At 71.1% G+C, this 110550-nt stretch carries 109 protein-coding genes, 1 tRNA gene, 1 other RNA gene and 1 pseudogene (2 of these 112 only partly in view); 31 read left to right on the top strand and 81 right to left on the bottom strand.

Features of this window, described 5'->3' with window-relative positions; genetic code table 11:
• Positions 1-4 carry the 5' portion of a hypothetical protein gene (locus ML340_RS05920; RefSeq protein WP_240097664.1) on the bottom strand. The gene continues 422 nt to the left of window position 1, outside the view, so the window shows 4 of its 426 coding nt (coding positions 1-4); its start codon is at positions 2-4; its stop codon lies off the left edge, out of view.
• Positions 1-276, bottom strand: a complete 276-nt coding sequence (locus tag ML340_RS05915; RefSeq protein WP_425608286.1) for a head-tail joining protein — start codon at positions 274-276, stop codon at positions 1-3. Before ML340_RS05915 ends, ML340_RS05920 begins: the two co-directional genes overlap by 4 nt.
• A 19-nt stretch (positions 277-295) precedes the next feature.
• Positions 296-1297, bottom strand: coding sequence for a major capsid protein (locus tag ML340_RS05910; protein ID WP_240097652.1), 1002 nt, complete (start codon positions 1295-1297; stop codon positions 296-298).
• A 67-nt stretch (positions 1298-1364) separates the two neighbouring features.
• On the bottom strand, positions 1365-1742 hold the full coding sequence (locus ML340_RS05905; RefSeq protein WP_240097650.1) for a head decoration protein: 378 nt from the start codon (positions 1740-1742) through the stop codon (positions 1365-1367).
• 3 nt (positions 1743-1745) lie between these two features.
• On the bottom strand, positions 1746-2981 hold the full coding sequence (locus ML340_RS05900) for a S49 family peptidase (protein ID WP_240097648.1): 1236 nt from the start codon (positions 2979-2981) through the stop codon (positions 1746-1748).
• A gap of 5 nt (positions 2982-2986) precedes the next feature.
• Positions 2987-4477, bottom strand: a complete 1491-nt coding sequence (locus ML340_RS05895; RefSeq protein WP_240097646.1) for a phage portal protein — start codon at positions 4475-4477, stop codon at positions 2987-2989.
• A gap of 2 nt (positions 4478-4479) precedes the next feature.
• Positions 4480-4701, bottom strand: a complete 222-nt coding sequence (locus tag ML340_RS05890; protein ID WP_240097645.1) for a phage head-tail joining protein — start codon at positions 4699-4701, stop codon at positions 4480-4482.
• Positions 4701-5093, bottom strand: a complete 393-nt coding sequence (locus ML340_RS05885; protein ID WP_240097643.1) for a hypothetical protein — start codon at positions 5091-5093, stop codon at positions 4701-4703. The genes ML340_RS05890 and ML340_RS05885 overlap by 1 nt, the downstream gene beginning before the upstream one ends.
• Positions 5093-5584, bottom strand: a complete 492-nt coding sequence (locus ML340_RS05880; protein WP_240097641.1) for a hypothetical protein — start codon at positions 5582-5584, stop codon at positions 5093-5095. The genes ML340_RS05885 and ML340_RS05880 overlap by 1 nt, the downstream gene beginning before the upstream one ends.
• 35 nt (positions 5585-5619) lie before the next feature.
• Entirely contained in the window at positions 5620-7581 is a 1962-nt protein-coding gene (locus ML340_RS05875; protein ID WP_240097639.1) for a phage terminase large subunit family protein, read from the bottom strand.
• A 358-nt stretch (positions 7582-7939) separates the two neighbouring features.
• Positions 7940-8431 (bottom strand): elements of external origin, encoded by a 492-nt coding sequence (locus ML340_RS05870; protein ID WP_240097637.1) that lies wholly within the window; start codon positions 8429-8431, stop codon positions 7940-7942.
• A gap of 161 nt (positions 8432-8592) precedes the next feature.
• Here ML340_RS05870 and ML340_RS12005 point away from each other — a divergent pair, with 161 nt between their 5' ends.
• From ML340_RS12005 to ML340_RS05855, 3 genes are all read left to right on the top strand, one after another.
• Positions 8593-8799 (top strand): DUF6900 domain-containing protein, encoded by a 207-nt coding sequence (locus tag ML340_RS12005; RefSeq protein WP_425608285.1) that lies wholly within the window; start codon positions 8593-8595, stop codon positions 8797-8799.
• Between the two features lie 96 nt (positions 8800-8895).
• Positions 8896-9477 carry a DUF3489 domain-containing protein gene (locus ML340_RS05860; RefSeq protein ID WP_240097633.1) on the top strand — a complete coding sequence of 194 codons (582 nt, stop codon included), beginning with the start codon at positions 8896-8898 and terminating at the stop codon, positions 9475-9477.
• A 97-nt stretch (positions 9478-9574) separates the two neighbouring features.
• Positions 9575-9955, top strand: coding sequence for a hypothetical protein (locus ML340_RS05855; RefSeq protein WP_240097631.1), 381 nt, complete (start codon positions 9575-9577; stop codon positions 9953-9955).
• Here ML340_RS05855 and ML340_RS05850 read toward each other — a convergent pair.
• From ML340_RS05850 to ML340_RS05740, 23 genes are all read right to left on the bottom strand, one after another.
• Positions 9919-11187 (bottom strand): site-specific DNA-methyltransferase, encoded by a 1269-nt coding sequence (locus ML340_RS05850; protein WP_240097629.1) that lies wholly within the window; start codon positions 11185-11187, stop codon positions 9919-9921. The genes ML340_RS05855 and ML340_RS05850 overlap by 37 nt on opposite strands.
• Positions 11184-12587, bottom strand: a complete 1404-nt coding sequence (locus ML340_RS05845) for a site-specific DNA-methyltransferase (RefSeq protein WP_240097627.1) — start codon at positions 12585-12587, stop codon at positions 11184-11186. Before ML340_RS05845 ends, ML340_RS05850 begins: the two co-directional genes overlap by 4 nt.
• A 405-nt stretch (positions 12588-12992) precedes the next feature.
• The gene (locus tag ML340_RS05840; RefSeq protein WP_055424142.1) at positions 12993-13316 is read right to left on the bottom strand and encodes a helix-turn-helix domain-containing protein; all 324 of its coding nucleotides are present in this window, start codon (positions 13314-13316) and stop codon (positions 12993-12995) included.
• A complete protein-coding gene (locus ML340_RS05835) occupies positions 13300-13683 on the bottom strand; it encodes a type II toxin-antitoxin system RelE/ParE family toxin (protein ID WP_072756620.1) in 384 nt (127 codons plus the stop codon). The genes ML340_RS05840 and ML340_RS05835 overlap by 17 nt, the downstream gene beginning before the upstream one ends.
• Entirely contained in the window at positions 13683-14102 is a 420-nt protein-coding gene (locus ML340_RS05830; RefSeq protein ID WP_240097622.1) for a DUF6362 family protein, read from the bottom strand. The genes ML340_RS05835 and ML340_RS05830 overlap by 1 nt, the downstream gene beginning before the upstream one ends.
• Positions 14095-14304, bottom strand: a complete 210-nt coding sequence (locus ML340_RS05825; RefSeq protein WP_240097620.1) for a hypothetical protein — start codon at positions 14302-14304, stop codon at positions 14095-14097. The genes ML340_RS05830 and ML340_RS05825 overlap by 8 nt, the downstream gene beginning before the upstream one ends.
• A gap of 1 nt (position 14305) precedes the next feature.
• Positions 14306-14782 carry a crossover junction endodeoxyribonuclease RuvC gene (locus ML340_RS05820; RefSeq protein WP_240097618.1) on the bottom strand — a complete coding sequence of 159 codons (477 nt, stop codon included), beginning with the start codon at positions 14780-14782 and terminating at the stop codon, positions 14306-14308.
• 142 nt (positions 14783-14924) lie between these two features.
• The gene (locus tag ML340_RS05815) at positions 14925-17207 is read right to left on the bottom strand and encodes a phage/plasmid primase, P4 family (protein WP_240097616.1); all 2283 of its coding nucleotides are present in this window, start codon (positions 17205-17207) and stop codon (positions 14925-14927) included.
• On the bottom strand, positions 17191-17445 hold the full coding sequence (locus tag ML340_RS05810; RefSeq protein WP_240097614.1) for a helix-turn-helix domain-containing protein: 255 nt from the start codon (positions 17443-17445) through the stop codon (positions 17191-17193). Before ML340_RS05810 ends, ML340_RS05815 begins: the two co-directional genes overlap by 17 nt.
• Positions 17442-18188 (bottom strand): hypothetical protein, encoded by a 747-nt coding sequence (locus ML340_RS05805; protein ID WP_240097612.1) that lies wholly within the window; start codon positions 18186-18188, stop codon positions 17442-17444. The genes ML340_RS05810 and ML340_RS05805 overlap by 4 nt, the downstream gene beginning before the upstream one ends.
• A complete protein-coding gene (locus tag ML340_RS05800) occupies positions 18185-18700 on the bottom strand; it encodes a DUF6511 domain-containing protein (protein ID WP_240097610.1) in 516 nt (171 codons plus the stop codon). The genes ML340_RS05805 and ML340_RS05800 overlap by 4 nt, the downstream gene beginning before the upstream one ends.
• 11 nt (positions 18701-18711) lie before the next feature.
• Positions 18712-19341, bottom strand: coding sequence for a hypothetical protein (locus ML340_RS05795; protein WP_240097608.1), 630 nt, complete (start codon positions 19339-19341; stop codon positions 18712-18714).
• A 6-nt stretch (positions 19342-19347) separates the two neighbouring features.
• Entirely contained in the window at positions 19348-20202 is an 855-nt protein-coding gene (locus ML340_RS05790; RefSeq protein WP_054284889.1) for an ATP-binding protein, read from the bottom strand.
• 10 nt (positions 20203-20212) lie between these two features.
• Positions 20213-20818 carry a hypothetical protein gene (locus tag ML340_RS05785; protein WP_083460479.1) on the bottom strand — a complete coding sequence of 202 codons (606 nt, stop codon included), beginning with the start codon at positions 20816-20818 and terminating at the stop codon, positions 20213-20215.
• A 292-nt stretch (positions 20819-21110) separates the two neighbouring features.
• The gene (locus ML340_RS05780) at positions 21111-21590 is read right to left on the bottom strand and encodes a hypothetical protein (protein ID WP_240097606.1); all 480 of its coding nucleotides are present in this window, start codon (positions 21588-21590) and stop codon (positions 21111-21113) included.
• An 11-nt stretch (positions 21591-21601) separates the two neighbouring features.
• The gene (locus tag ML340_RS05775; RefSeq protein ID WP_028769813.1) at positions 21602-21865 is read right to left on the bottom strand and encodes a helix-turn-helix transcriptional regulator; all 264 of its coding nucleotides are present in this window, start codon (positions 21863-21865) and stop codon (positions 21602-21604) included.
• Positions 21866-22047: 182 nt separating this feature from the next.
• Positions 22048-22536, bottom strand: coding sequence for a hypothetical protein (locus ML340_RS05770; protein WP_240097604.1), 489 nt, complete (start codon positions 22534-22536; stop codon positions 22048-22050).
• On the bottom strand, positions 22533-23945 hold the full coding sequence (locus tag ML340_RS05765) for a recombinase family protein (RefSeq protein WP_240097603.1): 1413 nt from the start codon (positions 23943-23945) through the stop codon (positions 22533-22535). The genes ML340_RS05770 and ML340_RS05765 overlap by 4 nt, the downstream gene beginning before the upstream one ends.
• Positions 23946-23959: 14 nt before the next feature.
• Complete coding sequence (locus ML340_RS05760) at positions 23960-24433, bottom strand: DUF2924 domain-containing protein (protein WP_240097601.1); 474 nt, start codon at positions 24431-24433, stop codon at positions 23960-23962.
• On the bottom strand, positions 24430-24654 hold the full coding sequence (locus ML340_RS05755) for a hypothetical protein (RefSeq protein ID WP_240097599.1): 225 nt from the start codon (positions 24652-24654) through the stop codon (positions 24430-24432). Before ML340_RS05755 ends, ML340_RS05760 begins: the two co-directional genes overlap by 4 nt.
• Before the next feature lie 156 nt (positions 24655-24810).
• Positions 24811-25233: a hypothetical protein gene (locus ML340_RS05750; RefSeq protein ID WP_240097597.1), complete on the bottom strand. Its 423-nt coding sequence runs from the start codon at positions 25231-25233 to the stop codon at positions 24811-24813.
• A 29-nt stretch (positions 25234-25262) separates the two neighbouring features.
• The gene (locus ML340_RS05745; protein WP_221768407.1) at positions 25263-26168 is read right to left on the bottom strand and encodes an ImmA/IrrE family metallo-endopeptidase; all 906 of its coding nucleotides are present in this window, start codon (positions 26166-26168) and stop codon (positions 25263-25265) included.
• Entirely contained in the window at positions 26165-26512 is a 348-nt protein-coding gene (locus ML340_RS05740) for a helix-turn-helix domain-containing protein (protein WP_126624723.1), read from the bottom strand. The genes ML340_RS05745 and ML340_RS05740 overlap by 4 nt, the downstream gene beginning before the upstream one ends.
• Before the next feature lie 244 nt (positions 26513-26756).
• Between ML340_RS05740 and ML340_RS05735 the strand changes: the two genes are divergently transcribed.
• On the top strand, positions 26757-28010 hold the full coding sequence (locus ML340_RS05735) for a hypothetical protein (protein ID WP_240097595.1): 1254 nt from the start codon (positions 26757-26759) through the stop codon (positions 28008-28010).
• A 3-nt stretch (positions 28011-28013) separates the two neighbouring features.
• Positions 28014-28979, top strand: coding sequence for a hypothetical protein (locus ML340_RS05730; RefSeq protein WP_240097593.1), 966 nt, complete (start codon positions 28014-28016; stop codon positions 28977-28979).
• A 338-nt stretch (positions 28980-29317) separates the two neighbouring features.
• Here the strand turns inward: ML340_RS05730 and ML340_RS05725 are convergent.
• The 18 genes from ML340_RS05725 to aspS form a co-directional block, all read right to left on the bottom strand.
• Positions 29318-29393, bottom strand: a tRNA-Lys gene (locus ML340_RS05725).
• A 33-nt stretch (positions 29394-29426) separates the two neighbouring features.
• Positions 29427-30149, bottom strand: a complete 723-nt coding sequence (queC, locus tag ML340_RS05720; protein WP_240097591.1) for a 7-cyano-7-deazaguanine synthase QueC — start codon at positions 30147-30149, stop codon at positions 29427-29429.
• Positions 30150-30174: 25 nt separating this feature from the next.
• On the bottom strand, positions 30175-30861 hold the full coding sequence (gene queE, locus ML340_RS05715) for a 7-carboxy-7-deazaguanine synthase QueE (protein ID WP_240097590.1): 687 nt from the start codon (positions 30859-30861) through the stop codon (positions 30175-30177).
• Positions 30862-30913: 52 nt separating this feature from the next.
• Positions 30914-31750, bottom strand: coding sequence for a tol-pal system protein YbgF (ybgF, locus tag ML340_RS05710; RefSeq protein ID WP_240097589.1), 837 nt, complete (start codon positions 31748-31750; stop codon positions 30914-30916).
• Positions 31750-32289, bottom strand: a complete 540-nt coding sequence (pal, locus tag ML340_RS05705) for a peptidoglycan-associated lipoprotein Pal (RefSeq protein ID WP_240097588.1) — start codon at positions 32287-32289, stop codon at positions 31750-31752. The genes ybgF and pal overlap by 1 nt, the downstream gene beginning before the upstream one ends.
• 72 nt (positions 32290-32361) lie before the next feature.
• A complete protein-coding gene (gene tolB / locus ML340_RS05700; protein ID WP_240097586.1) occupies positions 32362-33666 on the bottom strand; it encodes a Tol-Pal system beta propeller repeat protein TolB in 1305 nt (434 codons plus the stop codon).
• Positions 33667-33742: 76 nt separating this feature from the next.
• Positions 33743-34633: a cell envelope integrity TolA family protein gene (locus tag ML340_RS11925; RefSeq protein ID WP_275672622.1), complete on the bottom strand. Its 891-nt coding sequence runs from the start codon at positions 34631-34633 to the stop codon at positions 33743-33745.
• A gap of 10 nt (positions 34634-34643) precedes the next feature.
• Complete coding sequence (gene tolR / locus ML340_RS05690) at positions 34644-35099, bottom strand: protein TolR (RefSeq protein ID WP_240097585.1); 456 nt, start codon at positions 35097-35099, stop codon at positions 34644-34646.
• 7 nt (positions 35100-35106) lie between these two features.
• Positions 35107-35889, bottom strand: coding sequence for a protein TolQ (tolQ, locus tag ML340_RS05685; RefSeq protein WP_240097583.1), 783 nt, complete (start codon positions 35887-35889; stop codon positions 35107-35109).
• The gene (gene ybgC, locus ML340_RS05680; RefSeq protein ID WP_240097581.1) at positions 35889-36305 is read right to left on the bottom strand and encodes a tol-pal system-associated acyl-CoA thioesterase; all 417 of its coding nucleotides are present in this window, start codon (positions 36303-36305) and stop codon (positions 35889-35891) included. Before ybgC ends, tolQ begins: the two co-directional genes overlap by 1 nt.
• Positions 36298-37332, bottom strand: a complete 1035-nt coding sequence (ruvB, locus tag ML340_RS05675) for a Holliday junction branch migration DNA helicase RuvB (protein WP_240097579.1) — start codon at positions 37330-37332, stop codon at positions 36298-36300. The genes ybgC and ruvB overlap by 8 nt, the downstream gene beginning before the upstream one ends.
• A 58-nt stretch (positions 37333-37390) precedes the next feature.
• Positions 37391-39313, bottom strand: a complete 1923-nt coding sequence (locus ML340_RS05670; protein WP_240097577.1) for a potassium transporter Kup — start codon at positions 39311-39313, stop codon at positions 37391-37393.
• Between the two features lie 67 nt (positions 39314-39380).
• Positions 39381-39968, bottom strand: a complete 588-nt coding sequence (ruvA, locus tag ML340_RS05665) for a Holliday junction branch migration protein RuvA (RefSeq protein ID WP_240097574.1) — start codon at positions 39966-39968, stop codon at positions 39381-39383.
• A gap of 237 nt (positions 39969-40205) precedes the next feature.
• Entirely contained in the window at positions 40206-40742 is a 537-nt protein-coding gene (ruvC, locus tag ML340_RS05660; protein ID WP_240097572.1) for a crossover junction endodeoxyribonuclease RuvC, read from the bottom strand.
• Between the two features lie 26 nt (positions 40743-40768).
• Positions 40769-41494 (bottom strand): YebC/PmpR family DNA-binding transcriptional regulator, encoded by a 726-nt coding sequence (locus tag ML340_RS05655; RefSeq protein WP_240097570.1) that lies wholly within the window; start codon positions 41492-41494, stop codon positions 40769-40771.
• A 32-nt stretch (positions 41495-41526) separates the two neighbouring features.
• The gene (locus tag ML340_RS05650; RefSeq protein WP_240097568.1) at positions 41527-42162 is read right to left on the bottom strand and encodes a lipase family protein; all 636 of its coding nucleotides are present in this window, start codon (positions 42160-42162) and stop codon (positions 41527-41529) included.
• Between the two features lie 11 nt (positions 42163-42173).
• The gene (locus ML340_RS05645) at positions 42174-42701 is read right to left on the bottom strand and encodes a GNAT family N-acetyltransferase (RefSeq protein WP_240097566.1); all 528 of its coding nucleotides are present in this window, start codon (positions 42699-42701) and stop codon (positions 42174-42176) included.
• Positions 42698-44458, bottom strand: coding sequence for an aspartate--tRNA ligase (gene aspS, locus ML340_RS05640; RefSeq protein WP_240097564.1), 1761 nt, complete (start codon positions 44456-44458; stop codon positions 42698-42700). The genes ML340_RS05645 and aspS overlap by 4 nt, the downstream gene beginning before the upstream one ends.
• 143 nt (positions 44459-44601) lie before the next feature.
• On the opposite strand from aspS, the gene ML340_RS05635 reads away from it, so the two are divergent.
• Positions 44602-45573 carry a DUF3011 domain-containing protein gene (locus ML340_RS05635; RefSeq protein ID WP_240097562.1) on the top strand — a complete coding sequence of 324 codons (972 nt, stop codon included), beginning with the start codon at positions 44602-44604 and terminating at the stop codon, positions 45571-45573.
• Between the two features lie 12 nt (positions 45574-45585).
• On the opposite strand, the gene ML340_RS05630 is transcribed toward ML340_RS05635, so the two are convergent.
• Positions 45586-45915 carry an FmdB family zinc ribbon protein gene (locus tag ML340_RS05630; RefSeq protein ID WP_240097560.1) on the bottom strand — a complete coding sequence of 110 codons (330 nt, stop codon included), beginning with the start codon at positions 45913-45915 and terminating at the stop codon, positions 45586-45588.
• Between the two features lie 114 nt (positions 45916-46029).
• Here ML340_RS05630 and ML340_RS05625 point away from each other — a divergent pair, with 114 nt between their 5' ends.
• Positions 46030-46731: an SIMPL domain-containing protein gene (locus tag ML340_RS05625; protein WP_240097558.1), complete on the top strand. Its 702-nt coding sequence runs from the start codon at positions 46030-46032 to the stop codon at positions 46729-46731.
• Positions 46732-46820: 89 nt separating this feature from the next.
• On the opposite strand, the gene ML340_RS05620 is transcribed toward ML340_RS05625, so the two are convergent.
• Positions 46821-48683, bottom strand: coding sequence for an ABC-F family ATP-binding cassette domain-containing protein (locus ML340_RS05620; RefSeq protein WP_240097556.1), 1863 nt, complete (start codon positions 48681-48683; stop codon positions 46821-46823).
• Positions 48684-48842: 159 nt separating this feature from the next.
• Here ML340_RS05620 and ML340_RS05615 point away from each other — a divergent pair, with 159 nt between their 5' ends.
• Positions 48843-51236 carry a TonB-dependent receptor gene (locus ML340_RS05615; RefSeq protein WP_240097554.1) on the top strand — a complete coding sequence of 798 codons (2394 nt, stop codon included), beginning with the start codon at positions 48843-48845 and terminating at the stop codon, positions 51234-51236.
• A gap of 107 nt (positions 51237-51343) precedes the next feature.
• On the top strand, positions 51344-52999 hold the full coding sequence (locus ML340_RS05610) for a cation:proton antiporter domain-containing protein (RefSeq protein WP_240097552.1): 1656 nt from the start codon (positions 51344-51346) through the stop codon (positions 52997-52999).
• A 3-nt stretch (positions 53000-53002) separates the two neighbouring features.
• On the opposite strand, the gene ML340_RS05605 is transcribed toward ML340_RS05610, so the two are convergent.
• Positions 53003-54295, bottom strand: a complete 1293-nt coding sequence (locus ML340_RS05605; protein WP_240097550.1) for an O-acetylhomoserine aminocarboxypropyltransferase/cysteine synthase family protein — start codon at positions 54293-54295, stop codon at positions 53003-53005.
• A 136-nt stretch (positions 54296-54431) separates the two neighbouring features.
• Positions 54432-57017 carry an ATP-dependent chaperone ClpB gene (gene clpB, locus ML340_RS05600; RefSeq protein ID WP_240097548.1) on the bottom strand — a complete coding sequence of 862 codons (2586 nt, stop codon included), beginning with the start codon at positions 57015-57017 and terminating at the stop codon, positions 54432-54434.
• 141 nt (positions 57018-57158) lie between these two features.
• Between clpB and ML340_RS05595 the strand changes: the two genes are divergently transcribed.
• Positions 57159-58520 carry a M20/M25/M40 family metallo-hydrolase gene (locus ML340_RS05595; RefSeq protein ID WP_240097546.1) on the top strand — a complete coding sequence of 454 codons (1362 nt, stop codon included), beginning with the start codon at positions 57159-57161 and terminating at the stop codon, positions 58518-58520.
• On the opposite strand, the gene pgeF is transcribed toward ML340_RS05595, so the two are convergent.
• Both pgeF and rluD read right to left on the bottom strand, forming a co-directional pair.
• Entirely contained in the window at positions 58517-59272 is a 756-nt protein-coding gene (pgeF, locus tag ML340_RS05590) for a peptidoglycan editing factor PgeF (RefSeq protein WP_240097544.1), read from the bottom strand. The genes ML340_RS05595 and pgeF overlap by 4 nt on opposite strands.
• A complete protein-coding gene (rluD, locus tag ML340_RS05585; RefSeq protein WP_240097542.1) occupies positions 59269-60249 on the bottom strand; it encodes a 23S rRNA pseudouridine(1911/1915/1917) synthase RluD in 981 nt (326 codons plus the stop codon). The genes pgeF and rluD overlap by 4 nt, the downstream gene beginning before the upstream one ends.
• 94 nt (positions 60250-60343) lie before the next feature.
• Between rluD and ML340_RS05580 the strand changes: the two genes are divergently transcribed.
• Positions 60344-61189, top strand: a complete 846-nt coding sequence (locus ML340_RS05580; RefSeq protein WP_240097540.1) for an outer membrane protein assembly factor BamD — start codon at positions 60344-60346, stop codon at positions 61187-61189.
• 18 nt (positions 61190-61207) lie between these two features.
• Here ML340_RS05580 and ML340_RS05575 read toward each other — a convergent pair whose 3' ends face one another.
• The 3 genes from ML340_RS05575 to sucC form a co-directional block, all read right to left on the bottom strand.
• On the bottom strand, positions 61208-62842 hold the full coding sequence (locus ML340_RS05575; RefSeq protein WP_240097538.1) for an NAD+ synthase: 1635 nt from the start codon (positions 62840-62842) through the stop codon (positions 61208-61210).
• An 81-nt stretch (positions 62843-62923) separates the two neighbouring features.
• Positions 62924-63799: a succinate--CoA ligase subunit alpha gene (gene sucD / locus ML340_RS05570; RefSeq protein ID WP_240097536.1), complete on the bottom strand. Its 876-nt coding sequence runs from the start codon at positions 63797-63799 to the stop codon at positions 62924-62926.
• Positions 63800-63823: 24 nt separating this feature from the next.
• Positions 63824-64993: an ADP-forming succinate--CoA ligase subunit beta gene (sucC, locus tag ML340_RS05565; protein ID WP_240097534.1), complete on the bottom strand. Its 1170-nt coding sequence runs from the start codon at positions 64991-64993 to the stop codon at positions 63824-63826.
• A gap of 125 nt (positions 64994-65118) precedes the next feature.
• Between sucC and ML340_RS05560 the strand changes: the two genes are divergently transcribed.
• From ML340_RS05560 to coaE, 18 genes and pseudogenes are all read left to right on the top strand, one after another.
• The gene (locus tag ML340_RS05560) at positions 65119-66723 is read left to right on the top strand and encodes a sensor histidine kinase (protein ID WP_240097532.1); all 1605 of its coding nucleotides are present in this window, start codon (positions 65119-65121) and stop codon (positions 66721-66723) included.
• 45 nt (positions 66724-66768) lie between these two features.
• Positions 66769-68181: a sigma-54-dependent transcriptional regulator gene (locus ML340_RS05555; RefSeq protein ID WP_240097529.1), complete on the top strand. Its 1413-nt coding sequence runs from the start codon at positions 66769-66771 to the stop codon at positions 68179-68181.
• 246 nt (positions 68182-68427) lie between these two features.
• Positions 68428-68526 (top strand): annotated as a pseudogene (locus tag ML340_RS05550) (prepilin-type N-terminal cleavage/methylation domain-containing protein); the annotation flags it as partial.
• Between the two features lie 447 nt (positions 68527-68973).
• Positions 68974-69330, top strand: coding sequence for a prepilin-type N-terminal cleavage/methylation domain-containing protein (locus tag ML340_RS11920; RefSeq protein WP_275672621.1), 357 nt, complete (start codon positions 68974-68976; stop codon positions 69328-69330).
• An 88-nt stretch (positions 69331-69418) separates the two neighbouring features.
• Positions 69419-69844, top strand: a complete 426-nt coding sequence (locus tag ML340_RS05540; protein WP_240097527.1) for a GtrA family protein — start codon at positions 69419-69421, stop codon at positions 69842-69844.
• Positions 69841-71379 carry an NAD(P)/FAD-dependent oxidoreductase gene (locus ML340_RS05535; protein WP_240097525.1) on the top strand — a complete coding sequence of 513 codons (1539 nt, stop codon included), beginning with the start codon at positions 69841-69843 and terminating at the stop codon, positions 71377-71379. The genes ML340_RS05540 and ML340_RS05535 overlap by 4 nt, the downstream gene beginning before the upstream one ends.
• 52 nt (positions 71380-71431) lie before the next feature.
• The gene (locus ML340_RS05530; protein ID WP_240097523.1) at positions 71432-73051 is read left to right on the top strand and encodes a hypothetical protein; all 1620 of its coding nucleotides are present in this window, start codon (positions 71432-71434) and stop codon (positions 73049-73051) included.
• Complete coding sequence (locus ML340_RS05525) at positions 73041-74195, top strand: glycosyltransferase family 2 protein (RefSeq protein WP_240097521.1); 1155 nt, start codon at positions 73041-73043, stop codon at positions 74193-74195. The genes ML340_RS05530 and ML340_RS05525 overlap by 11 nt, the downstream gene beginning before the upstream one ends.
• On the top strand, positions 74195-74986 hold the full coding sequence (locus tag ML340_RS05520) for a glycosyltransferase family A protein (protein ID WP_240097519.1): 792 nt from the start codon (positions 74195-74197) through the stop codon (positions 74984-74986). Before ML340_RS05525 ends, ML340_RS05520 begins: the two co-directional genes overlap by 1 nt.
• Position 74987: 1 nt before the next feature.
• Positions 74988-75722 (top strand): methyltransferase domain-containing protein, encoded by a 735-nt coding sequence (locus tag ML340_RS05515; RefSeq protein ID WP_240097517.1) that lies wholly within the window; start codon positions 74988-74990, stop codon positions 75720-75722.
• An 8-nt stretch (positions 75723-75730) separates the two neighbouring features.
• Positions 75731-76384 carry a methyltransferase gene (locus ML340_RS05510; RefSeq protein ID WP_240097515.1) on the top strand — a complete coding sequence of 218 codons (654 nt, stop codon included), beginning with the start codon at positions 75731-75733 and terminating at the stop codon, positions 76382-76384.
• The gene (locus ML340_RS05505) at positions 76381-76920 is read left to right on the top strand and encodes a GtrA family protein (RefSeq protein WP_240097513.1); all 540 of its coding nucleotides are present in this window, start codon (positions 76381-76383) and stop codon (positions 76918-76920) included. The genes ML340_RS05510 and ML340_RS05505 overlap by 4 nt, the downstream gene beginning before the upstream one ends.
• A gap of 295 nt (positions 76921-77215) precedes the next feature.
• Positions 77216-79135, top strand: coding sequence for a hypothetical protein (locus ML340_RS05500; RefSeq protein ID WP_240097511.1), 1920 nt, complete (start codon positions 77216-77218; stop codon positions 79133-79135).
• The gene (locus tag ML340_RS05495) at positions 79132-81057 is read left to right on the top strand and encodes a hypothetical protein (RefSeq protein WP_240097509.1); all 1926 of its coding nucleotides are present in this window, start codon (positions 79132-79134) and stop codon (positions 81055-81057) included. Before ML340_RS05500 ends, ML340_RS05495 begins: the two co-directional genes overlap by 4 nt.
• Positions 81058-81133: 76 nt before the next feature.
• On the top strand, positions 81134-82855 hold the full coding sequence (pilB, locus tag ML340_RS05490; RefSeq protein WP_240097507.1) for a type IV-A pilus assembly ATPase PilB: 1722 nt from the start codon (positions 81134-81136) through the stop codon (positions 82853-82855).
• 10 nt (positions 82856-82865) lie between these two features.
• Entirely contained in the window at positions 82866-84134 is a 1269-nt protein-coding gene (locus tag ML340_RS05485) for a type II secretion system F family protein (protein ID WP_240097505.1), read from the top strand.
• A gap of 18 nt (positions 84135-84152) precedes the next feature.
• Positions 84153-85016 (top strand): prepilin peptidase, encoded by an 864-nt coding sequence (locus tag ML340_RS05480; protein ID WP_240097503.1) that lies wholly within the window; start codon positions 84153-84155, stop codon positions 85014-85016.
• A gap of 16 nt (positions 85017-85032) precedes the next feature.
• Entirely contained in the window at positions 85033-85674 is a 642-nt protein-coding gene (gene coaE / locus ML340_RS05475; RefSeq protein WP_240097501.1) for a dephospho-CoA kinase, read from the top strand.
• Here coaE and ML340_RS05470 read toward each other — a convergent pair.
• From ML340_RS05470 to ML340_RS05460, 3 genes are all read right to left on the bottom strand, one after another.
• Positions 85671-86663, bottom strand: coding sequence for a Nudix family hydrolase (locus ML340_RS05470; RefSeq protein ID WP_338064413.1), 993 nt, complete (start codon positions 86661-86663; stop codon positions 85671-85673). The two genes, coaE and ML340_RS05470, sit on opposite strands and share 4 nt — an antisense overlap.
• Before the next feature lie 13 nt (positions 86664-86676).
• Entirely contained in the window at positions 86677-89403 is a 2727-nt protein-coding gene (gene secA, locus ML340_RS05465) for a preprotein translocase subunit SecA (RefSeq protein WP_240097499.1), read from the bottom strand.
• 141 nt (positions 89404-89544) lie between these two features.
• The gene (locus ML340_RS05460) at positions 89545-90441 is read right to left on the bottom strand and encodes a M23 family metallopeptidase (RefSeq protein WP_240097712.1); all 897 of its coding nucleotides are present in this window, start codon (positions 90439-90441) and stop codon (positions 89545-89547) included.
• A 55-nt stretch (positions 90442-90496) separates the two neighbouring features.
• Between ML340_RS05460 and ML340_RS05455 the strand changes: the two genes are divergently transcribed.
• Positions 90497-91012 (top strand): DciA family protein, encoded by a 516-nt coding sequence (locus tag ML340_RS05455; protein ID WP_240097497.1) that lies wholly within the window; start codon positions 90497-90499, stop codon positions 91010-91012.
• 173 nt (positions 91013-91185) lie between these two features.
• Here ML340_RS05455 and lpxC read toward each other — a convergent pair whose 3' ends face one another.
• The 17 genes from lpxC to rsmI form a co-directional block, all read right to left on the bottom strand.
• Positions 91186-92103, bottom strand: a complete 918-nt coding sequence (gene lpxC / locus ML340_RS05450) for a UDP-3-O-acyl-N-acetylglucosamine deacetylase (RefSeq protein WP_240097495.1) — start codon at positions 92101-92103, stop codon at positions 91186-91188.
• 593 nt (positions 92104-92696) lie between these two features.
• Positions 92697-93947: a cell division protein FtsZ gene (gene ftsZ, locus ML340_RS05445; protein WP_240097493.1), complete on the bottom strand. Its 1251-nt coding sequence runs from the start codon at positions 93945-93947 to the stop codon at positions 92697-92699.
• Positions 93948-94048: 101 nt separating this feature from the next.
• Complete coding sequence (gene ftsA, locus ML340_RS05440) at positions 94049-95284, bottom strand: cell division protein FtsA (RefSeq protein ID WP_240097491.1); 1236 nt, start codon at positions 95282-95284, stop codon at positions 94049-94051.
• Complete coding sequence (locus ML340_RS05435) at positions 95281-96063, bottom strand: cell division protein FtsQ/DivIB (protein ID WP_240097489.1); 783 nt, start codon at positions 96061-96063, stop codon at positions 95281-95283. Before ML340_RS05435 ends, ftsA begins: the two co-directional genes overlap by 4 nt.
• The gene (locus ML340_RS05430) at positions 96060-97019 is read right to left on the bottom strand and encodes a D-alanine--D-alanine ligase (RefSeq protein ID WP_240097487.1); all 960 of its coding nucleotides are present in this window, start codon (positions 97017-97019) and stop codon (positions 96060-96062) included. The genes ML340_RS05435 and ML340_RS05430 overlap by 4 nt, the downstream gene beginning before the upstream one ends.
• Positions 97016-98464, bottom strand: coding sequence for a UDP-N-acetylmuramate--L-alanine ligase (murC, locus tag ML340_RS05425; RefSeq protein ID WP_240097485.1), 1449 nt, complete (start codon positions 98462-98464; stop codon positions 97016-97018). Before murC ends, ML340_RS05430 begins: the two co-directional genes overlap by 4 nt.
• Positions 98461-99543: an undecaprenyldiphospho-muramoylpentapeptide beta-N-acetylglucosaminyltransferase gene (gene murG / locus ML340_RS05420; protein WP_240097483.1), complete on the bottom strand. Its 1083-nt coding sequence runs from the start codon at positions 99541-99543 to the stop codon at positions 98461-98463. The genes murC and murG overlap by 4 nt, the downstream gene beginning before the upstream one ends.
• Positions 99540-100856 (bottom strand): putative lipid II flippase FtsW, encoded by a 1317-nt coding sequence (gene ftsW / locus ML340_RS05415; RefSeq protein ID WP_240097710.1) that lies wholly within the window; start codon positions 100854-100856, stop codon positions 99540-99542. Before ftsW ends, murG begins: the two co-directional genes overlap by 4 nt.
• Positions 100853-101941, bottom strand: a complete 1089-nt coding sequence (gene mraY / locus ML340_RS05410; RefSeq protein WP_240097481.1) for a phospho-N-acetylmuramoyl-pentapeptide-transferase — start codon at positions 101939-101941, stop codon at positions 100853-100855. The genes ftsW and mraY overlap by 4 nt, the downstream gene beginning before the upstream one ends.
• Entirely contained in the window at positions 101931-103319 is a 1389-nt protein-coding gene (locus ML340_RS05405; protein ID WP_240097479.1) for a UDP-N-acetylmuramoyl-tripeptide--D-alanyl-D-alanine ligase, read from the bottom strand. Before ML340_RS05405 ends, mraY begins: the two co-directional genes overlap by 11 nt.
• A complete protein-coding gene (locus ML340_RS05400; RefSeq protein ID WP_240097478.1) occupies positions 103316-104788 on the bottom strand; it encodes a UDP-N-acetylmuramoyl-L-alanyl-D-glutamate--2,6-diaminopimelate ligase in 1473 nt (490 codons plus the stop codon). Before ML340_RS05400 ends, ML340_RS05405 begins: the two co-directional genes overlap by 4 nt.
• Entirely contained in the window at positions 104785-106632 is a 1848-nt protein-coding gene (locus tag ML340_RS05395) for a peptidoglycan D,D-transpeptidase FtsI family protein (RefSeq protein ID WP_338064412.1), read from the bottom strand. The genes ML340_RS05400 and ML340_RS05395 overlap by 4 nt, the downstream gene beginning before the upstream one ends.
• Complete coding sequence (gene ftsL / locus ML340_RS05390) at positions 106629-106898, bottom strand: cell division protein FtsL (RefSeq protein WP_425608284.1); 270 nt, start codon at positions 106896-106898, stop codon at positions 106629-106631. The genes ML340_RS05395 and ftsL overlap by 4 nt, the downstream gene beginning before the upstream one ends.
• Positions 106895-107797: a 16S rRNA (cytosine(1402)-N(4))-methyltransferase RsmH gene (gene rsmH / locus ML340_RS05385; protein ID WP_425608283.1), complete on the bottom strand. Its 903-nt coding sequence runs from the start codon at positions 107795-107797 to the stop codon at positions 106895-106897. The genes ftsL and rsmH overlap by 4 nt, the downstream gene beginning before the upstream one ends.
• A gap of 41 nt (positions 107798-107838) precedes the next feature.
• Positions 107839-108285 carry a division/cell wall cluster transcriptional repressor MraZ gene (locus ML340_RS05380; protein WP_240097474.1) on the bottom strand — a complete coding sequence of 149 codons (447 nt, stop codon included), beginning with the start codon at positions 108283-108285 and terminating at the stop codon, positions 107839-107841.
• Positions 108286-108875: 590 nt separating this feature from the next.
• Positions 108876-109328: RNase P RNA component class A (gene rnpB, locus ML340_RS05375), an RNA gene on the bottom strand.
• 38 nt (positions 109329-109366) lie between these two features.
• Complete coding sequence (gene rsmI, locus ML340_RS05370; protein WP_240097472.1) at positions 109367-110191, bottom strand: 16S rRNA (cytidine(1402)-2'-O)-methyltransferase; 825 nt, start codon at positions 110189-110191, stop codon at positions 109367-109369.
• A 65-nt stretch (positions 110192-110256) separates the two neighbouring features.
• Here rsmI and ML340_RS05365 point away from each other — a divergent pair, with 65 nt between their 5' ends.
• Positions 110257-110550, top strand: the start of a protein-coding gene (locus ML340_RS05365) for a penicillin-binding protein activator (RefSeq protein ID WP_240097470.1). It continues 1053 nt past the right edge of the window; 294 of the gene's 1347 nt are visible here — the first part of the coding sequence; the start codon lies at positions 110257-110259; the stop codon falls past the right edge of the window.

Genomic DNA, 110550 nt, shown 5'->3' with positions numbered 1-110550 from the left:
TCATGGCAGCCTCGCGAGCTTGGCCCGGCACTCGCGGCCGTCGCCGAAGGCGCTGACCTCGCGCACGCGGTAGGACTGGCCGACGATGGTGACCACGTCGCCCGGCGCGAGCGCGAGGCGCGAGGCCGCGTACTCGATCTCGAAGTCGCGCGCGAGCGCCAAGCCCTCGAGCACCGTCTCGTCCGGCGCACGGAACGCGCAGTGCACGGTGGTGGTGCCCACCACGACGGGCGTCAAGAGTCCCGCGCGCTCGGCGGCGTCATACAGATCCTCCACACGCACCATCGCTGCGGCATCACACCGTGAGCTTGACCAGCACGCCCGGCCGGTGACACATCGGCAGCGGGTTGGACTGGGTGTGCAGATCGGTGCCGCGGTCGAACTTGCGCGGCTCCTGCTTGGCGTACAGCGGCTGGCCCAGGGTGTTCACGGTCTCGTTGAAGTCGGCCGGCGCGAAGTAGGTGGCGAAGGTGTCCACCGTGCCCAGCGGGAAGGCATGGGCCTCGCCCGCGGCGATGAAGCGGCGCACCGTGCCATCCGGGCTGCTGGCCTGACCGCGGTACTCCTCGAAGGTGATGCCGGCGAAGACGAAGCCGGCGCGCACGTCGTTGATCAGCATCGCGCCCTGCTGCCAGTTCGTGTAGGCCTCCTTGACCGCCTTGTGGCCGGTGAGCGCCCGGAAGAACTCGGGCGAGCACAGGACGTGCACGCCGGTCATGAACTCGCCCTTCAGGTTCTCCTCGATGTGGGCCAGCACCTCATAGCAGTGGCCTTTGACGTCGCTGTTGGCATTGGTCAGGTCGAAGGCGATGACCGCCTGGCTCAGGTCGAACTCGTCGAACAGGTCGTAGATCGTGCTGCCGTCGGCGTCCAGGATCTGGCCTTTCAGCGCGCCCATGCGCAGGTGTTCGAGGGTGATCGCGTGCTTGTTGCGCATGGTCTCCAGATGCCGCGCGAGCACGCCGGCGATGGCCTCCATCTCGGTTTCCGAGCCGAAGGCGCGGATGCCCTGCACTTCCTCGGGCAGCACCACGTCGTCGTGCGGGATGTGCGGGACGACGAAGGAACGAAGCCGACGCTGACCGCGCTCACCCACCGTGCCCGGTGCGCCCGGAGGCCGCGTGGGCAAGAGGTTGAGGCGCCCGGCGTACTCCTCGATGACGACCTGGCGCGTGCGCACGGGCTTCGGGGGGAACAGGTTCAAGGCTTCCAGCCGCCCGTAGCGGTTGGGGATGAGGTTGATGGCCGCCGTGAGGCTGGCCATCGAGAAGCCGGGGGCATCGAAGGGGTTGAGCATGGAGGTCTCCAGATATGACAAACCCGCCAGGCGGCGGGTCGCTCGAAGGGTCGGGATCGGGTGTCGGTCAGGCGCTGTCGCGCACCAGGATGCCGCGCGCTTCCAGCTGGGCGATGGCGGCGGCCTTCTGCACGGCCGTGATGCCTGCGGGCCAGACGAGCGCGCCTCGCGCGACGATGGCGTGGCGGGCGATCAGGATCGCGTCCTCGCGGTCGATCAGCGTCGCATCGACCGCATTGCCCAAGACGCCTGCGGCCACTTCCGTGCCGTCGGTGGCGCTCGGATCAAAGGCCTTGAGCTTGCCCGTGGCCGTCTCCAGGCCGACCACGGCGCCCAGCAGCAGGTGCTGCCCCGCGGCCACGGTCGAGCGCTCGCGCGAGTAGAGATTCGGCGCCTCGTATTTCAAGAGGTCGCCAAGATTGGTGGCTTGGGTGAGCGTGGGCATGGCTTACTCCCGGGTCACGAGTTTCTTGACGGCGGCGACCACCGGCGAGGCGGCCGGATCGGCGCCGGGGGCGCTCCAGTCCTGCGGGGCGTGGGTCGAGCGCACGGCGGACGCCATGCTGTGGGCGGCGCGCGCCTCGAGCAGGAGACGGCGCACCTCATCTTCGGTGCGGCCGGCGGCGATGAACTCGGCGGCGCGCTCGGGGCAGCCGGCGATCAGGCACAGTTCCGCGATCACTTTCGCGGACTGCGCCACTTCGCGGCGGGCCTCGGCCACCAGGGCGGCGGCCGCATCCGCGCCGAGGGGCTCGGGCGCGGCATCGGAGGGGGAATCGGTCATGGTGGGGGTTCCTCGCGGTAAGGTCGCCTTCCCGGTCGTGATCTGGCGCGGCGGGGAAGACGGACGCCGCGCGGCAGCAAGATGTCGGTCGAACTCGGCGAGCACCGCGGGCAGCGTGGCCACCCCGTCGGCCAGCCCCGTCTCGACGGCTTGTGGGCCGAAGAAGAGCGCGGCCTCGGTCGCACGCACCGCGTCTTCGGCCAGGCCGCGCATCGCCGCCACGTGCGCGACGAAGAGCGCGTGGAGCCGGTCCACCTCGGCCTGCAGCGCCGCGCGGGCGGCATCGGCCAGCGGCGCGTGCGGCGAGTAGTCGTTCTTGCGCGCGCCCGCGGTGATCGCGGTGTAGCGGTAGCCGTCCCGGGCGTCCTTGATCGATTGGTCGACGTGCAGCGCGATCACGCCGATCGAGCCCACGCCGCCGGTCTCGGTGACGAAGAGCCGCTCGGCGGCGCAGCCGATGGCGTAGGCCGCGGAGAAGGCGGCGTCGTTGGCCACCGCCCAGATGGGCTTCACGGCCGCCGCCTCGCGCACGCGGCGGGCAAGCTCGAAGCAGCCGCCGGTCTCGCCACCGGGCGAGTCGATGTCGAGCACGATGCCGGCCACCAGAGGGTCGGCCAGCGCCGCCTCCAGCCGCGCGCCGATCTCGGCATAGCTCACCAGCCCCGAGGCCGCCTCCAGCCCCAGCGTGCGCTTGACCAGCGTGCCGTGAACCGGGATCACGGCGATCGAACGTTCCGGAAATGCCGCAGGGTTGGAAGCCTTCGGCAGTGGCGGCGCGAGTTCGACGTCCGGCGCGGCGAGATTCAGGCGGTCGGAGAGCACGGCCAGGATCAGGTCGAGCTTGGCGCGCTGCACGAGCAGGGGCGTGCTGAACAGGCGGGCGGCGAGATGAGGCAGCATCGGTGTCAGTCCTGAAGGTCGGTCTCGTGCGCCGGCGTCGGCGATGTCGGCGTCGGTTGGTCGTGCCGCGGATCCGAGTCGAACACCAGCCCCAGTTCATCGGCGCGGGCGTTGTCCGCGGCGATCTCGCGGTCAATGTCCTCGGCGTCGTAGCCGTAGGCCGAGATCGCCTCCGAGCGGCTCATCAGTCCTGCGCGGATCGCGAGCTTCAAGGCGTTGAACTCCTTGAGCGGATCGACCCACTGCCAGCCCTGCGGGATCCACTTGGCGGCGAGGAACTCTCGGCGCCGGCGCGCAAAGCCCGGCAGCGACAGGGCGCCTTCCAGCACCGCCTGCTCCATCCAGGCCCGCCACACCGGGCGGCAGAGCAGGTGCACGATCACGCCATGCTGGATGGCCTCACAGCGGCGGCGGAACTCCAGCAGTCCCGCACGGATGCTGGAGTAGTTCACCTGGGTGAGATCACCGGTGAGCATCTCGTAGGTGATGCCCATGGCGGCAGCCACCGCCCGGAACTGCTGGCGCATGAACTCGCCGTAGCTCGAACCCACGTCGGCCGGCTGACTGAACTTGATGTCCTCGCCCGGCTCCAGGATCTGCAGCGTGCCGGGTTCGAGCCCCGCGAGCGCCACCCCCTGGGCATCGGGCAGCCCCTCGCCCATCAGGCCGTCCTCGGGGGCGAGCCGCGTGATGAAGCCGGCGAACATCGCGGCGGTTTTCTTGCGCACCAGCTCGGCGTCGTCGTACTGGTCCAGCTCGTGCAGCTTGATGAGGGCGCGGGCCAGCCACGGCTCGCCGCGGATCTGCCCCGGGCGCAACGGGCGAAACAGGTGGATTACCTCGTCTGCGGGCACGCGCACGGTGTCCAGCCCTCCTGCGGCAGCCCCCGTGCCCGACATCGGGGCCAAACTGCCGTCGCCCGGGTGCGAGCGGGTCAGGTGGTAGGCCACGCGCCGGCCCAGCCGGTCGAACTCGATGCCCGCGCGGATCGCGTGGCCGGACGGCAGGTCCCGGTTCAGGGTGGTCGGCAGGTGCTCGGGCTCGAGCAGCTGCAGCTGCAGCCCCACCGGCAGGCCATCCTCGGGGCGGCGCCAGCGCAGCCGGATCAGGCACTCACCGCCCTCGAGCATGGCCCGGCAGGCCAAGGCCTGCAGACCATAGAAGTCGGTCAGGCCCGCCGCGTCGGCCTCCTCCACCCAGTCCCACCACAGCGCGTGGATGGCCTCGCGCAGCGCGGCGTCCTGCACCATGCTCTGCGGCTTGATGCCGGTGCCGATGGCGTTGGCGACGAAGGCCTCGATGCCGGCGGCGGCCCAGGCGTTGCGCCGGGCGAGATCGCGGCTCTTGGCGCGCAGCTCGGGCTGTGTGTAAGCCAGCGCCGCCACCGCCCCGGGATTGCCGACCTGCCAGGCCAGCGAGCGGCGGCCGCCGCCTGCGCCGTCGTAGGTGGGGCTGCCGCCCAGCAGCCGGCGCTTGACGCTGTGCCACCAGCCCATCCTCAGGTCCCCTTGGCGGTGGTGATGCGAATCTGCCGCGGCGCGTCCGGCCACAGCCCCGTGGCCACGGCCTGCTCGAAGAGGCCGCGTTTCACGGCGGCGATGGCCGCTTGCAGTTCCTCCACCGAGCGGTACTCGACGGTCTTGTCGCCGAAGGTCACGCGCCGCTCGCCCTTGGCCAGCGCCGCTTGCAGGGCATCGAGGTCGGCTTGGGTGTAGGCCATCAGCGGTAGACCACGAGGTTGACCTCAAGGGAGTCGTCGAACGCGGTGGCCGTGGTGGCGCAGCTGAGGTCGACGTGCTGGGCAGTCTTCTGGTCGGCGGTGGCGCGCACGACGGCGATGCGCTGCGTGCCGCTGTTGGTGCTGCTGCGGGCCAGCGCCGTCCAGCAGTAGTCGGTATCGGGCATCGGCGTGGCAAAGCTCACGCGGTAGCGGCCGGCCGCGGTGCGGGTGACACCGGCCACGTTGTGGGCAGCGCGCACGACGATCTGGTTGCCGACATACCCGAAACACACCCAGGCCCGGGCCAGGCCGGGGTGGGTGGCGTCGATCTTGGTCCGGACCTCCAGGCCGATGCGGCCGGCCAGGGCGGCGATGCGTGAGGCCAGGCTCATCAGACGAGCGCCCCTTCGAAGACCGCGACGAAGTCGGTGTCGGTGTTGCCGACGTCGGCACTGGCCACCGCGCCGATGTTGCTGCGCGCCTGGGTGGCTTCGGCAGCGGTGAGGGTCTGCGGCGCATCGAAGCGCACCCGGTGGTTGACGGCGGACAGCAGCGCGTCCAGACCGCTGGTGCCGTTTTGCAGCAGCTGCTGGATCTCCAGCAGGGTGTCGTAGGCGGCGTCCGCCCCGCCCAGGATCTCGGCTTTGAGCGCATCGAGCAGCGTGACGATCTTGCTCGACGAGTAGGTGCTGGTGGTGGCGACCTGGGTGTCGTCGATCGCGCCGGACGCGAGCACCGCGGCCTTGAGTTCGTTGATCGCCGCCACCAGGCTCGACTTGTCGGTGGTGGTGAGGTTGGCGAGGTTGCCGGCCTTGGCGCGCACGTCGTTGAACTCCTGCGCGACGCGGATGACCAGGCTTTCGATGCGGGTGGCCAGACTCATGTTCTCTCCTTCGGGTTCGGAACAGACAGCGGGGATCAGCGCAGCCAGGGGCTGCGGATCACACGCCGGCCGAGGTTGCGGTTCGTAGAAGTAGCGAGGCCACCTCGCTGGGTGGCCTCTTCAGGGTTCAATGCAGGAATCGGTGGCGGCGCATCCGGTGGTGGCGCCAGCCCCAGTGGCCGCTCCAGCTCCCGCCAGTGGCGTTCCTCGAAACGGTCCAGGCCCGCCGCCGATGCGGCGGCGCGGGCGTAGACGTAGCAGTCCAGGGCTTCGTTGCGCTCGCGCATCTTCTGCCACTCGCGCACCGGGTAGCCGTTGCGGTCGCGCCGGGTGACGAGTTGCTCGGCGCACAGCTGCTGGATGAACTCGGCGTCGATCTTGGGCAGATGCACGAAGCCGGCCGGATAGACCGGGGTCGCGCCGTCCTCGGCCACGTCGGCGCTCTTGCGCAGGTTGTTGTAGAGCTCGAGCTTGGCGATGCCCACCGCCACGCCGTAGACCTTGATGCCCCGGCGCAGCCGCTTGCCCGAGAGCGAGACGTCCACCGCCGTCGGCGTGCCGATGAGTGCCGCCCCGCGCGGAACACCTTTGACCGCCATCACCCGCGGATCGCGGCAGGCGCGCACGAAGGCGTAGGCTTCCTGGGTCGCAAAGCCCGTGTCGAGCGCGAAGCGCGCCAGCGGCATCTGCGCGCCGCTCTCGTGCGTCCAGGTCTCGGCGACGAGTTCCGCGAGGCGCTTCCACACCGCATCGCGGGCCGTGTCGCCCATCAGCACCCGGTGCTCGACCAGCCAGGCTGCCTTGCCGCGCCCGAAGGCCCAGATCGAGGCCTCGATGCGGTCCTTCTGCACGTCGGCGCCGCCCACGAGCAGCAGGCCGCCGGCGGGCACCCGGCCCAGGGGATAGTCCTCACGCCGTTCCAGCAGCCGCTGCCAGTCGGGCGCCTCGCCCTCCTCGACCCAGGTCTCGCCCAGCTCCGTGTTCTTGAAGGTCTTGATCGCGGCAGCCGACCCGGATTCCTTGCCAACCGCTGCCTCCCAGGCGGCGGCGATGTCGCGCCAGGAGCGCCAGCCCACCGGGCTGTAGAGCGACGACAGGTGAAAGCCCGCCGTCTTGGCACCGGGGGCGCAGGCCTTCCACTCCCCTTGCTCGAGCATCCAGGTCTTGTGGTGCTCGGCAATCGACACATCGCAGGCCTCGCAGACGTAGGCCGCCGTCTGCGGCGCGCCCTTGTCCCAGCGGAGTTGTTCGAAGCGCAGCCATTGGCGGTGGCCGCAGTGCGGGCAGGGCACGAAGTAGCGCCGCTGGTCGCTCGCCTCGTACTCGCGCTCGATGGCGCTCGCGCCCGCAATCGTCGGGGTCGAGACGATGAAGATCTTGCGCCGCGCAAAGGTGCGCGTGCGCGCCTCCGCGAGCGAAATCGCATCGCCCTCACCCTCGACGTCCAGCGGATAGCCGTCCACCTCGTCGAGGAAGAGATAGCGCACCGGCATCGAGCGCAGGCCCACCGCGCTGTTGGCCCCGGTCATCACCAGCACGCCGCCGCGGAACTCTTTGGCCAAGATGGTGTTGCCCGAATCCCGGCTGCGCGCCGGGGCGATGAGTTCGGAGAGCACCGGCGACTCCTCGATCAGCGGGTCGATGCGCTGCTTGGAGTTGCGCTTGGCCATCTCCACCGTCGGCCACACCGCCATCATCGGCCCCGGCGCGTGGTGGATGACATAGCCGATCCAGTTGCTGCCCATTTCGGTGGCGCCCAGTTGCGCGGCTTTCATGAACACCACCCGCTCGACGGGCGAGGTCGGCGAGAGGCAGTCCATGATCTCGCGCAGGTAGGGTGTGCGGCTCGTGCGCCAGCGCCCCGGCTCGCTCGAGGCCTTGCTCGAGAGCACCCGATGCCGGTCGGCCCATTCGGAGACCGTCAGCAGCGGATCGGGGGTGAGCCCCTCGCGCCAGGCCCGTTCGATGTCGTCGGCGCCGTCGTAAGAATCACCCATGCCAGACATCGATGCGCTGCTCACGTAAACCCATACACCCCACGCAAAAGCCGATGTACGATCACCGGCTGTAACGAAGCGGCTTTATGTGCGGGATGCGCATTCGAGTGTCGCTTCGGGGCCGGGGGAACCCGTTAACCCGGTCACACCCCGTTTTGGATCTGCCGACGCGCGGATAAGTCCCGTTCGAGCGGCAGGCTGACTCAGGCGCCCACCCTGGGTCACCCGTGTTTGGCGGTGGCGACGTCCCGACTGGCAAACCAGAACCGCCCATGTCCGCAGCGAGTCGGCGCGTGCGGGCATTTTTGTTGGTCGAAGATGCGCAGGTGAGTGCCAGTCGCCGCGTGCTTGCTCATCGTCAGTCCACCCGCGGTCGAAGCTCGCCCAGTTCCTGCAAATGCTCGCGCACGGCCGCATCGAGCGCCACGTGCAGCGCATGCGCATCGACGTTCAGGCGTGCAGCCATCTGCGCCGAGATGCGCGCCGGCCAGTTCAGCCACGCATCGCGCTCGGTGCGCGCGAGCTTGAACACGTGAGAGACGGCCTGCGCGCGATCGACGAGCTCCCCCTTGCGCTGTGCCAGCTCCACTTTGTTGAGCTGGGCCTTGAGGACCTCGTTGACCGTGCGCGCCTGCAGCAGCGAGGTGCCGCCGGTGGGCAGCGGCGGGGTGCCGGGGTCGGGGATTACCTGTTCGGGTTTGGCCTGCGCCCTCTGGGGAGTGGGGGGCTTGTGCTCGGGTGCGCGGCGGGGCTGCAAGGTGTTGCGCGCCCACTGCGCATCGGCCGTCTCGGCATCGATCGTGCCGTCAGGCAGCGGCGTGATGCGGCCGGTGTCGATCGCCTTCTTCACGGCCACGTGCGACACGCCGCGGTGGCGCGCGTAGGCGCGAATCGAAAGTCCCATCGTCGCCGTCTTCCCACATCGGTTCGTGTTTTTTCAGATTCAGCTTGGCTTTCCTCGCAAACAGCGCGTTCATCCCATCACGCCAACCACACCGAGAGGAACACGCCATGCCCCCCATCGACCCCCTCCTCACCCAGATCGCCCAGCAGCATCTGGGCCTCGAAACCCTGCAGACCCGCCACGCCGACCGCCTGGACTTCCACGACCTGGCGGTGTGGAACCTGCGCGCCGCGCTGGAAGCGGCCTTCAAGGCAGGCGTCGAAGCGGGGGCGTCGCGCCCAAAACCCCCGGAGCCGGACGTCGCCCAGGACTGACCGGAAGGTGGTGAAGCCAGGCACGAAACGCTTGGCTTCACAGGCGAACAGCGCGTTCATCACCTCACCCGATCCACCCCCGCGAAGGAGCAGCCCATGACCCCCATCACCTTGACGCCCACCCAGCACGCCATCCTGGCCCATGCCATCGAGCACCACGGCGGCCGCATCGAGTGGTTCCCCGAGCACATCAAGGGCGGCGCGCGCCAGAAGGTGCTCGACGGCCTGTTCAGCCGTGCCCTGATCACCACCGATGGCAGTCGCTGGTTCGTCGCCGCCGAGGGCTACGACGCCCTGGGGCTGCCGCGCCCCGGCGCGAAGACGCCGAGCGCGGGCTCGTTCGAAGCCTGTCTCGATCAGATCATCGCGAACGCGGAAACTGCGACAGCCGCCACGAGCGATCCCGAATTGGAGGCCGCCGTCACTGCCGCCGAAGCCGCGTGGACGCAGGCGGAGGACGATGCGCCGCGCCGCACCCGCGCCCACAGCAAGCAGGCGCAGGTGATCGCGATGCTGCGCCGCCCCGAGGGCGCCACGATCCGCCAGATCATGGATGCCACCGGCTGGCAGCCGCACACGGTGCGCGGCACCCTGGCCGGGGCGCTCAAGAAGAAGCTGGGACTGGCCATCGTCTCCGACAAGCCCCAGGGCGGCGAGCGGGTGTACCGCATCGCCTGAACAACAAGATCGAGACAGAGGCCAAGCGGCGCTTGGCTTTTGCATCGAACAGCGCGTTCATACGGGTGTCGCCACGATCCACCCGATGGAGCCCGAGATGAGCACCACCCCAAAGACCATCACAGCGATCCCCGTCACCCAGAACGAGTCGTGGGGCTTCTGGGGCACGATGGGCGAGCACGCCCAGGCCGCCTGGCCGATCGCGATGACCGCGATCTCCCACGCCACCTGCCAGCCGTTCGAATCGGTACGGGCCTTCCTCGACAGCGTCCACGGCCGCCACTTTGCCGACGACGTCCTGAACGGGCTGCACGAGGGCAAGAACCTGGCGGACGCGATCGAGGCCGCCACCGGGCGCTGGATGGAATGGACGATCGGCCGTCAAACAGCCAAGCAATACGGCATCCCGCGCGGCTTGCCTTACCTGACGGGCTTTGTGATTCACTGCGCGATCACCGACGAGTCGCTGGCCGCCTGATTGAACGCCACGCCATCCGCCTCGCGGGTGGCCTGCTGGCCGGTAAAGTCCTGCCAGCGGCGCACGATCACATCCACGTACTTTGGATCGAGCTCGATCAGCCGGGCGATGCGGCCAGACTTCTCGGCCGCAATCAACGTCGTTCCAGAGCCACCGAAGGGATCGAGCACCACATCGCCCGGTCGGCTGGAATTGCGGATCGCCCGCTCGACCAGTTCCACCGGCTTCATCGTCGGGTGCAGGTCGTTTTTCTGCGGCTTCTTGATCTGCCACACATCGCCCTGGTCGCGGTCGCCGCACCAGTGGCGCTGCGCGCCCTCGGGCCATCCGTAGAGGATCGGCTCGTACTGGCGCTGGTAGTCGGCGCGGCCCAGGGTGAAGGTGTGCTTGGCCCAGATGATGAAGGTGGACCAGTGGCCGCCGGCGGCGCGGAAGGCCGATTGCAGCACGTCCAGCTCGCTGGAGGACATGGCCACGTAGATCGCGCCGCGGCAGTGAGCAATGGTCGGCGTCAACGCCGCCAGCAGGAAGTCGTGGAAGGCGTAGCCCAGGTTGTCGTTGAGGATCGCGCGGTCCTTGCCGCGCAGCTTGTCTCTCGCGCTGTTGGCGTAGTTGACGTTATACGGCGGGTCGGTGAACACCATGTCGGCTACCGCGCCTGGCATCAACCGCTCGTAGCTCTCGGCGAGGGTCGCATCGCCGCACAGCAGCCGGTGCGGGCCGAGGCGCCAGACGTCGCCCGGGTGTGAGATCGGGGTCGCCTCGACCTCGGGCACTGCGTCCTCGTCGGTCTGGCCTTGGACATCCGGCTCGTCGCCCGCGAGCAGATCGGCCAGCTCGTCGGCATCAAAGCCGGTGAGGTCCAGGTCAAGGCCCGCTGCCTGCAGGTCCTGCAGCTCGAGGTGCAGCAGTTGCTCGTCCCAACCAGCGTTCTCGGCGATACGGTTGTCGGCGATCAAGAGCGCCCGGCGCTGGGTGGGCGTGAGGTGGTCGAGCACGACCACCGGCACCCGTTCCAGCCCCAGTTTCTGGGCAGCGGCCAGCCGCCCGTGACCGGCGACGATCACGCCGTCGCTGCCCGCGAGGATCGGGTTGGTGAAGCCGAACTCCGCAATACTGGCGGCGATCTGCGCCACCTGCTCCTGGGAATGGGTGCGCGCATTGCGGGCGTAGGGGATGAGCTTGGCGGTCGGCCACTGCTCGATCCGCTCGGCCAGCCACGACGCCCTCATGCCGGGATTTCCTCCGTTGCCCGTCGCTCGGCCGCCACCTCCTCGAAGGACTGGCCGCTCGCAAGCATCGTCACCGGCACGCCGGGGTGGTTCTGCCGAAAGCGTGTGACCGCCACGTCCACGTACTCGGGCGCGATCTCCACGCTGCGGCAGACGCGGCCGGTACGCTCGGCGGCCAGCATCGTCGTACCGCTGCCGCCAAACGGCTCGAACACGAGGTCACCGCTATCGGTGTAAGCCTCGATCACGAACTGCGGCAGCGCCACCGGGAACACGGCCGGGTGGTCGATGCCCCGGCCAATCTTGCCTTTGTGGCGCATCACGCGGATCACCGCGTCGGGGATGCGGCTGTCTTGGGTGGGCAGCCCTTTGTGCGTCCAACCGCCGACTTCGCCATCCTTGCCGCGCATCGCGGTGGACGATCCATCGGCGCGCAGGTGGGTGTCCTGTCCGGCCCATTTGCACGGCACGATCTTGTTCGGCTTGCGGCTTTGCCGGTTGAAGTGAAAGATGAACTCGAAGGCAGGCGCCAGCCGGCCTGCCCAGTCGCCGGGCATGCCCGGCCCCTGGTCCCAGACGTACCAGGCGAAGCGCCGCCAGCCTTGCTGGCGCATCCACGCCAGCCACCCATCCCAGTACGGGATGACCTCGTTGTCGCGGTGGATGAGGCCCAGGTTCACCAGCACCTGGCCGTCGTCTGCCATCGGCAGGTGCGCGAAGACGCCGCGCATCAGGCCGTCCCAATCGGCGATGCCGCCGGTGGTGTAGTCGCGCTGGTTGCCGTAGGGCGGCGAGGTAAAGCACAACGCAGCCTTCTCGCCCTGCATCAGCGCGGCGACCACGTCCCGGTCGGTGGCATCGCCGCAGATCAGGCGGTGCTTGCCGAGCACCCAGATGTCACCGGCGCGGGCAACCGGCACGGTCGGGGTTTCGGGTACCTCATCGGCGGCGTCCGGCGCCTCGGCTTCGGGTTCCGGTTCGGCATCGACCGTCGCGTCGGCGAGCAGCGCTTCGATCTCGGCTCCCTCGAAGCCGGTCAGCGCCAGGTCGTAGCCGGCATCGGATAACTCGGCCAGCTCCAGCGCGAGCAGTTCCTCGTCCCAGCCGGCGTCCAACGCCAGACGGTTGTCGGCGAGCACCAGGGCGCGCTTTTGCGCCGGGGTCAGGTGCGCCAGTTCGATCACCGGCACCTGCTCGAGCCCGAGCCGGCGAGCCGCCGCCAGACGCCCGTGGCCGGCGATGATGCCGTTGTCGCCATCGACCAGGATCGGGTTGGTGAAGCCGAACTCGACGATGGAGGCGGCGATCTTGGCGACCTGCGCCTCGCTGTGCGTGCGCGGGTTGCGGGCGTAGGGGATCAGCGTCTGGAGCGGGCGGTACTCGACCTGAAGTGCGTTCAAGGGAGAAGTCCAAAAGCAAAACCCGCCGGGCGTTGCCGCCGGGCGGGTGGGATGAGTTCGGGTTGCGTTCGGAGTCTGGTGACGCGGTGACTGCTCTGCCGGGTGGTAACCAGGGCCGGTAACCGGGCCGGGTGGTAACCTGCTTGGCGCCCTGACGCTAGGGCGATGCCGCGCTCGCGCCCCCCGCATGGCTCGGTGCCCAGGAAGGACCCGTGGATGGCTGGGCGGCTTCCTCGACCGTCACCGCTGTCCAGACCTTAGCCGAAATGCTACCCCCAAACGGGCGGATCTGTTGCAGTGGCGAAAGCCGCATCACGCCGCAGACGCACGCGGATGCACGATCCCACCCGCCAAATCACGCCAAAACACGCAGGCGTGGTGGCGGTGCGCTCGTGCCCCGCGACTTCAGAGCACGGCCTCCAGCCCCTTGCGTTCGATGAGGTCGAGCAGCTTCTGCGAGGGACCGCTGGGCTTCTTGTCGCCCACTTCCCACTTGCGCACGGTCGAGACGCTGGTGTTGAGGACCGATGCCAGCACGGCCTGACTCAAGTGCAGGCGTTCGCGCAAGGCGCGCACTTTCTCAGCGTCGTATTCATGCACCGGCTCCAGGCACAGCGCGTCGTACTTGCGCATCTTGCGCTTGTCGATGAAGCCCAGGCGATGCAGGTCGCGCGCCGTTTCGTGAACGGCTTCGAGCAGGCGGCTCTTGGACTTAGGCTCGTTTGTCATGGCAAATCTCCTGCAATGTTCCGTCGGCAACGGATTCATCCAACTGGCGCGCGGGACGGGCCAGCAGATCGGCGGCCAGATCCTGCAGCGCTTCCAGTTCCTCGTCATCGATGTTGGCCCGCTCGTTTTTCTCGAAGCCGTAGACGAAGAACCAGCGATCGCCCTTGTTGGTGGCGATCAAGGTGCGCGCGCCACCACGCTTGCCGCGGCCAGCCAAGCCCACGCGCTTTTTCACCACGCCACCGCCCAGGTCGGCATCGATGAGGCCCGCGGCCATCTCCTCGACCGCTTGACACAACCCGGCGTCTGTCAGTTCGGTCTTGCGCATCCAACGAGCGAAGTGGCGCGTCTTGAAGACTCTTCTCATTAGCGAAGTATGCCACTTAGTGGCACCATGTGTCGAGAAGTTCCTTGCTCTCCGTTCAGACGGTCGGCCACGATCGAGAGCGCCCGCTGCCACCGCCGCCAGGCGGTGGTCCGGTCGCAGCCGAAGCGGGCGCAGATGTCGCGCCAGCGGTGGCGCTCGGCACGCATCCATACCAGGTGGCGTTCCTCTTCCTCCAGCCACAAGACCCAGCGCATGGTCTCGAGCATCCGCTCGACCGTCTCGGGTGCGGGCGGGAAGCGCCGGATCGAGGGTTCGGCCCCCAGCGTCTCCCAGGGCATGCGCCGGATCGCGGGCCAGGTGTTGAAGTAGCCCTGCACGCGCACGGGCGGCAGGCGGTGGGCGGTGATGGCCGCCTCCCGGAAGCGTTCGGCCACCCGCTCGACGGTCCACTCAGCCATGGCGCGCCTCCCGTGCACCGTAGAGCCGCTCGCCGATTCGGCGGATCAGCTCGCGCTCCACCCAGTCGAGCCGGTCGTCGTCGACGGAGACGACGAGCAGGCGTTGCTCGCGCCAGCCGCGGCGCTTGACGGCCTCCACGTCCATCGGCTCGGGCTGCAGGCGCCCCAGCGGGCAGCGGTAGCGAGGGGTCGGGATGTCCATCTCACGCCTCCTGTGCCGCGTCGTGATGCTGGATGGCCCAGTGCAGCAGGGCCAGCGCGTCGGCTTCGTTGTCGTCGGTGGGCAGGTAGCCGCGCGCGCGCATGGCCGCCATCATCTCGTCCTTGCTCGCATTGCCCTTACCGGTGACGTGCTTCTTGATCGTGCCCACCGGCACGCCCTGGTAGGGGACGCCGTGGTGCTCGCACCAGGCCGTGAGCGTGGCGAGGAACCCGCCGTAGGCGTGCGCGGCATCGGTGGAGGCGTGGCGGCGCACTTCCTCGAAGTACAAAAACTGAAGTTCAGAAACCGATGTCTGAATTTCAGAAATCCAACGGCCAAAGCGCAGGTAGCGCATGCCGCCGCCTTCGAATCGCTGTGGCTTGAAGGATTGGCTGCCGCTGGTGATGCGGCCGGTGCGGTCGCGCAGCGCCCAGCCGGTGGTGGTGCCCAGGTCGAGGGCCAGGATCGTGGTGTGCATGGTGTCAGTCCTCGTTCGGTGGGGACTGACGCATCCGACGCACGATATCGATAGTTCCCGTGAGGCGCGCGCACGCGCGCGCGCGTAGAGACTTACGATGGACAGCGTCAGATGCGTCAGTCCTGTCGGTGGTCACGGGTGTTCAGTCGTCGGCATAGGGGGTGTAGGCGGGCTGCATCGGGTGCTTGAGACCCACGCCACGGAAGCCCCGGATGCCGGCGGCGTTGCGCCATTTCTCGACGCCGCGGGTGATCAAGAGGTCGGAGAAGCGGCGCTGTGAGCCGACGAACTCGCCGGCGGCCTCCGCCCACTGCTTCCAGTCGGTGAACAGTTCGGCGGTCAGGGACTTGGCATTGGCCTCGCGCACGCAGCGCTCCTCCAGCCAGCGGCCCAGCGCGTCCTCGGCTTCGAAGTACTCCTCGGTGGCGGCCACGACCTGCGGCGGCGGATCGAGCCGGCCCAGGCGCTGCCAGGCCAGGCAGCCCTCCAGCGCCCAGGCCAGGATCCCGTCGCGCTCGGCGAGCAACTTGTGCTGCAGGTGTTTGTCCCGCCGCTCGGGCGGCACGGTGATCGTGAAGGGGATCAGGTGCAGCCGGCGCTTCATGGCCTCGTCGATGTTGCGGATGGCGGGCTTGTGGTTGCCGGCGACGAAGAGCTTGAACTGCGGCCAGAACTCGAAGAAGTCTTGCCGCATGAAGCGCGCCGAGACCTTGTCGCCGCCGGTGATGGCCTTGACCTTGGACTCGTTCCAGCGCCGGCCCTGCTCGGTCTCGATGGAGGAGACGAAGCGCGCCCCGCGCAGGCCCGCCATGTCGGTTGGATGCCGGTCGCTGCGCGTCTCCATGAAGGTGTCCATCGGCGCGCTGGCGGCGTAGTCGCCGAGGATCGTGGCCAGGGTGTTCACGAACACCGACTTGCCGTTGGCGCCGGTGCCATAGAGGAAGAACAGCGCATGCTCCTGGGTCGAGCCGGTCAGGCAGTAGCCGCTGACGCGCTGCAAATAGGCTTGCAGGTCCGCGTCGCCGCCGGTGACTTCGGCAAGGAAGCGCCGCCAGGTCGGGCAGTCGCCGCCGGGCGTGGCGGTCGTGATCTTGGTCATGCGGTCGGCGCGGTCGTGCGCGCGCATGCGGCCCGTTCGGAGGTCGACCACGCCGCCTGGGGTGTTGAGCAGCCAGGGATCGGCGTCCCACTCGGCGGTGGTCGCGGCGTGGCGTCGGTCTGCGCGAGCCAGGCGTTCGACGCCGCCGACGGTGCCGGAGGTGGCCAGCTTGGCCGCCAGCTTCGGGTTGTCGGCCTGGAGGGCCGCGTGTCGGCAGACACCGCGGATCAAGTCGGTGGCCGCCAGCGTTTCCTCGTTGCGCCAACGCCGGCCATCCCACACCAACCAGCGGCCCCAGGCCGCCACGTAGCGCCAGTCGCGGTGGTAGCGCCGGGTGAAGGCCAGCGCCAGGGCATCTTCGGTGCCCCACACCGATTCATCCGCGCCGATCACCGGCTCGCCGGGGTCCGCAAGGTCATGCACCTGCACACGCGGACCGTGGGCGAGGAAGGCCGCGACGTCGAAGCCCTCCATCACGGCGTCCGCCGCGTCCCAGCCGTCCGCCGCTTCCTCGGGCGGGTACAGGATGTGGCAGGTCTTCGCGCCCGCCGACAGAATCGCCTGGGCCGCCTGCACGGCGTACTCCCAGCCCGGCTTGTCGCGGTCGGGCCAGATCAGCACGGCCTTGCCAGCCAGCGGCGACCAGTCGGTCTTGTCCACCGGGGCGTTGGCGCCGTGCATCGCGGTGGTGGCCACGATCCCGCGCTCGATCAAGGCCTGGGCGCATTTCTCGCCCTCGACCAGCACGACCTGGGCGGCGTTGTGGATCCCCGGCTGGTTGTAGAGCGGCCGCGGCTCGGGCGGCGCCATCTTGCGGCGGCGCGCGTCCCAGGGCCGGAACTCCTTCTTGCGCCCTGGCGGGTCGTAGCGGTAGACCACGGCGATGAGGCGCCCTTGTGCGTCGAGGTAGTCCCACTTGGCGGTGGCCGGGCCGAGGTCGTCCACCGGGGCCTTCTTGGCCGCCTTGCGCGGCGGCGCCGTGAGCGCTCGGCCGACGAGGTCCTCGGCCAGGTCGAGGATGCGGGCGAAGTCGCCCTGCACGTCCACGCCGAAGTGAGCGCCGATCAGGTGGAACACATCGCCGCCGGAGCCTTCGGCGCGGTCGGTCCACAGTCCCGCCTTGTCGCCGTCGAGCACGACTTCCAGGCTGTCGCCCGGGCTGCCGAGCACGTCGCCGATGACGAACTTGCCGCGGCGCTTCTTTCCAGCGGGGAACAGCGTGAACAGCACCGACTCCAGCCTCGCGAGCAGCGCGGCGCGCACGGCCTCGCGGCGTTCGGACGCCGGGATCTCGGGCGCGGGTGCGGTGTCATTGAAGTCCAGCATCCGACTCCTCCTCGTGCCCTGCGTCGGCCGTGAGCAGGGCTTGACGTTCCTCCATCCACGCCATCAGTTCGGAGAGCTTGAAACGCAGCAGCTTGCCCACCCGGTAGTGCGGCAGGCCGAGACGTCGGCGCTCCTTCGCGTGCGTGAGCCAGTAGTGCGGCAGATTGAGCGCCAGTGCCGCCTCGCGTGCGTCGATCAGGCGCTCCCCGAGCACCGGGTGCAGTGGTCTGTCGGTCATGCCGCAGCCCTCCAGCACCGGTCCTGCCACGGGCACATCCGGCACTCGACATGGGTGGGATCGGCGAAGGCGCGTGGAAGCAGTTCGCCCGCCTCGGTGGCCGTGATGACCTTGACCGCCCGGTCGGACATGCGCTGCGCCAACGCCGCGTCGAACGGCACCAGCTCGGCGTGGATCTCCATGGTGTCGGCGTTCACCGCCGTGAACAGGGCCGGGTGCGCGTGCAGTTCGAGATAGGCCTGGTAGAGCGCGACCTGGGCGGCGTAGACGGGCTTGGCGACCGCGAGGCGATGTCTCTCCAACTCGCGCCACGACTTCGCTCCCAAGCACTTGTTCTCCCACAGCGCCGGGTAGCCGCAACCGAACCCCAGGTCGGGCCCGGCGACGAGCACGCCATCGACGTGGCCCTGCAGGCGCCCGTCCAGCGCCGAGAAGCCGAATTGCTCGCCCGCGTCGTCGCGCGTGCGCAGATCGAAGCCCGCCGCGCGCAGCCATCCGACCATGCAGTCCTCGATGAGGTGGCCGCGCTCGAAGACGCGCAGCATGCGACCGTCGGTCTCGCGACCCGGATCGACCGGGGCGTCGGCGAACTCGTACTGCAGCTGCCGCTCGCAGGTCGCCCCCAGGCGCGAGGCGCCCAGGTACGCGCGGCGAGGCTGCGCCGCGCGAGACTGCTGCATCCCGGCATCGATCAGCGCCGTGAGCTGACCCGACAGGCTCTTGGAGGCGTTGAAGTCCATCATCGCCGCGCCTCCTTGGGTGCTGCCGTGCGTGCCGTCTGCGCTTGAGCCTTCGGCTCCTCCCACGGCAGGTCGTCTGCCAGGTCCGCGAAGGGGTCGGACACGGGGTCTTTGAGCCCGCGCACCGGCGGATACTTGCTTGCCTCGTGGTGCTCGACCATCGCCTCCGTGTAGCAGGTGACGATGGCGTCGATCACCTGGAGCGCCTCGGCCTCGGAATACTCGCCCAGCGGCTTGGCAAAGCCGATCTCGCCCGCGACCTCGCCGAAGGCCTTGAGGCACTTCTTCATCGCGGCCAGTTCGACGTCAGACGGGTCGATCATGGCCACCTCCGTCTTGGGCGTGCGTCCTTCCTGCACCCGCAGCCACTGACCGTAGAGCGCATGAAACACCTGCTGGCAACGCCGCGAGCAGAACACCCAGTCGATCGGATAGCGCCGGGCGTCGCCCACCGGATGCCGAAGGTCCGAGTGGCCGTAGCCGCGCGCCTGTCGTTTGCAGACCCAACACTTCACTGACCCTCCTCTCACTGCGCCCAGGCGGGCTTGCCCGGCACGGCGGGGCGTTGCGGGGCGGGCGGCGTGGGGATCGCACGGGGCGGGGCGACCGCCGCCGGGGCGCCACCGTTGCCGGTACCGGGGGCCTTCGGCGGCACGCCCATCAGGCGGACGTAGTCCGGGTGGTCGGGCTCGACGGCGTTTCGGATGACGTTCTTCAACTCGCCGCGGCCGTCCTTCTCGACGTCGATGCGGGCCGCAAACTCGATGCCGTCGAGCTCGTGGAAGCCCTGGATGCGCCGCGCGGCGGCGGCCTGCGGGCTCATGTCCTGCGGATGGACGTTGCGGGCGGAATTGAGCACGGCGCGCACGAAGCTGCGCCCCATCTGGCCCCAAGCCGGGCCCTTCGGGGAATGCAGGCCGATGTTGCTCCAGAGCTTGCGCCGGGCGTACTCGCCCTCCAGCACGACGAACTCGGCCGCGAGATAGACGGAACCCGTCTCGAAGCTCTGGGTGGCCCAGCCGCCCGTCCAGCCCTGCGCCGGGTCGTCGTAGCCCCCGGGCTTGATCGTCATGCGCACGCGGGCGAGCGTGCCCTTGGGGATGAGGTCGAAGCTTTGCTGTTGTTCGGCGTCGTTGAAGTCGTTCCAAGCGGTCATGGCGGATCACTCCTTGAATGCGTTGAGGTCGGTTGAATGCGACAAAGCGCTGGCGTGTGCTGCGGCAGTGCGGCCGAGGCACTTGGCAATGAGCTTTCCGAGGTGGGGTTCTTCGATGGGGGCAAGCCGTCCCGAGCGGTCCTTGCTCGGGAAGCCCCAGGGGTTGTCCGCGCCGGTGACGAACGCGCGGTATGGCGTGCCGTCGTCGGCCTTCAAGATGGCCAGCGTGATGACTTCATCGAGCACACCAGGCAGCTCGGCCGAGGTCTTGGCGCCTTCGAGCTGCAGCTGGTAGATGCGGCGGTTGAAATCGTCCAGCTTCTCTTCCAGGATGCAGACGTAGATGACGTGCTTGTCCCTCACGTGCTGCAGGTGCGTGAGGGCGCCGATCATCTCGGTGCCGAGCAAGCCATAAGCGCCCCGGGTGTCGGGCTTGCCGGTCTTCTCGGAGAATGCGGCCGGCTGGGTCTTGCACCAGGCCAGGCACATCCGCGAGAGCACGGTCAAGGAATCGACGAAGTAGGTGTCGTACTTGGCCAGCTGCGCCGGGTCGCCGTACTTCTGGCAGACGTGATCAAAGTGGGCCTGCGAGAAGGCCTGCTCGGGTGTGGCGCTCGGGCTGGGTCCTGCCAGGAACACCACCAGGTCCTTGAACTCCGGCCAGGTGCGCGGGCGCAGGGTGTCACCGCCCCAGTCGAGGATGGACAGATCGCCGGCCTCGGTGTCCACCAGTAAGGTGCGTTCGGCATCGAGCGTGCGGATCTGGGAGGTCTTGCCCACCCCGGGCGCACCGACGAGGGCGACCTTGGCGCAGCGTTTTTCGACGAGTCTTTCGTTGGCCGTCACGATAGGCAATGGCATGGCCGACTCCTCATTCGAACGAGACGACCGTGAAGCGGCCGAAGGTGGGACGGAAGTCACCCACGCCGATGAGTCGGCCTGCCATGTCCAGGCTGTCCTTGATCCAGGCACGGTCGAGGTATTCGGGCAGCACCACCATCAGATCGAACTCGGCGCGCCAACCCGCACGCATGGCAGGCCGCACCCGATTGACGCCCGCGCGTTGCACCACCACGCGGCGGCGGTCTTCGTAATCCCAGCGGTCGGTCCCCAGGCTGGCCAGGTGGGTGAGCGAAACCACGCCGGCCTTGGTGATGTCCTGCGCCGATTTGCGTGGACTCCTGGGGTCCTGCTTGAACTTGGCCGCACCGATCAGCGCCTGTCGCAGATACTCCCCGGGCAGGCACAACTGGCCCTGGTTGTCGCGATAGACGTAGCTCTCGATGTCGTCGGTTTTTTTGGCGGCGCTGTTCTTGGTGGCCTTGGCCTTGGCGTCGACGGCCTCGCAGTTCCAGCGGTGGAACAACAAGTCCGCCACGCCTTCGATGACGACACGGACGCTGTACGGCGCCCCCGTCAGGACCGCCGACTCGGCACCGTTGCCGAGCGCATCCTCGTTTCTCAAAAGGGTTTTCATCGTCGAATCTCCAGAAATCGAAAGTTCCTTGCCACATCGGGCCCAGCCTTGCCTAGCCACGCCAAGCCAGTCCGAACCGAGCCCAGTCACAGTTCGCTTGGGCCTTGCCGCGGCTTGCCCCGCCATGCCATGCCACAGCGCGCCGAGCACAACCCGGCCATTGGCTTGCCAAGATCAAGGACGTCACGAGGATGAAGGGGCGTCATCACGCCACCTCCTTCAGCCGCTCGGCGACACGGGGCGGAATCGAATTCCGGCCCTTCTCTTTCACTTTCAGTTCGGTGGGCATGGTTCAGTCCTCCGAGGTCAAGGTCAGCCGAAACGTCGGCTTGCCGGGCTTGACGGTGCGCGCCGGCTCGAACTGCGCGCGCAGCGCCGCGGGCCAGTGGTTGAAGCGGGACTCGGACACCGAGTACTCGACATCGAGGTAGTCCTCGACGCGCTCGCCGGCGGCGGCGATGCGCCGGGCCATCTGCGACAGCTGCGCCTGGTCCCAGGCCACGCGTTTCGGGACATCGACGGTCACGCGCAGTGCGCCGTCGGTGAGATGCACGACGCCGAAGTCCTTGCCGGCCTCGAGGCGTGCAGCACGGGCCTGCTCGCCGTAGGCGGCCTCCAGCGCGGCGTCGAACTTCGCGCGGGCCTGCTTGAGCCAGGCGAGCGCTTCGTCGAGGTTGCGGCTGATCTCCGCCTTCTGGGCGGGCGGCAGCGCGGCCAGCTGGCCGACGGACATCGCGGCGATGTCGGCGGGGTAGAGGGTCAAATCGCTCATCGCATCCCCCTTCAGCGCGCCGCGCGCTCGGAGGTCGAGTCGTGCAGGGCGCCACGCTCGAACTCGATGACCGACTCCAGGGGGTAGCTGACGCGCTTGGACAGCTTCAGGTAGCGCGGGCCCCGCCCTTCGCTGCGCCAGCGCTGCAGGGTCTTGGGGCTCAGGCCCCAGCGCTGCGCGAGCTCGTTCTCGTTGAGGACCCGACGGTCGCCGGGAGACAGGCTGTTGATCGCATCGACCGGCGACCGGGGGATGGTGCTTGCCGTTGTCGGCATGGAAGCCTCCTATGACGCTGTTGAGGAACAGGTGTCATTGCAGGCTTCGGGTGGCGAACCTTGGAGGGACCGAATGGCGAACCACGCACAAACTTCGGGTTCGCCAATCCGCACGCGTCCATGCCAAAACGGCGAGCACGCGGCTCGCCGTTCTTGGGGACAGGGGGATGGTCAGCGGCCGGTCACAGGACGCGTGGTGGAAAACCCAGCAGCCGACGCTGCTCGCCCCAGTCGCGGGGCAGCAGATCGTGCCGGCCACGCAGGGTCTGCAGGTTCAGATGGCGGGGCTGGCGCCCGTCCAGGATGGCCTCGACGATGTCGGGGGCCAACAGGGTCAGGCGCAGCACCTCGGCCACCCAGCCGGGCTCCAACTTCAGGGAGCGGGCCAGGTCGGTCGTCGTGGGATAGCGCCCCTCCTCGAGCAGCCGCTTCCAGTAGAAGGCCTTGCCGAGCGTCTTGATCATCGACGCGTCCAGTCCTCCCGCGGCTGAGGCTGTGGACTCGGGCGTCGGCGGGATCAGGAGCTTGCGGTTCTGCCGGCGCTTGATCGTCAGGGGCACCAGGGTCACCCGCTGCCCGTCGCTGACGTAGCTGCGCGCGTCGCTGCCGACCTCGACCCGGATCGCGCGGCGGCGGGAGTTCGGAGTCGGATCGGGAGGCGACCGGGTCATGCCAAGGCCTCCTCGGCGCTCGCGCGGCACTCGTCGACCAAGGGATGCGCGCCGATCTCGGGCCCCAATCCCAGCCAGCCGTCTTCACGCCAGAGGATGTCGAGTCCGTACTCATGCAGTTGGACCCGCTCGATCAGCAGCCGCGCGATGCGTTGCTGCTCGGCCGGGAACAACTGCGCCCACACGTCGCCGATGCGTCGCATCGCCACCACCACCTGCGCTTCGTCGAGGGCGGCACCCGCCGGGTGGCGCTGGCACGCCCGCCAGGTGCCGATCAGCACCTCCGGCGCCGAGAGCGCCGCGTGGATCTGCGTCAGCACCGCGTTCTCGATCTCGGCCGCGGGCAGATGGCCGACGTCCGGGGCATCCGACGCCAGGCTCGCACCCGCGTTGCGGCGCTTGTGCAGGTAGGGGACGTAGTAGCGGTAGGTGCGTCCGCTCTTCTTCTTGACGAAGGTGTGCAGCATGCGCTGGCCGTCGGGCGCGAACAGTAGCCCCGCGAGCAGCGCCGGATGCTTGGCCCGGTGTTCACGCGGCGCCTGCTTGCGGCGCGCGATGAAAGCGTGCGCGGCGTCCCACAGGTCTCGTGGCACGATCGCTTCGTGTTGGCCGGGATACCACGTGCCGTGGTTGCGGATCTCACCGAGGTAGATGCGGTTGCGCAGCAACGCGAAGATGTATTGCTGATCGATCGGTCGGCCCGTGCGCCGGCGCCCGCCTTGGGTCACCCAGGCCTTGGTGGTGTGCCCCTCGACCGCCATCTCTCGCACCAGCCGCGCCGCCGAGCCATGCTCGGCGTAGCGCCGGAAGATGTCACGCACGAGCGCGGCCTCGCGCTCGTTGACGACGAGCTTGCGATCGACGACGTCGTAGCCCAGCGGCGGCATGCCGCCCATCCACATGCCCTTCGCCTTGGAGGCGGCGATCTTGTCGCGGATGCGCTCGCCGGTGACCTCGCGCTCGAACTGCGCGAAGGACAGCAGGATGTTGAGCGTGAGCCGCCCCATCGAGGTGGTGGTGTTGAACTGCTGCGTGACCGAGACGAAGGAGACGCCGTTGCGGTCGAACACCTCCACCAGCTTGGCGAAGTCCGGCAGACTTCGCGTCAATCGGTCGATCTTGTAGACGACCACGATGTCGATCCTGCCGGCCTCGATGTCGGCGAGCAGCCGCTTGAGCGCAGGGCGGTCGAGATTGCCGCCGGAGTAGCCGCCGTCGTCATAACCCTCCTCGACGGCGATCCAGCCCTCGTGGCGTTGGCTGGCGATGAAGGCCAGCCCCGCGTCGCGTTGGGCCTCCAGGCTGTTGTACTCCTGGTCCAGCCCTTCGTCGGTGGACTTGCGCGTGTAGACCGCGCAGCGCCTCGATGGCGTGACGGGACCTGGGGCTAGCGTGGTCGACGAGGACACGGGCCGTTGTGATCTCATGCCGGCTCCTTCTGGCCGCCCTTGGTCTTGAGGCCGAAGAACGCGGGGCCCGACCAATGCGTGCCGGTGATGTGGCGGGCAATCGCCGTCAGGCTCTTGAACCGCTGCCCCTGATACTCGAAGTCATTGGGCCCGCGCACCAGCACCCGGTGCTCGACGTCGTCGAAGATCCGCGTGAGCACGGTGCCCGGCAGCAGCCGACTCGCGTCGCGGCGCAGTTGGCGCGGCAGGATGCCCGTCTCACCGATCTCCTCGAGCTTGCGGCGGGTGGCGGGCTTCAACCCGCCAAAGGCGCGCTCCTGGATCCTGTAGGCGAGCCGGCTCTCCAGCCACGTGCGGTGGTGATGCTTGGGCCGCTCCTCGAAGTACTCGTCCCACAACGCCCAGAGGCTGTCCATCGACAGGTGGGGCAGCTGCGCGACGCGGGCGGCGATGGTGGTAGCGTCGACTGTGGGTGCGTGTGCCGTCATGGGCGAACTCCGTTGTTGTTATCGGGGTTCGCATTCACGCGCTGTGGCCCGCACAAGCCAAGGCCAACCGAGTCGCTGTCGGTGGCGATATGGCCAGATGGCGGAAAGGGGCGCGCGCGCAGCCGCAGGAGGGCGCAGGCCAGCAGATCGACGATCTCTTGTTGCGCGTGCCGAGGCCGATCAGCCTCGAGGGCCGGGGAGCGGGGTTCGAGTTCGTGCATGGTCGGCGTTTCGATGGGAAACGCCGCTCATGCTAGGAATCGAGGGTACTTCGCGTAACGGGTTCTGGCGGGGATGCGCGGGCTTGCCCTGACCGATACTTCAAATGCAACCACGCCATTTGAACGGGAGGCGCGCGCCGCTGCGGACTTTGGACTTCAGAACAACAGCCTTCCGATGTCGCTGGCTGCGTTCAGCCCACCTCGCCAATCACTACCGCTCTTGGGCAGCGTGAAGGTGTACCGAGCCGCGGCATGCTGAGACTCGCACTCGACACGAACACCCACCCAGGCGTCGGACGACGTTCTCGAAAACACGACGGTCGTCAGCCATTCCAGATCATTGTCGTGCCTGCTGTAGCGGATGCCGGCGAGATCGACGTCGGGCGAAGTGGCAAGGAGCGATTGAACTTTCTCTTTTCCGTTCTCGACATGCGCCTCGTCCTTCTGTAGCAGATCCCGAAGCATTTCGGCAGACAATCCAGTATGCGGAGACCCGGATATCCAGGTCACCATCGCCTGAAGGAAGTCCACGGTGGTTCGATCCGCTTCAACTGGAAACTCGGTGGCAAACGAAAGCATGGATGCCTCCAGAACGATCTCTACACAGCCTACTGTCGCCAATTTACGGCATCGAGAGTTTCGCCATCCTGCCAGGATCGATCCCAAGCGCGCGGCTCGGCACTTTCCAACAGCAGCAGGGTCAGGACGCGATCTCTCGAGGTGTAGCTGTGCTTGAACTCGCGCAGCTTCATGTGGGGGGCTTCCTCCGGGCACCAGATCGCGGCGGACATCTCGACGCCATCCCATGCCTGCTCGACGCTCGCGTCGGCGGCGAGCGTGCCGGGCAACGGCTCTTGCGGATCGCCGCTGCGCCGGATGCGTGCCCGGGTTCTCACGGCGCTGCTGCTGCGCCATTCGTACTTCGCGTAACCGTTGTCCCAGTAGACCAGGATCGCGCGCTGCGGGGTGAACTTGATGAAGCGGATGCACAACGCCTCGAACGAGACCTGGAAGCGCTTGGCAATGGCACTAAGGACGTGCAGATCGATGCGTCGGTTCGAGATCCACTCGCGCAGCCGATCGCCGGGCATCAGCAAATTGCTGGCGAAGTCGTCGGCTTCGCGCTCGATCAGACGCATCGTCTCGTGGCCGGAGTGGACGCTGTCCTTGTCGCAGTTGAAACGCGACTGCTGGTCGCGGTGCAGGACGAAGTGGCCCAGCTCGTGCGCAATGGTGAATCGCTGGCGCTGCGGGCTGACCGTGCCGTTGTAGGCGATACCCCAGACCTCAGGGTCACCGGGGTCCCGCGCCAGCAGGCCCTCGAAGGCATCGTCGTTGAACTGCACCGGCGGACGAATCTCCCGAACCCCTTTGCCGTAGGGCGTGGTCGGCAGCATCTGCCGCACGACATCGAGATCGACGGCCTCGGGCACGTCCGCGCCATACCAAGCCCGCAACCAGTGGTGGACTTTGTTGGCGGCGATCGCGCCGTTGAGGGCCGGGGGCGTGTTCACCTTTTGCTTTCCGGCAGATCCTTGTCCGGGAAGATGATCTTCAGCGCTTGGCGCACCCGGTCCTTCTCTGCTTCGGTCATGCCGGCATAGGCACGGAAGAAGGCCACATCCTCGGGGCTGGCCTCGGGGACCTGGGGCATGGGCTCGCCCATGATGTCCTCCATCGTGACGCCCAGCACCTTGGCCAGCGCCTGCACGCGCTCGGCCGAGGGGCGTTGACCCTCCTTCATCTCCAGTTCCCAGATGTAGGCCTTGGTGCAGCCGACCGCGTCGGCCACCTGCTGCAGGGTCAACTTCTTCGCCTCGCGCAAACGCCGCAGGCGTACTCCAAACGCCGAAGCCATGGCGATGTCCCGTCTCGAATCGACTGTCAGTGTAGGAAAACAGACCCAAAAGTATAGCCACGATATACAAAAAAGCGCCAGACGTGCCGCGATGATTGACAGGCGGAATGGGGCGGGACACAATCGCGCTGTATCTCGCTACTTTACTCCGGCGAGATGCCCGTTCGGTAACCCCGTCGCCGGCCCGCGTGCCCGATCCATCGGTCCGCAGCCCTCGACACCTCTTGCGGAAAGGACCGAGAAGATGAAGAAGACCTTCGTCGACGTGCTGCTCGAACTGCCGGTGGACACGACGCTCAGCACTTTCCTGGCCTCGCACGGCCTGCCCGTGGCCGCCGATTTCGACTGGGAGGACACGCCGCGCACCTCACAGGCGCTGGTGGAGGCCGTTCGCGCCTGGCCCGACGTCGCCGCCCGCGACCGTCTGATCGGCAACCTCATGGCCAGCATCCAGTTGGCCGACCCGGCCGGCAAGCAGGCGATGTTCCAGGCTGCCGCCGGGGACGGCGCCGCGCTGCTGGGCCTGGTGGGATGCCGGAGCGATACCCACCGCTCCTTCTGGCTGTATGCCAACCACCCGGCGCTGTTCGAGCGGGCCTGTGAGTTCGACTACCTGGAGCGCCACGGATCGCAAGCCCAGCAGCACGACCTCGGCGTGAAGCGTCGGCCGAACACCTCGGATGCCGCTCTGGCCGCGCTGCGCCAGGCCATCTCGGCCTTCTATGAGCGCGAACTGCAGTGCGGCGACGGCAGCGTGGCTTACCTGGTGGAACGCCGCCCCGGCGTGTTCCTGCTGACGGTCCACGTCAAGGACCTGGCCATGCTGCGCCTGGAGTTCGAAGGGGCGACGCTTACTCGGCGCGTCGGCAATCCGAACATCCACATGGTGCTGGAGTACGCCGTCGCCACCGGGGTCGTTCGCACCCTCGTGCGCGGGGGCGCCAAGTACCACCAGATGCTCGTGGACGCCTTCGCCGAGCACCTGCTGGGCGTCAAGGTGGACGCGCACCGTATCAAGCCGCCGACGCTGGACCTGTCGGTCTTGCGCCTGGGCTTCGATGTGCCGCAGGCCGTGGCGGACGGCTTCGTGGCGCTGCAGGTCAAGTCCATCTCGATGTTGAGCCCGAGCACGGCACTGAAGCTCGATTGCACGGCGATGGCCTCCAGCGAGCAGCGCTGCGTCACCGAACTGCTGCGCGAGGAGTTCCCTGGTGAGGACCCGCTGGCCCGCGGCTGGTTGATCACGGCGGCACGCATCAACCTGTACTACCCGCCCGAGGCCGGAAAGGCTCGTTCCAAGGTCGTCACGGTCGAGGTGACGCGTCGCGGACGGCTGAACCTGCACAAGTTCGATGCCGCGTTGCAGGCGCAGTTGGAGGGCTACCTGGTCTCGCTGGGCATCTTGCAGCCCGGCCAGACGCTGAACGTCCGGGAAGCGCCGCCGGAAGCGGGAACTGCCAATCCTGAGCCGCATCCCTCCACGATTGGCGAGGACTAACCGGTGGCCACGCACGACGCCTGGGCCCTGGTGTGCCGCTTGTTCGCGGGCGGCACGCCCATCCTTCGAGCCGCGCTCTCTCCCCGCGAGAGCGCCGCCTTGCCGGCCCTCGGGCAGGCGGTGAAGCCCACGACCCTGGACCAGCGATTCGTGCTGTGTCCCTACTGCCACCAGCACCGGGCGCAGGTCTGGGGCGGCGGGCGCCGGGGGTGTAGTTGTCAGTGCCCCGAGTGCGGGCCGGTGGCCGTCGAGGCCGACGACATGGCCGCGTTGGCGCTGGACGAGGAGTGGCTGCGCCGAAAGCTGCGGCTGGCGCTTTCGATCGAGAGCCGCGATGGCATCGACGCCCTCGGCGATGGCGTGTGGCGCCTTGGCGATTCCCGGTGCTCGCCAGTCCTGCTGGCACGCGATCTGATCCGGCTATGGCGCGAGCCGGCCCTGCTGGAGCGGGTGCGGGTCGCAGGCGGGCCGATCCGCGTCATCACGCCGAAGCCGCGCGAGACGCGCGGGGCGCCCTTCGGCCCGGCCGTGGAGTGGTTGGCTCTGGAGGATCGCTTCGCCTTCTACGGAGGCGGCATCTCGTTCATCGCCCCGACGGGAGAGCCGCCAGCACCGCAGGCCAGCGATCCAAGGACGCCGGTGAAGGGGCCTTTCTCGGCGGATTTCCGCTGGGTCACGCTGCCCGACTGGCCGCACGGCCCGATCCGGCTGACCGAGGCTCAGGCAGCAGTGTTCGAGGCCCTGTGGTCGTTCAAGGGGGAGCCCCGCACCGCCGAACAGGTCATGCGGCGTGCCGGGCTCGACAGCGCCAAGCCCATCGACGTGTTCAAGGTCAAGACGCGCGACAAGGGCAAGCCGGAAGCCGAAGGGCCACTCGTTGCATACCGGGCCCTCGTCCAGGTCGTGCAGGGGCGCCCGGGGCTGTACTCGATGCCCTGTGCTGCAGCATTGAGCCCCGTGCAGGCTTGATGCCTTGCTCATCCAAGCACGATGGACAACCGATGGCAGTGACGCACGTGCAAGTCATTGACGTACGAGGCCGCCTGCGTGCGCTTCCGCCAAGAAGTTGGCGCCGGTTTTGAGAGAAGAGAGAGCAAAAGAGAGTCGAACTGGGCGACTTTCGGGCGGTGCGGCTTCACTGCGTGGCACACGCAGAACGCCGCCGAACCCCGCGCGGCGTCGGGGAACCCGGAAACGAAAACGCCCAACCGATAGAGGTTGGGCGTTGAAAAGTGGTGGGCCGTGTTGGAATCGAACCTGCGACCGGCGGGTTGAGTCCGATTCGGAGACCGGTTGCCGCACGGAAATGGTGGGCCGTGTTGGAATCGAACCAACGACCAGCGGATTAAAAGTCCGATGCTCTACCGACTGAGCTAACGGCCCACGGGGCGCCGCGCGGCGCGCGGGGCGTGCATTCTAGCGCAGGCCGGCGGGCGCGGCCGGCGCGTCGCGGTAGCGGGTCGGATCCGGCACGCCGGCCTCCGCGAAGCCCTGCGCGCGCAGGCGGCAGGCGTCGCAGTGGCCGCAGGCGCGACCGTCGGCATCGGCCTGGTAGCAGCTCACCGTCAGCGCGAAGTCCACGCCCAGGCGCAGGCCTTCGCGCACGATCTCGGCCTTGCTCATGCGCAGCAGCGGTGCGTGCACGCGGAAGCGGCGGCCCTCCACCCCGGCCTTGGTGGCGAGGTTGGCCAGCGCCTCGAACCCGGCGATGAACTCCGGGCGGCAGTCCGGATAGCCGGAGTAGTCCACCGCATTGACGCCGCAGAACAGGTCGCTGCTGCCCAGCACCTCGGCCCAGCCCAGCGCCACCGAGAGCATGATGGTGTTGCGCGCGGGCACGTAGGTGGACGGGATGCCCTGCCCGATCACGTGGCCGTCGGCATCGGTGGGCACCGCGATGTCGTCGGTCAGCGCGGAGCCGCCGATGCTGCGCAGGTCCACGTGCACGGTCTTGTGCGCCACCGCGCCCAGCGCGCGGGCGACGCGCGCGGCGGCGTCCAGCTCGGAGGTGTGGCGCTGGCCGTAGCGCACGCTCAGGGCATGCGGGGCGAAGCCGGCCGCGCGCGCGAGGGCGAGCACGACGGCCGAATCCATGCCGCCGGAGACGAGCACGACGGCAGGTGGCGCGGACGGGGACATGGCGGGAAGCGGCTCCTGTTGCGGGTCAGCGGCCCGGTTCGTCGTTCCACAGCAGCTTGTGCAGCTGCACCTGGAAGCGTACCGGCAGGCGGTCGGCCACGATCCAGTCGGCCAGCGCGCGCGGGGCGAGTTGGCCGGCGCTGGGCGAGAACAGCACGTCGCAGACCTCGGGCAGGCGATGCTCGGCCAGCACCGCGCGCGCCCAGTCGTAGTCGGCGCGCGAGCAGATCACGAACTTGACCTGGTCGCGCGCGGTCAGCAGCCCCAGGTTCGCCCACAGGTTGCGCTGCACCTCGCCGGAATCGGGGGTCTTGATGTCCAGCACGCGCGACACCCGCGCATCCACGCCGGCGATGTCGAGCGCGCCGGAAGTCTCCAGCGAGACCAAGTAGCCGGCGTCGCACAGCCTCTCCAGCAGCACGAGGCAGCGCTTCTGCGCCAGCGGCTCGCCGCCGGTCACGCACACGTGGCGCGCGCCGTGGCGGGCCACCTCCTGCAGGATGGCGTCGATCTCCCACCATTGCCCACCGTGGAAGGCATAGGGGGTGTCGCAGTACTGGCAGCGCAGCGGGCAGCCGGTCAGGCGCACGAACACCGTGGGCCAGCCGCTGTCGCGGGCTTCGCCCTGCAGCGACAGGAAGATCTCGGTGAGCTTGAGCCGCGCGGGCGGAGCGGGCTCCGCCGCGGCGATCGGGTCGGCGACGGCCTGCATGCGCGGATTGTAGCGGCGCGCGCTGCCCCCCTGAAAATGCCGGTCGGCGGGCTCAGCGCCCGCCGACCAGCGCCAGCGAGCGCAGGCGGTCGTCCGCGGTGCGCGCCACGTCGGTGCCGGGGTAGCGCTTGACCACCTGGCGCAGGGTGGCCTCCGCCTGCGGGTACTGCTTGAGCCCGTACTGCGACAGCCCGAGCTTCAGCAGCGCACCCGGCGCCTTGTCGTGGCTGGGGTAGCGGTCCAGCAGCAGCTGGAACTGCTGCGCGGCCAGCGCGTAGTTCTGGGTGACGTAGTAGCTCTCGCCCAGCCAGTACAGCGCGTTCGGGGCCAGCGCGCCGGCCGGGAAGGCGGCAAGGAAGTCGCGGAAGCGGCGCGCGGACTCGACGTAGTCGCCGTCCTTGAGGGCATCGAACGCGCGGTCGTAGGCGGCGCGCTCGTCCTGCCCGCCGCTGGCGGGCGGGCTGGCGGGCGACACCGGCGTGGCCGGCACAGGGGCGGTCGCGGCGGGGGCACCGGCAGCAGGCGGACGCGCGGGCGACGCCGCCTGCATCGGCGCGGTCGCCGCCGGCGCTGGCGCCGGGGCGAGCGCGGAGGCTCCGGCACCGCCCTCCAGCCGCTGCAGGCGGCCGTCGGTGTCCAGGTACTGGGTGCGCTGGGTCTGGCGCAGCTGCTCGAGCTGCTGCTGCAGCTGTTCGATCTGGCCGCGCAGGTCCTGCACCTCGCTGCGCAGCTGGCCGATCTGGTTGACCAGCTCGGTGGCGCCCTGGTCGGCAGCGGCGCGCGCCTCCAGCGCCGCCACCCGGTCGGCCAAGCTGGCGCGCTGGGCCAGCGCCGGCGACGCCGCGACCAGCAGCGCCGCCGGCAGCGCGATGGCGATCGGCGCGCGCATCACTTGGCGGTGTAGACCAGTTCCACCCGGCGGTTCTGCGACCAGCAGGCCTCGTTGGACTCGGTGCAGACCGGGCGCTCCTCGCCGTAGCTGATCACGGTCAGCTGGGTCGGCGAGGCGCCGTTGGCCTGCAGCGCGGAGGACACCGCGTTGGCGCGGCGCTCGCCGAGGCCGAGGTTGTATTCGCGGCTGCCGCGCTCGTCGGCATTGCCCTCCAGACGCAGGCGCGCGGACGGCCGGTCGCGCAGGTACTTGGCATGGCAGGCGATGATCGACTGGAACTCCGGCTTCAGCGCGTCCTGGTCGAGGTCGAAGTAAACCACGCGCTGGCGCAGGCAGCTGTCGGTCTCGAGGTCGGCCGGGGTGTAGGCGCCCGGACGCGGGGTCTCGGCGATCGGCGTGGTGCTCGCCCCGCCGACCGGGCCGGTCTGCGCCGGCGGCGGCTCCTTGACCGTCTTCTTGCTGCAGCCGACCGCGGCGGTGCTGGCCAGGGCGGCCACGAACAGCAGGCGAACCACGTGCTTGGCGGAAGTCTTCATCGGATCCCTCGTCCTGATGGTGTGGCGGAAACAGCGTGTGGTGGCAGTCTACCCATGCCCGGCCGCGGCGGGCTATCGCTTGCGCAACGGCGACCATGCCGGCTCGCGCACGTCGCCCTCGGCCAGCACCAGGCGCTGGCGCACCCGGCCATCGGTCGACACCGCGTACAGCACGCCGCGCCGGCCCTCGCGCGCGGCGTACAGCAGCATGGCGCCGTTGGGGGCGAAGCTGGGCGATTCGTCGAGCGAGCCGGGCGAGAGCAGGCTCCAGCGCGGGCTACCCAAGCTGCGGTCGAGCAGGGCGATGCGGTAGGTGTTGCCGGCGCCCTGCGCGACCGCCAGCTTCTTGCCGTCCGGCGACACGCTGGCGCTGGCGTTGTAGCTGCCCTCGAAGGTCACCCGGGTGGCGCCGCCGCCACTGGCCGGCACCTGGTAGATCTGCGGGCGGCCGCCGCGGTCGGAGGTGAAGTAGATCGTGGCGCCGTCCGGGCTCCACACCGGCTCGGTGTCGATCCCGAAATGGTTGGTCAGCTGGGTCAGGTGGCGGCTGGCCAGATCCATCACGTAGATGTCGGGGTTGCCGCCCTTGGACAGGCTCATCGCGAGCTTGCTGCCGTCCGGGGAGAACGCGGGCGCGCCGTTGATGCCGCGGAAGCTGGTGATGCGCTCGCGGCTGCCGCTGGCGATGTCCTGGATCCAGATGCCGGAATTGCCGCCCTCGAAGCTGACGTAGGCCAGCTTGCGCCCGTCCGGGCTCCACGCCGGCGACATCAGCGGCTCGCTGGAGGTCACCACCGTGCGCGGGTTGTAGCCGTCGGCATCGGCCACCACCAGCGCGTAGCGCGCGTTGCGGCCGAGGCCGGTGGCGGTGACGTAGGCGATCCGGGTCCAGAACGCACCGGGGGTGCCGGTGATCTTCTCGTACACCGCGTCGCTGATCTGGTGGGCGACGTCGCGCATCGACGCCGCCGGCGCAGTCAGGGCGAAGCCGAGCAGGCGCTCCTGCTTGGCCACGTCGAACAGCTCGTACTCGGTGCGGTAGCCCTCGCCCTCGGGCAGGCAGCGGCCGACCAGCAGGAAGTCCTGCTTGAGCATGCGCCAGGTCGGATAGGCCACCTCGCTGCCGCGGGTCGGGCGCTCCGGCAGGCTGGCCGGATCGAGCGGGCGGAACTGCCCGGAGCGGGCGAGGTCGGCGCGCACCACCCCGGCCACGTCGGTCGGCCCGCAGTCGCCGCCGAACGGCACCACCGCGATCGGCAGCGCCGCGGCGCGGCCGCCGATCACGTCCAGCTCGAGCATGCCGCTCTGCTGGGCGCCGGCCAGCGGGGCCAGCACCAGCAGGAGGGCGGCGGCGAACAGACGCAGGATGCGGGGCATGGCGGTCCTCATCGGCAATGGGGCGGAACTGTCGCGCATGCCGCGCGCGCCGGCATGAATCCTGCCATACCGGCGTTCATTCCGAAGGCTCGAACCACAGCACCAGGCGGCGCTGGAACACGTCCTCGTAGCCGGCATACGGCAGCGGCGACGCCTTGAGGATCGCCGCCTCCAGCGAGCGCCGGCCGAGCTCGTCGTACGGGCAGCCGGGCGCGATCTGCACCTGTACCACCTCGCCGCCGGGCACCTGCACGATCAGCACCTGGCAGCGCTGGCCGGGGCGGATGCTGTCCGGGCGCAGCCACTGGCGCTCGACCGCGGTGGTGATCGCCACCCCGTAGCTGGCGCGCTTGGCATCGAGGCTGTCCGGGCGCCCCGGCGCCGGCAGCGGTTCGCGGCTGGCCTGGGCGCGCGCGTCCGCCAGCTGCTGGGCGCGCATCTCGGCCTGGGTGCGCTCCTGGCGCACCTGCTCGAGCTGGCGGCGCACCTCGGCGAGCTGGCGCTGGCGCTGCTTCTCCAGCTCGGCGCTGCGCTGCGCGTCCAGTTCGGCCTGGTCCGGCGCGCGGCGCTTCTCCTCCTGCTCGCGCGGCACCTTGGCCGGCGTCGGGGCCTGGCCGTCCTTCTGCACCTTCTCCTGCGCGACCGGCGCCGGTTCCGGGACCGGCGGCGGCAGGCTGCGCACCGGCGCCGGCGGCGGGGTCGGCTCCGGCAGCGGGGTCGGCAACGGTTCCGGCTTGGGAGGCGGCGGCTTCGGCGCCTCCGCCTGCGGGCTGCGCTGCAGCGCCCGCTGCAGGGCCGGGCTGAGCTGGCCCGGCGCGATCAGGTCGGCCTCGACCACGTCCCCGCGCGGGGGCGCCGGCGGCGGGCGCGCGACGCGCAAGCCCACCAGCAGCAGCGACAGCAGCACCAGGTGCAGGCCGATCGCCTGCATCAGGGCCAGCCGGGTGTCGGCGCGGGTCTCCCTCATCCGGCCCCGCTCAGCGCCCCGCGCCGGCGTCGGCCGGCACGCCCATCAGCCCGGCGCGCGCGACCTTGGCCTCGCGCTGGAGCAGCGTCAGCACCTCGTACACCGCCTGGTAGCTGACGTCGCGGTCGCCGGCGACGTACACCGGCAGCTGCGGGTCGGCGGCGACGAACGCGCGCACCCGCGCCACCAGGGTCGCGCGGTCGGCCGGTTGCGGGCGCTTGAGGCCCTCGTAGGTCAGGGCCAGCGCGCCGTCGCGGCCGACCTGCACCACCACCGGCTGCTTCTTGCTCTGCTCCAGCGGCTTGGCGTCGGACTGCGGCAGGTTCACGTCCACCCCGACGTTCAGCAGCGGCGCGGTGACCATGAAGATGATCAGCAGCACCAGCATGACGTCGATGTACGGAACGACGTTGATCTCGGCCTTGAGCTTGCGCTTGCGCAGGCGGCGGCAGGAAGCGGTGGCCATGCGCGCCTCAGTCGTCCAGGTGCGCCTGGCGCTGCAGGATCGAGGCGAATTCCTCGCTGAAGGTGTCGTAGCGCACCGCCATCCGCTCGGTGCGGGTGGCGAAGCGGTTGTAGGCCCACACCGCCGGGATCGCCGCGAACAGGCCCATCGCGGTGGCGACCAGCGCCTCGGAGATGCCCGGGGCGACGGTGGCGATGGTCGCCTCCTTGACGTTGGCCAGGCCCTGGAACGAGATCATGATCCCCCATACGGTGCCGAACAGGCCGACGTAGGGGCTGATCGAGCCGACGTTGGCGAGGAACTCGAGGTTGCGCTCCAGCCCGTCCAGCTCGCGCGAGGCGGCCGCGCGCATCGCCCGCTGCGCGCCCTCCAGCTGCATCCGCGCGTCCACCCCGCGGCGCTGGCGGATGCGGTTGAACTCGCGCATGCCGCCCTCGAAGATCGCCTCCAGCCCCTCGATGCTGCGGTTGCGCTCGCTGGCGGCGGCGTACAGCTTGGGCAGCTCGACCCCGGACCAGAACGTCTCCTCGAAGCGGTCGGCCTCGCGCTCGGCGCGGTCGAGCACGCGCTTCTTGCGGAAGATGATGACCCACGACGCCAGCGAGGCCAGCAGCAGCAGCGCCATCACCAGCTGCACCGGCAGGCTGGCGTGCAGCACCAGCTGCAGGATGTCCAGGCTCTGGGCGTGCGCGGCGGCGGGGGCGGCGGCATCGCCGGCCAGCGCGGTGGCGTGCGCCGCGTCCGGCTCGGGCAGGGCCTGGGGCAGCGATTGCAGCAGCGACAGCGACATCAGGGGGTCTCCACCAGGGGTTGCAACAGCGCCCGCAGCGGGCGCGGGATCGGGCACGGCCGGAAGCTGGAGGCGCGCAGCGCGGCGATCCTCACCCCCGCCGCGACCAGCGCCTGCCCCGCGCGCTCGACCTGCTGCGCCAGCGCGAGGCTGGCGCCGCCGCATTCCAGCAGGCGCACACTGACCGCAAGCTGATCGTCCAGCCGCGCCGGGGCGTGGAAGCGCAGGTCCATCGCGTGCACCGCGAACACCAGGTCGTGCTCGCGGCGCAGCGCCTCCTGGCCGAGCCCGAGCGCGCGCATCCACTCGCTGCGCGCGCGCTCCAGGAAGGCCAGGTAGCGGGCGTGGTAGACCACGCCGCCGGCGTCGGTGTCCTCCCAGTACACCCGCGCCGGCCAGCGGAACGGCTCAGCCATCGCCGTCCCCGAACAGGCCGGCGGCCGGCGCGCGCGCGGCCAGGCCGAGGTGGCGGTAGGCCTTGGGCGTGGCGACGCGCCCGCGCGCGGTGCGGACCAGGAAGCCCTGCTGGATCAGGTAGGGTTCGATCACGTCCTCGAGGGTGCCGCGCTCCTCGCTCAGCGCGGCGGCCAGCGACTCCACCCCGACCGGCCCGCCGTCGAAGGCCTCGATGATGGTGCCCAGCAGGCGGCGGTCGAGCTCGTCGAAGCCCTCCGGGTCGACCTTGAGCATGTCGGTCGCGGCGCGCGCGCAGGCGGCGTCGATCGCCCCCCCGCCGCGCACCTGGGCGTAGTCGCGCACCCGCCGCAGCAGGCGGTTGGCGATCCGCGGGGTCCCGCGCGAGCGCCGCGCGATCTCCGCCGCGCCCTCGCCGTCGCAGGCGATGCCGAGGATCTGCGCGGAGCGGCGCACGATCCGGGTCAGCTCCTCGGCCGAGTAGAACTCCAGCCGCTGCACGATCCCGAAGCGGTCGCGCAGCGGCGCGGTCAGCAGGCCGGCGCGGGTGGTGGCGCCGATCAGGGTGAACGGCGGCAGGTCGAGCTTGATCGAGCGCGCGGCCGGGCCCTCGCCGATCATGATGTCGATCTGGTAGTCCTCCATCGCCGGGTAGAGGATCTCCTCGACCACCGGCGAGAGGCGGTGGATCTCGTCCACGAACAGCACGTCGTGCGGCTGCAGGTTGGTCAGCAGCGCGGCCAGGTCGCCGGCCTTCTCGATCACCGGGCCGGAGGTGACCCGCAGGTTCACCCCCAGCTCGTTGGCGATCACGTGCGAGAGGGTGGTCTTGCCGAGGCCCGGCGGGCCGAAGATCAGCACGTGGTCGAGCGCCTCGCCGCGGCCCTTGGCGGCCTCGATGTAGATCTGCAGCTGCTCGCGCACCGGCTGCTGGCCGAGGTAGTCGGCCAGGCGGCGCGGGCGGAGGCTGGCATCCAGGGCGTCGTCCTCGCGGCTGGCGGCCGGGGCGACGAGGCGGTCGGCGGTCATGCCGGCATTATCGCCGGATCGGCCGCGGCATGGGCGCCGCGGCGCGGCCCGCGCCGGCTCAGATCTGGACCTGGGTGCCGAGCTCGACGATCCGGTTGCCGGGGATGTGGAAGAAGCTGGTCGCCGGCGCCGCGTTGCGGTGCATGAACGCGAACAGCTTGTCGCGCCAGACCGGCATGCCGCGGTGGGCGGAGGCGACGATCGTCTCGCGGCTGGTGAAGTAGGTGGTGTCCATCGGGTCGATCACCAGGTCGCACTGGTCGCAGGTCTGCATCAGCGCGCGCGGCACGTCCGGGGTCTCCATGAAGCCGAAGCGGATCACCACCCGGTAGAAGTCGTCGCCGATCGAGGTGATCTTCAGCCGCTCGCCCTTGCGCGCGTACGGCACCGCGAGCGTCTCCACGGTCAGGAAGATGTTGCGCTCGTGCAGCACCTTGTTGTGCTTGAGGTTGTGCAGCAGCGCGTGCGGCACCACGCCCTTGTCCGCGGTCATGAAGATCGCGGTGCCCGGCACCCGCACCGGCGGCGACAGCATCAGCCCGGGCAGGAAGGTGTCCAGCTGGATGCCCTCCTTGCGCACCTCCTGGTGCAGCAGCTCGCGCCCGCGGCGCCAGGTGCGCAGCATGGTGAACACCACCAGCCCGAGCACGATCGGGAACCAGGCCCCGTCGAAGAACTTGGCGCCGTTGGCGATCAGGAAGCCGAGGTCGATCACCACCACCACCGCCGCCACCGGCAGCACCCACCAGCGGTCGCGCGTCCACTTAGCCTTCGCCAGCAGCGCCAGCAGCAGGGTGTCGATCAGCATGGTGCCGGACACCGACACCCCGTACGCGGTGGCCAGCGCGGTCGAGCTGCGGAACGCCAGCACCAGGGTGATCACCAGCACCATCAGTAGCCAGTTGACCCCGGGCACGTAGATCTGGCCGATGGTGTCGCTCGAAGTGTGGCGGATCTGCATGCGCGGGATGTAGCCCAGCTGCATGGCCTGGCGCGCGACCGAGAACGCGCCGGTGATCACCGCCTGCGAGGCGATCACGGTCGCCGCGGTCGCCAGCGCGATCATCGGCCAGCGCGCCCATTCCGGCACCCCGACGTAGAACGGGTTCTTGACCGCGGACGGGTCCTCCAGCACCAGCGCGCCCTGGCCGAGGTAGTTGAGCATCAGCGCCGGCAGCACCACGGTGTACCAGGCGTAGCGGATCGGACGCTTGCCGAAGTGGCCCATGTCCGCGTACAGCGCCTCGCCGCCGGTGACCGCCAGCACCACCGCGCCGAGGATGAAGATGCCGTGCCAGCCGTGGGCGAGGAAGAACTTCACCGCCCACCACGGGCTGAGCGCCTTGAGCACCTCCGGCGAGTGCAGGATGTTGACCACCCCGAGCACCGCCAGCGAGGCGAACCAGACCAGCGTGATCGGCCCGAACACCTTGCCGACCCGCGCGGTGCCGTAGCGCTGGGTGGCGAACAGCGCGACCAGGATCAGCACCGCCAGCGGCACGATCCAGTGGTGCAGGCTGGGCGCGGCGACCTCGATGCCCTCCAGCGCCGACAGCACCGAGATCGCCGGGGTGATCACCCCGTCGCCGAAGAACAGCGAGGCGCCGAAGATGCCGAGGATGCCGACCGCGTAGGCCGAGCGCGAATCGCGCGGCAGGGTGCGCTGGGCCAGCGTCATCAGCGCCATGATCCCGCCCTCGCCCTCGTTGTCGGCGCGCATGATGATCACCACGTACTTGAGGGTGACCATGATCATCAGCGCCCAGAAGATCAGCGACAGCACGCCGAGCACGGTGTCGTGGTCGGGTACCAGGCCGTAGTGCGGGATGAAGGCTTCCTTCACCGTGTACAGCGGGCTGGTGCCGATGTCGCCGAACACCACCCCGATCGCGCCGACGATCAGCCCGGCGAGGCCGCCGGCGGCAGGCTGGCCGTGGCCGTGCCCGTGACGACTGCTGGCGGAAGGCGCAGGCTGGCTCATGCGCGCGAGGTCCGGTGGGGAAGGGGCATGGTAGTCCGGCCGCGGCCGGCACGGGCGGGCGGGCGGGTCATCGCAGCGCCTGCTGCAGGGCCTTGCGGATGATGGCCTCGGGCGGATCGCCGTCGCCCGCGGCCTTGCGCGCCATCCGCTCGGCCTCCGGCGCGCGGTAGCCCAGGGCCTGCAGCGCGGTGATCGCCTCCGCGAGCGGATCCCCCGGCGGCGGCGGCGCGCCGCCCGCGGGGCCGGCGGCGAGGTCGGCGGCGCGGTCGCGCAGCTCCACCACCATGCGCTCGGCGGTCTTCTTGCCGATCCCGGGGATGCGGGTGAGCGCGGCCACGTCGGCCGACTGCACCAGCCGCGCGAAGGCCTCCACCGACACCCCGGAGAGCACCGCCAGCGCGATCCGCGCGCCGATCCCGGAGACTTTCTGCAGGTCGCGGAACAGGCGCCGCTCGTCCTCGCGCAGGAAGCCGTACAGGGCGACGCTGTCCTCCTTCTGCGCGTAGTGGGTGAACAGCGCCACCTCGGCGCCGACCGCGGGCAGGTCGTAGAAGGTGCTCATGGGCGCCTCCAGCTCGTAGCCGACGCCGTGCACGTCGATGACGATCCACGGCGGCGCCTTGTGGATGAGGGTGCCCCTCAGCCGCCCGATCATGGCGCCGCTCCATGCCGCAGCCGTCCATGGCGCGACCGCATCGCCCCGGCAAGCACCCGCCCGGCCCTCCCCGGCCGGGCGCCCAGCGTCGCGCGCGGCAATGCCTGGCGATCGCGTCGCTTCGGCCACGGCGGCACCTCGTGCACCAGGATGCCGCGCAGCCGCCCGATCATGGCCGCGCCTCCGTGCCTTTCCCCGCGCCCGCGCAAGCCCGCGCGCGCCCTGCCGCCGCTGCCGTCATCGCATCCCCCTGCCCTTGCGTCCCCACGCCTCGCGCGCGGCCACCCCCAGGCGCCCGGCGCTGGCGCGCACGTGGGCGTGGGTGATCGCGACCGCCAGCGCGTCCGCGGCGTCCGCCTGCAGCCGCCCGTGCAGCCCGAGCATCAGCCCGACCATGTGCTGCACCTGGCGCTTGTCCGCGCTGCCGGTGCCGACCAGGCCGAGCTTGACCTCCTTGGCCGCGTATTCGCTGACCGGCAGGTCGCGCGCGACGCAGGCGGCGAGCGCGGCGCCGCGCGCCTGCCCGAGCTTGAGCGCGCTCATCGCGTTGTTGGACAGGAACACCTGTTCGACCGCGACCTCGTCCGGGCGGAACTGCTCGATCAGCGCCCACAGCCCGTCCAGCAGCGCGCGCAGGCGCAGCGGGAACGACCCGGCCGCCAGCAGCACCAGCGGCTGGTGGTGGACATGCGCGATGCGGCCGTCGGCGGCGACGTCGATCAGCCCCACGCCGGTGCGCTGCGAACCCGGGTCGATGCCGAGGATCCTGGTCACGGCGCGCGCGGGCGGGGCCCGGGTCCTCAGCCGGCGGCGCCGAAATCGGCGTTGGAATACACGTGCTGGACGTCGTCCATGTCGGCCAGCCAGGCCAGCAGCTTGCGCACCTGCTCGGCGGTCTCGCCGGACACCGGCGCGTCGGTGTCCGCGCGCAGGGTGACCTCGGCGAAGCCCGGGGCCAGGCCGGCGGCCTCCATCGCCGCCTTGACCTGGGCGAACGCCTCCGGCGCGGTGATCACGTCGATCGCGCCGTCCTCCGGGTACACCACCACGTCGTCGGCGCCGGCCTCGATCGCCGCCTCGGTGATGCGCGCCTCGTCGGCGCCGGCGTCGTAGCTGAGCACGCCCAGCTTGCGGAACAGGAAGCTGACCGAGCCGTCGGTGCCGAGGTTGCCGCCGAACTTGGTGAAGGCGTGGCGCACGTCGGCCACGGTGCGCACCTTGTTGTCGGTCAGGCAGTCGACGATCACCGCGACCCCGCCGGCGGCGTAGCCCTCGTAGCGGATCTCCTCGTAGCTGACGCCCTCCAGCTCGCCGGTGGCCTTCTTGATCGCGCGCTCGATCACGTCCTTGGGCATGTTGACGTCGAGCCCGCGGTCGATCGCGGCGCGCAGGCGCGGGTTGCCGGCCGGGTCGCCGCCGCCGGCGCGCGCGGCGACCGAGATCTCGCGGATCACCTTGGTGAAGATCTTGCCGCGCTGCGCGTCCTGGGCGTTCTTGCGCGCTTCGATGGAGGGGCCACGTCCCATGCGGTCGTCGGGGGCTGCTGCGAGGGCGCGGATTATACGTCCGCGGCCGCCGGGTCGGGCCGGAAGCGGCCGTCGCGCAGGAACGCCAGCGCCTGCGCCAGGGCCTGCCCCGACCACAGCAGCCCGCTGTGGCTGGCCGCCACCGTCACCCGCGCGGCCAGGCCCGGCAGCGCGGTCTCCACCAGCGCCACGGTGCCGTCGTTCGGACGCGGCAGGCGCGCCACCACCCGCCCCAGCCCGTGCGCGCGGATGCCGGCCACCATGCCCACGCACAGCCCGTCCGGCACCGCGGGCAGGCCGCGCTCGAGCAGCGCCCGCTGCGGCCCGAGCAGGCGCGCGCCGCCGGGCAGGCAGGTGGCCAGCGCGGTCGCGGCGCGGCTGCCGGCCAGCGGCGAACCGAGGCAGACGATGCGGCCGGCGGCCGCGGCCACCCGCGCTGCGGCGCACACCGCGAGCAGCCCGCCGAGGCTGTGCGCGACGATCGCAGTCCCCGGCCGGGCCGCGATCGCGGCGGCCAGGCGCGACGCGATCGCCTCCGGCGCCTCGCGCAGGCTGTGGTAGCCCACCACGTCCGGCGAGAACCCGTGCAGGCGCAGGCGCTGCGCCCACCAGCGCATCGCCAGCGGCTGCATCCACAGGCCATGCACGAGCAGCAGCGGCTGCGCCATCCGCGTCCCGATCACGCGGGCGCCGCCGGGCGCCGGTAGATGAACTCGCGGTCGCGCTGGCGGCCGACGATGAAGGCGTACTCGCCGGCGAAGGCGAACCCGTAGCGGGCGTAGAAGCGCTGCGCGCCGAAGTTCTCCGACCACACGCTGACCCACAGCGGGCGCGGGCCGTCGCGCAGCAGCCAGGCCAGCGCGGCGTCCATCAGCGCGCGCCCGGTGCCGCCGTTGTGGTGGCCGGCGCGCACGTACAGCCGCTTCAGTTCGCCGTCCCCGGGCCGCACGTCGGCATGCGGCAGCCCGCACGGGCCGGCCTGGGCATAGCCGATGGCGCGGCCCGCCGCGTCCTCGGCCAGCCAGAGCGCATAGGCCGGGTCCGCCAGCGCCCCGGCATAGGCCGAGACGCTGTGGCTCTCGTCCAGGAAGGCGCGCAGGTCCTCGGGCGCGTACAGGTGCCCGAAGGCCTCGACGAAGGTGGCCGCGCCCAGCTCCGCCAGCACGGCGGCATCGGCGGGCGCGGCGCGGCGGATCGTCGCGCTCACGCCTGCGGCCGCACCTGCACGTGCACCTCCGCGAGCTGCGCGTCGTCGATCGGCGAAGGCGCGCCGGTCATCAGGCACTGCGCGGTGGTGGTCTTGGGGAAGGCGATCACGTCGCGGATCGACTCGGTGCCGGCCATCAGCGCGGCGATGCGGTCGATGCCGAACGCGATGCCGCCGTGCGGCGGCGCGCCGTACTTGAGCGCGTCCAGCAGGAAGCCGAACTTGGCGCGCTGCTCCTGCGCGCCGATGCCCAGCAGCTCGAACACCGCCGCCTGCATCTGCGGGCGGTGGATGCGGATCGAACCGCCGCCGATCTCGTTGCCGTTGAGCACCATGTCGTAGCCGCGCGACACCGCGGTCCTCGCGTTCGCGCGCAGGTCCTCGATCGAATCCACCGCCGGCGCGGTGAACGGGTGGTGCAGCGCCACGTAGCGCTGCGCCTCCTCGTCCCATTCGAACATCGGGAAATCCGTGACCCACAGCGGCTTCCAGCCGTCCTGCACCCGATCGAAGTCCTTGCCGGCCTTCAGGCGCAGCGCGCCCATGAAGTCGGACACCTTGGCGTAGGCACCGGCGCCGAAGAACACGATGTCGCCGTTGCCGGCGCCGACGTGCCGCAGCAGCGCGGCGAACGCCTCCTCGGCGAAGAACTTGGCGATCGGCGAGGTGACCGCGCCGGCCTCGTCGATCTTGGCGTAGGCCAGGCCCTTGGCGCCGAACTTGGCGGCGTGCGCGGCGTACTCGTCGATCTGCTTGCGCGACAGCGCCGCGCCGCCGGGGATGCGCAGCGCGGCCACGCGCCCGTCGGGGTCGCTCGCGGCCGCGGTGAACACCGCAAAGCCGCAGTCCTTCACGAGGTCCGCCACGTCCACCAGCTCGAGGTCGATGCGCAAATCCGGCTTGTCGGAGCCATAGCGGCGCATGGCCTCGGCATAGGTCATGCGCGGGAACGGGGCCTCCAGCGCGACCCCCGCCACTTCGCGGAACACGTGCCGGATCATGTCCTCGGTCAGGTCCTGCACGTCGCGCTCGGACACCCACGCGAACTCCATGTCGAGCTGGGTGAACTCCAGCTGGCGGTCGGCGCGCAGCGCCTCGTCGCGGAAGCAGCGCGCGATCTGGTAGTAGCGGTCGAAGCCCGCGATCATCAGGATCTGCTTGAACAGCTGCGGGCTCTGCGGCAGCGCGTAGAACTCGCCGGGATGCATCCGCGCCGGCACCAGGAAGTCGCGCGCGCCCTCGGGCGTGGCCTTGGTCAGGATCGGGGTCTCGATGTCCTGGAAGCCGCGCGCATCGAGGTAGTGGCGCAGCGCCGACACCAGCCGGGTGCGCGTGCGCAGCTTGCGCTGCATCTCCGGGTGGCGCAGGTCGAGGTAGCGGTACTTCAGGCGAACGTCCTCGCCCGGGTGCTCGTGGTGGTGGAACGGCAGCGGCTCGGCCTTGTTCAAGAGCTCGATCGTCTCGGCCACCACTTCCACCCGGCCGGTCCTGAGCTTGTCGTTCACCGCCTGGCGGCGGCGCACGCTGCCGGTGATGCGCAGGCAGTCCTCGTAGCCCACCGCGGCGGCGGCGGCCAGCATCGCCGCGTTGCCGGCGGCTTCGGCCGGCTCGGCCACGACCTGCACGATGCCCTCGTGGTCGCGCAGGTCGATGAACACGATCTGGCCCATGTTGCGGGCGGCATCCGCCCAGCCGCACAGGGTCACGCTCTGGCCGATCAGGGACTCGTCGATCAGGCCGCAGAAATGGGTACGCATGCAGGCTCCGGCTGGCCGCGCGCGCCGCACGGGCGCGTTGCAGGGGGGTGGGAAAACGCCATTTTAACGGGGCCGCGCGCTAGCGTGCCCGCAAGGGGTTCCCCACGCCGTCCGTCCCACCCACCCACCTCCCGGAGGCCGCCATGCACCGCCCGTCCGCCCCTGCCCTGCTGTCCGTGCCGCTGCTCGCCGTCGCCCTCGCGGCCGGACTGGCGGCCCTGCCCCGCCCCGCGCAGGCGCAGGTCCAGCGCGCCTATGCGCCGGAGGAGCTGTGGACCCTGAGCGTCCCCGACCAGACCCGGGTGATCTCGCTGGAATACCGCGAGCAGTCGCGCGGGCGCGAGATCCCCAACGACCAGCTGCGCTTCTACCTCGACCAGGTGCGGCTGTCGCGCTGGACCTTCAGCCAGGTCAAGAACGACATCGCCCGCTCGCTGGGCGGCAGCGGCGGCGGCTGGGGCCCGACCCCGCCGCCCCCGCCCCCGCCGCCTCCGGTGGGGCAGGACAGCATTCGCTGCGAAAGCCGCGACGGCCGCATGCGCGTGTGCGACACCCCTTGGCGCGGGCCGTCCCGGCTGACCCGCCAGCATTCCAGCGCCGCCTGCGTCGAGGGTCGCAGCTGGTTCAACGGCAACGGCCGGGTGACCGTGACCGGTGGCTGCCGCGCCGATTTCGGCCCGGCCGGCGGCGGCTGGGGCGGCGTCGGGCAGACCGTCACCCTGCAGTGCGAGAGCGACAAGGGCCGCTACACCACCTGCGGGCAGGGCGTGGTCGGCATGCCGCGCCTGGTGCGGCAGCTCTCGCGCCAGCGCTGCACCTACGGCGAGAGCTTCGGCGTGCGCGGCGGCCAGCTGTGGGTGGACCACGGCTGCCGCGGGGTGTTCGAGGTGCGCACCGGCCAGTGGGGCGGCTCCGGCGGCAGCGACTACAGCGTGACCTGCTCGAGCGACCGCAACCGCTACAACAGCTGCGCCTGGAACAGCCGCTACGGGCGCCCCTACCTGATCCAGCAGCTGTCGCGTGCGCAGTGCCGCGAAGGCTATTCCTGGGGGTACGACGGCCGCACCCAGCTGTGGGTCAACCACGGCTGCAGCGCGCGCTTCGGCGCGCGCTGAGTCCCGGTCGCGTCAGCCGGCGGCAGGCGCGGCCGCCGGCGCCGCAGGAGTGGATGCCGCCGCCGGCTTGGCGGCGCCGGAGTCCGCCGGCTTGGCCTCCGCCGCCGGACGCGCGCCCTCCCCGCCCTCGCCGGCGAGGTTGCGCTTCTTGTCGCCCTCCTTCTTGAAATCGGTCTCGTACCAGCCGCTGCCGGCCAGGCGGAACTGCGGCGCGGTCACCTGGCGCCGCACCTGGCCTGCGGCGCCGCAGGCCGGGCAGCTGGCGGGATCGGGGTCGGACAGTTTCTGCAAGCGGTCGAAGCGGTGGCCACAGGCCGCGCAGGCGAAGGCGTAGATCGGCATCGGTCGGTCAGCCTCGGAACGTGACAGTGGTCGGCCATACTGGGGGCCGGCGCGGCCGTTTCAAGCCGGCCCCTGCGTGACCACCTGCAACCCCCACTCCTCAAGGACCCCCGCATGCAGCCGCGCACCGCCCTCGCCGCCCTCCTGATCGCCCTCGGCCTGGTCGGGGCCGGCTGGTTCGCCGCCCGCGGCATGGCCGCGCTGCGCACCGCCGACCGCTACGTCACCGTCAAGGGCTCGGCCGAGAAGATCGTGGACGCCGACCTGGTGGTCTGGCCACTGGCGCAGACCGTCAGCGGCAACGACCTGGCCGCGGTGCAGGCCCAGCTGGAGGCCAATACCCGCAGCATCCGCGACTTCTTCGCCCAGGCCGGGTTCAAGGACGACGAGACCGTGGTCAGCCCGCCGCGGCTGGAGGACCGCTGGGCCTATTCCTACGGCGACAACCGGCCGCCGGAGCGCTACCGGTATTCCAACACCGTGACCCTGCGCACCCACCGGGTGAAGGAGGCGCTGGCGGCGGTGCGCCGCAGCGGCGACCTGGTCGCGCGCGGGGTGATGCTCAATACGGAGGATGGCAGCGGCCCGCAGTTCGACTACACCCGGCTCAACGACATCAAGCCGGGGCTGATCGCCGAGGCGACCGCCGCCGCGCGCCAGTCGGCCGAGCAGTTCGCCAAGGATTCCGGTGCCCGCCTCGGCGGCATCCGCACCGCCAACCAGGGCGTGGTGAGCATCGAGAACCGCGACGCCGGCAGCCCGCAGATCAAGAAGATCCGGGTGGTCAGCACGGTCGAGTATTTCCTGACCGACTGATCGCCATCTCGCCCGGCCGGGCGGGCCCGTCTGGTCCGTGGTTCGACAGGCTCACCACGCGTGGGAACGGGCCAGCCGCGAACGCCGGCTCAGGTGGCTTCGTACAGCGCCAGCAGCTCCGCTTCCGCCGCGTCCAGTTCCGCCCGCAGCTGCAGTTGGGTGCGGCCGAGGTCGGCCAGCCGGCCGGGATCGGCATACACGGCCGGATCGGCCAGCTGCGCCTCGCATTCGGCCAGCTTGCCCTCCAGCCGCGCGACGCGCTCCTCGGCCTTCTGCAGCTTGTGCGGGTTGACCTTGGGCCGGGCCGGCGCAGGGGCCGGTACCGGCTTGGCGACCGCCGGCGCCGCCTTGGGTTCCGGCGTCTTCGGATAGTCGGCGCCGGGACGCGAGCGCAGCCACGCGGCATAGGCGTCCAGATCGCCGTCGAACAGCTCCACCCTGCCGCCGGCCACGCGCCAGAAGCGGTCGCAGACCAGGCCGATCAGGTGGCGGTCGTGGCTGACCATCACGATCGCGCCGTCGAAGTCCGACAGCGCCTCGGCCAGCGCCTCGCGCATCTCCAGGTCGAGGTGGTTGGTGGGCTCGTCCAGCAGCAGCAGGTTCGGCTTGTTCCACGCCAGCAGGGCCAGCGCCAGCCGCGCCTTCTCGCCGCCGGAGAAATTGTCGATCACCTCGAAGGCGCGGTCGCCGGGGAAGTTCCACTTGCCGAGGAAATCGCGCAGCGCCTGGTTGGGCACGTCCGGCGCCAGCGCGCGCAGGTGGTCCAGCGGCGTGGTGCCGGCCACCAGCGATTCCACCGTGTGCTGGGCGAAGTAGCCGATGCGCAGGTCCGGATGCGCCTTGCGCTCGCCCGACAGCGGCGGCAGTTCGCCGACCAAGGTCTTCACCAACGTCGATTTACCGGCGCCGTTGACACCGAGCAGGCCGATGCGGTCGCCGGCCTCCAGCCCGAAACCGACCTTGCGCAGGATGGTGGCGCCCGCGCCGTAGCCGCAGTCCACGTCGCGCAGCGACAGCAGCGAATTCGGCAACTTCGCCGGCGCCGGCAACTGGATGCGGACCCCGCGCTCGACCCGCACCGCCTCGGTGCCGGCCAGCTTCTCCAGCCGCTTCATCCGCGACTGCGCCTGCCGCGCCTTGCTGGCCTTGGCCTTGAAGCGGTCGATGAAGCTCTGCAGGTGGGCGCGCTCGGCCTGCTCCTTCTCGAACGCGATCTGCTGCTGGCGCAGGTGCTCGGCGCGCTGGCGCTCGAACGCCGTGTAGTTGCCGACGTACAGCTTCGCGGTGCCGCCGTGCAGGTGCAGGATGTGGGTGGCGACGTTGTCGAGGAACTCGCGGTCGTGGCTGATCACCAGCAGGGTGCCGGCGTAGCGCTTGAGCCATTCCTCCAGCCAGACCACGGCATCCAGGTCGAGGTGGTTGGTGGGCTCGTCGAGCAGCAGCAGGTCGGAGGGCGTCATCAGCGCGCGCGCCACGTTCAGGCGCACCCGCCAGCCGCCGGAGAAATCCGCAACGGGCTTCTCGTGGGTCTCCGCGGGGAAACCCAGGCCGTGCAGCAGGCGCGCGGCGCGCGCGGTGCCGTCGTAGCCGTTGACCTCCTCCAGGCGCTGGTGCGCCGCGGCCACCGCTTCCCAGTCCTCGGCGGCGAAGGCGTTGGCCTCGGCCTGCAGCGCCGCATGCACCTCGGCATCGCCGGACAGCACGAAGTCGAGCGCCGGCGCCGGCAGCGCCGGGGTCTCCTGCGCCACGCTGGCGATCCGCGCCTTGTCGGGCAGGTCGAGGTCGCCGCGGTCGGCCTCCACCTCACCCATCAGCGCGGCGAACAGCGAGGACTTGCCGGCGCCGTTGCGGCCGACCACGCCGACCCGCCAGCCGGCGTGCAGGGCCAGGTCGACGTTCGCGAGCAGCAGGCGCTCGCCGCGGCGCAGGGCGAAGTGGCGGAAACGGATCACGGCGGCGCGCGCAGGCGGTGGGGGTGCGCAGTCTAGCGGCTGCGCGCGCATCCGATCGATTCGTTAAGAAACGGTTGACACGCCAGTGCCGTTCGGGCTAATTCCGGGTGACGCAGTGCACAAAAACGATTGCCGCTGCAACCATCCGGGGAATCCACCATGACCGTCCGACCGACCCGCATCGCCTTCGCCATCACCCTCGCCCTCGCCGCGGCGCCCGCCGCGTTCGCGCAGGAGACCGCGCCCAAGGACCGCGCCAAGACCCTCGACACCCTGATCGTGACCGGGACCCGCGTCACCGACCGCACGGTGGCCGAGTCGCAGTCGCCGATCGACATCATCACCCCGGAGGCACTGGAGGCGACCGGCACCACCGAGCTGGCCACCGCGCTCTCGCGCGCCCTGCCCTCGCTCAACTTCCCGCGCGCCGCGATCAACGACGGCACCGACGCCATGCGCCCGGCGCAGCTGCGCGGTCTGGCCCCGGACCACGTGCTGGTGCTGGTCAACGGCAAGCGCTACCACCTGGGCGCGCTGGTCAACGTCAACGGCAGCCAGGGCCGCAGCTCCTCGCCGGCCGACCTCAACAGCATCCCGATCGCCGCGATCGAGCGGGTCGAGGTGCTGCGCGACGGCGCCTCCGCGCAGTACGGCTCGGACGCGATCGCCGGCGTGATCAACATCGTGCTCAAGGGCGCCGACCACGGCGGCAGCGTCGGCGCGACCTACGGCAAGTACAAGGAGGGCGACGGCGGCAAGTACCAGGTGATGGCCGACGCCGGGCTGCGCCTGGGCGAGCACGGCAAGCTGCACCTGGCCGCGCAGTTCGGCCACCAGGACCAGACCAACCGCGCCGGCCCCTACGGCGGCCCGCAGACAGCGACCTCGCCGCCGGTCGGCCAGGTGGTGCAGCGCCTGGGCGACCCGGAGATCGACAACCGCTCGCTGGTCTACAACTGGCAGCAGGATGAGACCGACTACCTGACCTTCTATTCCTACGCCATCTACACCCACCGCGAGACGCTCTCCAACGGCTTCTTCCGCGCCGCCGGCGACTCCCGCAACATCCCGTCGATCTACCCGAACGGCTTCCTCCCCAAGATCTTCAACACCAGCAACGATTACCAGTTCGTGATGGGGATGCGCTCCTCGATCGGGGCGACCCAGTTCGACGCCAGCTACACCTACGGCTTCAACGACCTGCGCTTCGACATCAAGGACTCGCTCAACCGCAGCATGGGCACGGCCTCGCCGACCCAGTTCTACGCCGGCATCCTCAAGTACCGCCAGCACGTGCTGAACCTCGACCTCAGCACCCCGCTGGAGCTGGGCCTGCGCTACCCGGCCACGCTTTCTTACGGCGTGGAATGGCGCGGCGAGAAATACGAGATCGGCGCCGGCGAACCGGCCTCCTACATCAACGGCGGCGTGCTGCTCAACGGCCAGCCCACGCCCTCCGGGTCGCAGGTCTTCCCGGGTTTCCGCCCCAGCGACAGCGGCAGCTTCGACCGCCACAGCACCTCGCTCTACGTCGGCCTGGAGGGCGATTTGAGCGAGCACTTCTCCGCCGGTGCCGCGGCGCGCTACGAGAAGTACAGCGACTTCGGCAGCACCACCACCGGCAAGCTGAGCGCGCGCTACGCCTTCAGCGACGCGGTGGCGCTGCGCGCGACCGCCAGCACCGGCTTCCATGCGCCGTCGCTGCAGCAGCAGTACTACCAGACCACCTCGACCAACTTCATCGGCGGCATCCCCTACGACATCGTCACCTTCCGGGTGACCAACCCGGCCGGCATCGCGCTCGGGGCCGAGCCGCTCAAGCCCGAGAAGTCGCGCAACCTGAGCCTCGGCCTGGTGCTGACCCCGGCCGACGGGCTGTACCTCACCGCCGATGCCTACCGGATCAAGATCACCGACCGCATCACCCTGTCCGAGAACCTGACCAGTGCGGCCGTGCGCAACTACCTGAACGCCAACGGCTTCCCCGCGGTCGGCGGCGGGCGCTACTTCACCAACGCGCTGGACACCACCACCACCGGCATCGACGTGGTCGCCACCTACGCCTGGCAGCTGGCCAGCGCCGGTCGCATCGACTGGACCCTCGGCTATAACTACAACAAGACCAAGATCGACCGGGTCGCACCCAACCCGCCGAAGCTGACCGCAATCGACCCCAATGCGCTGCGCATCGGCCGGGTCGAGCTGGCGCGGTTCGAGGTCGGCGCCCCGCGCGACAAGTTCCAGCTCGGCGGCACCTGGAGCCTGGACGCCTGGCGCATCAACGCGATGGTCAGCCGCTACGGCCAGTTCACCATCCGCAACGCCAACCCGGCGCTGGACCAGACCTTCGGCGCGAAGTGGCTGACCGACGTCAGCGTGGCCTGGCGCCATGGCGGCTGGGAGCTGACACTGGGCGCGGACAACCTGTTCGACACCTACCCGGACCGGGTGATCCCGGCCAACAGCAATTCCGGGCAGCTGCCGTGGCCGACCCAGAGCCCGTTCGGCTTCAACGGCGCCTACTACTACGGCCGTATCGGCTATCAGTGGTGAGCCCGCGCCTGCACTGAAGCCGGCCCGCCGGCCCGTCCGCGACCCCGCTCCAGCGGGGTCGCGGCGTTTGCGGCATGCGATGATCGGCGCAGTCCGGGGGAGCCTGCATGCCGCACTCGACCTCGCTGATCGCGCTGCTCTGCATCGGCTTCGTCGCCGCCTTCGCGCTGGGACTGGTGGCGCGCAGGCTGCGGCTGCCGCCGCTGGTCGGCTACCTGCTGGCCGGGGTGCTGGTCGGGCCGTTCACGCCCGGGTTCGTGGCCGACCAGACCCTCGCCCCGCAACTGGCGGAGGTCGGCGTGATCCTGCTGATGTTCGGGGTCGGGCTGCACTTCGCGCCGCGCGACCTGCTGGCGGTGCGCGCGATCGCGGTGCCGGGCGCGCTGGCGCAGATCGCGGTGGCCACCGCGATGGGCTGGGCGCTGGCCCACTACGGGCTGGGCTGGACCCACGCCGCCGGGCTGGTGTTCGGGCTGGCGCTGTCGGTGGCGAGCACGGTGGTCCTGCTGCGCACGCTGGAGGACCGGCGCCTGCTCGACACCGGCCAGGGCCGGGTCGCGGTCGGCTGGCTGATCGTGGAGGACCTGGCGATGGTGCTGGCGCTGGTCCTGCTGCCGGCGCTCGCGGCCGGGCTCGGGGGCGGCGGCGCGGGGCCCGCCGGGATCGCCGCCGCGCTCGCCGTCACCCTGCTCAAGGTCGCGGCGTTCGTGGCCGTCATGCTGGTGGTCGGGCGCCGCCTGATCCCGCGCCTGCTGGCGGAGGTGGCCGCGCTCGGCTCGCGCGAGCTGTTCACCCTGGCGGTGCTGGCGATCGCGCTCGGGGTGGCGTTCGGCGCGGCCCTGCTATTCGGGGTGAGCTTCGCGCTGGGCGCGTTCTTCGCCGGCATGCTGCTCAACGAATCCGCGCTCAGCCACAAGGCGGCCGCGGACTCGCTGCCGATGCGCGACGCCTTCGCGGTGCTGTTCTTCGTCTCGGTCGGGATGCTTTTCGACCCGCGGATCCTGCTCGCGCACCCGCTGCACGTGCTGGCCACGCTGCTGATCATCGTGCTCGGCAAGTCGCTGGCGGCATGGGCGATCGTGCGCGCGTTCGGCCGGCCGGAGGCGACCGCGCGCACGATCGCCGCCAGCCTGGCGCAGATCGGCGAGTTCTCCTTCATCCTGGCCGGGCTCGGCGTCGCGCTCGGGCTGCTGCCAACCGAGGGGCGCGACCTGGTGCTGGCCGGCGCCCTGCTGTCGATCCTGCTCAACCCGCTGCTGTTCGCGTGGGCGCAGCGGCGCGGCGCCGGCCAGGGCGCGGATGCCGCGGGGGTGCCGGGCGACCTCGCCGGGCACGTGATCCTGGTCGGCTACGGCCGGATCGGCAGCCATCTGGCTGGGCTGCTGCATGCGCGCGGGGTGCCGCTGGTGCTGGTCGAGGCCGACCGCGACCGCGCCGCGCTCGCACGCGCACAAGGGCTGGCCGCGGTGCACGGCAACGCCGCCGACCCGCGCGTGCTGCAGGAGGCGCAGCCGCAGCGCGCGCACCTGGCCATCCTGGCGGTCCCGAACGCGCTCGAGGCGGGCGAGGTCGTGGCGCGCCTGAAGGCGGCCAACCCGGCGCTCAGCGTGCTGGCGCGCGCGCACGGCGAGGCCGAGGTGCAGCACCTGCTGGCCCAGGGCGCGGACGCCGCGGTGCTGGCCGAGCGCGAGCTGGCGCACTCGCTGGCGGACATGGTGCTGGCCACCCCGCCCTACCGCCGCCCGCGCGTGGCGCCCGGGTGAGGCTCAGGCCGCGGCGGCGAGCGCCTGGTCGAGGTCGGCCAGCAGGTCGTCCACGTGCTCGATGCCGATGCACAGGCGCACGGTGTCCTCGCCCACCCCGGCCGCGGCCAGTTCCTCCGCGGACAGCTGGCGGTGGGTGGTCGAGGCCGGATGGGTGGCCAGCGAGCGCACGTCGCCGATGTTGACCAGGCGGGTGAACAGCTGCAGGGCGTCGAGGAAGCGCGCGCCCGCGGCGCGCCCGCCGGGCAGGCCGAAGGTCAGCAGGCCGGACGCCCCGCGCGCCAGGTAGCGGCGCGCCAGCGCGTGGTCGGGGTGGTCGGGCAGGCCGGCGTAGCGCACCCAGGCCACCTGCGGATGCCGCTGCAGGTGCTGCGCGACCGCCAGCGCGTTGTCGCTGATGCGCTGCATGCGCAGGGCCAGGGTCTCGATCCCCTGCAGGATCAGGAACGCATTGAACGGCGACAGCGCCGCGCCGGTGTTGCGCAGCGGCACCGTGCGCGCGCGCCCGATATAGGCGGCCGGGCCGAGCGCCTCGGTGAACACCACCCCGTGGTAGCTCACGTCCGGCGTGTTCAGGCGCGGGAAGCGGGCCGGATGCTCGGCCCACGGGAAGCGGCCAGCGTCCACGATCGCCCCGCCCAGGCTGGTGCCGTGCCCGCCGAGGTACTTGGTCAGCGAGTGCACCACGATGTCGGCGCCGAAATCGATCGGGCGCAGCAGGTAGGGCGAGGGCACGGTGTTGTCGACGATCAGCGGCACCCCGTGCGCGTGCGCTACCCCGGCGATCGCGGCGATGTCGGTCACGTTGCCGAGCGGGTTGCCGACGGATTCGACGAACACCGCCTTGGTACGCGCGTCGATCAGGCGCGCGAAGCCGGCCGGATCGCGGTGGTCGGCGAAGCGCACCTGGATGCCGAACTGCGGCAGGGTGTGGGCGAACAGGTTGTAGGTGCCGCCATATAGCGCGCTGGCGGAGACGATGTTGTCGCCGGCCTCGGCGATGGTCTGGATCGCGTAGGTGATCGCCGCCTGCCCCGAGGCCAGCGCCAGCGCGGCGATGCCGCCCTCGAGCGCGGCCAGGCGCTGTTCCAGCACATCGGTGGTCGGATTCATGATCCGGGTGTAGATGTTGCCCGGCACCTTGAGGTCGAACAGGTCGGCCGCGTGCTGCGCGCTGTCGAAGGCGAACGCCACGGTCTGGTAGATCGGCACCGCGACCGCGTGGGTGGTCGGGTCGGGGCGGTAGCCGGCGTGCACCGCGAGGGTCTCCGGCTTCCAGTCGGGATGGTCGGGCATGGCAGCGGTCTCGGCGCGCGGACGGGCCCCCACGATAGCGCCGCCCGGCGCGCGCGCGGGCGCCCCGGACATGACGATCGGGCATGTGCGGATGCCGGGCCCGGCGCCGGCGCGTGGGCGCCGGCGCCGGCCGCGCTCAGCCGGCGGCGAACACCAGCTTGCCGCCCTCGGCGTCGACCTTGACCACGTCGCCGCTCACGTAGCGGCCGGCCAGGATCTCCTGCGCCAGCGGGTTCTCGATCTGCTGCTGGATCGCGCGCTTGAGCGGGCGCGCGCCGTACACCGGGTCGAAGCCGACGTTGCCCAGCAGCTCGTAGGCGCGGTCGGACAGCTCGATCCGCAGCCCGCGCTCGGCCAGGCGCTTCTCTAGCCCGGCCAGCTGGATGCGCGCGATCTGCTTGATCTGCGCCTTGTCCAGCGGATGGAACACGACGATGTCGTCGAGCCGGTTGATGAACTCCGGGCGGAAGTGCGCCTGCACCACGCCCATCACCGCCGCCTTCATCTTGGTGTAGCCCTCCGGCGAGTCGTCCCCGGCCAGCTCCTGGATCATCTGGCTGCCGAGGTTGGAGGTCATCACGATCACGGTGTTGCGGAAGTCCACCGTGCGCCCCTGGCCGTCGGTCAGGCGGCCGTCGTCCAGCACCTGCAGCAGGATGTTGAACACGTCCGGGTGCGCCTTCTCCACCTCGTCCAGCAGGATCACGCTGTACGGCCGGCGGCGCACCGCCTCGGTCAGGTAACCGCCCTCCTCGTAGCCGACGTAGCCCGGGGGCGCGCCGATCAGGCGGCTGACCGCGTGCTTCTCCATGAACTCGCTCATGTCGATGCGCACCATCGCATCGCTGCTGTCGAACAGGAACTCGGCCAGCGCCTTGCACAGCTCGGTCTTGCCGACGCCGGTGGGGCCGAGGAACAGGAATGAGCCGCTGGGGCGGTTGGGGTCGGACAGCCCGGCGCGCGAGCGCCGCACCGCGTCGGACACCACCCGGATCGCCTCGTCCTGGCCGACCACGCGGGCGTGCAGCGCCTGCTCCATCTTCAGCAGCTTCTCGCGCTCGCCCTCCAGCATCTTGCTGACCGGGATGCCGGTCCAGCGGCTGACCACCTCGGCGATCTCCTCGGCGGTGACCTTGTCCTGGAGCAGGCGGAAGCCCTTCTGCTCGGCCTCCTGCGCGGCCTTGAGCTGCTTCTCCAGCTCGGGGATGCGGCCGTACTGGATCTCGCTCATGCGGGCGTAGTCCTGGCGCCGCTGCGCGGCCTCCAGCTCTAGCTTGGCCTGCTCGATCTGCTCCTTGATCTTGGTCGCGCCCTGCAGGGTCGCCTTCTCGGCCTTCCAGATCTCCTCGAGGTCGGCGTACTCGCGTTCGAGCGCGTCGATCTCCTTCTCGAGGTCGGCCAGGCGCTGGCGGCTGGCCTCGTCCTTCTCCTTCTTCAGCGCCTCGCGCTGGATCTTGAGCTGGATCAGCCGGCGCTCCTTGCGGTCGAGCTCCTCCGGCTTGGAGTCGATCTCCATGCGGATGCGGCTGGCGGCCTCGTCCATCAGGTCGATCGCCTTGTCCGGCAGCTGGCGGTCGGGGATGTAGCGGTGCGACAGGGTGGCCGCGGCCACGATCGCCGGGTCGGTGATCTCCACCCCGTGGTGGACCGCGTACTTCTCCTTCAACCCGCGCAGGATGGCGATGGTGTCCTCCACCGAGGGCTCGCCCACGAACACCTTCTGGAAGCGGCGCTCGAGCGCGGCGTCCTTCTCGATGTACTTGCGGTACTCATCCAGGGTGGTGGCACCGATGCAGTGCAGCTCGCCGCGCGCCAGCGCCGGCTTGAGCATGTTGCCGGCGTCCATCGCGCCCTCGGCCTTGCCGGCGCCGACCATGGTGTGCAGCTCGTCGATGAACAGGATGATCTGGCCCTCGTTCTTGGCCAGGTCGTTCAGCACCGCCTTCAGGCGCTCCTCGAACTCGCCGCGGAACTTGGCGCCGGCGATCAGCGCGCCCATGTCGAGCGCGAGCAGGCGCTTGCCGCGCAGGCCTTCCGGCACCTCGCCGTTGACGATCCGCTGGGCCAGCCCCTCCACGATCGCGGTCTTGCCGACGCCGGGCTCGCCGATCAGCACCGGGTTGTTCTTGGTGCGCCGCTGCAGCACCTGCACGGTGCGGCGGATCTCCTCGTCGCGGCCGATCACCGGATCCAGCTTGCCGGACTCGGCGCGGGCAGTGAGGTCGATGGTGTATTTCTCCAGCGCCTGGCGCGCATCCTCGGCGTTCTCGTCGGTCACTTTCTCGCCTCCCCGCAGTTTGTCGATCGCCGCCTCCAGCCTCTGCCGCTGCGCGCCCGCGGCCTTGAGCGCGCGCCCGGCCTCGCCGCCGTCCTCCAACGCCGCCAGCAGGAACAGCTCGCTGGCGATGTAGGCATCGCCGCGCTGCTGGGCCAGCTTGTCGGTCACGTTGAGCAGGCGCGCGAGATCGTTGCCGACCTGCACGTTGCCGGCCTGGCCGCTGACCTTGGGCAGGCGCTCCAGCGCCTCGGCCAGGCGCTCGCGCAGCACCGGGACGTTGACGCCGGCCTGCGCCAGCAGCGGGCGGGTGCCGCCGCCTTGCTGGTCGAGCAGCGCCAGCAGCAGGTGCACCGGTTCGATGATGCTGTGGTCGCGCCCCACGGCCAGCGACTGCGCGTCGCTGAGCGCCTGCTGGAAGCGCGAGGTGAGTTTGTCCATGCGCATGGTCGGAAGATCCTGTTCTGTGGGGCCACCCCGTGGCCAATGTGCGCCAGATGCGGTTGCCGCGGCGTGATTCAAGTCAAGCCGGCGGCGGCCGGTGGGCTGCGGTATGGTCGGCGCCAGCCCGCCCATCCGGAGCCAGCGATGCCGCGCCCCGCCCGCCTGCCCGCCCTGCTGCTCGCCTGTGCCCTCGCCGCGGGGGCCGCGGCACCTGCGGCACACGCGGCCGATCCGACCGAGGCGCGGATCGCCGCCGCGGTGCAGGCCGGCGCGCCGGCGACGGTGGACTGGCTGCGCACCCTGGTCGAGCAGAACAGCGGCACCTTCAACCCGGCCGGGGTGGAGGCGGTGGCGGCGCTGGTGCGCCCGCGGCTGCAGGCGCTGGGCTTTGCGGTGCGCTGGATCCCGACCCCGGAGACCGGGCGCGCCGGGCACCTGGTCGCCACCCACCGCGGCGACGGCCGCGGCAAGCGCATCCTACTGATCGGGCACTTGGACACGGTGTTCGAACCCGAGCACCCATTCCGCGGGTTCCGCATCGAGGGCGGGCGCGCGATCGGCCCCGGGGTCGGCGACGACAAGGGCGGGATCGCGGTGATGGTGCTGGCCCTGCAGGCGCTCCAGCAGGCCGGGGCCCTGGCCGGGGCCGACGTCACGGTGGTGCTGACCGGCGACGAGGAGGAGGTCGGCCAGCCGGTGGCGCAGGCGCGCGCGGCGCTGGTCGCGGCCGGGCGCCAGGCGGACGTGGCGCTGGACTTCGAGAACCTCTCGCGGGTGGACGGGCGCGACATGGGCGCGGTCGCGCGGCGCTCCTCCAATACCTGGACGTTGCAGGTGGAGGGCGAGGCGGCGCACAGCTCCGGGATCTTCTCGGCGGCGGTCGGCGCCGGCGCCGGGTTCGAGCTGGCACGCATCCTGGACGAGTTCCGGCGCGAACTGCCGGAGCCGAACCTGACCTTCAGCGTCGGCCTGCTGGCCGCCGGCGAGCAGGTCGCGTTCGACGGCCCCGACCAGGCCCGCCTGCGCGCCAGCGGCAAGGACAACATCGTGCCGGCGGTGGCGCTGGCACGCGGCGATGTCCGCACCCTGAGCGCGGAGCAGACCCGGCGCGTGGCCGCGAAGATGCAGGCGATCGTGGCGCGCCACCTGCCGCGCACCCGCGCCCGGCTGGAGTTCGCGGAGCACTACCCGCCGATGGCGCCGACCGCCGGCAACCGCGCCCTGCTGGCGCTGTTGAACGCGGTCAACCACGACCTCGGGCTGCCGCCGATGGGCGAGGTCGATCCGCTGGCGCGCGGCGCCGGCGACATCAGCTTCGTCGCGCCGTGGGTGGACGGCCTGGTCGGGCTTGGGCTCGCCGGCGGCAACAGCCATGCCGACGGCGAGTACGTGGAGCTGGACTCGCTGCCGCGCCAGGCCACCCGCGCCGCGGTGCTGATCCACCGCCTGGCGCGGCTGCCGCGCGCGCAGCCGCTGGCCGCGCCCGGGTCCGAGCCCGGACCCTAGCCGACGCCCGCGCCGGGCGCGATCCAGGCCAGGGTGGCCATGCGCCCGCTGCGCCCGTCGCGGCGGTGCGAATAGAAGCGCGCCGGATCGGAAATGGTGCACAGCCCGCCGCCGTGGAGCGCATCGGTCGCCAGCCCGGCCGCGGCCAGCCGCCGCCGCGCCAGCGCGTACAGATCCACCCGCCAGTGCCCGGGCCGGGTCGCCACGAAGGCCGCGGCGGCGCCGGGATCGCGCTCGACGAACGCCGCGCGCACCTCCGCGCCGATCTCGTAGGCCTGCGGCCCCGCCGCCGGCCCCAGCCAGGCGATGAGGCCCGCGGGCGGGGTGCGCATCGCCGCCACCGTCGCCTCCAGCACGCCGGCCGCCAGGCCGCGCCAGCCGGCGTGGGCGGCGGCGATCTCCGAGCCGTCCTTCGCCGCCAGCACCACCGGCAGGCAGTCGGCGGTGAGGATGGCAAGCACCCGGCCCGGGGTCGCGCTGACCGCGGCATCGGCCTCGGGCTCGTCCTGCGCGGGTTCGACGGTCACGGCCACGCCATGCACCTGGCGCAGCCAGCGCGGCGCGGCCGGCAACGGCAAGGCCGCTTCCAGCTGGCGGCGGTTCTCGGCCACCGCCTCCGGCGCATCGCCGCAGCGGGCACCGAGGTTGAAGCTGTCGAACGGCGGCGCCGACACCCCCAGGCCGTGGCGGAGCGTGGTCAGCGCGTGCACGCCGGGCGGCGCCGGCCAGTCGGCGCGCAGGAACGCACTCATCGCCGCGCCCGCTCCGCCTCGGCGTGGGCGGCGGCGTCCTCGCGCAGCAGGCGCATCAGCGACTGCATGTCCTCCGGCGCCGGCGCTTCGCAGCGCACCGGCGCGCCGGTGACCGGGTGCGCGAACTCCAGCACCTCGGCGTGCAGGGCCTGCCGCTTGAAGCCGCGCAGCGCCGCGATCAGCGCGTCGGAGGCCCCCTTCGGCAGCTTCAGCGAGCCGCCGTACAGCGGGTCGCCCACGATCGGATGCTTCAGGTGTGCCATGTGCACCCGGATCTGGTGGGTGCGCCCGGTCTCCAGCCGGCATTCCAGCGCGGTATGGGCGCGGAAGCGCTCGCGCAGGCGGTAGTGGGTGACGGCGTCCTTGCCATCCTCGCGCACGGCCATGCGCAGGCGGTCGCGCGGGTGGCGGTCGATCGGCGCGGCGGCGGTACCGCCGGACACCAGCGCCCCGACCACGATCGCCAGGTACTGCCGGTGCACCTCGCGCGCGGACAGCTGCGCGACCAGCGCGGTCTGTGCCGGCAGGGTGCGTGCCACCACCATCACTCCGCTGGTGTCCTTGTCCAGGCGGTGGACGATGCCGGCGCGCGGCAGCTTGTCGAGGCCGGGGTCGCGGTGCAGCAGCGCGTTCACCAGGGTGCCGGCCGGGTTGCCCGCGCCGGGATGCACCACCAGCCCGGCCGGCTTGTCCAGCACGAACAGGTGTTCGTCCTCATACAGCACGGCGAGCGGGATGTCCTCGGCCACGGCGTGGGTCTGCACGTCCTCGACCACGGCCAGCGCCACCGTCTCGCCGCCGCGCACGGGGTCGCGCGGGCGCGCGGGCGCGCCGTCCACCCGCACGTCGCCGGACTTGATCCAGGCGGACAGGCGCGAGCGCGAATAGGCGGGGAACAGCTCGGCCAGCACCGCATCCAGGCGGCGGCCGGCGGCCTCGGCGGGGATCACGGCCTGCAGGGACGGGACGGCGGTCATGGGCGGGCCTGCGCGCGGGCGCGGCGTTGGGCGGCGGTTCGGACGGGGCTGGTATTATCCGTCGTTCATGCCCCCGGCGCCCGTCCGCATGCCCATGTCCCCGCGTTCCCTCCCGCTGCGCCCGCTCCTCGTCCTGCTGCTGGCCGCCGTCGTCGCCGGCAGCGGCTGCGCCCGCATGAAGGGCATGTTCAAGAAGCAGGACCAGAACGAGGGCCTGCCGGTCGGCGTGCTGTACGACAAGGCGCACGGCTACATGGAGCACGGCCGCTGGAGCAGCGCCGAGGAAGTCTGGCGGCGGCTGATCGCGCAATATCCGTACGGGCCGTACGCCGAGCAGGCGCTGATGGAGATGGCCTACGCCCAATACAAGGCCGGCAAGTTCGACGATGCGGTCTCTACCATCGACCGCTTCATCCGCACCTACCCGACCCACCGCAACATCGCGTACATGTACTACCTGCGCGGCCTGTCCAACATGAGCCGCAATGCGGTGTTCATGGCGCGCGCGTTCAAGCTCGACATGAGCAACCGCGACCTGCAGGCGCCGCAGCAGGCCTACAGCGACTTCAACACGGTCGTCACCCGCTACCCGAACAGCCGCTACGCCGCCGACGCCCGCCAGCGCATGGTGTGGCTGCGCAACCAGTTCGCCCGCTTCGAGCTGAACACCGCGCTCTACTACCTGCGCCGCGGGGCCTGGCTGTCGGCCGCCGAGCGCGCCGACTACCTGCTGGCGACCTACCCGCAGAGCGAGTCCCAGAACGACGCGGTGGCGGTGCTCGGCGAGGCCTACACCCGCCTCGGCGAGACCCGCCTGGCCGCCGATGCCCGCCGCGTGCTGGAACTCAACGACCCGCAGCACCCGTGGCTGCACGGGCACTGGCCGAAGGGCGTGCCGCTCTACCAGCGCCTGAACCCGTTCGGCGGCGACCTGCGCTGATGCGGCGCGCGCCGCCGCTCAGCCGCGGTAGGCGTTGCTGATCGGGTAGCGGCGCTCGCGCCCGAACGCGCGCCGGCTGACCTTGGGGCCGGGCGCGGCCTGGTGGCGCTTCCATTCGGCACCGCGCACCAGCCGCACCACCCGCTCCACGGTGGCGGCATCGAACCCGGCGGCCACGATCTCCGCCGCCGACTGCTCCTGGTCCACGTAGCGCAGCAGGATCGCGTCGAGGACGTCGTAGGGCGGCAGCGAGTCCTGGTCCTTCTGGTTCTCGCGCAGCTCCGCCGACGGCGGGCGTTCGATCACCGCCTCCGGCACCACCGGGTCGCCGACCGTGTTGCGCCAGCGCGCCAGGCGGTACACCTCGGTCTTGTAGAGGTCCTTGATCGGCGCGTAGCCGCCGCACATGTCGCCGTAGATGGTGGCGTAGCCGACCGCGTACTCGCTCTTGTTGCCGGTGGTCAGCAGCAGCCCGCCGAACTTGTTGGCCAGCGCCATCAGCAGCGCGCCGCGCACGCGCGACTGCAGGTTCTCCTCGGTCACGTCCGGGGCACGCCCGGCGAAGCTCTCCGCCAGGGTGTCCAAATAGGCCTGGAACGGCGCCTCGATCGGCAGGGTCAGCAGGCGCACGCCCATGCGCGCGCACTGCTCGGCGGCCAGGTCGTTGGACAGCCCGGCGGTATAGCGCGAGGGCAGCCGCACCGCGGTCACGTTGTCCGCGCCCAGCGCGTCGGCCGCGATCGCCAGCACCAGCGCCGAATCGATCCCGCCGGACAGCCCGACCCAGGCGCGGGCGAAGCCGTTCTTGCGGGCGTAGTCGGCGGTGCCGCGCACCACCGCGCGCCAGGCCAGCGCCTCGCGGCTCTCGTCGCCGTCGTCGGTCCAGCGCACCGGGGCGAACGCGCGCCGCGCCGGGTCGTAGTCGACCACCAGCCACTGGTCGCTGAAGGCGGCCGCGGCCGGCTGCACGCGGCCATCACCGTCGGCCACCACCGAGGCGCCGTCGAACACCAGCGCGTCCTGGCCGCCGACCAGGTTGAGGTAGGCGATCGCCGCGCCGGTCTCGCCCGCGCGCTGCGCGAGCAGGGCGTCGCGCTGGGCATGTTTGTCGTGCTCGTAGGGCGAGGCGTTCGGCACCAGCACCAGCTCGGCGCCGGCGGCCACGGTGGCCGCGATCGGCTCCGGGAACCACAGGTCCTCGCAGATCAGCAGGCCCACCGGCACTCCGGCCACCGCGAACACGCAGTCGCCGCCGTCCGGATCGACGTCGAAGTAGCGGCGCTCGTCGAACACCGCGTAGTTGGGCAGCTCGCGCTTGCGGTAGGTGTGGGCGATGGCGCCGTCGCGCAGCACGCTGGCGGCGTTGTAGACCACCGCGCCCGCGGCCTGCGGCCAGCCGACCACCGCCACGATCCCGCGCGCGGCCGCCGCCACCTGCGCGATCGCCGCCTCGCAGTCGCGCAGGAAGGCCGGCCGGTACAGCAGGTCCTCCGGCGGATAGCCGCACAGCGCCAGTTCCGGGAACAGCACCAGGTCGGCCGCGAACTCGTCGCGCGCCTCTGCGATCATCCGCGCGATCCGGTCGGCGTTGCCGGCCACATCGCCGACCGGGAAGTCGAACTGGGCCATCGCGATGCGCAGGCGTGCGGTCATGGTCGGCTCCGGGCGGCGGGGACGCCGCAAACGCGCGGGGGCCGCACGCGGCGGCCCCCGGGCTGGGCGTGCGCGGGCAGTTTACTTGCCCAGCCGCGCCGCCATCGCGCGCCCGAGCTCGCCCGGGCTGCGCACGGTGGTCACCCCGGCGCGCTCCATCGCCGCGAACTTGCCCTCGGCGGTGCCGGAGCCGCCCGAGGCGATCGCGCCGGCATGGCCCATGCGCTTGCCCTTGGGCGCGGAGGCGCCGGCGATGAAGCACACCACCGGCTTGCTGACGTACTTGGCGATGAACTCGGCCGCCTCTTCCTCGGCGCTGCCGCCGATCTCGCCGACCAGGATGATGCCCTCGGTCTGCGGGTCGTCCTGGAACCAGCGCAGGGCGTCGATGAAGCTGGTGCCGTTGATCGGGTCGCCACCGATGCCGATGCAGGTGCTCTGGCCGAGGCCGACGTCGGTGGTCTGCTTGACCGCCTCGTAGGTCAGGGTGCCCGAGCGCGAGACGATCCCGATCTTGCCCGGCATGTGGATGTGGCCGGGCATGATGCCGATCTTGCACTCGCCCGGAGTGATCACGCCGGGGCAGTTGGGGCCGATCAGCACCGTGTGCGGGTGCGCCTTGAGCACGTTCTTGACGCGCAGCATGTCCAGCACCGGGATGCCCTCGGTGATCGCCACGATCACGCGGATGCCGGCGGCGATCGCCTCGAGGATGGCGTCCGCGGCGAATGCCGGCGGCACGTAGATGACCGAGGCGTCGGCGCCGGTGGCGGCCACCGCCTGCTGCACGGTATCGAACACCGGCAGGCCGAGGTGCTCGCTGCCGCCCTTGCCGGGGGTGACGCCGCCGACGACCTGGGTGCCGTAGTCCAGCATCTGCTGGGCGTGGAAGGTGCCCTGCGCGCCGGTGAAGCCCTGCACGATGACCTTGGTGTGCTTGTGGATGAGAACGGACATGGATCGTTTCCTTCGTGCAGGGGATCAGGCGGCGGCGCGGACGGCGGCGACCGCCTTCTTGGCGCCGTCGTCGATGTCGTCGGCGGGGATGATGGCCAGCCCGGAGTTGGCCAGCAGGGCCTTGCCGGCCTCCACGTTGGTGCCCTCCAGGCGCACGATCACCGGCACCTGCACCCCCACTTCCTTGACCGCGGCGATGATGCCCTCGGCGATCATGTCGCAGCGCACGATGCCGCCGAAGATGTTGACGAAGATCGCCTTGACCTTGTCGCTGGACAGGATCAGCTTGAACGCCTCGGTCACGCGCTCCTTGTTGGCGCCGCCGCCGACGTCGAGGAAGTTGGCCGGGGCCCCGCCGTTGAGCTGGATCACGTCCATGGTCGCCATCGCCAGGCCCGCGCCGTTGACCATGCAACCGATGTCGCCGTCCATGGTCACGTAGTTGAGGTCGTGCTGGCTGGCCTTGACCTCGGTCTCGTCCTCCTGGCGGATGTCGCGCATCGCGGCCAGCTCCGGGTGGCGGAAGCCGGCGTTGTCGTCGGAGTTGATCTTGCCGTCGAGCACCGCCAGGCGGCCGTCGGTGAGGATCGCCAGCGGGTTCAGCTCGACCAGCGCCAGGTCCTTGTCGTTGAACAGCCGGAACAGGCCCAGCATGATCGTGGTCAGCTGGCCCACCTGCTTGGCGTTCAGGCCGAGGGCGAAGCCGAGGTTGCGGCACTCGTACGGCTGCAGGCCCTGGACGTAGTTGACGTGCAGGGTCTTGATCGCCTCCGGCTTCTCGCGCGCGACCTGCTCGATGTCCATCCCGCCCTCGGCCGAGGCGATGAAGGTGATCGCCTTGCTGCCGCGGTCGACCAGCACCGACAGGTACAGCTCCTTGGCGATGTCGGTGGCCTGGGTCACCAGCACCGCGTCCACCGGCAGGGCGACGCCCGCGGTCTGGTAGGTGGCCATCCGGGTGCCGAGCATGGCCTTGGCGTGCTCGCGCACCTCCTCGAGGGTCTTGGCCAGCTTCACCCCGCCGGCCTTGCCGCGGCCGCCGGCATGGATCTGGGCCTTGACCACCCAGAAGTCGCCGCCGATCGCGCGCGCGGCGTCGACCGCCTCCTCGGGCGTGCGCGCGACGCGCCCGGCCGGGACCGCGATGCCGTACTCGGCGAACAGCTGCTTGGCCTGGTATTCGTGGAAATTCATGGATCACCCGCGCTTCAGGGAAGGGAACCGCGCCGGCGGCGCAGGCCGCCGCGCACAGACAGACAAGTGTATCGTGTTGCGATGCATCATGCCGGCGCGCACCGGGGCTGCCGCATACTGCCGGCATGCTCGCGCGCCTGACCGCCCTCGTCCGCAGCCCCGCCACCCAGCGCCGCGAGCTGTACTACCTGACCCTGTACCGGCTGCTCGAGGCAGCACTGCTGTGCCTGGTCGTGTTCGGGCCGGCCCAGGTGCTGCTGGCGCCGCCGCGCGACCCGCGCCTGGCGATGGGGGTCGCCGCCGGCTACCTGCTGGCGGCGACACTGCTGTTCCTCAGCGGCCGCCACGGCCGGATCGGCGCCCAGGCGCAGCGCGGCGTGCTGATCGACATCGCCGCCGCGGTGCTGGCGATGCACGCGCTGCCCGAATCCAGCGCCGGCATCGCGATGATGCTGCTGTTCAACGTCGGCGCCAGCGCGCTGCTGCTGCCGCTGCGCACCGCGCTGGCGGTGGCCGCGCTGGCCAGCCTCGGGTTCGCGCTCGAGTACGGCTGGGCGCTGCTGACCGATCTGACGCCGACCCATTCGCTGGCCGAGCTGTCGATGTTCTCGGTCAGCTACCTGGCGATGGCGACCCTGACCCACCTCCTCGGCCGCCAGCTGCAGGCCGCGGAGGCGCTGGCCGCGCAGCGCGGCAGCCAGGTTGCGGATCTGGCCCAGGTCAACGAGCTGATCATCCGCCGCATGCGCACCGGGGTGCTGCTGGTGGACGCCGCCGGCCAGGTGCGGCTGGCCAACGAGGCCGCCGCGCTGCTGCTGGGCAGCCAAGTGCTGGAGGGCCGCCCGCTGGCGCAGGCCGCCCCAGCCCTGGAGACCCGCCTGCGCCAATGGCGGGCCGAGGGCCGCGAGGACGCCTCGCCGCTGCAACTGGCCTCCGGGCTGCCGGACGTGGTGCCGCGCTTCGCCCGCCTGCAGGCCGGCGGCGAGCAGGCGCTGGTGTTCCTAGACGACACCCGGATCGCCACCCAGCGCGCCGAGTCGCTGACCCTGGCCACCCTCGGCCGGTTCGCGGCCAGCCTCGCGCACGAGATCCGCAACCCGCTGGCGGCGATCACCTACGCCACCCAGCTGATGGAGGAGTCGCCCGACATCCCGGCCGCCGACCGCCGCCTGCTGGAGATCATCCTGCAGCAGACCCAGCGCATGAACGGCATCGTCGAGAACGTGCTGGGCCTGGCCCGGCGCGAGCCGGCGCGGCCGGAGCACGTCGAGCTGGGCGAGCTGGTGCGCCAGTTCGTGGCCGAGTACCTGCAGTGCCATCCGCTGGACGGCGACCAGCTGGACGCCGTGGCCCCGCCGACCCCGCTGCTGGGCCTGGTCGACCGCCGCCAGCTGCAGCAGGTGCTGACCGCGCTGGTGCAGAACGCCCTCACCTACGGCCGCCTGCCGGGGCAGCCGGCGCGGGTGGCGGTGCGCGCGCACGCCGATCCGGACGGCACCCCGCTGGTGGACGTGGCCGACCGCGGCCCCGGCATCCCGGAGGCGGTCGCCGCCCAGTTGTTCAAGCCGTTCCACACCACCTCCCCGCACGGGACCGGGCTCGGGCTGTACATCGCCCGCGAGCTGTGCCTGGCCAACCAGGCCCGCCTGGACTACGTGCCCCTGCCCGGCGGCGGCGCCTGCTTCCGGATCCGGCTGGTCTCGCCGGCGCGGGTGCTGGCCCCGGCCTGAGCGGGGGCTGGCGGGCCGCCAGCCGGCCCGGTATGGTGACGCTCCATGGCAACTTCCGACAAAAATTCGCAGCGCGACCTGCCCGCCCTGGTGGTCGACGACGAGCGCGACATCCGCGAGCTGCTGGTGCTCACCCTCGGCCGCATGGGCCTGCGCTGCGACACCGCCTCCACCCTGGCCGACGCCCGCACCCTGCTGCGCGGGCAGCCGTACGCGCTGTGCCTGACCGACATGCGCCTGGCCGACGGCTCCGGGCTGGAGCTGGTGCGCGAGATCGCCCAGCTGTACCCGCGCACCCCGGTGGCGATGATCACCGCCTACGGCAACCAGGAGGCCGCGGTCGAGGCGCTCAAGGCCGGCGCGTTCGACTTCGTCAGCAAGCCGGTGGACATCGCCGTGCTGCGCGGGCTGGTGCAGCACGCGCTCAAGCTCAACGCCCCGCCGGCCGCCGCGCCGCAGGCCGCGGCCGGCGGGCCGCGCCTGCTCGGCGACTCGCCGGCGATGCAGGCCCTGCGCGCCACCCTGGCCAAGGTCGCGCGCAGCCAGGCCCCGGTCTACATCGCCGGCGAGTCCGGCAGCGGCAAGGAGCTGGTGGCGCGCACCATCCACGCCGAAGGCGCGCGCGCCGCCGGCCCGTTCGTGCCGGTCAACTGCGGCGCGATCCCGGCCGAGCTGATGGAGAGCGAGTTCTTCGGCCACAAGAAGGGCAGCTTCACCGGCGCCCACGCCGACAAGCCCGGCCTGTTCCAGGCCGCCGAGGGCGGCACCCTGTTCCTGGACGAGGTGGCCGAACTGCCGATGCCGATGCAGGTCAAGCTGCTGCGCGCGATCCAGGAGAAGTCGGTGCGCCCGGTCGGCGCCAACGGCGAGGTGCCGGTGGACGTGCGCATCCTCTCGGCGACCCACAAGAACCTCGCCGCGCTGGTGGAAGAGGGCCGCTTCCGCCACGACCTGTACTACCGCATCAACGTGATCGAACTGCGGGTGCCGCCCCTGCGCGAGCGCCGCGAGGACCTGCCGCTGCTGGCCGAGGCCATCCTCGCCCGCCTTGCCGCGGCCCAGCAGCGCGCGCAGCCGACCCTGCACCCGGACGCCCTGGAGGCGCTGGCGCGCTATCCCTTCCCCGGCAACGTGCGCGAGCTGGAGAACATCCTCGAGCGCGCGTTCGCCCTGGCCGAGGACAGCGGCATCCACGCCGCCGACCTGCACCTGCCGACGCCGCGGCCCAGCGCCGCACTGCCGCCGCTGCCGCCGCCCCCGCCCGGGATCGACCCGCGCCGGCTGGACCCGCGCGACTCTGCCGCCAGCGCCCTGCCCAGCTACATTGAGGAGATCGAGCGCCAGGCCATCGAGCAGGCGCTGGTCGCCAACCGCTACAACAAGACCAAGGCCGCCGCCCAGCTCGGCATCACCTTCCGCGCCCTGCGCTACAAGCTCAAGAAGCTCGGGATCGACTGAACGGCTGGCAACGATTGCCAATTTGCGTCAAAGAGTGACGCAAATTGGCACGCTGTCGCTTCGCATACCGCAGGAAGCGTGAACCCGTCCGGCAAAACCCGTCGCGCCACCCGGCTGGCCGCTCATGGCACACATCCTGCGTGTATGCTCGATGCACGCTCCCAGACGCCGCAGCGTTGAAGGACCAGCGAGTGCACCTATGGGCGCGTGGCACTTCACACCTCCAACCCTAGGGGAGTTTCCACCATGAAGAAGCAGTCCGGCTTCACCCTGATCGAACTGATGATCGTGGTCGCGATCATCGCCATCCTGGCCGCCATCGCGCTGCCGGCCTACAACAACTACCGCATCCGCTCGGCCGAGGGCGCCTGCCAGGCCGAGGCCAAGGCCTACATGAACTCGGCCGTGGCCGCGGTGGTCTCGCAGTTCTCCACCATCCCGGCCCCGCCGGCCAAGGCCTGCACCGCGCCGACCGCGGCCCTGACCTCGGCCCAGGTGACCAGCAGCGCGACGATCAGCTTCACCCCGAAGTCGCCGGGCGTGGCCTCGACCGTCTGCCAGGCGGATTCCGCCACCTGCTCGATGACCCCGTCGGTCTAACCACCTCGCGGACTATCGCTTCCAGAACCCCTCCTCGCGAGGGGTTCTTTTTTGCAGCGCACCGCCAAACACGCCAGAGACGAATCGCGCATCCCGTCACAGGCCGCGCACCGGGTCGAAACTCACCTCCGGAGTTGGCGCGGAGCTTGCGTGAAAAATTACACCCAGCATGACCGCCGGAGGGGGATAAGCATGCACGCACGCAACCGCGGCTTCACCCTGATCGAACTGATGATCGTGGTCGCGATCATCGCCATCCTGGCCGCCATCGCGCTGCCGGCCTACAACAACTACCGCATCCGCGCCGCCGAGGGCGCCTGCAACGCGGAGGCCAAGGCCTACATGAACCAGGCGGTGGCGGCGGTGATCGGGCAGTACTCGGGCTTCCCGGCGCCGGCCAACAGGGCCTGCGCCTCGATGACCGGCACCATCGACTCGGCGGCGGTGGCCAGCGGTGCGACCATCACCTTCACGCCCCGCGCCCCCGGCACCGCCTCGACCATCTGCAAGGCCGATACCACCAACTGCTCGTTGACGCCCTCGGTCTGAGGGGCCCAGCACCCAGCACGCTGCGGCCTCCTGAGAAATGCGCAGGGGATGCAGGACAGCGCCCGCGCTGCCGGCTTAGACTGCCGCGATGACCCGCCGCCTGCCCGCCGAACTGCTGCGCTACTTCCTGGCCTCGCTGCTGGCGCTCATCGCCGACACCGCGACGCTGTCGGCCAGCCTGCGCCTGTTCGGGCTGAGCCTGGCCTGGTCGGCGACCCTGGGGTTCGTGGTCGGCGCTGTGGTCGCCTACTGGCTGAGCATCCGCTGGGTGTTCCGCGAGCGCGCCTTCGCGCGTGTGCCGGCGCTGGAGTTCCTCGGGTTCGTCGCGATCGGGATCGCCGGCCTCGGCGTCACCCAGGCCGTACTGTGGGTCGGCGTGACCGAGCTGCACCTGCTTCCGGAAGCGGTCAAGCTGGCCGCGGCAGTGGTCACCTTCGCCTTCAACTACGGCGTCCGCCGCAGCCTGCTGTTCGCCCGCCGCCGCTTCGCGACCGCCCCGGAGACCGCTGCTTGACCCCTGCCGTCGTCATCATCGGCGCCGGCCCGGCCGGCCTGACCGCCGCGCTCGAACTGCAAGCCGCCGGCATCCACGATGTCACCGTGCTCGAGGCCGACACCCAGGTCGGCGGCATCTCGCGCACTGTCGTCCACCACGGCAACCGCATCGATATCGGCGGCCACCGCTTCTTCTCCAAATCCGACTGGGTGATGGACTGGTGGCGGGCATTGCTGCCGGTGGCGGCCCCCGCCGATCCCGCCGCGGCGCGCGAACTGCGCTACCAGGGCGCGAGTGCCGACGTACCGGCCGGCACCGCCTCTGAATCCGACCATGATGTGCTGCTGGTGCGCAGCCGGCTGTCGCGCATCTACTTCAACCGCCGCTTCTTCGACTATCCGCTCAAGCTCAATCCGGACACCCTGCTCAAGCTCGGGCCGTGGAAGACCTTCACCTTCGGGCTGAGCTACGTCTGGGCGCGCCTGCGCCCGCGCAAGCCGGAAGCCTCGCTCGAGGATTTCCTGATCAACCGCTTCGGCCAGCGCCTGTACCGGCAGTTCTTCAAGGAATACACCGAGAAGGTCTGGGGCGTGCCTTGCAGCGAGATCAGCGCGGCCTGGGGCGCGCAGCGGATCAAGAGCCTGTCGGTCACCAAGGCCATCGCTCATGCCCTGAAGAAAATGCTCGGATTGGGCGGCAAGGCCGAGCAGACCTCGCTGATCGAAAGCTTCCTGTATCCCAAATACGGCCCGGGCCAGATGTGGGAAACCGCGGCCCGCCGTTTCCAGGCCCAGGGCGGACGGTTGCTGATGCAGAGCCGGGCCACCGCGATCGAACTGGAAGACGGACGTGTGGCCGCCGTGCGCTACCGCGACCGCGATGGGCAGGAGCATCGCCTGCCCTGCACGCACCTGCTGTCCACCATGCCCATCCAGGAACTGGTGGCCGCCGCCGGCGATGCCTTCCCGCCGGAGGTGCACGCGATCGCACGCGGACTGTCCTACCGCGACTTCATCACCGTCGGCCTGCTCTATCCGCGCTCAGCGCTGCCGCGCCCCTTGGCAGACAACTGGATCTATATCCAGGAACCCGGGGTCAACGTCGGGCGGGTGCAGGTTTTCAACAACTGGAGCCCGTACCTGGTCGCCGACCCGGACACCGTCTGGATGGGGCTGGAATTCTTCTGCCGGGAACAGGATCCGCTGTGGCGGATGGACGATACCGCGCTGCAGGCGCTGGCCCACCGGGAAATGGTGCAGATCGGCCTGGTGCAAGCAGACCGTCCGCTGGACGCGGTCGTGCTGCGCGTGCCAAAAGCCTATCCCGGCTATTTCGGCGAGGCCTATGCCCGCTTCGGCGAGCTGCAAGCCGCGCTGGATGCCATCCCCAATCTGTTCCTGATCGGCCGCAACGGCATGCACCGCTACAACAACCAGGACCATTCCATGCTGACCGCGCGCGAGGCGGCGCGGCAGATCGCCAGCGGCCAGGTGGACAAGGCCGCGATCTGGGCGATCAACGTGGATGACGAGTACCACGAGGAGAAGTCCTGACGTGACAACTACGGCCCCGACCGCCACCCGGCAGCCGCGCGGTCTGCTGACATTGACCGTCGTCCTGGCGGCGCTGGCGCCCGTGGCTCTGTGGCTAGGACGGCTACCCGGCCTCGGCGCACACGACTACCTGATCTACTACCGGCTGCTGTTCTACAACGACGTCGGCAACGGCCTTGCGATGCTGGTGGCGCTGCTGGCTGCGCTTCTGATCCCGAGCCTACGGCGTGCAGCGGCGCGACTCGCCGACGAATTGTCATGCCATCCGGTCGCAGGCAGCGTGGTCGCATTCATGGGATTGGCGCTGCTGGCGCGCATCGTCTATCAGGGCTTTCCGCTGGCCATGGACGAATACGCACCGGTGCTGCAGGCGCGGATCTTCGCCGATGGGGAACTGGCGATCCGCTACCCGCCGACGCTGCTCGACCGGGTCGTACCGAAGGGCTTCCAGGGCTGGTTCATCCTGGTCAACCCGGCGACCGGACAGGCCGCGTCCGCCTATTGGCCGGGGTTGGCCCTGCTGATGGCGCCGTTGGCGCTGTTCGGCGGCGAGTGGCTGCTCAACCCGCTGTTCGGGGCGCTTGGGCTGTGGCTGCTGGGCGATCTGGCCGTGCAGGCCAGCCGCCAGCCGCAGGCCCGCGGCTGGGCGATGCTGGCGGCACTGGCCAGCCCGCAGTACACGGTCAATACGCTGTCCTACTACGCGATGCCGGGGCTGCTGACCCTCAACCTGCTGTTCCTGTGGCTGGCGCTGCGGCCAAGTCACAAGTCGGCGGCACTGGCCGGCGCCGTCGGCAGCCTGGCGCTGGTGCTGCACAATCCGGTCCCGCACGCGCTGTTCGCACTGCCGGTCCTGCTGTGGCTGGCATGGGATGCGCAGCGCCGCCGGCGCCTTCCCGCGCTCGTGCTCGGCTACCTGCCCCTGCTGCTGGTGTTGCTGCTCGGCTGGGTGCTGGCGACCGACGCCATGGGGCTGCGCCAAGCGTCCACCGGTACCGAGCACCTGACGCTCATCGAAGCATGGACACACAAGCTGGGCGGCCTGTTCGTGCTGCCGACCCCGGCGCTGCTGACGGTACGCGCCTACGCCCTCTGGAAAACCCTGATCTGGACGGCGCCCGGGCTGGTGCTGCTGGCTTGCCTGCAGCGGCCGGCCTCGGCGATCGAACGCCTGCTGCTAGCGGCGTTCGCCCTGATGTTCGCGTTTTATTTTTTCATCCCGTTCGACCAGGGGCACGGCTGGGGCTACCGCTACCTGCACCCGGCCTGGGGACTGATCCCGGTGGCCACCGCGGTCGCCGCCATCCGCGCCACACCTGGCAAGATCGCGCTGCCGGCGGTCGCGCTGACCGCCGGCCTGCTGGCCACCCCGGTCTTCCTGTGGACGACGCGCGCCACGATTTCCGAAGCCATCGCGATGCAGCCACCGGTCTCTGGCGACGGCATGTCCTATGTCTTCGTCGCCGACCGCCCCAACCTGTATACGATGGATCTGGTGCGCAACTATCCCGCCGACCGCGGGCACGTACTGCGCATGGTCGGTACCGACTTCGCCGCGGATCGCGCGCTGGTGCGGAAGCTGGCGCCCAACGCCACGCTGCAGCACGCGGATGAACGCGGCGCCACCTGGTCTGCCCCCGCCGCCCGCGACACGCCCTCCCATGCAGACTGACGACAGCCTCGAACTGACCATCCTGATGCCCTGCCTCAACGAGGCGGAGACGCTGGCGACCTGCGTCCGCAAGGCCCGATCCTTCCTCGCCCGCGCCGGGGTGGACGGGGAGGTCTTGATCGCCGACAACGGCAGCAGCGACGGCTCGCAGGCGATCGCCGAGCGGGAGGGCGCGCGCGTCGTCGCAGTCGCCGAGCGCGGCTACGGCGCCGCGCTGATCGGTGGGATCGCGGCTGCGCGCGGGCGTTACGTGATCATGGGCGATGCCGACGACAGCTACGACTTCTCCCGGTTGGACGGGATTCTGGGCAAGCTCCGCGAGGGGCATGAACTGGTGATGGGCAACCGCTTCCGCGGCGGGATCGCCAAGGGTGCGATGCCCTTCCTGCACAAATACCTCGGTAATCCGGTCCTGAGCTTCCTCGGCCGGCTGTTCTACCGGATCCCGGTCGGTGACTTCCACTGCGGGCTGCGCGGCTTCGACAAGGCGGCGATCGCACGCCTGGGCCTGCGCACGCCGGGGATGGAATTCGCCAGCGAAATGATCGTGAAGAGCGGGTTGCACGGGTTGCGCATCGCCGAAGTCCCGGTCACCCTCTCTCCCGACGGGCGTTCACGCCCGCCGCACCTGCGCACCTGGCGCGACGGCTGGCGGCATCTGAAATTCCTGTTGCTTTATAGCCCGCGCTGGCTGTACCTGCTGCCCGGCAGCATCCTGTTTGCGGCCGGCGGCGTCGCCATGGCCCTGATTGCGGCACACCGGGTCGCACTCGACATCCACACCATGGCCTATGCCGGGGCTGGCATGATCCTGGGATTCCAGATGCTCCTGCTGGCGGCATTCACGAAATTTCTGGGGATGCGCGCCGGATGGTTGCCCGTCGATGCGGGGCAGGAGCGCTGGGCAGCACGCTTCACCCTGGAACACGCGCTGATCGCCGGGGGCCTGCTGTTCCTGGCCGGGCTGGGGATGGCGCTGCACGCGCTGCAGCTGTGGGCCGGTGTGGATTACGGTGCACTCGATCCGCGGGCGACGATGCGTTGGGTCGTGCCCTCGGTGACCGCGATGGCCATGGGTGGGGAACTGGCGCTCGCCGGCTTCTTCTTCGAGGCGCTGCGCCTGATCCCGGCAAAACCACTCTGATGTCGCTGCGGCATGCCTTCGTCGTCGCCGCCTATGGGCATTCGCCCCACCTCGAGGACTGCCTGCGCTCGCTGGATGCACAGCAGGTCCGCTCCCCGCTCGTCATCAGCACCTCAACGCCGTTCGCAGGCCTGCACCAACTCGCCGCCCGCCATGGGGCCGCGCTACACGTACATGCCGATCGCGGCGGGATCGGTGCCGACTGGAACGCCGCGCTGACCGCCACCGATTGCGCGCTGGTGACCATCGTCCACCAGGATGACGTGTACCTGCCGGAATTCGCGGCAGCGGTAATCGCCGCCCATGCACGGCATCCGGATGTGGCGCTGTCCTTCGGCGATGCACGGGAAATCTTCGCAGACGGCCGCCCGCGCCGCGGGCGGCTGAACCAGTGGGTGAAGTCGGCGCTGGTGGGCGCCGCCAGCCTGGGCAGCGATCGGATCGATGGGGCCCTGCGCCGGCGCCTGCTCTTGGGATTCGGTAACCCCATCCTATGCGCCGCGGTCACCTTCAACCGCGCAGTCGCACCGGACTTCCGCTTCCGCCGGGACCTGCGCACCAACATGGACTGGCTGGCTTGGATCGAACTTGCAAGGCAGCACCCCCTGCTCAGGATTCGCAAGCATCTACTATTGCGGCGGGTGCATGCCGCCAGCGAAACCCAGCACTGCATCCAGGACGGTGCTCGCGAACGGGAGGACCGTCTTGTCTTCGAGCAGCTATGGCCGAAACCGGTCGCCCGGGCGCTGATGGGGCTGTACCGTTTCAGTTATCCAGCCTATTCGAAATGACATGGCGTACGCCGAGGCCCGCCCGATGGACAGCAGGACATTGCGCTATACCCATTTCGAGCGCCTGCCCGTGCGCGCGCCCGTGGATCGCATCGCTTATATCGCCGAGCGCTGCCGCGGGCGGCGCGTACTCGACCTGGGTTGCCTGGACGAAACCGCGCTGATCAAGCGCGACACCCAGCACTGGCTACACGGGCGGATCGCCACGGTTGCCACCGAAGTGCTCGGGCTCGACCTGTCGGAAAGCCTGCCCAGTGACGGCCTACGCACCGCGGACAACGCAAGGATCCTCCGTGCGGACGCGAGTGATCCCAGCCCGGCAGCAACCGGTGGATTCACGCCGGAGGTGATCGTCGCCGGGGAGTTCATCGAGCACCTGCCTAGCCCGCTGGCGTTCCTGACGTCGATCAAGCGCCATTACCCCGGCAAATCCCTCATCCTCTCCACGCCGAACGGCTGCAGTCTGCCGAACTGCCTGCTCGGCATCCTGCGCCGCGAGGTGCAGCATCCTGATCATTTGCAGGTCTTCACCTTCAAGACATTGAACACGCTGTGCGTGCGTGCCGGCTTTGCCGGCTGGACGATCCTGCCCTACCAGTTCTTCGCCACCGAAATGATCCTGCGCAGCCGACCGCCATTACGGCAGGTCGCGATCATCGCCGAAAAAACGCTCCGCGGACTCGAGCGGATCGTCCCTGCACTGGGCTTCGGTTACATCGTCGACATCCACGTCTAGGACACCGCATGACAGTCGGCTCTTTCATCCGCGGGCTCGCCGGCCCCCTCGAGCGGCCACTTTGCGATGCCTATCGCGCCCTGTTCATGAACGTGGGTCGGTGCGCGCAACAGCTGCAGGCCGCAATCTCTTCCGACTGCCATCTGATTGACGTCGGCGGCGGCGATGGTGCGGTGCTCGATGCCATCCTCCGCGTGCGCCCGGACTTGACCGCCACCATGCTCGATCTCAAGACCGAGGTCGGCAAATTCTTGGCTCCCGAGATCGCACCGCGCGTGGAAATCCGCGCCGGCACCAGCATCCAGGACTACCTGGCCCAGGGCGGTGCGCCGGCCGCCTGCGTCCTCGTCAGCGACGTCGTCCATCATGTCCCGGCCGATGCGAGAACCACATTCCTGCACGACTGTGTGCGTCTTCTGCAGCCGGGCGGGACCTTGATCATCAAGGATGTGGCACCCGGCCACCTGGTGTCGCTGGCGAGCATGTATGCCGACCGTTACATTACCGGCGATCGCCACGTCCGACTGATCGCTCCGGACGATCTGGTCGGGCTGCTCCGCGGGCTCGGCCTGCACGCCTCCGCACCGCTGCTCGCGCCAACCGAGCGCCCGAACTACGCTTTCGCGTTCCGGGCCGTGGGCAACCTGCAGCCGCACCCATGAAACCCGATCTGCCCATGCGCCATTCCAACCCGGCCGGAAGTGATGGCCGCCCATCGCGCACGACCGGCATCGCATCGCCACCGCGGCAACCCGGATCCGTCCACGGCTACCTGCGGGGACTGTTCCATCTCGGTCTGACGCGATTCGTCCTGATCGGTGGCCTGTCTGCGGCGCTCTCCATCTCCCTGCTCTACGTCGCCGTCGACCTGCTGGGCATTCCCTACCTGCTGGCCTTCGCCGCGATCTTCATCGGCATCAACACCGTGGCCTACCTCGCCTCGCGGCGGATGGTGTTCGCGTCCACCCGGGTCGGCCTGCACAGCGGCCTGCTGCGCTATTTCGGCGTATCCGGGGTCAGCCTGGCGATGAACTCGCTGGCTCTGGTGCTACTGGTCGAATATGCAGGGCTTCGGCCAGTCCCTGCGAGCATCCTCCTGAGCCTGGCCAATGCGCCTCTGAGCTACCTGCTGCACGGGCGCGTCACCTTCCTCCTGCGCCACCAGTCCGTTGGCCGCGAACACCGAGGTGAGCAATGATCACTGGTGCTGCCGATCGCTGCTGTGCGGCCCACGCATGCCGGCATACCCGGCATACCACTCGGGACATGGAATTAGGCCGCCCCGTGGATGGCCGGCGGCTCGGGATGGCCTGCCTGCGTCCACCGCACGGCGCCGCCGGGACAGGCATGCCCCGGACAGCGACCCGTGGCGGCAGCGGCGTCCCTGGCGCATCAGTCCAGAACATCGCGATCAGCAAGAGCAGCCAGTGCATGCGGCCCCGTCGCGCCGGCGATCACAGCGACAGCTTTCTGCCGTGGGCAAGGAACCGCGCATGACCACGCCTGCAGCGCGCATGACCGGGCACCCTGGCCAGTTGCAGGCCGCCGCAGCCGCCGCCACCGGCATCGGCATGCTGCTGCTGATCCGACGCTATCCCGGCATCAACCACGACAGCGGGCTATACCTCGGGCAGGCCCTGCATCGCCTGCATCCGGATATCTTCGGACGCGACTTGTTCTTCGCCTACGGCAGCCAGGACAGCTACACCCTGCTGCCGGAACTGGTCGCGCGGCTGCATGCCTGGGCCAGCCTCCCGGCGATCTTCATGGCGGGCAGCCTGCTCGGCCTGCTTGCCTTCGCCGCCGCCGCCTGGTTCTGGCTCGGCCGCTGGCTGCCGCGCGGAAGCGCCTATTGGGCCTGGCTGGCCGTGCTCTGCCTGCCAAGCGCCTACGGCACGGTCCGGGTCTTCAGCTATGCGGAGCCCTTCCTGACCTCGCGCCCATGGGCCGAGGCGCTAAGCCTGTTTGCATTCGGCTGGCTGGTCCGGAACCGCGTGCTGCTGGCGGGGCTCTGCGTGCTGCTGGCGGCCACGCTGCATCCGCTGCAGGCCATCGCGGGTGCATTGTTCGGCTGGCTGTGGCTGGTGCAGCAGGATCGCCGCTGGCTGCACCTCGCCTGGCTCGGGCTGCCGATCCTGCTGCTCGGATTCACCGGGATCCGGCCGTTCGACGGCCTGTACCGGGCGATCGATCCGGCCTGGCACCAGGACCTGAGCGACTTCACCCCCCAGCTTTACCTCACGCTGCGGACCCCGCAGGACTGGGCGGCGCTGGGCTTCGAGATCGCGATGCTCGCGCTGGCAGTCGTGTACTGGCGAGCGCAGCCCCGCATCGCCAGCGGGTTCCGTGCCGGCCTGCTGGCGATCGCGATCGGACTGGGTGCCAGCCTCGCACTCGCAGACTGGCTGCAACTGGCGTTGCCAACCGCGCTGCAGCTCTGGCGGGTGCAGTGGGTGGGGCAGGTGCTGACCAACGGGGCCGTTGGCGTTTTGCTCTACCGCGACCTGTCCACGCGCCAGTGGGAGCGGGCTTCGATCCTGGCGCTGGCCGCGGCGATGGCGGCTAGCGGCTTCCTGTGGGCCTGGATTCCGGTCCTGGCCGTTTATGCCGTGTGGCCATGGCTTTCCACGCACATGAGCCCCGGCTTCCGGCGCGCGCTAGGGATGCTGGCCTGGGTCGCTCAGCTCGGCCTGCTGGCCGCCTACATCGCAGAAGAATGGCTGCCATTCCGCATCGCGCACTTCCAACTGGAGTGGTACGCCTTCGACCGCCGCCTGCTGGCCTATCCATTGCTCGCACTCGGCCTGCCCCTGTTCGGCGTGTGGCTGTGGCAGACCACCCCCAGCCGCTTCGTACACCTGCTACTGGCAGGATTGGCGCTGCTGCTGCTCGCGGCTGGCCTGTGGCGCTGGGACGCGCGCTCGCCGGTCGCGCGCGCACTGGAAGCGAACGCCTCCGCCCCCGCCCTGTTCGGTACAGCACTGCCCCATCACGCCCAAGTGTTCTGGGCCCCGCCGCTTTACCCCGCGGTGTGGACGACGCTGACGCGCGCGGACTACTTCAGCCCCTGGCAGCTGGCGGGCTCCGTGTTCAACCGCGGAACCCCGCGCGAGGGCCGCCTGCGCCTGGAACGGATGCGCCCGGTGATCGAGGAGGACATGTACTGCCAGGATCGTTCGGTGCCGGCGCAGGAGCGCGCACACTGCCGGATCAGCGAAGCCACTTTGCGCCATGCCTGCGCACCCGGTACTCCAGCACCGCCGGATTTCCTGATCCTGCCGTACCGGCAAGCGCAGGCCCCGCTCGGGCATTGGCAAGTGAAGGACCCGGCAACCGGTGAGACCGCAGTGGAATTCTGGCTGTATGCCTGCCCGGCGATCATGGCCGATCTGGACAGGCATACTCCTCAATGAACGCCCCGACCATTCGCCACGCTCCCGATCCATTGACCGTGGCCGCCGCCGCATTGCTGGGTCTCACCCTGCTGTTCATGGTCCAGGGGTATTTCGGGATCGACCACGATGCCGTGCTGTACCTGGGTGAGGCGTTGCGCCTACGCCTGCCCGGCATCCTCGACCGCGACCTGTTCTTCGTGCATGGCAGCCAGGGCCAATACACCCTGTTCCCGCATCTTGTGGCGTGGGCGCTGGATCGGATCGATGCCGGCGCCCTGTTCCTGTGGGGCACGGCGGTAGGGCTGCTGTTCTTCGCCGCCGCCAGCTGGTATGCGCTGCGCAGCCTGCTGCCATCGGGCCAGCGCTGGCTGCCGTGGATGGCGCTGCTGTGCCTGCCGACTGCCTATGGCGCCTACCGCATCTTCGGCTACGCCGAGCCCTACTTCACGCCGCGCCTGTACGCCGAGCCACTGTGCCTGCTGGCGATCGCACTCTTGACGCGACGCCACTGGGCGCGCGCCGCCGCTTGCCTGCTGCTGGCGGCACTGCTGCACCCGCTGCAGGCCCTGGCCGCCGTATTGATTGCCTGGCTCTGGCTGCTGCTGGGGGATCGGCGTTGGCTGCATGTGCTATGGGCATTGCCGATTCTCGCTGCGCTCGGGCTGGTGGGCGTCCGGCCCTTCAGCGGCCTGTTCTTACGCATGGATCCCGCCATGCAGCAACTGGCACACGAAGTGACCGGGCAACTGTTCCTCGACCGCTGGCGCACGGCCGACCTGCAGGCCGTGGGCTTCGATGCAGCGGTACTGCTCTATGCCGCGCGGCAGTTCGCCGGGGATGCGCGGCGCTGGAGCATGGGGGCCCTCCTGGGCCTGGGATTGGCCCTGCTGGCAAATCTCGTGCTGGTCGACGTCCTGCGGCTGGCGCTGCCAGCCGGCCTGCAATTCTGGCGTGTGCACTGGCTGGCGCACTGGTTTGCCATGGCCTGGATCGGCGTACTGCTGCAACGCGACACCGCAGCCCGTGACTGGCCACGCCTGGGCCTGCTCGCCCTGGCACTCACGCTGGCCTATGGCGTGCCCGGCTGGTCCTGGGTGCCGGTCGCGCTGGTCTATGCTGGGTGGCCACGGCTGCAACCTCGGCTGCGGCCCGTCATGCGCGTCCTGCTCGGCGGTGCGGCAGCGCTGGCCGTGCTCCTCGTCTTCTTCGATTACCTCGGCCAGATCCGGGAGGCATTCCGCCTGGCCCGGTTCCAACTGCTGGCCTTCCCGTTCGATCGCGCCCTGTTCACCTTCCCGGCCGTGACCTTGGCAGTGGTGCTCGGCTTGGGTGCCCTCTGGCGGCGGTCCGGCCGGGTCGTGCACTCCGCGCTTCTGGTTTTGCTGCTGCCGTTCGCGGCCTACGCCGGACTGCGATGGGACTCCCGCCCCGCGCTGCACCGAGCCTTGGAGGCCCATTCCTTCCAGCCAGAACTGTTCGGCCCGGTGCTGCCGGAATCGGCGCAGGTCTATTGGGAGCAGGCCAGCTCGGTGGCCAACTGGCTGGTCATCAACCGCGCCGATTACTACAGCCCCCAACAGTTGAGCGGCCTGGTCTTCAGCCCGGGGGCGGCGCAGGATGCACGGGCACGCATGGATCGGATGCGCCCGCTGCGCGAGGAGGCCGACCGCTGCATGCTGGCTGCCGCGTCCTCGGCCGATTCTTCGCCGCCTGCCCCATGCCAAATCTCCGACGCCGCCATGCGGCAGGCCTGTGCCCCGTCCGCAGACAGCCCGCCCCCCGATTACCTGGTCCTGCCGTACCGGCAGCCGCAGCCTGCCCGCGGGGCCTGGTCGTTCCGCGACCCACTCGCCACCCCGCCGGTGCGGACGTTCTGGCTGTATGCCTGCCGGGATATCCTCGCCGCGACCCCGGCCGTCCCGCCCAGAGGGGTTCCGTGACGTCCATCGCGCGCCTGCACCTGCGCAGGATCAAGGCGTTACGCTAAAGTCTCGGCATCCGGGGAGGTCGACGACCATGGCAGCCACTGCACCCAACCTCATGGGCATCACCGGCATCGCCCGCCGCCTGGTGCTGGACGGCGCGCTGGACGAGGCCGCCGCGCGCCGTGCGATGGACGCGGCGATGGCGGAGAAGACCCCGCTGGCGCAATACCTCGCCGAGCGCCGGCTGGTGCCGCCGGCGGCGCTGGCCGCGGCCAATGCGGTCGAGTTCGGGATGCCGCTGGTGGATGCGCTCGAGATCGACCCGGCGCAGACCGCGATGGCCCTGGTCAAGGAGGACCTGCTGCGCAAGCACAACGTGCTGCCGCTGTTCCGGCGCGGCAACCGCCTGTTCATCGGCACCGCCGATCCGACCGACAACCGCGCGCTGGAGGAGATCAAGTTCCACACCAACCTCGCGGTGGAACCCATCCTGGTCGATGCCGAGCGCATCCGCCGCTGCCTCGACCAGTGGCAGGAAGCGGCCGAGGCGCTGGCCGACGACCTCGCCGACGCCGAGGGGCTGGAAGGGCTGGAAGTCAGCGGCGGCGAGGACGAGTTCGGCGGCGACGCCGGGGTGGACGCCAAGGGCGAAGACACCCCGATGGTCAAGTTCGTCAACAAGGTGCTGGTGGACGCGATTCGCAAGGGCGCCTCGGACATCCACTTCGAGCCCTACGAGACCGAGTACCGGGTGCGTTACCGCATCGACGGCATCCTCAAGACCACCAAAAAGGCCCCGGTCAAGCTGAACGCGCGCATCGCCGCGCGCCTGAAGGTGATGGCACAGCTGGACATCGCCGAGAAGCGCGTCCCGCAGGACGGCCGCATCAAGCTCAACCTGTCCAAGTCCAAGCAGATCGACTTCCGCGTGAGCACCCTGCCGACCCTGTTCGGCGAGAAGGTGGTGCTGCGCGTGCTGGACGCCAGCGCGGCCAAGCTCGGCATCGACAAGCTCGGCTACGAGCCGGAGCAGCAGCGGCTGTTCCTGGAGGCCATCCACAAGCCCTACGGCATGGTGTTGGTCACCGGCCCGACCGGCTCGGGCAAGACCGTGAGCCTGTACACCGCGCTCGGCATCCTCAACGACGAGACCCGCAACATCAGCACGGTCGAGGACCCGGTCGAGATCCGCCTGCCGGGCGTCAATCAGGTGCAGCAGAACGCCAAGCGCGGCATGACCTTCGCCGCCGCGCTGCGCAGCTTCCTGCGCCAGGACCCGGACGTGATCATGGTCGGCGAGATCCGCGACCTGGAGACCGCCGAAATCGCCGTGAAGGCCGCGCAGACCGGCCACATGGTGCTGTCCACCCTGCACACCAACGACGCCCCGCAGACCATCGCGCGCCTGATGAACATGGGCATCGCCCCGTACAACATCACCAGCTCGGTGACGCTGGTGATCGCGCAGCGGCTGGCGCGCCGCCTGCACGACTGCAAGCGCGCGGTGCACCTGCCCGAGCACGCGCTGCTGGCGGAGGGCTTCACCCCGGACGAGGTGCATGCCGGGATCACGGTGTACGAGCCGGTCGGCTGCCCCGACTGCACCGACGGCTACAAGGGGCGGGTCGGCATCTACCAGGTGATGCCGATGACCGAGGAGATCCAGCGCATCGTGCTGGCCGGTGGTAATGTGCAGCAGATCGGCCAGGCGGCGCTGGACAGCGGGGTCCGCGACCTGCGGCGTTCCGCGTTGGACAAGGTGAAACAGGGGATCACCAGCCTGGCCGAGATCAACCGCGTCACCAAGGACTGAGGGAACCGACATGTCCGCACGCAGAGCCGCGATCAACAAGGCGCGCAGCCAGGCCGAGGCGCGCCGCCTGAACCCCCTGGTGGAATTCGTCTGGCAGGGCCGCGACAAGCGCGGCAAGGTGATGAAGGGCGAGCAGATGGCCAAGAGCGCCAACCTGCTGCGCGCCGAACTGCGCAAGCAGGGCATCACCCCGACCGTGGTCAAGCCCAAGCCCAAGCCGCTGTTCGGCGGCGCGACCAAGCGCATCAAGCCGCAGGACATCGCCGGCTTCAGCCGCCAGCTGGCGACCATGATGAAGTCCGGCGTGCCGATCGTGATGGCGCTGGAGATCATCGCCGGTGGCCAGAAGAACCCGGCGATGAAGAAGATGGTCGAAAACATCAAGGCCGACATCGAGGGCGGCTCCTCGATCTACGAGGCGCTCAGCCAGTACCCGGTGCAGTTCGACGAGCTCTACCGCAACCTGGTGCGCGCCGGCGAGCAGTCCGGCGTGCTGGAGACCGTGCTCGACACCATCGCCACCTACAAGGAAAACATCGAGAGCATCAAGGGCAAGATCAAGAAGGCGCTGTTCTACCCGACCGCGGTGATCGCAGTGGCGATCCTGGTATGCGCCTTCCTGCTGATCTACGTGGTGCCGGTGTTCAAGGAGACCTTCCAGAGCTATGGCGCCGACCTGCCGGCGTTCACCGAGATGGTGTTCGGGCTGTCCGAATACATGGTCAAGTGGTGGTGGGCGGCGCTGATCGTCGCCGGCATCGGCTTCGCCGTGTTCATGTACTTCTACCGGCGCTCGACCAAGCTCAAGCACTTCATCGACCGCATGCTGCTCAAGATCCCGGTGATCGGCAAGGTGCTCCACGAATCGTCGATCGCGCGCTTCGCGCGCACCCTGGCGGTCACCTTCAAGGCCGGCGTGCCGCTGGTGGAGGCGCTCGGCAGCGTCGCCGGCGCCACCGGCAACACGGTGTACGAGCAGGCGGTGCTGAAGATGCAGGAGGACGTCGCGGTCGGCTACCCGGTCAACGTGGCCATGAAGCAGACCAACCTGTTCCCGAACATGGTGGTGCAGATGACCGCGATCGGCGAGGAGGCCGGTGCGCTCGACAGCATGCTGTTCAAGGTCGCCGAGTTCTACGAGGAGCAGGTCAACAACACCGTGGACGCGCTGTCCAGCCTGATCGAGCCGATGGTGATGGTGATCATCGGCACCCTGGTCGGCGCGATCGTGGTCGCGATGTACCTGCCGATCTTCAAGATCGCCATGACCGTGATGTAACCGGCGCGCCCGCGGCAGATGGCCTTCCTCGACGCACACCCCGGCCTCGGCTATCCCGCCGCGGCCGGCCTCGGGCTGCTGGTCGGCAGCTTCCTCAACGTGGTCATCCTGCGCCTGCCGCGGCGACTGGAATGGCAGTGGAAGCGCGATGCGCGCGAGATCCTGGAGATCCCCGACCTGTACGACCCGCCGCCGCCGGGGATCGTGGTCGAGCGCTCGCACTGCCCGCACTGCGGGCACCGCCTGGCCTGGTACGAGAACATCCCGGTGCTGAGCTGGCTGGCGCTGCGCGGCCGCTGCCGCAGCTGCAAGGCGCCGATCTCGCTGCAGTACCCGCTGGTGGAGTTGCTGACCGCGCTGCTGTTCGTGGTCTGCGTGTGGCGCTTCGGCTTCGGCTGGAAAGGCTTCGGGGCGATGGTGTTCACCGGGTTTTTGGTGGCGCTGTCCGGGATCGACCTGCGCACCCGCCTGCTGCCGGACCAGCTCACCCTGCCGCTGCTGTGGCTGGGCATGGTGGCGGCGGTAGAGAACCTGTTCGTCGGCCAGAAGGCGGCGATGACCGGGGCGATGGTCGGCTATCTCAGCCTGTGGTCGGTGTACTGGGTGTTCAAGCAGCTCACCGGCAAGGAAGGGATGGGCCACGGCGACTTCAAGCTGCTGGCGGCGATCGGGGCCTGGACCGGGCTGCACGGAATCCTGCCGACCATCCTGCTGTCCTCGCTGGTGGGCGCCGTGGCCGGTTCGCTATGGCTGCTGGCCAAGGGCCGCGACCGCGCCACCCCGATCCCGTTCGGGCCGTACCTCGCGTTCGCCGGCTGGATCACCTTCTTCTGGGGCCAGGACCTGGTGGGCGCCTATCTGCGTCTGGCCGGACTGGCCTGATGCGCTGGGGACCGGCATGGCCCGCTACGTGGTCGGACTGACCGGCGGGGTCGCCGCCGGCAAGAGCACGGTCGAACGGCTGTTCCGCGCGCGCGGAATCGCGGTCGCGGATGCCGATGCCGCCGCGCGCGATGCGCTCGCGCCCGGCAGCCCGGGCCTGCAGGCGGTGGTCGCCGCGTTCGGACCGCAGGTGCTCGCCGCGGATGGCGCTCTGGACCGCCCCGCGATGCGGCGGCGGGTGTTCGCCGACGACGCGGCCCGCCGCACGCTGGAGGCGATCGTGCATCCATACGTGCGGCACACGCTGCAGGCAGCCTGCGCCGCGGCGGCGGGGCCGTACGCACTGGCCGCGATCCCGCTGCTGGCCGAAGGCGGGCGCGCGGCCTGGCCGTGGCTGGCACGGGTGCTGGTGGTGGACGTGCCAGCGGAGGTCCAGCTGGAACGGCTGCGCCGGCGCGACGGGATCGACGCCGCGCTGGCGGCGGCCATGCTCGCCGCGCAGGCGGGCCGCGAACAGCGCTTGGCGATCGCCGACGACGTGCTCGCCAACACCGGCACGGAGGCCGCGCTGGACGCGCAGGTCGCCGTGCTCGACCGGCTGTACCGGCATCTGGCCGCGCTCGCGGAAGCCGACCCCGGCCCCACGCCCGGCGCCTAGCCGGCGGGCGCGACCGGCGCGGGCCACAGCGCGCGGATCGCGGCGATGCCCTGCGCGCCATGCAGACGGGCGATGGCGAGATCCGCTGGCGTAAGGCCGCCGATCGCATAGACCGGCAGCGCCGCCTGCGCGCGCAGGGCAGCGAAGGCCGACCAGCCGAGCCCGGGCTGGCCGGGATGGCTGGCGGTCGCGGCCACCGGGCCGAGCACCGCGAACGCGCAGCCCAGGGCCTCGGCCGCGCGCAGCTCCTCGGCAGCATGGCAGGAGGCGGCCAGCGGCCGTCCGCTGGCGTGCACCGCGGCCGCTATCTCTGCCGTGCGCGGATCGGCGAGCTGCGCCGCGCGCAGGTGCAGGCCGGCGTGCAGCCGCTGCGCCAGCACCGGATCGCCGTTGACCAGCACCTGCGCCCCGGCCGCACGGGCGCGCTCCACCGCCGCCGCGGCCAGCGCCGCCCAGCGCGCCGGTGCCAGTCCCGGCGCGCGCAGCTGCAATCGACGCACGCCGGCGACGAGCGCGGCCTCCAGCGCCGCCAGCCAGGCCGCATCGTCCGCGCCGGGGACGGGCGTGACCAGATAGTGCGGCGGGTCGCAAAGCGCTGCCGCCACCGGGCGGTCGGCCGGCGGCATCGGCCGCTGCAGCAAGGCTTCCGGCGCGACCCAGGCCAGCGCCTGCCCTTCCAGCGCGCGCGGGGCGGCGTCCGCCCCGACCGCGAACACGTCCAGCCACAGCCGGCGCCCGTCCGCGCGCTGCTGCGGCACCCGGATCAGGCGCGCGCCGGGCCGCACGTGCAACCCGAGTTCCTCGCGCAGTTCGCGCGCCAGCGCCCGCGCCGGGGCCTCGCCGGGCTCGACCTTGCCGCCCGGAAACTCCCACAGCCCGGCCAACGGCTTGCCCGGCGGGCGCTGCGCCAGCAGCACCCGCCCGTCGCCATCGCGCAGGACCGCGGCCACCACGTGCAGGTCGCCGGGCGCGGGCGCGGCGGCGCTCACCGGCGCGCCCGGCTCAGGCCAGCTGGCCGTGGCAGTGCTTGTACTTCTTGCCGCTGCCGCACGGGCAGGGATCGTTGCGGCCGATCCGGCGGTATTCCTCGCCGTAGCCGGTGGGCGCGACCCCGGCCTGGACCGCGGCGGCCTCCTCGTCGGCACCGAAGCCGCCGGCGCTGGCATGCTGGAACTGCATCTGCCGCGCCGCCTGCTCAGCCTGCGCGCGCTCGGCCTCCTCGATCCGCGCGATCTCCGCCTCGTCGCGGATACGCACCCGCGCCAGCAGCGAGATCACCTCGCGCTTGACCCGCTCCAGCAGCTCGGAGAACAGCTCGAACGCCTCGCGCTTGTATTCCTGCTTGGGCTGCTTCTGGGCGTAGCCGCGCAGGTGGATGCCCTGGCGCAGATAGTCCATCCGCGCCAGGTGCTCCTTCCAGTTCTGGTCGAGCACGTTCAGCATCACGTGCTTCTCCAGCATGCGCATGGTCTCCGCGCCGATCTGCGCCTCCTTGGCCGCGAACAGCTCGGCCACCGCGTCCTGCACCCGCTGCTGGATCTGCTCGGCGTCCAGCTCGTCGCTCTGCGCGTGCCACTGCGCGACCGGCAGCTGCAGCCCGAACTCGGAGGCCAGCTCCGCCTCCAGCCCCGGCAGATCCCACTGGTCGTCCACCGAGTTGGCCGGCACGAAGCGCTCGACCAGCGCGGCGACCACGTCGGCGCGGATGGCGTCGATGCTGTCCTTGATGCTGTCGGCCTCCAGCAGCTCGTCGCGCTGGGCGTACACCACCTTGCGCTGGTCGTTGTTGACGTCGTCGTACTCGAGCAGGTTCTTGCGGATGTCGAAGTTGTGCGCCTCGACCTTGCGCTGCGCGTTGGCGATCTGCTTGGTCACCAGCGGCGATTCGATGATGTCGTCCTCCTTCAGCCCCATCCGCGCCATCACCTTCTGCACCCAGTCGGCGGCGAAGATGCGCATCAGGTTGTCTTCCAGCGACAGGTAGAAGCGGCTGGAACCGGGGTCGCCCTGGCGGCCCGAGCGGCCGCGCAGCTGGTTGTCGATGCGCCGCGACTCGTGGCGCTCGGTGCCGATGATGTGCAGGCCGCCGGCGGCCACCACCGCATCGTGGCGCTGCTGCCACTCGGCGCGCACGCGGTCCTTCTCGGCCTGCGGCGCGTCCTCGCCGAGCGCCGCCAGTTCCGCCTCCAGCGAGCCCCCGAGCACGATGTCGGTGCCGCGCCCGGCCATGTTGGTGGCGATGGTGACCGCGCCCGGGCGCCCGGCCTGGGCCACGATGTGCGCCTCGCGCTCGTGCTGCTTGGCGTTGAGCACCTCGTGCGGGATCCCGGCCTTGCGCAGCTGCTCGCTGAGCAGCTCGGAGACCTCGATCGAGGTGGTGCCGACCAGCACCGGCTGGCCGCGCGCCACGCACTCCTGGATGTCGCGCACCACCGCGCGGTACTTGCCGGCCTTGTTGAGGAACACCAGGTCGGAATGGTCCTTGCGGATCATCGGGCGGTGGGTCGGGATCACCACCACCTCCAGCCCGTAGATGTTCTGGAACTCGTAGGCCTCGGTGTCGGCGGTGCCGGTCATGCCCGCCAGCTTCTTGTACATGCGGAACAGGTTCTGGAACGTCACCGACGCCAGGGTCTGGTTCTCGCGCTGGACCGGCACCCGCTCCTTGGCCTCGACCGCCTGGTGCAGGCCGTCCGACCAGCGCCGCCCGGGCAGGGTGCGCCCGGTGAACTCGTCCACGATCACCACCTCGCCGTCGCGCACGATGTAGTCCACGTCGCGCTGGTACAGCGCGTGCGCGCGCAGCGCGGCGTTCAGGTGGTGCACCACGTGGATGTTCTGCGGCGCGTACAGGCTGTCGTCGGCGCCGAGGATGCCGGCCTCGCGCAGCAGTTGCTCGGCGTGCTCCTGGCCGGCCTCGGACAGGTGCACCTGCTTCTGCTTCTCGTCCACCCAGTAGTCGCCCGGGCTGTCCTCCTTCTCCTGCCGGGACAGGCGCGGCACCACCGCGTCGACCTTGACGTACAGCTCGGGGGATTCGTCGGCCGGACCGGAGATGATCAGCGGGGTGCGCGCCTCGTCGATCAGGATCGAGTCCACCTCGTCCACGATCGCGTAGTGCAGGCCGCGCTGGTAGCGGTCCTCCTTGGCCAGCGCCATGTTGTCGCGCAGGTAGTCGAAGCCGAACTCGTTGTTGGTGCCGTAGGTGATGTCGGCCGCATAGGCGGCATGCTTGTCGCCGTGCGGCATGCCCGGGTACACCACGCCGGTGCTCAGCCCGAGCCAGGCATACAGGCGGCCCATCTGGGCGGCGTCGCGGCGGGCCAGGTAGTCGTTCACGGTGACCACGTGCACGCCCTTGCCTTCCAGCGCGTTGAGGTAGACCGGCAGGGTCGCGGTCAGGGTCTTGCCCTCGCCGGTGCGCATCTCCGCGATCTTGCCCATGTGCAGGACCATGCCGCCGATCAGCTGCACGTCGAAGTGGCGCATCCCGAACACCCGCACCGAGGCCTCGCGGCAGACCGCGAACGCCTCCGGCAGCAGCTTGTCCAGCGACTCGCCGTTGGCGATGCGCTGGCGGAACTCCGGGGTCTTGGCCTTGAGCGCCTCGTCCGACAATGCCTGCATCTGCGGCTCGAGCGCGTTGATCTTGCGGACGATGCCGCCGAGCTGCTTGAGCAGGCGCTCGTTGCGGCTGCCGAAGATGCCGGTGAGCAGGGAGTTGAGCATGGGTCTGGGGTCTCCGGGGGATGCGCGCCGGCGGCGCGGCATCGGCATGGCATGACAACGAAAACGGGCGCCCGGCGCCCGTTCGAGGGTCGTTAGTGTAGCTGGAGGCGGCCCGCGGCGGACGCAAGCCCCTGCGCGTTGTCAGCCGCGCTGCGGCCCGTGCCTGGCGAGGGCGTCGTTGTGGCCGAGGAACTTGCGCGGGTTGACCACCACCCCGTCCTGCCAGACCTCGAAGTGCACGTGCGCCCCGGTCGAGCGCCCGCTGGAACCGGCCTTGGCGATCTCCTGCCCGGCCCGGACCAGGTCCCCGACCTGCTTCTCCAGGCGCGAGTTGTGGGCATAGCGGGTGACGTAGCCGTTGCCGTGGTCGATCTCGATCACGTTGCCGTAGCCGGAGCGCACCCCGGCGAAGCTGACCACGCCGTCGGCCACCGCCAGCACCGGGTCGCCGATCCGCGCCTCGAAGTCGATGCCGCGGTGGAATTGCCAGCCGCCGCCAAACGGGTCGGCGCGGCCGCCGAAGCCGGAGGTGACGTAGCTGCCGGCGATCGGCGCGCGCGAGGGCAGCGCGGCCAGGTCGAGCTGGCGGTTGAACAGCAGCGATTCCAGCACCGACAACTGGGTGTCGGCGCGGCGGTAGTCGTCCTCGAGTTGGTCCAGTTGCTGGCGCAGTTCGGCCGCCGGCATGTCGCGGCTGGTACCGCCGCCACCCTGGCCGACCGGCTTGTCGAAGTCGAATTCGCCGTCGGCCAGCTCCCCGGCACGGGTCAGGCGCGCGCCGAGGGCGTTCAGGCGGTTGGCCTGCGCCTGCAGCTCCGCCAGCCGCGCGGCCAGCGCATTCACCTCGCGCTGGGCGTCGCGCCGGATGCGCGCGACCTCGCCCTGGCGGGCCGCCTCGGCGGCCTGCAGCGCCTGCAGCTGGGCCATGCCGATCACGCTGCGCGCGCCGGCGCCGAGCAGCGCGCCCAGCGCCAGCAGCACACCGGCGGCCGCCAGCGGCCGCCGCAGGGCCTCCGCGCGCACCCGGCCGACGAGCATCCGCAGGCGCTGGCGGGTATCGTGGTGCGGCTTCGGAGTGTCGTCGCGCATGCCCATGTCCCGTTCTGGTTCCGCGCCCCCGCAGGACGCTGCTACCCCGCCGGCCGGGCCGCCCACCGCGCTGGACGCGCTGCTGGCGGACGCCGCCGGCGACCCGTTGCGCCGGGCGCAGTGGCTCGACGCGCTGGACCGATCGTTGCGGCCCTGCCTGCCGCCCGCGCTGGCCGCGCATGCACGCCTGGCCAACGTCCGCGACGACCGGCTGGTGTACCTCGTCGACCATCCGGCCTGGAACGCCCGCCTGCGGCTGGCGGCCCCGGCCCTGCTCGACGCTGCCCGGTCCCTCGGGCTGGGCGTGGCGGGGGTGACGATCCGGACCTGGCAGGGACCGCTCCCACCGGCACCGGGCACGCCCCCGGCACCACCCGCGCGCGGGCGGCGTCCATCTGCGCTGGACACCGCCCTCGCCCTGTTGCGGTCGGACACGCCCGAGGCGGGCGCCGGGGGAGACCGCGGCTCCGGTCGGCGGGGCTTGCGGCCCGTCCGCCCCCCGGAGGAGGGCGCATCCTAGCCGCACAAGTCCGTGATTTTGTTAAACAAACCGTAAGCAGGCCGGCCCCGGCGTGACCGCGTCCGCGAAACGGCGCGGCAGGCGCCGCGCAGACGCACCGTGATCTGCCGCTGGAGAAACGCGCGGCGGCGTGCGCAGGCGCGTTGACGGAGGCCGGCGCGTCCGGGTCCGGTTCAGGCCAGCGCCGGCTGGCGCAGGCCGTACAGGGCCGGCGGGGCCTGCACCGGATCGGCGAAGGTGACCTCCTCCCACGCCGCGGCGTCCGCCAGCAGCGCGCGCACCAGCCGGTTGTTCAGCGCATGCCCGGACTTGTAGCCCTCGTAGGCGCCGATGATCGGATGCCCGGCCAGGTAGAGGTCGCCGATGGCGTCCAGGATCTTGTGGCGCACGAACTCGTCGGCGTAGCGCAGGCCGTCCTCGTTGAGCACGCGGAATTCGTCGAGCACGATCGCGTTGTCCATCGACCCGCCGAGGCCGAGGTTGCGCTCGCGCATGTACTCGAGGTCGCGCATGAAGCCGAAGGTGCGCGCACGGCTGACCTCGCGCACGTAGGCCTCGCTGGTGAACTCGACCTCGGCGCGCGAGAGCGCCTCCGGGATCGCCGGATGGTCGAAGCGCACCGTGAACGCGAGCCGGAACCCGGCGTGCGGGGTGAAGCGCGCCCACTTGTCGCCCTCGCGCACCTCGACCGGCTTGCGGATCCGGATGAAGCGCTTGGGCGCGTCCTGCTCGACGATCCCGGCCGACTGCAGCAGGAACACGAAGGGCCCGGCCGAGCCGTCCATGATCGGCACCTCGGCCGCGGTCAGCTCGACGTAGGCATTGTCGATGCCCAGCCCGGCCAAGGCCGACAGTAGGTGCTCGACGGTCTGCACCTTGGCCGGCCCACAGGTCAGGCCGGTGCACAGCGTGGTCTCGGTAACCAGGCCGGCGTCCGCCGGCACCTCGACCACCGGATCGAGGTCGGTGCGGCGGAACACGATGCCGGTGTCGGCCGGGGCCGGGCGCAGGGTCATGAAGACCTTCTCGCCGCTGTGCAGGCCGACGCCGGTGGCGCGGATCTGGGTCTTGAGGGTGCGTTGGCGCAGCATTCGTTCAGATTAGCATGCAGGCGGCTGAACCGCGCCGTGATGCAGCGTTGCAGCCGCGGATCGGCAGGCGGGCCGCGGCCCTGCCGGACATGCCGCGCGGCACGCCCTCTCCGGTCGGCAGGCGGCCAGCGGCCCGCGATCGGGCATGGCAGGTCCCCGGCCGACCGCCCCGCAGTGCGCGTGCGCGGCGATCGATCGGGCGCCGCCGCATGCCCGCCCCCGTCGAAGCCGCCGCGGACGCCCACGCGCCGGACTGGCCCCGCCGGTCCCCGCGCCCGGCCACGGATGGCCGGGCGGGGTCATCCGGAGTCGATTTGCTGCGCCATGGAGGGCCTTCAGTCGGCCTGACGGCGCAGGGCGAGGCCGCGCGCTCGCGGGGCATGGCCCCGCGCGTGGCGGAGCGCCCGGCCACGGATGGCCGGGCGGGGCCATCCGGAGTCGATTTGCTGCGCCATGGAGGGCCTTCAGTCGGCCTGACGGCGCAGGGCGAGGACACGTACTCGCGGGGCATGGCCCCGCGCGTGGCCGAGCGCCCGGCCATGGACGGCCGGGCGGGGCCATCCGGCACCGGCCGCCTACGCCCGGGAAGGCCGTCAGTCCGCCTGTCGGCGCAGGAACGCCGGAATGTTCAGGTAGTCGTCCTTCGGCAGCTCGGCCGCGGCCGGCGCGGCATCCGCGTTGCGGCGCAACCCGGCGGCGATCCCGGCGCCCCCGCGCAGCGGCGGCGCGAACGGATCGGCCACGCTGTCGATCATCAGCCCGGTGGTGCCGTCACGCTTGGCCTGGGTGTTGATCAGCTGCACCTGCGGCCGGCGCGGGGCCTCCTGCGCGGCCTCGAAGCGCGGCTCGCCCTGGCCGCGGCCCAGCCCGCGCACGCCGGTGGCGCGGTTCAGGCCGGTGGCCACCACCGTCACCCGCACGTCGTCCTGCATCTCCGGGTCGAGCACGGTGCCGATGACCACGGTGGCGTCCTCGGAAGCGAACTGCTCGACCGTGCGGCCGACCTCGTCGAACTCGGCCATGGTGAAGTCCGGGCCGGCGGTGATGTTGACCAGGATGCCGTTGGCGCCGGTGAGGTTGACGTCGTCCAGCAGCGGGTTCTGGATCGCCGCCTCGGCCGCGGCCTGGGCGCGGTCGTCGCCGCGCGCGCTGCCGGTGCCCATCATGGCCAGGCCCATCTCGCTCATCACCGTGCGCACGTCGGCGAAGTCGACGTTGATCAGGCCCGGGCGCACGATCAGGTCGGCGATGCCCTGCACCGCGCCGAGCAGCACGTCGTTGGCGGCGCGGAACGCCTGCAGCATGGTCGCGTTGCGGCCGAGCACGGTGATCAGCTTCTCGTTCGGGATGGTGATCAGCGAGTCGCAGTGTTGGCTGAGCTCCTCGATCCCCTTGAGCGCGACCTGCATGCGCCGGCGGCCCTCGAACGGGAACGGCTTGGTCACCACCGCCACCGTCAGGATGCCCATCTGCTTGGCCAGCTGCGCCACCACCGGCGCCGCGCCGGTACCGGTGCCGCCGCCCATGCCGGCGGTGATGAACACCATGTCCGCGCCCTGCAGGGCGTCGATGATGGCGTCGCTGTCCTCCAGCGCGGCCTGGCGTCCGACCTCCGGGTTGGCGCCGGCGCCGAGCCCCTTGGTCACGCTGCCACCCAGCTGCAGCTGCACCCGCGCGCCGCAGTTCTTGATCGCCTGCGCGTCGGTGTTGGCGGTGATGAACTCCACCCCCTCGACGCTGCTGTTGACCATGTGCGCGACTGCGTTGCCGCCGCCGCCGCCGACCCCGATCACCTTGATCACCGCGTTCGGGGCCACCTTCTCGATCAGTTCGAAATGCGCCATGTCCGTGTCCTCCTGCTTGTTATGGATGTCTGTGCCCGTGTTGGATCGCCCGTCTCGCCCACCTGCCCGCCCGGCCGGCGCGCCCTCGCGCCGGCCCTGGTTCAGAACGCACCGCCGTACCAGTCCTTGAGTTTCTTCAGCAGGCCGCCGGCGCGGCCGCCGCCCAGCACCGCGCGCGGCGGCGCCTTGATCTGGCTGCCCATCAGCAGCAGCCCCACCCCGGTCGCATGCACCGGGTTGCCGACCACCTCGCCGAGGCCGGTGACGTGCTGCGGGATGCCCACCCGCACCGGCATCTGCAGCATCTCCTCGGCCAGCTCGACCACGCCCTCCATCTTGGCGGCGCCGCCGGTCAGCACCATGCCCGCGCGCACCAGCTGCTCGAAGCCGGAGCGGCGCAGCTCGGCCTGCACCAGCTCGAAGATCTCCTCGTAGCGCGCCTGCACCGCCTGCGCCAGCGCGTGCCGCGGCAGCCGCCGCGGCGGGCGGTCGCCGACGCTGGGCACCTGGATGCTCTCCTCGGCGCGCGCCAGCTGCGCCAGCGCGCAGGCATAGCGCACCTTGATCTGCTCCGCCTCGGGGGTCGGCGTGCGCAGCATGTGCGCGATGTCCTCGGTCACCTTGTCGCCGGCCACCGGCAGGCTGGCGGTGTGGCAGATCGCGCCGTGCACGAACACCGCGATGTCGGTGGTGCCGGCGCCGATGTCCACCAGCGCCACCCCGAGCTCCTTCTCGTCCGCGGTCAGCACCGCGGTGCTGGAGGCGAGCGAGGACAGGATCAGCTGGTCCACCTGCAGCCCGCAGCGCTGCACGCACTTGCCGACGTTGGCGGCGGCCGACTTGGCGCACACCACCAGGTGCGCATGCACCTCCAGCCGCACCCCGCTCATGCCGACCGGGTTGCGGATGCCTTCCTGCGAGTCGTCGAGCACGTAGTCGCGCGGGATCGCATGCAGGATCTCCTGGTCGGCCGGGATCGCCACCGCCTTGGCCGCTTCCAGCACGCGGTCGAGGTCGGCATGGCTGACCTCGCCGTCGCGGATCGGCACGATCCCCGGCGAGTTGCGGCACTGCACGTGGTTGCCGCTGATCGACGCGTACACCCCGCGCACCTCGCAGCCGGCCATCAGCTCGGCCTCCTCGACCGCGCGCTGGATCGACTGCACGGTGGAGTCGATGTCGACCACCACCCCGCGGCGCAGGCCGCGCGATTCGTGGGTGCCGATGCCGATCACCTCGATCGGCTCGCCCGGGGCGTACTCGCCGACCAGCGCGGAGACCTTGGAGGTGCCGATGTCGAGGCCGACGATCAGCGTCTTGTCGCCCTTGCGGTTCATGTCCGTCCTTGTGGCTGCAGGCGCGGGTGCGGCAGGGCCGCGACCGGCGCCGGGAGGGGGGAAGCGGGGCGCGCCGCCGGGGCGGGCGCCGCCGGCGCGCCCCACAGCAGCGAGAAGCCGTTGGTGTAGCGCAGGTCGGCGCGCACCAGCGGGCGCGCGCCGGGCTGCGCGCGCAGCCGCGGCAGCAGCGGCGCGAAGCGCGCCAGCCGCGCCTGCGGCTGGTCGCGGCCGAGCACCACCTGTACGCCGTCGGCCAGCTGCACGCTCCAGCTGCCGCGCGCGTCGAGGGCCACCCCGCGCACGCCGGGCAGCAGGGTGCGCGCCTGGCGGTACAGCGCCAGCACCTCGCCGGCGCGCGCGTCGGGGCCGTCCAGCGCGGGCAGGCCGGGCGGCAACGGCAGCCCGGGCAGGACCGGGAACGGCTGCCCGCCGACGGAGAGCAGGCGGTCGCGGCCCCAACGCGCGACCGGGACGCGCTCGCGGATGCGCACCTCCAGCACGTCCGGCCAGTGCTTGCGCACCTCCGCATGCTCGACCCACGGCAGCGCCGCGACCGCGGCGCGCACCGCATCCAGATCCACTGCGAAGAAACCGCGCTGCGCATACGGCCGCACGACCTCGCGCAGGCGCGCCTCGTCCACCCGCTCGGCCCCCTGCACGCGCAGGGTGCGCAGCGGCCAGTGCCCGGCGCCGATCCAGCCCTGGACCACCGCCACCACCGGCAGTGCCACCAGGAACAGGGCCAGCAGCCAGCCCAGCGGGCGCCACAGCGCGTTCATGCGCGCGCCTCCAGGGTCTGCTCCAGGATCCGCCAGCACAGCTCCTCGAACCCGATGCCCAGCTGTGCCGCGGCCTTCGGCACCAGCGAGTGGCTGGTCATGCCGGGGGCAGTGTTGACCTCCAGCAGCTGCAGGCGGCCGTCGCCGGCGCGCATCACGTCCACCCGCCCCCAGCCGCGGCCGTCGACCGCGCGGAACGCGGCCAGCGCCAGCGCGCGGATCGCCGCCTCCTCGGCGCCGGTGAGCCCGGGGCACAGGTACTGGGTGTCCTCGGCCACGTACTTGGCCTGATAGTCGTACCAGCCGCCCTTGGGCACGATCCGGATCGACGGCAGCGCAAGCTCGCCGAGGATGCCGACGGTCAGCTCGTCGCCGACGACCATCTCCTCCATCAGCATCTCGCCGCCATAGGCCCGGGCCACCGCCTCGGCGGCGGCGAGGTCGGCCTCCGCCTGCACCCGCGCCACGCCGACGCTGGAGCCCTCGCACGAGGGCTTGACGAACACCGGCAGGCCCAGCCCGCGCGCGGCGGCGCGCAGGTCGGCACCGGGCGCCAGGCGCACGAAGCGCGGGGTGGGCAGGCCGGCCGCGATCCACACCTGCTTGGTGCGCACCTTGTCCATGGTCAGCGCGCTGGCCAGCACCCCGCAGCCGGTGTAGGGCACGCCGAACGCCTCCAGCAGCCCCTGCAACACGCCGTCCTCGCCGCCGCCGCGGCCGCCGTGCAGGATGTTGAACACCCGGTCGATGCGGCCTGCGACCAGCGCCTCGCGCAGGGCCGGGATGCCGTCCACCGGCTGCGCGTCGATCCCGCGCGCGCGCAGGGCCGCCAGCACGTTGCGGCCGGAATCGAGCGAGACCTCGCGCTCGGCGCTGCTGCCGCCGAGCAGGACCGCGACCCGGCCGAACGCAGCCGGGTCGGCGGTGCGCAGCGGCGGCAGGGCGGCCGCGCTCATGCGCCGCCCTCCGCCAGCCCGGTCCGCGCCAGCTGCTGCGCGGCGGCGCCGATGTCGCCGGCGCCCATCATCAGCAGCAGGTCGCCGTCGCGCAGCACGTCCGGCAGCGCCGCGGCCAGCTCGGCCGCGCCGCCCACCAGCACCGGCTCGACCCGCCCGCGGGTGCGGATCGCGCGCGCCAGCGCCTTGGCGTCCGCACCCGCGATCGGCGCCTCCCCGGCCGGGTAGACCTCGGTCAGCAGCAGCGCGTCCGCAGTGGACAGGACCGCGGCGAAGTCGTCGAACAGATCGCGCGTGCGCGAATAGCGGTGCGGCTGGAACGCCACCACCAGGCGCCGCCCCGGCCAGCCGCCGCGCGCGGCCTCGAACACCGCCGCCAGCTCGCGCGGGTGGTGGCCGTAGTCGTCCACCAGCACCGCGCTGCCGCCGCCCGGCAGGGCCAGGGTCGCCAGCTGGTTGAAGCGGCGGCCGATCCCGGCGAAACGCTCCAGCGCCGCGGCGATCTGCGCCTGCCCGACCCCGAGCTGCCAGCCGACCGCGGCCGCGGCCAGCGCGTTCTGCACGTTGTGGCGGCCGGGCAGCGCGAGGGTGCAGGCGGTACGGCTGGCGTCCGGCAGGCACAGGGTGAAGTGCATGCGCGCGCCGTCCTGGCGCACGTCCTCGGCGCGCACGTCGGCCTGCGCGGCGAAGCCATAGGTGACGACGTGGCGCGGGGTGGACTCGGCCAGCGCCGCCACCTCCGGGTCGTCCACGCACAGCACCGCCAGCCCGTAGAACGGCAGCCGGTGCAGGAACTCGGCGAACGCCGCGCGCACCCGCGCGAAGTCGCCGCCGTAGTTCTCCAGGTGGTCGGCGTCGATGTTGGTCACGATCGCAATCACCGGGTTCAGGCGCAGGAAGCTGCCGTCGCTCTCGTCGGCCTCCGCCACCAGCCACGCGCCCTTGCCCAGGCGCGCGTTGGCGCCCGCGGCCAGCAGCTGGCCGCCGATCACGAAGGTCGGATCCATCCCACCCTCGGCCAGCACGCTGGCGGTCAGCGAGGTGGTGGTGGTCTTGCCGTGGGTGCCGGCCACCGCGATCCCGTGCTTGAAGCGCATCAGCTCGGCCAGCATCTCCGCGCGCGGCACCACCGGGATGCGCTGCGCGCGCGCCTCCAGCAGCTCCGGGTTGTCGGCGCGGATCGCGCTGGAGACCACCACGCAGTCGGCGTCGAGCACGTTGGCGGCGGCATGGCCCTTGTGGATCACCGCGCCGAGCGCGGCCAGCCGGCGGGTGGTGGCGTTGTCGGCCTGGTCCGAACCGCTGACCTGGTAGCCGAGCGTGCACAGCACCTCGGCGATGCCGCTCATGCCGACCCCGCCGATGCCGACGAAATGCACCCGCGGGAAGGCGCGCGCCAGGTCGCGCAGTTGCTGCAAGCGCTGGTGGTAGGTGGGCAGGCTCATCGCCGGGTCTCCTCGATCGTGGCCAGCACCGCATCGGCGACCTCCGCCGCCGCCTGCGGGCGCGCCAAGGCGCGCGCGGCCTCGGCCATCGCCAGCCGTCGCACCGGGTCGGCGGCCAGCTCCGCCAGCACCGCCTGCAGGCGCGCGGCAAGCTGCTCCGACTGCGGCAGCAGCAGCGCGGCGCCGCGCTCGACCAGGTACTCGGCGTTGCGGGTCTGGTGGTCGTCCACCGCCTGCGGGAACGGCACCAGCACGCTGCCGACCCCGGCCGCGCACAGCTCGGCCAGAGTCAGCGCGCCGGCGCGGCAGACCACGAGGTCGGCCCAGGCATAGGCCGCGGCCATGTCGGCGATGAACGGCTCCACCCGCGCCGGCACCGCGGCCGCGGCGTACGCCGCGCGCGCCTCCTCCAGCAGCTTCTCGCCGGCCTGGTGCCAGACCTCGACCGCCGCCTGCAGCGGCGCCAGCGCCTGCGGCAGCGCGGCGTTGAGGGCGCGCGCGCCCTGGCTGCCGCCCAGCACCAGCAGCCGCAGCGGGCCGGCATGCGCGAACTGGCGCGCGGCCGGCGGCGGCAGCGCGGCGATCGCCGCGCGCACCGGGTTGCCGACCACCTGCTCGCGCGCGAATGTGCCGGGGAAGCCGACCAGCACCCGCCGCGCCAGCCGCGCCAGCACCCGATTGGTGAGGCCGGCCGCGCGGTTCTGCTCGTGCACCAGCAGCGGGATCCCGGCCAGCCGCGCCGCCAGCCCGCCCGGCCCCGCGGCGTAGCCGCCGAAACTGAGCACCGCCTGCGGCGCGCGCGCGCGCAGCACCGCGCCGGCCGCGCGCACCGCGCGCAGGATCCGCAGCGGCGCGCCCAGCAGCGCGGCCGCGCCCTTGCCGCGCACGCCGGCGATGGCCAGGGTGTCCAGCGCGATGCCCTGCGCCGGCACCAGCCGGGTCTCCATCGCCCCGGCCGCGCCCAGCCAGGTCACCTCCGCCCCGCGCTCGCGCAGGGCCTGCGCCACCGCCAGCCCGGGGAAGATGTGGCCGCCAGTGCCGCCGGCCATGATCAGCACGCGCGCGCCCGTCCCGCTCATCGCGGCCTCCGCGCCGACAGCGCGTCGGCAGGCGCGGCGAACACCGGCTCCACCCGCGGCCGGCGCAGCGCCGCGGTGCGCACCGGCGCGTCCGCCAGCGGCGGCTGCGCGGTGTGCGGCGGCTGCCCCACGCTCGGCTGCTGCGCCTGCGCCTGTCGCTGCGCGACCCGGCGCACGGCGCGCTCGTACTCGTACGAGACCCGCAGCAGCAGGCCAAGCGCGGCGCAGGTCATCAGCACGCTGGAGCCGCCGGAGGACACCAGCGGCAGGGTCAGGCCCTTGGTAGGCAGCAGCCCGAGGTTGACCCCGATCGACACCAGGCTCTGCAGGCCTAGCCACAGCGCCACCCCGAACGCGCTGTAGGCGGCGAAGTGGCGGCCGCGCTCGACGCACTTCAGGCCCAGCCACAGCGCGCGCCCGACCAGCAGCGCATACAGCCCGATCACCGCGACCACCCCGACCAGCCCGAGCTCCTCGGCGATCACCGAGAAGATGAAGTCGGTGTGCGCCTCCGGCAGGTAGGACAGCTTCTGCACCGAAGCGCCGAGGCCGACCCCGAACCACTCGCCGCGGCCGATGGCCATCAGCGCGTTGCTGAGCTGGTAGCCGGCGCCGAGCTGGTCCTGCCACGGGTCCATGAACGAGGTCACCCGGCGCAGGCGGTAGGGCTCGAGCACCACCAGCGCCACCAGTGCCGGCAGCAGCAGCAACACCGGCGCGGCGATCCGCCCCACCGGCGCGCCGCCGAGCACCAGCAGGCCGGCGGTGATCCCCAGCAGCAGCACCGAGGAGCCGAAATCCGGCTGCACCAGCAGCAGCAGCACCAGCAGCCCGACCACCGCGACCGGTTTGAGCATCGCGCCCCAGGTCGCCACCACGTCCTCGTTGAAGCGCTTGAGATAGCTGGCCAGCCACAGGATGTAGAGCAGCTTGACCGCCTCCACCGCCTGGAAGTTGGCCACCCCCAGGTTGAGCCAGCGGCGCGCGCCGTTCACGGTCTTGCCGATGCCGGGCACGTAGACCAACAGCAGCAGCACGACCGCGGCCAGCAGCAACCACTTGCTGTGCGCCTCCAGGTCCTTGAGGTCGGTACGCATCAGCCAGCCGGCCAGCCCGAGGCCGATGGCGAGGAACACCAGGTGGCGGCTGAGGAAGTACCACGGGCCGACCTCCATCCCGGCACCGGCGATCGCGGCCGAGCCGACCATCACCACCCCGAGGCAGGCCAGCGCGACCGACGCGCCCAGCAGCCACGGGTCGAAGCGGCCCGGGATCTCGTGGGTCGGAGTGGCTTGGCGCAGGCGGTCCATCAGCGCACCTTCAGGGTCGCCAGGCCGATGAGCACCAGCACCACGCTGATGATCCAGAAGCGCACGATCACCCGCGGCTCCGGCCAGCCCTTCAGTTCGAAGTGGTGGTGGATCGGCGCCATCCGGAACACGCGCCTGCCGGTCAGCTTGAAGCTGGCGACCTGGATCATCACCGAGAGGGTCTCGACCACGAAGATCCCGCCCATCACCACCAGCACCAGTTCCTGGCGCACGATCACCGCGATCGTGCCGAGCACCGCCCCGAGCGCGAGCGCGCCGATGTCGCCCATGAACACCATGGCCGGGTAGGTGTTGAACCACAAAAAGCCGAGGCCGGCACCGGCGATCGCGGTGCACACGATGATCAGCTCGCCGGCGCCGGGCACCCGCGGGATCTGCAGGTAGTGCGCGAAGGCGGCGTGCCCGGAGGCGTAGGCGAACACGCCCAGCGCGCAGGCCACCAGCACGGTCGGCATGATCGCCAGCCCGTCGAGACCGTCGGTCAGGTTGACCGCGTTGGAGAAGCCGACGATCCACAGGTAGGCGATTGCCACGAACCCGACCCCGGCCAGCGGCAGCGCCACCGACTTGAACAGCGGCACGTAGAAGGTGGTGGCCGCCGGTACGTCGGCGAACGCGTACAGGTACACCCCGGCGGCGAGCCCCAGCAGCGATTGCAGCGCGTACTTGGTGCGCGAGCGCATGCCGTTGGGGTCGCGCCGGACGATCTTGATCCAGTCGTCCCACCAGCCGATCGCGCCGAAACCGAGCATCACCGCCAGCACGACCCAGACGTACTTGTTGCGCAGGTCTGCCCACAGCAGCACGCTGGCGGCGATCGCCAGCAGGATCAGCGCGCCGCCCATGGTCGGGGTACCGGCCTTGGAGAAATGCGACTGCGGGCCGTCCTGGCGGATCGGCTGGCCGCCGCTCTTGAGCCCGGCCAGGTAGCGGATCATCCCCGGCCCCCACCACAGCGAGAACGCCAGCGCGGTCAGCGCGGCGAGGATGGCACGGAAGGTCAGGTAGCCGAACAGGTTGAAGTGGCCGAACCACTTCTCCAGCCACAGTGCCAGTTCAAGCAGCATGGGAGCCTCCCTCGCCCGTCGCGGGCTGGCGCTCCAGCAGCGCCGTCACGATCCGATCCATCGCGCTGCCGCGCGAGCCCTTGACCAGCACCCGCACGCCCGGGTGCAGGGCCTGCTGCAGCGCCTGCGCCAGCGCGGCGTGGTCGGGATACACCTGCGCGCCGGCGCCGAACGCTGCCGCCGCGTGCGCGCTCAGCGCGCCCAGCGCGAACAGCCGCACCACTCCGGCGGCCTTGGCGTGCGCGCCGGCCTGCGCGTGCAGCGCGACCTCGTCGCTGCCTAGCTCGCGCATATCGCCGAGCACCAGCCACGGCTCGCCGCCGGCCGCCACCAGCGCCTCCACCCCGGCCGCGAGCGAGGCCGGGTTGGCGTTGTAGCTGTCGTCGATCAGCCACGCGCCGCCGGGCAGGCGGTGCTGCTGCTGGCGGCCGGCGACCGGGCGCGCATCGCCCAGGCCGGCGGCGATCTGCTCGGGCGCGAGCCCCAACGCATGCCCGATCGCCGCCGCCGCCAGTGCATTGCGCACGTTGTGGCGGCCCGGCAGGGCGAGCGCGACCGCGGCCTCGCCGGCCGGGGTGACCAGCACGAAGCGGCTGCCTGCGCCCTCCAGCACGAGCGCGCGCGCGCCGACCTCGGCGTCGCTGTCCAGCCCGAAGCGCAGCCGCGCGTGGTCGCCGGCCTGCGCCGCGAAATAGGCGGCGAACGCATCGTCGGCATTGATCACCGCCGTGCCGCCCGGGCGCAGGTCGGCGTACACCGCGGCCTTGGTCGCGGCGATCCCGAGCAGGCTGCCCATGCGCTCCAGGTGCGCCGGGCCGATGTTGTTGACCAGGCCGACGTCGGGCGGCGCGACCGCGGTCAGGTAGGCGATGTCGCCGGGCGCGCCGGCCCCCATCTCGTACACCGCGAAGTCGGCGTCCTCCGGCGCCTCCAGCACCGCCAGCGGCAGCCCGATCTCGTTGTTGCGGTTGCCCGGGGTGGCGTACACCCGCCCGGCACGCGCCAGCACCGCGGCGGTCAGGGTCTTCACGCTGGTCTTGCCGTTGCTGCCGGTGATCGCCACCACCCGCGTGCGCGTGCGTTCGCGCTGCACCGCGCGCGCCAGGTCGGCCAGCGCGCGGCGGGTGTCGGCCACCACCACCTGCGGCAGGTCCGACGCCTGCGGCCGCGCCACCAGCGCGGCCACGCAGCCGCCGGCCGCGGCCGCAGCGAGGTGCGCGTGCCCGTCGAAGCGTTCGCCGGCCAGCGCCACGAACAGCGGCGCGCCCGCCACCGGCAGCGCGCGGGTGTCGGTCGCCACCGCGTCCACCGTGCGGTCGGCGCCGTGCAGGCGGCCGCCGGTGGCGGCGGCGATCCACGCCAGCAGGCGCGGGGTCATGGCCGCCCCTCCAGCGCCGCGCGCGCGACCTGCACGTCGTCGAACGGATGCCGCACGCCCGCGATCTCCTGGTACGGCTCGTGGCCCTTGCCGGCGATCAGCACCACGTCGTCCGCGCCGGCGCCCGCCACCGCCTGCGCGATCGCGGCGGCGCGGTCGCGCTGCACCTGCACCGCCTGCGGGCGCGCGAAGCCGGCGACGATGCCGGCCACGATCGCATCGCCGTCCTCGCCGCGCGGGTTGTCGTCGGTCACGATCACCACGTCGGCCAGGCGCTCGGCGATCGCCGCCATCTGCGGGCGCTTGCCGGCGTCGCGCTCGCCGCCGCAGCCGAACACGCACCACAGGCGGCCGGCGGTGTGCCCGCGCAGCGAGGCCAGCGCCTGCTCCAGTGCGTCCGGGGTGTGCGCGTAGTCCACCACCACCAGCGGGCGGCCGTCGCCGCCCAGGCGCTGCATGCGCCCGTCCACCGGCAGCAGCTGCGACAGGGTCTGCGCGACCAGCGCCGGCGCCATCCCCAGCGCGTGCAGGGTGGTCGCCACCGCCAGCAGGTTGTCCACGTTGAAGCGCCCCAGCAGCGGCGAGCGCACCGGGTGCGCCTGGCCGCCGGCATGCAGCAGGAAGCCGATGCCGTCGGCGTCCAGGCGCAGGTCCTCGGCGCGCACGCTGGCGCCGGGCGCCCCGCGCGAAGAGAAGCCGAACGCACGCACCTTGCCGCGCACGCGTTCGTACAGCTCGCGGCCGAACGGGTCGTCCAGGTTGACCGCCGCCGCGCGCAGGCCCGGCCAGTCGAACAGCTTGGCCTTGGCCGCGCCGTAGCGGGCCATGTCGCCGTGGTAGTCGAGGTGGTCGCGGGTGAGGTTGGTGAACACCGCGACGTCGAACTGCACGCCGTCCACCCGGCCCTGGTCGAGGGCGTGCGAGGACACCTCCATCGCCAGCGCCTGCGCGCCTTCGTCGCGCAGCTGCGCGAGCAGCGCGTGCAGGCGCAGGACCAGCGGGGTGGTGAAGCCGGTCGGCACCGCCTGCGGCCAGATCCCGGCGCCGAGCGTGCCCAGGGTGCCGGCCTTCTGCCCGCGCAGGGTCCAGGCCTGCGCCAAGAGCTGCACGGTCGAGGTCTTGCCGTTGGTGCCGGTGACGCCGACGGTGGTCATCGCCGCGCTGGGATGGCCGTGGAAGGTGTCCGCCATCGCGCCCAGGCGCGCGCGCAGGCCGGGGACCGGGATCGCATCCGGCGGGGGCGGCAGCTCCGGCGGCGCCGGCGGCTCGTACAGCACCGCGGCCGCGCCGGCGGCCTTGGCCGCATCCGCGAAGTGCAGCCCGTGCGCGCCGAACCCGGCGATCGCGACGAACGCATCGCCCGGGCGCACCTCGCGGCTGTCCTGCACCAGCCCGGTGACCGCCAGTTCCGCGGCCAGGCCCTCCAGCTCCGGCAGCAGTTCGCCGAGCAGCATGGCGCGCGTGGTCATGGCGCCCTCCCGCCGGCGGCCGCTGCCAGCGGCGCCTTCTGCCGGCGCGCCTCGGCCTGCGCCTGCGCCGCGAGCCAGGCATCGAGGTCGTCCGGCGGCACGTCCATCAGCCGCAGCGCGCCTTCCATCACCGCGCGGAACACCGGCGCGGAGACCACCCCGCCGTAGTAGCCCTTGCGCGCCGGGTCCGGGTCGTTGACCGCCACCACCATCGCAAAGCGCGGGTGCGCGACCGGCACCAGCCCGGCGAAATAGCCGATGTAGCGGCGCGAGTAGCCGCCGGCGCTGGCCTTGCGCGAGGTGCCGGTCTTGCCGGCCACGTGGTAGCCGAGGATCGCGGCCTGGGTCGCGGTGCCGCCCGGCTCGGTCACGGTCTGCATCATGCGCAGCACCTCCTGCGCGACCTTGGGGTCCAGCACCCGCCGCGGCGGGGTGTGCTGGCCCTTGACGAAGGTCGGCTGGTGCAGCAGGCCGCCGTTGCCGAGCGCGGCATAGGCCACCGCGATCTGCAGCGGGGTCACACTCAGGCCGTAGCCGTAGCTCATGGTCTGCTTGGTGGTGCCGCTCCAGCGCGCCGGGGGCGGGAACAGCCCGGCCGCCTCGCCGGGGAAGCCGCTGCCGGTGCTGCGGCCGTAGCCGAACCGGCGCAGGAAGGCGTCGAACTGGGCGTCGCTCAGGCGGCGCGCGATCAGCGCCGCGCCGACGTTGGAGCTCTTGCGGATCACCCCGGTGGTGTCCAGCACGCCGTAGTTGTGGGTGTCGGTGGTGCGGTACTTGCCGTTCGGGATCCAGCCCGGGTTGGTGTCGAACAAGGTGTGCGGGGTGATGACCCCGGCCTCCAGCGCGGCCGCCACCGTCAGCGGCTTCATGGTCGAGCCCGGCTCGAGCAGGTCGGTGACCGCGCGGTTGCGGTGGGCGTCGCGCACGCTGCCGTTGACCGCGTTCGGGTTGAAGCTGGGCAGGTTGGCCATCGCCAGCACCTCGCCGGTGGCCACGTCCAGCACCACCGCCGAGCCGCTGCTGGCGCCGGTCTCCAGCAGCGCGTTGCGCAGCTCGCGGTAGGCCAGGTACTGGATGCGGCGGTCGATGCTCAGGACCAGGTCGCGGCCGGGCTGCGCCGGGCGCACCAGGTCCACGTTCTGCACGATCCGGCCGCGGCGGTCGCGGATCACCCGCTTGATCCCGGGGGTGCCGCGCAGCCAGTCATCGAACGCGAGCTCCAGGCCCTCCTGGCCGCGGTCGTCGACGTTGGTGAAGCCGAGCACGTGCGCCAGCGCCTCGCCCTGCGGGTAGAAGCGGCGGTACTCGCGCTGGCTGGCGACGCCGGGGATGTCGAGCGCCAGGATGCGGCGCGCCTCGTCCGGGTTGATCCGGCGCTTGAGGTAGACGAACTCCTTGTCGGCGCGCTGGCTCAGGCGGGTGGTGAGCTCGTCCAGCGGCATGCCCAGCGCCTGCGCCAGCGCCGGCAGGCGGTCGGGCACCTTCAGCAGCTCCTTCGGGTTGCCCCAGATCGACTCGACCGGGGTCGAGATCGCCAGCGGCTCGCCGTTGCGGTCGCTGATGGTGCCGCGCGAGACCGCGATCGGGATGTCGCGCAGGAAGCGGGCGTCGCCCTGGCGCTGGTAGAAGTCGCTGTCCACCACCTGCAGGTCGACCGCGCGCACCAGCAGCGCGACCGAGCACAGCCCGAGCAGACCGCCGACCAACAATACCCGCCGGCGCAGGTCGGGCCCGCGCGCCGGGGTACGCGGGCGCGGCGAACCGGCGCGCGCGCCCTCGCGGCGCGGCGCGGCCGCCGCGGGGCCGCGGCCGATCCAGCGCTGCAGGAAGTCCGGCCGCTTCATCGCCGCAGCACCACCGTGTCCTCGCCGCGCGGGAACAGCATCCCCAGCCGCTGCCGGGCGACCTGGTCCACCCGCGTGCTCTCGGCCCAGGTCGCCTGCTCCAGCTGCAGGCGGCCGTACTCGATGTTCAGCTCGTCGCGCGCGCGCTCCAGGCGGTTGAGCGCGATGAAGGCCTGGCGGTGCTCGTGGCGGTCGCGCACCAGCAGCAGCGCGCTGGCCACATTGGCCAGCACCAGCAGCGCGAGCAGGACGCCACGCAGGCTCATGCCGCCTCCCCCAGGCGCTCGGCGACGCGCAGCACGGCGCTGCGCGCGCGCAGGTTGGCCGCCACTTCCGCCGGCGCCGCCTTGCGCGCGCCGCCGAGCAGGCGCAGGGTCGGGGTGAACGCGGCCGCCACCGGCAGCCGCCGGTTGGCCGGCGGCGCCTTCGCATGCCGGGCCATGAACTGCTTGACGATCCGGTCTTCCAGCGAATGGAAGCTGATCACGACCAGCCGCCCGCCCGGCTTCAGGCGCGCCAGCGCCGCGTCCAGCCCGGCGGCGAGGTCGTCCAGCTCGCGGTTCACGTGGATGCGGATGGCCTGGAAGCTACGGGTGGCCGGATGGATCCTGCCGTCGCCGCGCGGCACCACCTGCGCGATCAGCGCGGCCAGCTGCGCGGTGCGCACGAGCGGCTGCTCGCCGCGGCGGGCCACGATCGCGCGCGCGATCCGGCGCGCGTGGCGCTCCTCGCCGTAGGTCCACAGCACGTCGGCGATCTCCTGCGCGGAGGCGCGCGCCAGCCACTCGGCCGCGCTCTCGCCGGCGCCGGGATCCATGCGCATGTCGAGCGGGCCGTCCTTGCCGAAGGCGAAGCCGCGCGCGGCCTCCTCCAGCTGCGGCGAGGACACGCCGAGGTCGAACAGCACCCCGTCCAGCCCGGCGGCGGTGGCGTCCCAGCCGGCGAGCGCGGCGAAGCTGGCGTGCCGCCAGGCCACCCGCGGATCGGCCTCGGCCAGCGCCGCGGCCACCGCGATCGCGTCGGGGTCCTTGTCCATCACCAGCAGGCGCCCTCCGGGCCCGAGTCGTTGCAATACCCCGCGGGCGTGCCCGCCACGCCCGAACGTGCCATCCAGATACGTCCCGTCCACCTTCACCGCGAGGCCCTCCATGACCTCCGCGAACATCACCGGCAGGTGGGCGGACCCGGCGTCCGCGCCACCGCCGCTCACAACGCCAGATCCCGCAAGTCGTCGGCGAGGTCGGCATCCCCCAGGGTCTGCCGCATCTGCGCCAGGTGCGCCTGCTCGCTCCACAGCTCGAACCGGTCGCCCATGCCCAGCAGCACCGCGCGCCGCTCGATCCCGGCGGTCGCGCGCAGGCTGGCCGGCAGGCTGAGGCGCCCGTTGCCGTCCGGCTCCAGCACCGCCGCCGCGGCCACCAGCTTGCGGCGCAGCATGCGCACCTGCGCCGACTGCATGCCGCGCGCATTGAGCTGGTCGCGCAGTTGCTCCCAATGCGGCAGCTGCAGCAGCCACAGGCAGCCGTCCTCGTAGGGGTTGTAGGCCACCACCAGGCGGTTGCCGCAGGCGCGCGCGACCAGATCGCGGTAGGCGGTCGGGATCGCCAGCCGGCCCTTGTCGTCGATGGTGATGGCGGTCTCGCCCTGGAACATGGCCCTGCCTGGGTCCCCGTCTGGCGCGGAGTTGATCGGGAGGAAAACCACGGATTCCCCGGTTTTCCCACTTGCTCCCACCTTAGGCCTGCCACCCCCGACTGTCAACAACTTCCTGCAGGAACTTTCACCTTTGCCGTCAACGACTTGCGGCAATCTTCAGAGACTTGTTCAAAGCTTATCCACAACCCCATGTTTTGTCTCAAATTTTGAGACTGGGGTCGAAAATCGGCCGCCGCAGCGCCACCCGCGCGGCCCCTGCCCGCCGCCGCAATCGCCTGCCGCCCCCGCGGGATCGCGCCCACCGGGCGTGATGCCCGCACTCCGGCGGCGCGGGTTGGCCAACGGCAGCGGGCGCACCCGCCTGCATGGGATGCCCCGCGCTCGCCGCCGCGCCTGGGGCGGGCGCGCGTGACCGGGCAACCAAGGTGCGGCATCGACGGCCTGCGGCGGACCCGCCCGCCCTGCCGCCGGCCCGGCAGGCGGGGGCCCCGCATCGCGATCGGCCGCATGCGGCGCTTGCGCGCAGGGGATCGGCGCGGCGGCCCGGTGGACGCGCCCCAGGCGAGCGCGCGCGTCCTTCGAAGAAGTGGCGGAGCCGGCCGATAAGCCGGGTTCTGTCGGCACTTGCGCGCCGCGGCAGTCATTCCTCTCGGCGCGGCGTCACCGCCGCGCTCCAGCAGCCTACCCGGATCCGGCGCGGGCCACGCCATCGGATCCCTATTTGGCCTTGCTCCCGGTGGGGTTTGCCGTGCCGGTCGGTTACCCGACTCGCGGTGCGCTCTTACCGCACCATTTCACCCTTGCCTGTGCCCTGCCACCCCTTTGCCGCCTGTGCAGGGGACTGGGTCGGCTGCGCCGCCCAGTCCGACTGCGGACCGCATGGGTCCATGGCGGCAAAGGGGTGGCAGGGCCATCGGCGGTATCTTTCTGTTGCACTTTCCGTCGGCTCGCGCCGCCCAGGCGTTACCTGGCACCGTGCCCTGTGGAGCCCGGACTTTCCTCGGCATCCTCTCGGATGACGCGACTGCCTGGCCGGCTCCGCCGGGGCGGATTGTCGCACGCGCCGGCGGCGTGCGCCTCAGCCGCCGTACAGCGCCTTGCGCGGCGCGCCGGACAGCTCCGCGGCGAGCTTGGCCGCGGTGGACGGCGGCAGGTGTTCCTTCAACCGGGCGTACAGGCGCAGGCCTTCGGCCACCTTGGCGTCACCGTCCTCGGCGGCGCCCTGCACCAGCAGCACGAACTCGCCCTTGCGCTGGTCGGGATCGGCCTCGAGCTGCGCCAAAAGGCCGGACAGGCTGCCGTCCCGCACGGTCTCGAACAGCTTGGTCAGCTCGCGCGCCAGCACCGCGGGGCGCGCATCGCCGAAGATCGCCGCCATATCGGCCAGGGTCTCGACGATGCGGTGCGAGGATTCGTAGAAGATCAGCGTGCGCGCCTCGCCGGCCAGCGCCTGCAGGCGTTCGCGCCGGGCCGCCGCCTTGGCCGGCAGGAAGCCCTCGAACGCGAAACGGTCGCTGGGCAGCCCGGCCACGCTGAGCGCGGCGATGAGCGCGCTGGCACCCGGCACCGGGCTGACCTTCACCCCCGCCGCGCGCGCCGCGCGCACCAGCCGGAAGCCGGGATCGGACACCAGCGGGGTGCCGGCATCGCTGACCAGCGCCAGCGACTCGCCGCCGAGCAGGCGCGCCACGATCCGCTGCGCGACCGCCTCCTCGTTGTGCTCGTGTAGCGCCAGCAGCGGGGTGGCGATGCCGAACTGCGCCAGCAGCTGGCCGGTGCGGCGGGTGTCCTCGGCGCAGATCGCCGCCACCTCGCGCAGCACCTGCTGCGCACGCGGCGAGAAGTCGCCGAGGTTGCCGATCGGGGTGGCCACCACGTACAGGCATCCCGCCGCTTGCGCCATCACCCGCCGTCCCGTGTTGCCTGCATGGGTAGAATCCTAGCCGGTTCCCGACCGAGCACCCGCCCGTGACCCTGCGTCCTCTCCTGTTCCTGCTGCTGGCGGCGCTCCTGGCCGGCTGCGCCGGCCCGCGCGTGCAGCCGGCACCGGTGGTGCGCGAGCATCCGCTGATCGGCGAGGCGCGGGCGCTGGCGCGCGAGCAGCAGGCCCTGCACGGCCCCGCGCGGCGCGCCGCCGCCGGCCGCATCGAGGCGCTGCTGGCGCAGCTGGACGACGCCACCCTGGCGCGCGAGGCCGCCGCGCTGCCGGCCGGGGATCCGCTGTATGCCTTCGCCGGGCGTGCCCTGCTCAACCGCGGCCTG

Source organism: Thermomonas flagellata, assembly GCF_022419185.1.
GTDB lineage: Bacteria > Pseudomonadota > Gammaproteobacteria > Xanthomonadales > Xanthomonadaceae > Thermomonas > Thermomonas flagellata.
Note: the sequence above shows the minus strand (reverse complement) of the source record. Positions and strands in the feature narration are given on the sequence as shown.

Excerpts from the sequence above, each read along its gene's own strand:
- ML340_RS05515 (WP_240097517.1), top strand. The coding sequence starts at position 74,988 with ATGGCGTACGCCGAGGCCCGCCCGATGGACAGCAGGACATTGCGCTAT.
- queC (WP_240097591.1), bottom strand. The coding sequence starts at position 30,149 with ATGTCCCCGTCCGCGCCACCTGCCGTCGTGCTCGTCTCCGGCGGCATG.
- ML340_RS05395 (WP_338064412.1), bottom strand. The coding sequence starts at position 106,632 with ATGAAGCGGCCGGACTTCCTGCAGCGCTGGATCGGCCGCGGCCCCGCG.
- lpxC (WP_240097495.1), bottom strand. The coding sequence starts at position 92,103 with ATGCTGCGCCAACGCACCCTCAAGACCCAGATCCGCGCCACCGGCGTC.
- ML340_RS05485 (WP_240097505.1), top strand. The coding sequence starts at position 82,866 with ATGTCCGCACGCAGAGCCGCGATCAACAAGGCGCGCAGCCAGGCCGAG.
- ML340_RS05810 (WP_240097614.1), bottom strand. The coding sequence starts at position 17,445 with ATGACCGACAGACCACTGCACCCGGTGCTCGGGGAGCGCCTGATCGAC.
- tolR (WP_240097585.1), bottom strand. The coding sequence starts at position 35,099 with ATGGCCACCGCTTCCTGCCGCCGCCTGCGCAAGCGCAAGCTCAAGGCC.
- ML340_RS05875 (WP_240097639.1), bottom strand. The coding sequence starts at position 7,581 with ATGGGTGATTCTTACGACGGCGCCGACGACATCGAACGGGCCTGGCGC.
- ruvA (WP_240097574.1), bottom strand. The coding sequence starts at position 39,968 with ATGATCGGGCGGCTGAGGGGCACCCTCATCCACAAGGCGCCGCCGTGG.
- ML340_RS05805 (WP_240097612.1), bottom strand. The coding sequence starts at position 18,188 with ATGATGGACTTCAACGCCTCCAAGAGCCTGTCGGGTCAGCTCACGGCG.
- ML340_RS05910 (WP_240097652.1), bottom strand. The coding sequence starts at position 1,297 with ATGCTCAACCCCTTCGATGCCCCCGGCTTCTCGATGGCCAGCCTCACG.
- ML340_RS05820 (WP_240097618.1), bottom strand. The coding sequence starts at position 14,782 with ATGCACACCACGATCCTGGCCCTCGACCTGGGCACCACCACCGGCTGG.
- ML340_RS05655 (WP_240097570.1), bottom strand. The coding sequence starts at position 41,494 with ATGGGACGTGGCCCCTCCATCGAAGCGCGCAAGAACGCCCAGGACGCG.
- ML340_RS05825 (WP_240097620.1), bottom strand. The coding sequence starts at position 14,304 with ATGGACATCCCGACCCCTCGCTACCGCTGCCCGCTGGGGCGCCTGCAG.
- ML340_RS05630 (WP_240097560.1), bottom strand. The coding sequence starts at position 45,915 with ATGCCGATCTACGCCTTCGCCTGCGCGGCCTGTGGCCACCGCTTCGAC.
- ML340_RS05495 (WP_240097509.1), top strand. The coding sequence starts at position 79,132 with ATGAACGCCCCGACCATTCGCCACGCTCCCGATCCATTGACCGTGGCC.
- secA (WP_240097499.1), bottom strand. The coding sequence starts at position 89,403 with ATGCTCAACTCCCTGCTCACCGGCATCTTCGGCAGCCGCAACGAGCGC.
- ML340_RS05555 (WP_240097529.1), top strand. The coding sequence starts at position 66,769 with ATGGCAACTTCCGACAAAAATTCGCAGCGCGACCTGCCCGCCCTGGTG.
- pal (WP_240097588.1), bottom strand. The coding sequence starts at position 32,289 with ATGAAGACTTCCGCCAAGCACGTGGTTCGCCTGCTGTTCGTGGCCGCC.
- ML340_RS05610 (WP_240097552.1), top strand. The coding sequence starts at position 51,344 with ATGCCGCACTCGACCTCGCTGATCGCGCTGCTCTGCATCGGCTTCGTC.
- ftsL (WP_425608284.1), bottom strand. The coding sequence starts at position 106,898 with ATGAGCCTGCGTGGCGTCCTGCTCGCGCTGCTGGTGCTGGCCAATGTG.
- ML340_RS05635 (WP_240097562.1), top strand. The coding sequence starts at position 44,602 with ATGCACCGCCCGTCCGCCCCTGCCCTGCTGTCCGTGCCGCTGCTCGCC.
- ML340_RS05750 (WP_240097597.1), bottom strand. The coding sequence starts at position 25,233 with ATGCTTTCGTTTGCCACCGAGTTTCCAGTTGAAGCGGATCGAACCACC.
- sucD (WP_240097536.1), bottom strand. The coding sequence starts at position 63,799 with ATGTCCGTTCTCATCCACAAGCACACCAAGGTCATCGTGCAGGGCTTC.
- ML340_RS12005 (WP_425608285.1), top strand. The coding sequence starts at position 8,593 with ATGCCCCCCATCGACCCCCTCCTCACCCAGATCGCCCAGCAGCATCTG.
- ML340_RS05885 (WP_240097643.1), bottom strand. The coding sequence starts at position 5,093 with ATGAGCCTGGCCTCACGCATCGCCGCCCTGGCCGGCCGCATCGGCCTG.
- ML340_RS05480 (WP_240097503.1), top strand. The coding sequence starts at position 84,153 with ATGGCCTTCCTCGACGCACACCCCGGCCTCGGCTATCCCGCCGCGGCC.
- ML340_RS05760 (WP_240097601.1), bottom strand. The coding sequence starts at position 24,433 with ATGACGGCACACGCACCCACAGTCGACGCTACCACCATCGCCGCCCGC.
- ML340_RS05735 (WP_240097595.1), top strand. The coding sequence starts at position 26,757 with ATGAAGAAGACCTTCGTCGACGTGCTGCTCGAACTGCCGGTGGACACG.
- ML340_RS05615 (WP_240097554.1), top strand. The coding sequence starts at position 48,843 with ATGACCGTCCGACCGACCCGCATCGCCTTCGCCATCACCCTCGCCCTC.
- ML340_RS05525 (WP_240097521.1), top strand. The coding sequence starts at position 73,041 with ATGCAGACTGACGACAGCCTCGAACTGACCATCCTGATGCCCTGCCTC.
- ML340_RS05500 (WP_240097511.1), top strand. The coding sequence starts at position 77,216 with ATGACCACGCCTGCAGCGCGCATGACCGGGCACCCTGGCCAGTTGCAG.
- ML340_RS05895 (WP_240097646.1), bottom strand. The coding sequence starts at position 4,477 with ATGGGCTGGTGGCACAGCGTCAAGCGCCGGCTGCTGGGCGGCAGCCCC.
- ML340_RS05455 (WP_240097497.1), top strand. The coding sequence starts at position 90,497 with ATGTCCCGTTCTGGTTCCGCGCCCCCGCAGGACGCTGCTACCCCGCCG.
- pgeF (WP_240097544.1), bottom strand. The coding sequence starts at position 59,272 with ATGAGTGCGTTCCTGCGCGCCGACTGGCCGGCGCCGCCCGGCGTGCAC.
- ML340_RS05560 (WP_240097532.1), top strand. The coding sequence starts at position 65,119 with ATGCTCGCGCGCCTGACCGCCCTCGTCCGCAGCCCCGCCACCCAGCGC.
- ML340_RS05650 (WP_240097568.1), bottom strand. The coding sequence starts at position 42,162 with ATGGCGCAGCCGCTGCTGCTCGTGCATGGCCTGTGGATGCAGCCGCTG.
- ML340_RS05790 (WP_054284889.1), bottom strand. The coding sequence starts at position 20,202 with ATGCCATTGCCTATCGTGACGGCCAACGAAAGACTCGTCGAAAAACGC.
- coaE (WP_240097501.1), top strand. The coding sequence starts at position 85,033 with ATGGCCCGCTACGTGGTCGGACTGACCGGCGGGGTCGCCGCCGGCAAG.
- pilB (WP_240097507.1), top strand. The coding sequence starts at position 81,134 with ATGGCAGCCACTGCACCCAACCTCATGGGCATCACCGGCATCGCCCGC.
- ML340_RS05580 (WP_240097540.1), top strand. The coding sequence starts at position 60,344 with ATGTCCCCGCGTTCCCTCCCGCTGCGCCCGCTCCTCGTCCTGCTGCTG.
- ftsA (WP_240097491.1), bottom strand. The coding sequence starts at position 95,284 with ATGAACCGCAAGGGCGACAAGACGCTGATCGTCGGCCTCGACATCGGC.
- ML340_RS05595 (WP_240097546.1), top strand. The coding sequence starts at position 57,159 with ATGCCGCGCCCCGCCCGCCTGCCCGCCCTGCTGCTCGCCTGTGCCCTC.
- ML340_RS05605 (WP_240097550.1), bottom strand. The coding sequence starts at position 54,295 with ATGCCCGACCATCCCGACTGGAAGCCGGAGACCCTCGCGGTGCACGCC.
- clpB (WP_240097548.1), bottom strand. The coding sequence starts at position 57,017 with ATGCGCATGGACAAACTCACCTCGCGCTTCCAGCAGGCGCTCAGCGAC.
- ML340_RS11920 (WP_275672621.1), top strand. The coding sequence starts at position 68,974 with ATGCACGCACGCAACCGCGGCTTCACCCTGATCGAACTGATGATCGTG.
- queE (WP_240097590.1), bottom strand. The coding sequence starts at position 30,861 with ATGCAGGCCGTCGCCGACCCGATCGCCGCGGCGGAGCCCGCTCCGCCC.
- rsmH (WP_425608283.1), bottom strand. The coding sequence starts at position 107,797 with ATGTTCGCGGAGGTCATGGAGGGCCTCGCGGTGAAGGTGGACGGGACG.
- ML340_RS05400 (WP_240097478.1), bottom strand. The coding sequence starts at position 104,788 with ATGACCACGCGCGCCATGCTGCTCGGCGAACTGCTGCCGGAGCTGGAG.
- ML340_RS05815 (WP_240097616.1), bottom strand. The coding sequence starts at position 17,207 with ATGCTGGACTTCAATGACACCGCACCCGCGCCCGAGATCCCGGCGTCC.
- ML340_RS05830 (WP_240097622.1), bottom strand. The coding sequence starts at position 14,102 with ATGGCTGAGTGGACCGTCGAGCGGGTGGCCGAACGCTTCCGGGAGGCG.
- ML340_RS05860 (WP_240097633.1), top strand. The coding sequence starts at position 8,896 with ATGACCCCCATCACCTTGACGCCCACCCAGCACGCCATCCTGGCCCAT.
- ML340_RS05520 (WP_240097519.1), top strand. The coding sequence starts at position 74,195 with ATGTCGCTGCGGCATGCCTTCGTCGTCGCCGCCTATGGGCATTCGCCC.
- ML340_RS05855 (WP_240097631.1), top strand. The coding sequence starts at position 9,575 with ATGAGCACCACCCCAAAGACCATCACAGCGATCCCCGTCACCCAGAAC.
- ML340_RS05430 (WP_240097487.1), bottom strand. The coding sequence starts at position 97,019 with ATGAGCGCGGCCGCCCTGCCGCCGCTGCGCACCGCCGACCCGGCTGCG.
- rsmI (WP_240097472.1), bottom strand. The coding sequence starts at position 110,191 with ATGGCGCAAGCGGCGGGATGCCTGTACGTGGTGGCCACCCCGATCGGC.
- ML340_RS05900 (WP_240097648.1), bottom strand. The coding sequence starts at position 2,981 with ATGCTGCCTCATCTCGCCGCCCGCCTGTTCAGCACGCCCCTGCTCGTG.
- tolQ (WP_240097583.1), bottom strand. The coding sequence starts at position 35,889 with ATGTCGCTGTCGCTGCTGCAATCGCTGCCCCAGGCCCTGCCCGAGCCG.
- ML340_RS05510 (WP_240097515.1), top strand. The coding sequence starts at position 75,731 with ATGACAGTCGGCTCTTTCATCCGCGGGCTCGCCGGCCCCCTCGAGCGG.
- tolB (WP_240097586.1), bottom strand. The coding sequence starts at position 33,666 with ATGCCCCGCATCCTGCGTCTGTTCGCCGCCGCCCTCCTGCTGGTGCTG.
- rluD (WP_240097542.1), bottom strand. The coding sequence starts at position 60,249 with ATGACCGCCGTCCCGTCCCTGCAGGCCGTGATCCCCGCCGAGGCCGCC.
- ML340_RS05785 (WP_083460479.1), bottom strand. The coding sequence starts at position 20,818 with ATGAAAACCCTTTTGAGAAACGAGGATGCGCTCGGCAACGGTGCCGAG.
- ML340_RS05740 (WP_126624723.1), bottom strand. The coding sequence starts at position 26,512 with ATGGCTTCGGCGTTTGGAGTACGCCTGCGGCGTTTGCGCGAGGCGAAG.
- ML340_RS05460 (WP_240097712.1), bottom strand. The coding sequence starts at position 90,441 with ATGCTCGTCGGCCGGGTGCGCGCGGAGGCCCTGCGGCGGCCGCTGGCG.
- ML340_RS05780 (WP_240097606.1), bottom strand. The coding sequence starts at position 21,590 with ATGAGCGATTTGACCCTCTACCCCGCCGACATCGCCGCGATGTCCGTC.
- aspS (WP_240097564.1), bottom strand. The coding sequence starts at position 44,458 with ATGCGTACCCATTTCTGCGGCCTGATCGACGAGTCCCTGATCGGCCAG.
- ftsZ (WP_240097493.1), bottom strand. The coding sequence starts at position 93,947 with ATGGCGCATTTCGAACTGATCGAGAAGGTGGCCCCGAACGCGGTGATC.
- ML340_RS05405 (WP_240097479.1), bottom strand. The coding sequence starts at position 103,319 with ATGACCCCGCGCCTGCTGGCGTGGATCGCCGCCGCCACCGGCGGCCGC.
- ML340_RS05775 (WP_028769813.1), bottom strand. The coding sequence starts at position 21,865 with ATGCCGACAACGGCAAGCACCATCCCCCGGTCGCCGGTCGATGCGATC.
- ML340_RS11925 (WP_275672622.1), bottom strand. The coding sequence starts at position 34,633 with ATGAGGGAGACCCGCGCCGACACCCGGCTGGCCCTGATGCAGGCGATC.
- ML340_RS05880 (WP_240097641.1), bottom strand. The coding sequence starts at position 5,584 with ATGAGTCTGGCCACCCGCATCGAAAGCCTGGTCATCCGCGTCGCGCAG.
- ruvB (WP_240097579.1), bottom strand. The coding sequence starts at position 37,332 with ATGACCGCCGACCGCCTCGTCGCCCCGGCCGCCAGCCGCGAGGACGAC.
- ybgF (WP_240097589.1), bottom strand. The coding sequence starts at position 31,750 with ATGCGCGCGCCGATCGCCATCGCGCTGCCGGCGGCGCTGCTGGTCGCG.
- murC (WP_240097485.1), bottom strand. The coding sequence starts at position 98,464 with ATGAGCCTGCCCACCTACCACCAGCGCTTGCAGCAACTGCGCGACCTG.
- ML340_RS05840 (WP_055424142.1), bottom strand. The coding sequence starts at position 13,316 with ATGACAAACGAGCCTAAGTCCAAGAGCCGCCTGCTCGAAGCCGTTCAC.
- mraY (WP_240097481.1), bottom strand. The coding sequence starts at position 101,941 with ATGCTGCTTGAACTGGCACTGTGGCTGGAGAAGTGGTTCGGCCACTTC.
- ML340_RS05905 (WP_240097650.1), bottom strand. The coding sequence starts at position 1,742 with ATGCCCACGCTCACCCAAGCCACCAATCTTGGCGACCTCTTGAAATAC.
- ML340_RS05505 (WP_240097513.1), top strand. The coding sequence starts at position 76,381 with ATGAAACCCGATCTGCCCATGCGCCATTCCAACCCGGCCGGAAGTGAT.
- ML340_RS05540 (WP_240097527.1), top strand. The coding sequence starts at position 69,419 with ATGACCCGCCGCCTGCCCGCCGAACTGCTGCGCTACTTCCTGGCCTCG.
- ybgC (WP_240097581.1), bottom strand. The coding sequence starts at position 36,305 with ATGGCTGAGCCGTTCCGCTGGCCGGCGCGGGTGTACTGGGAGGACACC.
- ML340_RS05670 (WP_240097577.1), bottom strand. The coding sequence starts at position 39,313 with ATGAGCCAGCCTGCGCCTTCCGCCAGCAGTCGTCACGGGCACGGCCAC.
- ML340_RS05835 (WP_072756620.1), bottom strand. The coding sequence starts at position 13,683 with ATGAGAAGAGTCTTCAAGACGCGCCACTTCGCTCGTTGGATGCGCAAG.
- sucC (WP_240097534.1), bottom strand. The coding sequence starts at position 64,993 with ATGAATTTCCACGAATACCAGGCCAAGCAGCTGTTCGCCGAGTACGGC.
- ML340_RS05850 (WP_240097629.1), bottom strand. The coding sequence starts at position 11,187 with ATGAGGGCGTCGTGGCTGGCCGAGCGGATCGAGCAGTGGCCGACCGCC.
- ML340_RS05575 (WP_240097538.1), bottom strand. The coding sequence starts at position 62,842 with ATGACCGCACGCCTGCGCATCGCGATGGCCCAGTTCGACTTCCCGGTC.
- ML340_RS05435 (WP_240097489.1), bottom strand. The coding sequence starts at position 96,063 with ATGAACGCGCTGTGGCGCCCGCTGGGCTGGCTGCTGGCCCTGTTCCTG.
- ML340_RS05625 (WP_240097558.1), top strand. The coding sequence starts at position 46,030 with ATGCAGCCGCGCACCGCCCTCGCCGCCCTCCTGATCGCCCTCGGCCTG.
- ML340_RS05755 (WP_240097599.1), bottom strand. The coding sequence starts at position 24,654 with ATGCACGAACTCGAACCCCGCTCCCCGGCCCTCGAGGCTGATCGGCCT.
- ML340_RS05795 (WP_240097608.1), bottom strand. The coding sequence starts at position 19,341 with ATGACCGCTTGGAACGACTTCAACGACGCCGAACAACAGCAAAGCTTC.
- murG (WP_240097483.1), bottom strand. The coding sequence starts at position 99,543 with ATGAGCGGGACGGGCGCGCGCGTGCTGATCATGGCCGGCGGCACTGGC.
- ML340_RS05890 (WP_240097645.1), bottom strand. The coding sequence starts at position 4,701 with ATGGCCTACACCCAAGCCGACCTCGATGCCCTGCAAGCGGCGCTGGCC.
- ML340_RS05380 (WP_240097474.1), bottom strand. The coding sequence starts at position 108,285 with ATGTTCCAGGGCGAGACCGCCATCACCATCGACGACAAGGGCCGGCTG.
- ML340_RS05770 (WP_240097604.1), bottom strand. The coding sequence starts at position 22,536 with ATGACCCGGTCGCCTCCCGATCCGACTCCGAACTCCCGCCGCCGCGCG.